Here is a 115,343-nt window from a genome sequence, read left to right on the forward strand (position 1 = left end):
TCCCCCAAGAAAAATGGCAAAGTCATATTTGTTTAAAACCATTAATTGGTAAGTTGCAAGGCTCATTAAAAATATCCCCACAACAATATAAATGACACAAAATAACATGGCAGTGATAGTCGGGCGCAAAAAAGCAATATCATCAACCACAAGCACTTTGTGTGATAAAAATTTAGGGCCGTCTCGCAGTAATGTGCGCGTTAAATCAATCGCTAAGGTTTCCGTTTCATTATCATTTTCGTTCATATACCTTCCTTGTATATCGTTTGTAATAACCATTGCTGAAAGAGATAAAATGTATTTGCTGATCTTTATTATGTAGAAAATATATACAAAAAAATTAGTGAGTATCCTATACAAAAAAACTCACCGAAGTGAGTTTTTTATTAAATACGGTTAACAAAAACCGTTAATAAACTGTTTTATGCTGACTGCTCTACAAAGATCCGTCAGTGAAGTTTATTTTGTATCGTATGTTTTTATCTCGCCAGATTTAACACGAGCAATAAATGAATGTAATTCTTTTTTCACGATCGGCATTAAGAAGTATAAACCAATAATGTTGAAGATAGACATTGCAAATAAAGCTGCATCAGAGAAGTCAATAACAGCGCCAAACTGAATGGTCGCACCAAGAACTACAAATAAACAGAAAATAACCTTGAAAATAAATTCTGTTGATTTACCTTCACCAAATAGGTAAGTCCATGCTTTCAATCCATAGTATGACCAAGAAATCATTGTTGAGAATGCAAACATGATAACTGCTAATGCTAGTAAGTATTTAAAGACGCCTGCAGTTTCAGTAAATGATGCGGCTGTTAATGTTACGCCTGTTAAACCACTGCCATCAAAAGGTGCAACATTTAATCCTGCAATAATGATAACTAATGCTGTCATTGTACAAATAACAACAGTATCAATGAATGGTTCTAATAAAGATACAAGACCTTCAGTAATAGGCTCTTTAGTTTTAACTGCGGAGTGAGCAATCGCTGCGGAACCAACCCCTGCTTCATTGGAGAAGGTCGCGCGTTTTAGACCTTGAATTAATGCACCAATGAAACCACCAACAACACCGGCTCCGGTGAAAGCACCTTCAACGATAGAAGCAAAAGCAGGACCTACTTGCTCAATATTTGCAACAATAACAATAAGTGCCATGCCTACATATAACGCAGCCATCCATGGAACAACTCGCTCAGTTACCGATGCAATTGAAGGCATACCACCAACAATTACTGAAAATACTAATGAAGCCAGTACAATACCAGTAATAACACCATATTCACTTGGTACGTCAAAGGCATACGTTAACATTGCATGTGCTTGGTTTGCTTGGAACATGTTACCAGCACCTAACGTTGCTAAAATACACATTAATGCAAAACCAACCGCTAATATTTTACCTAAACCACCGAGGCCTTTTTCACTTAACCCTTGGCTTAAGTAATACATTGGACCACCAGATACAACACCCGATGGTAAAATAGTTCTGTATTTTACACCTAAAGTACATTCACAGAATTTAGACGCCATGCCCAGAAGACCACATAAGATCATCCAGAAAGTTGCGCCCGGGCCACCAATTGCAAGTGCGACACCAACACCGGCAATATTACCAAGACCAACAGTACCTGAAAGGGCCGTTGTTAATGCTTGGAAGTGAGAAACTTCGCCTTCTTCTTTAGAGTTGGGATCTGTATACTTTCCTTTTATAATATTAATCGCTAGTCCAACACGTTTAAATTGTACAAAGCCAAAATAGATAGTGAAGATCAAGGCTGCTACTAATAACCAACCAACGATTAATGGAAAGCTTGCTTCGCCAATAGGAACACTTTTAAATATTAAACTGACAAACCAACCTGTGTAATCACTAAAAAAGCCATCAACAGATTTACTTAAAGAGTCTACTGCTTGTCCAAATCCACTCATTTCTTCAGCCAAAGCATTGGCGCTAAAGGCTAATAGAAAGAAGGGTATAAATTTTCGTGTTTTTATCATGTTTATTTCCTTATACATGTTAATTTCCTTATATAAAATATGCAGAGAGATTAGTTGTTTAAAGTCAAAGCATATTCAGCATAAATAGTGTAAATGATTTAAGCCAGTGTTATTGACTATTTTCTTTGATTTTTATGGATTAAAAATCAGTTTCAACCAATATAGATGTTAAATTTAGGTTAAAGTTTTGTTTATTCTGTTGTGTGAGGCTGAACAGTCTGAATCTAAACTATTGTGAAGTTGAACTGGATTTAGCCGATTCACCGTTAATACCATACATCGCTTAATGCTGTTTCGCTAACCCTATTAAATATGTTTTCATCTTAGAACTGATTGTCTTAATGTTAGTTTTAATATAAAACCTGTTTAATTAAAAGGTATAAGCCTGACCTTAAGCTCACCAAGTTATGTATATAAGTTAACAATCCGCAACTGTTTGAACCTTCATCATGCAGCTATCATTTGTTAACAACTTAATAACATTATTTTATTGTATTACATTGATATCTATTGATTATTTCCAGAGTGTTTTCACTATTGTTTGCTATTTATTAAAAGCGAATTAAAATAGCGCCGGATTTAAACCACTTTCATTTCTCCTGGTGTTGGTCTGGTTCTGAGTAACAGCAATCACAGAATTATCCAGCCTTCACAGATAGGTGCCCATTCAGCGCATCCTATAGGGATCAAGAAATACTCACTACCATTTAAATATTTTATTTGTTAGAAAAATCAACCTCAAATGACGCACTCAAAAATTACATCAATCGCTATCGGTGCTTTTTGGCTATGGTTCTTGCTCTTTTATTTGCAAGTACAAACGCGATAGATGAGGTGATTAATTTTACAAAAAATAGTTAAAAGGTAAATATACCAAGGATACAAACACCATGCTTGAACAGCATAGTAAGACTAAAACACAACGAAACTCTGATCTTATATATCGTTTAGATGATCGTCCGCCACTGCCTGAAACACTATTTGCAGCGACTCAACATTTATTAGCTATGTTTGTTGCAGTGATCACTCCCTCTTTAATTATATGCCAAGCATTGGGTTTACCTGCCAGCGATACTAATACCATCGTTAGCATGTCGTTATTTGCATCCGGCATTGCTTCTTTTATTCAAATTCGTACCTTTGGTCCGATAGGCTCTGGCTTATTATCAATACAAGGTACTAGTTTTAATTTTTTAGGTCCGATCATTGGTGCTGGCTTAGCGCTTAAAGCGGGTGGTGCGGATATTAGTACTATGATGGCTGCTATTTTCGGTACGATTCTATTTGCCTCATTAACCGAAGTATTTATCTCCCGTGTGCTACAACATACGCAACGCATTATTACACCGCTTGTATCAGGCATTGTTGTTACGCTGATTGGTCTGACATTGATCCAAATTGGTTTAACCTCCATGGGAGGGGGTTATGCAGCGATTGAAGATGGTAGTTTCGGTAGCCTTGATAATTTAATGCTAGCGGGAACAGTATTAGGCTTTATTGTGTTATTGAATCGCGTAAAGCATCCTTATTTACGTGTTTCATCGATCGTTATTGCCATGATAGCAGGCACGGTATTAGCTTGGTTTATGGGTATGTTAAACACAACGGATGCGCCTGAAACAGCTTTAATCGCAGTTCCGTCGGTGATGCAATATGGTTTAGGCTTCGATTGGGGATTATTAATTCCCTTGGTGATTGTATTTGCGGTGACGTCATTAGAGGCGATCGGAGACATAACAGCAACCTCTGAAACATCTGAGCAACCGGTTTCTGGCCCACTTTATTTGAAACGTATAAAAGGCGGTGTATTAGCAGATGGTTTGAACTCGGCTATCGCTTCGTTATTAAATAGCTTCCCTAATTCTACCTTTAGCCAAAACAACGGAATTATTCAGCTAACGGGTGTTGCAAGTCGTTACATCGGTTATTTTGTGGCGGGTATGTTGGTGTTACTTGGTTTATTTCCTGGTGTTGCTAACTTAGTACAATTAATTCCTGAGCCCGTATTAGGTGGAGCGACGGTGGTTATGTTTGGTACCATTGCAGCTTCAGGTATTCGTATCATTTCTCGTTGTGATCTGGATCGCCGTGCTATTTTAATCATGGCTCTATCATTTTCAATGGGATTAGGCATTGGGCAGAACCCTGAAATTCTTCAGTTCATGCCTGACTGGGTGAAAAGTATTTTATCTTCTGGGATGGCGGCTGGTGGTATTACTGCGATCTTCTTAAACTTAGTTTTACCTGAAGAACCAAAGCAAAACAAAGATTAAAACAAGTTTGTAACTTGCTATCGACAACCGTATTGCTACCTGATTAACAGTAGTACGGTTTCATTTAATTATTTATCTATTTTGTAATATACCTCTCACACTATACCTACTTTCTCTATATCTATTTCAAACTGTACTTATTCCACTTAATTCTCATTTCGCTCTTTACGTATTCAACTCGATAGCGCAATACAAAATATTAACGGTTAATTTATGTACTGCTGTTATGAGGCATATTAATTGTGCACTTATTCACTTCTCATATGGTTAAGCGCGATTAATGTCAGACATTACTTCAATTCAATAGTGATAAAATGATTGTATTTGTCGATTTTATTTATAAAAACTTTTGTTTGTTTTTTAAACATTTTACTGTAAATAATAGTGCGAAAATAATTTGCTATTTGACTTGATTTTTTATTGAGTTTGATTGATATGTAGGTACAATCGCGCCGATTGTGATCTACGTTAAAGATTGCAACATGAACAAAATAAAGACTTGTTTTTAATGTGAGTTCTTAAACGCTTAAGCGAAAAACTTAAGATGATGTTAACTGCCATTATGGCTATATATTTGGAATATTGAATGTGACTGGGTGCCAACCTCTTTTACAACTTTCTGGGATCAGTAAAACGTATGCCGATAATACGGTTTTAGATGCGTTAGATCTTACAATTTACGACGGTGAGTTTCTTACCTTATTAGGTCCATCAGGCTGTGGTAAAACGACAGTGCTACGTATTATTGCTGGTTTTGAAAAAGAAGACCAAGGGCAAGTAATGCTTGATGAAAAAGATATCTCTATTCTTAAGGCTGAACATCGCCCCGTGAATACCGTGTTCCAAAGTTATGCTTTATTTCCTCATATGACAGTGTATGACAATATCGCGTTCGGTTTGATCATGCATAAAGTACTCAAGGCAGAAATTAATGACCGTGTAATTGAAGCATTACGTATGGTGCGTTTAGAAAGTTTTGCTCAGCGTAAACCACATCAATTATCCGGTGGACAACAACAACGTGTGGCTATTGCGCGCGCTGTGGTTAATCGCCCGCGTTTATTATTGTTAGACGAGTCGTTGAGTGCGCTTGATTACAAATTACGTCAAGAAATGCAAATAGAGTTAAAGCGATTACAACGTCAACTTAACATCACCTTTGTTTATGTTACGCACGACCAAGAAGAAGCGTTGTCGATGTCAGATCGTATCGTGGTATTAAACAAAGGTAAGGTACAGCAAATTGGCACTCCGCGTGAAATCTATGAAACGCCGGTCAATCTCTTTGTGGCACGCTTTATTGGTGAAATTAACCAATTTGATGGTCATGTGGTGCGTCGCATTGATGAAAAACACGTTGAAGTGGTTGCTGAAGGTGCTGATTGGGTTGTGCAAACGGATTACCCTTTTGCCGCGAATGACAAAGTACACGTATTACTTCGCCCTGAAGATGTACGCTTAACTAAACCTGAATTAGCGGCGAATACTGTGCACATAGAAGGGCATATTCACGAATGTAACTATAAAGGGAAAACCTTAGATTCTTATATTCGTTTATCTACTGGCACCAATGTGATTGCCAGTGAGTTTTTTGATGAAGATGATCCCGACTTTGACTACCGCTTAGGTCAAAAAGTCGCATTACAATGGATAACGGGTTGGGAAGTGGTATTGCCATATGAACAAACAATTTAATCAGTTTCGTTTTTGGGCTATTGGTCTTGCTACAAGCTGGCTAGCACTGTTTGTTCTAGTGCCGAGCTTGATGGTTTTAGTGACCAGTTTCTTAACTCGTGATGCTGATTTTTTAATACAGTATAAATTTAGCCTAGAAGGTTGGAAAAGCGTTTTCGATCCGACCTTTATTGCATTGTTGTGGGATTCACTGTCGATGTCAATGATTACGGCTGTGATCTGCTTAGCGATCGCCTATCCTTTTGTGATGTGCTTGATGTCATTACCAAAACGCTGGCGTGGCATTGTGTTGTTTCTGTTAATTGTGCCATTTTGGACAAATTCTTTGGTACGTATTTATGCGATCCAATTTTTGTTAGGTAAAAAAGGCTTAATTAATGAAGCACTGCAATTTATCGGTTTGATTGATAAACCATTGGACATGTTATATAGCCAGTTTGCGGTTATTTTTGGTCTCAGTTATATCCTGTTACCTTTTATGATCTTACCTATTTATTCCTCTATGGAGCGATTAGATTTTAAATTGTTAGATGCGGCTAAAGATCTCGGTGCGAGTGCAAGCCAACGTTTAATGCGCATTACTTTACCATTAACACTGCCGGGTATTATTGCCGGGTGTTTGATGGTGGTTTTGCCAGCCATGGGCATGTTTTTTGTGGCGGATTTATTGGGAGGTTCAAAGCATGCGTTATTGGGCAATGTCATTAAGAACCAGTTTATACAAACACGTGATTGGCCATTTGGTGCCGCATTGAGTATTTTAATGATTTTATTATTATCATTTATGCTTTGGCTTTATTACCGAGCGACAAAAATGTCGAATCGCGAAGGGGGCATCAATGACTCGAATTTTTAGATTAGGGTTTATCGGGCTAGTACTTTGCTATGTGTACACACCTATTTTTATTTTAGTGGTTAACTCTTTTAACGAGTCTCGCTACGGTAATAAATGGAGTGGTTTTACCTATAAATGGTACGAGAAGTTATTTGAAAATGATTCGTTAATGGAAGCGGGTTGGCACACCTTACAAGTTGGATTGACCAGTGCTACAGCTGCAACTGTGATTGGTACTTTAGCGGCAGTTGCATTACAACGTTATCGTTTTTATGGTAAAGGTGCGGTCTCTTCGCTGGTGTTTGTAAGTATGTTAACACCGGACATTGTGATGGCGATTGCCTTACTTATTTTATTTGTTACTTTGGGTATTGAACTCGGCTATATTTCGCTTTTAATTGCACACATTACTTTCTGTTTGCCATTTGTGATCATTAGTGTTTTCTCTCGCTTAAAAGGCATGGATATGTCAGTCACGGAAGCAGCGCGCGATTTGGGTGCTAACGAATGGCAGGTGTTTAGTAAAATTATCCTACCAATGATATTACCAGCGGTAGCATCGGGTTGGTTGTTAAGTTTCACGTTATCCATCGATGATGTGATTGTGAGTTCCTTTGTAACGGGGCCAGGCTATGAAATATTACCACTTAAAATATATTCCATGGTCCGTGTTGGTGTGTCGCCAGAGGTTAATGCTATCTCTACTTTACTCTTTGTTGGGTCAGTAGTCTTAATTGTAATATCGCAGCTATTGCTACGTAAAAAAGGAAATTAATAATGAAAAAATGGTTAACAGTAACCGCCGCAATGATGCTTAGTTTTTCAGCAATTGCAGAAGAAAAAGTCGTGTTGTATAACTGGGCTGATTACATTCCAGATAAAGTACTTAAATCGTTTACTAAAGAAACGGGTATTAAAGTTGAAGTGGCTACCTTTGATAGCAATGAAACTATGTTCGCTAAATTACAATTAGTGAACGGTAAAGGTTATGATTTAGCGGTACCTACAACCTTTTTTATCGAACGTTTAAAACGTGCTGATCTTATACAGCCGATTGATAAATCTAAATTAAAAAATTTGGGTAACTTAGATCCAAACTTATTGGATCAAGCTTACGACCCAGGCAACAAATACAGTATTCCATACCTATGGGGCAGTACGGCTATTGCGGTTAATACGGATGAGATGAATTCATCATCAATTACGTCGTGGAAGGATCTTTGGAAACCAGAGTTTAAAGATCAAATCCTGTTATTAGATGATGTTCGCGATATCTTTTTAATGGCATTAAAAGTGAAAGGCTTTGAAAACAATACCACTAATGAAGACGAAATTCGTCAAGCTTATGAAGCACTAGTTGAGTTATTACCAAACGTGAAATTATTCTTGTCTGATTCACCAAAAGGGCCGCTTATTCAAGGTAATGTACCGATGGGCGTTATGTGGAATGGTGAAGCTTACATGGCACAAGTTGAGTTAGGTACGGTTGATTACATTTACCCAAAAGAAGGTGTTACTTTGTGGGTAGACAGTCTTGTTATCTCTAAAGGCGCTGAAAATGTAGATAATGCACACAAGCTTATTGACTATATATTGCGTCCTGAAATTGGAAAAATGATTATTGAAGGTGTAGGTAATTCAACCCCTAACTTAGGTACTATCCCTTTGTTAAGTGATGAAATGCGTAATAACCCAATGGTTGTACCGCCAGCTGATGTTATTAAAAACGGTTCGTATCATAGTGACTTAGGTGAAGCGAATGCCATCTATGAGAAATACTGGCAAATGCTAAAACAAACTAAATCATAAAGGTTGTAAATCTTAATAATATTTTTACACCTTAATTAATTAAACCGCTCAACGAGCGGTTTAATTATGCTTAATATTATTGTTATTACTGCAATAAAGGATCTCGCTTATTTAACCTTTCTATCGGATTCCTCTTTTTAGCCTTTTACTTACCTTTTCAATCTTTCATCCATCTCTTTTAATTAAATGATTGAATAGCAAAATTGCTAACAGGCTATCAACTTTACACCTACTTATGCGCTATGGTCATTATTAGATATTACAAATACTATATATAAAAAACTATAGCTGTTAAAGCTAGTTAATGTCTTTAGCCGCTAAGTTATTGAGTCTCAAAAATCTGTAAACAAGTTCATAGAGGAGGTGTTTTATGGCTTTTATTCAATCATTTGGTGCAGCTGAAACAGTAACTGGTTCATGTCATCTCTTACAGCTTGAAAATGGGCCAAATATATTAATTGATTGTGGTTATTTTCAGGGTGAGGGTGAAGAAAAGACCTATGAACCTTTCGATTTTGATCCTAAAAGCGTCAATATTATCTTAGTCACGCATGCTCATTTAGACCATGTAGGACGCATCCCTAAACTCGTTAAAGAAGGCTTTGATGGCAAGATTGTAGCTTCTCGTGCCACCATGGATTTAGCTGAAGTGGTGCTAATGGATAGCGCTAAAATTGCCGAAGAAGATTACAAATTGGCTTTTAAAAAAGCAAAACGGTCGGGTACTGAAAAAAAAGTTCGTCCCCCTATCTATACTATTGATGATGCTAAAGCAGTATTTGATTTAACCATTCAATATGCACAACATAATAAAAGTATTCAACTGACTCCTAATGTGAAGGTGACGTTTCGCCAGGCTGGACACATTCTCGGTTCAAGTACAGTGCAAGTTGATTTTGAAGAAGCTGGCACAACTAAGTCGGTGGTTTTTTCTGGTGACTTAGGCGGCCGTAAAGATTTAATCATGCCTGAACCTAGTGTTATTAAACAAACCAATGCGTTATTTATTGAGTCAACTTATGGTGACCGTAATCATTGTGGTTTAAAAGAGACGGTAGATGAGTTTAAGGAAATTGTAATTAATACCTTAAACAATAAAGGCAATGTCTTGATCCCGTCATTTGCTATTGAACGTTCGCAAGAAATTTTATTGTTATTAAAGCAAATGTATTACGACAAAGAGTTACCACAATGCCAAGTCTTTTTGGATTCTCCAATGGCGATGCGCGCCACGCAAATTTATACCGCTCATCACCATGAGTTGAATGAATCAGCCAAACAACTACTTGATCGTGATGGCAGTGTATTTGACTTCCCTTATTTACAATATGCTTTAAAAAGCAATGAATCGATACTCATTAACAAAATAGAAAGTGGTTGCATCATTATCGCAGGTAGTGGCATGTGCACGGGAGGACGGATATTACATCACTTAAAACATCGTTTATGGGATGAAACTAATAGTGTCATATTTGTTGGGTATCAAGTTCAGGGGACGTTGGGAAGGAAGTTAATAGATGGAGTGGATTCGATTCAGCTTTACCATGAAAATATTAAGGTAAATGCAAAAATACATAAAGTGAATGGTTTCTCCGCTCATGCCGACCAACATGACCTTTTAGGATGGATCAGTGAATTTGAAAAAATTGAATATGTGTTTTTAATACATGGAGAACCAGATAAACAAAGCATTTTTAAACAAGCAATAGAAGAACAACTAAATATACCAACACATATTGTGCGTTACGCAGAGAAAATTAACATTTGATCTAAAGCTTTGTTTTATTGATTGAGTTGTTTTATATCAATTATTTAGTTCTATTTTGGCAAGCTTGGTGCAGCTAAACGCTGTACCAGTTATTATTTTTTTATATTAATTTAATCTAATCTTATGTAAACCCTTCTTACGTCTCATTTTTATTGGATAATCTCTATAAATCGTTCTTTAAAAGAAGAAATATGCTTTATAAACTATTTTTTGTGATCTATGTCCTTCACGTGTATGCTTCGCACCTCTGATTTGGTGATAGTAAAAACAAGGGCTCTGTCTATTGTTATTATTTTATAATGCCAAAAAATACAACTTTTAAAGAGTTGAAATAACTTTTAGCTCTAACCCTTTATTTTTGTGATAAATAGGATATAAAAATGGACAGCAAGCTAATCCTTGTACTTAACTGTGGTAGTTCTTCTTTGAAATTTGCCATTATTGATGCCGTTACTGGTGATGAAAAACTTTCTGGTCTTTCTGAGTGCTTACACTTAGATAATGCAAGTATTAAATGGAATTTAGAAGGTGTAAAAGGTAAAGCTGAATTAGGTACTGGTGCTGCCCATGATGAAGCATTAACTTTCATTGTTAATGAAATCCTTTCGTTAAATCCTGTATTAAAAGAAAACTTATATGCTATTGGCCATCGTATCGTACACGGTGGTGAGCAGTTCACTGAATCTGCTGTTATCACTGACTCTGTTATCCAAGGTATTGAAGATTGTGTGTCATTAGCGCCTTTACATAATCCAGCTCATTTGATCGGTATTCGTGCAGCTCAACATGCACTGCCTTTATTAAAAAATGTGGTTGTGTTTGATACTGCTTTCCACCAAACAATGCCTGAGGAAGCTTATTTATATGCACTTCCGTACAAACTTTACCGTGATAATGGCGTTCGTCGTTACGGTATGCACGGTACTAGCCATTACTACATTACATTACAAGTTGCTGAAGTATTAAATAAACCTGTTAATGAGTTAAATATCATCAACTGTCACTTAGGTAACGGTGGTTCTGTTTGTGCTATTAAAAACGGTATTTCTGTCGATACGTCAATGGGTATGACGCCGTTGGAAGGCTTAGTAATGGGAACGCGTTGTGGTGATTTAGATCCTGCAATCATTTTCCACTTACATGACGAATTAGGTTACAGCATGGAAGAAATTCACACTATGCTAACAAAAGAGTCTGGTTTATTGGGATTAACTGAAAATACATCGGATTGCCGATTTGTTGAAGATAATTACCAACAAGATAAAGCGGCGACGCGTGCTATGGACCTTTACTGCTACCGCTTAGCTAAATACATTGCAAGTTACACTGCAGCTTTAGATGGACGTTTAGATGCTGTTGTATTTACAGGTGGTATTGGTGAAAACTCTGCACCAATCCGTCAATTAACATTAGCGCGTTTAGGTTTATTAGGCTTTAAAGTGAATGAACAAGAAAACCTAGCAAACCGTTTTGGTAAATCATCTAATAAAGGTATTATCAGCGAACCAGGTAGTACAGTCGCGATGGTTGTTCAAACTAATGAAGAATGGGTTATTGCAAAAGATACTTTACGTTTATTGACTGTTTAATAAATTAAATAGTTAAAAGGTAATAGTTTAACGACTCAAAGGCCATTTTTAAAATACCTACCAGTTAATTGCTGGTGGGTATTTTTTTGTCTTTTTTCTGTGGATTGTAGTGATGCTATTACTTATAGGGACAATGTGATCTTTAAATTTTTAAACGCTAATTATCGATCTATTGAAGAAAGTTGGTGACTTTAAACGATTGCACTTTTGACTTGAACTCAAATGTGTTTAAAGCCACCAAAATCATTAGAATTGGTAAGTTAAGAAAAGGCGAGCATCCCAAGCTTGAGTGTCATCTGAACCTATTTTATCATCTAACCAAGCATAACCAAGTTTCACTGAAGTGCTGAAGTTTTTAGCTAGTTGACGACCGTAAATTACATTCAATTCTACTGCATCATAATCATCTGTATCGGCACTATTATCAACATCGGTAAAAGCGGCCATAGCCCATAACCAATCTTTTTTAGATAATGCACTGTAACCTTCAACAAAATAACCTGTTGTTCCTGCAAGGAAACCATAAGGGTTTGCCATTAATGGGAAAGTAGGCGTTAAGTTAGATTGGAAAAGATCTTGAAAAGTGTGTTCATTATCACCACCAGCGGATCCGGGTACTAACCAGATACCAGGGCGAATATAGGCGCCGTCTTTACCTTCAAAAATAACTGATGTTTCGATGAAGTCAGCAGAAAGGTCGCCATCATTACCGTAAGAACCATTACCTTTACCTACAGAATCTTGATGTGCCCAAACGTTACGCCATTTGATACCCTCAACAACTTCCCATTTAACATTTGCTAATACAGTATTAAAAATATCTTCAGATAGGTAATCTGACACATTGATATTTAGTTTATTAATGCCGGTGTAGGTGTAATCGACAAAGAAAGTACCTGCTGTGGAATAGTCTTTGCCAGCAACATCACTAACATCAGTAAATTCATAATTAAATGCAGCTGAATCTTCGTAGGTAAACGTTGACCATGAACTGTATTTATAAATCCAACCTGCAACTAGTTTAGTGTCTTTGATATCTTCACTTTCAAATACAATGCCTTCCATTGACTGTGATTTTTGACGTGGGGCAATATCTGGCATTAAGAGTGTATCAATAGCAAAACGACCCATTTTTACATTTGATTTAGCTAAGTCATATGCGCTCATATTCAAGTTAACAAATGCTTTATTAAGGGTATTGAAATCGTCATTGATTGGTACATTTGGGTTATGTTCCCATAATGTAAAAGAGCTAACCCATTGTGCACCTACTGTAAAACCTGCGTATTCAGGCGATAAATAATTTAATGTGAAAGCAAGTGTTGAAGTATCACCTCTTTCATCACCAGTGGCATATTTGTTTTTATCACGAGACATTGTTAAAGATTGAATTTGGCCAGAGAAGTTGCCAAAACCAGCATCATTGATGCCGTTTATTAGATTATTAGTTGTTTCTTCTGCAGCAACAGACATTGTGGTCGCTAGAAGTGTTACAGAGAGTAATGCTTTTTTCATTTAAAAATCCATATTAGGGGCGTTATAACAGCCTTAATTATATCACCGATAAAATGTAATGATATAAATGCGCCAATGTTCGAACTTAGTTGAAGATTAATTGTCCGCTTGTGTTTGCTTTTTAGACAGAACCAATTGGAGTGAATAGATTCAACTAATAAATGCATGATTAATCTGTTGTTATTGCCGTCACGATGATAAGTGGATTGAATATCTGCCCAAGGTAAATTAAGGTGGGTATATCAATCATACTAATTCATCTCACTAGTTAATCGCTCTATTTTTTTTGTTAAAATGATCTATTGCTTGGTTGTGAATTTCGTAAAAGGGAACGACCATTTAGATTAAATTACATTGTAAACTAATGCATATTTCCACGTGCAATTTAGTTATCTTACTTAATATCATTGCTATTACTTAACCTATATCGAGGGGAAACGATGGATCTGTTGCTGGTTGTTATCATTTCTACATTATTCGCTGGCTTGGCGATGGCACTTGGTGCTGTTATTGCTTATGTTGAAAATATAAAAAACCAATGGATTGAAGAAGAATTCAGACATAGTGTGATGGCTTTTGGGGGCGGGGCGCTATTATCTGCTGTTGCGTTGGTATTAGTCCCGGAAGGCATTGTTAATTTTAGCCCTGTAGCGGCCTGTGTTTGGTTTATTATCGGTGGGCTGAGTTTCATGGGCTTGGATATCTACCTTAAGAAAATTAATACTCCAGCCAGTCAACTTGCAGCCATGCTATCGGATTTTATTCCCGAGTCGATTGCGCTTGGTGCCGCCTTTGCGATAGGCAATAGTAATGCCTATTTATTAGCTGCATTGATTGCCTTACAAAACTTACCTGAAGGTTTTAGTGCCTATCGAGAGTTAAACTCAAGCGCCGCTTATAAGCCTAAAAAAATCATTCTGATGTTTTGTTTAATGGCGATGCTTGGACCCGTTGCAGGCGTTTCAGGGTACCTCTGGTTATCTGAGTATCCAAAGGCAATTTCCGCCCTTATGTTATTTGCTTCCGGCGGTATTTTATACTCTATATTTCAAGATCTTGCACCACAAGTGAAGCTAGAAAAACATTGGGCTCCGCCGATTGGTGCAGTGCTAGGTTTTGTATTGGGTATGTTTGGGTTAATGGTTACTTCAGGCAATTGATATCGAATATATTCAATCCTGTATTTTAAAGTTATTAACCTGTAACCGTATGATATATATGAATTGATTGGAATATATTAAAACAAATGTGCGTTATGACTAAGTTTATATTAGCGAAGATGTTTATGCTTATATAGAAATAATTATGGGGCAAAGGGAGAATTAGAATGGATAAAGTTGGATGTAAAGTGATTGTTTCTGGGATTGTACAGGGGGTTGGTTTTCGTTATTTTACTAGCATGGAAGCCCGCCTTTATAATCTAATGGGGCATGCAAAAAATTTACCCAATGGTGACGTTGAAGTGTTGATATATGGTCCTCCTGAAAAAATAGATAAAATGTTGGAATGGCTTAAAACTGGTCCTAAAACAGCGCGAGTGAGTGGTACTGTGGTGAGTGATGTACCTTATCAAAAAACGACCAATTTTCTTTCCTGCTAAAAATGTGGCGTTAAATTTTTCGATGGCTAATGTTTGTGTTGAAGGTGATGTTGTGTCGTTCAAAGCAAACAATTGCCGCTATCAAAGATTTAAAACATTGAACCACTATAAAAATATTAATTTATACATCTAAGTAAGCTGCTTTCCTGCGTCAAGTTCAATACAACCAATGTAATTCTAGCCAATAAGGTGAGTCATCAATCAATTTAGTATGATTGAGATTATGTGATCCTTCTTAGAAAAGGTGACGTATTAAATTCTGCAATACAATATTTTGTAAAGTAAATGAAAAGTTGCACCAAGCAAAACTAAGATGTAACAACTTAAGTTCACTAAGCACTTTAAACAGTAACTTTATTATCACTATCACTTTAAAAGGAAAGCATTATGTTTAAGAAATTATTAACGACTTGCGTACTATTAATGAGTAGTTTAACTTTCATTCCGATGGCTCATGCAAATCATCATGCTATGGACAAAGATATAGTTGATGTGGCGGTTGAAAATGGCTCGTTCAATACTTTAGTTGCTGCCGTCAAAGCAGCAGGATTGGTCGATACTTTAAAGAGTGATGGTCCATTCACCGTATTTGCGCCTACTGATGAAGCATTTGCAAAATTACCGGAAGGTACTGTCGAAATGTTATTGTTGCCAGAGAACAAAGAAAAATTAGTGTCAGTTTTAACTTATCATGTGGTACCTGGAAAAGTTTCAGCCGCAGATGTAATGAAAATCGATTCATCTAAATCAGTGCAAGGACAAAATGTAATGGTTAAAGTAGTTGATGATAAGGTCATGATTAATGATGCACAGGTTGTGATTGCAGATGTTGAAGCGAGTAATGGTGTCATCCACGTTATCGATAAAGTAATTATGCCCAAATAGTGTGCCAAAATAGTACGACAGATATGATGACAATGTAGTCATGAGTAAATAGGCATAACTGTTACCATTCAAGATGTAAAATAGATCTTGGATGGTAATTTCATAGTCATCCTTTTTTAATGATTCAACTGTACACATTCCCTAGTTACTTTTTAGCTAGAACAATTCCCCAGATAAAATAATAAGATAGAAATTACCTGGTAATACTTATTAAAGAAATGATTATAAGGTAAAAGCTACCGAATATACTATATAACTACAACTCCACTGCAATACCTCTACAGTTCCAATCTTTCTTCTGTAATACGCATTATATACGTTGATATTCATTCTCAAACAGTTGTTTAGAGCACAAAAAATCCTCATGAAATTTTTAAATTTTAAACAATATGGGTAACTATTTTTAGTAAGCAGGGTGTATATTAGATGATATTTCATACAAATAAGTAGCCAAAATGAAAAGATTGATCCTTGTCACTTCACCACCAGCGAGTGGCAAAACATATATATCTAAACAGTTAGCAAAAGCGTTAAAACATGTGGTGTATTTAGACAAAGATACATTAATCGTGTTGTCACATCAGATTTTTAAAGTCGCAAATGCAGAAGTTAATCGAAGCTCGGAATTTTTTGAACAGCATATTCGTAATTTTGAATATGACGCTATATTAGCCTTGGCGATGGAGGCGTTAGAGTATGACGATATTGTGTTAATTAATGCGCCATTTACGCGAGAAATAAGAGATACCACTTTTGTAGATAATTTAAAAAATAAACTTGCTGAAAAAAATGCGCGCTTGACTGTGGTTTGGGTGATCACCGATGTTGATGTCGTAAAGAACCGTATGATTGAAAGGAACTCACCAAGAGATACTTGGAAATTACAAAACTGGGATGAATATATTAAAGATGTAGATTTCTCAATCCCAATGAGCATCGATAATCCTGATGTTATCGATGACTTATTATTATTTCGAAATTCAAATGAGCAGCAGTACCAAGCTTCTTTACAGGAAATATTATCTGTTTTAGAAGCAACATCATAACTAAGTAAACCTTATGTACTGCATAAGGTTTACCTTTTCTTATCTATTTTACCGTTGATAATGTTGACACTTGCGCACTGTTAAGTGTTTTTCTTTGTTTGTAATTCGCAAATAAAGGAGATAATAAAGAGGTCAGAATAATGGCCGCCATCAGAGAGTACTGGTGTAAGTTAAAAGACTCTCCCATTAATAGTAAACCCATTAAAATTCCCGCAATCGGGTTACTCACGCCAGCAAAAGTAAATTCAACCACTGTCATACGACTTAATAACCAAACATATAACCCATAAGCTAAAGCTGTATTCAACAATATTAACCATGATAAACCTAGGATATTCAGGCTGTTGATATTGCTAATCGCATTAATATACTGCGCCGGATAAACCGTTGCTTGAAGCGCTGCTAATATGGCAAGTAAACTACCACCTAGAATGAGCTGCCAAGATAATACTGTCCACCAATGGAGCCGATTACTTAAAGACTGGGTTAAATTGCTTCCAATCACAATACACCCAATAGCGGTTAACATGGCGACTAAGCCGACGCTATTTAACTGTAGTTTTTGCGGGTCAAATAGCTGCCAAGCTAATATTACCAATAATGCGCCTGACATGAGTTGTAATTTAGCGGGTTTCTTTTTATTAACAAGCCAATGAAAACACATGGCAAACACTGGTACATAAACCATACCCATTGCCGATATAGCAGACGGTAAGGTCTGTGCCATGATAAAGAGTAGCCCAAAAAATAATGCAATATTAATCGCGCCTAAACGTAACAAAACCACCCAGTCTTTACCCTTAGGTAAACTAGGTTTAATAAGCAATAAAAGTAAGCCTGCCGGTAAAGCACGTATTGCACCCAGTAATAAAGGAGGCCAACCTTCAAGGCTGTATTGTGTCACAGCGTAGGTTGTACCCCAAAAAAAGGCGGCAGCCATGGCTAATAATATATTCATTTTTATATCTCTTTTTCTTTTAAGCTAACTGTAATAAGTAGCCGTTTAAATATTTTTTTCGTAAAGTATCTTTATATAAAGGGAAAAGGATTTTGCACTTGTTTTTACTTCTTGTAAAGTATCTTTGCATTAAGGTATATTTAAATCGAAAATTAGTTATTAAAGCACAAACAAATCCACCCTAATTAAATGATGCTACTGCGTCTAAAAAGAGTAATAAAGAGGCTTATCTTGGATAAATTAGACCTTGTGGTTGAACAATGGAAAAATGAAAAACCACATTTAGATACCACGTCAATGTCCTTAATTGGGCGTTTATTACGTATCAGTAAGCATATTGAAACACGCATCACGCAATGCCATAAAAGCTTCGCATTAACCTTAGGTGAGTTTGATGTATTAGCTGCATTAAGGCGCTCTGCAAATAACTCTTGTTTAACTCCCTCTGAGTTAAGTAGTGCGTTGCTATTAACATCGGGCGCGATGACAAATCGCTTAGATAAACTTGCAGAAAAAGGGTTGATCAATCGTTGTCATAGCGAGGAGGATAGACGCAGCGTGACTGTCGCCCTTACTGATAACGGTAGGGTGTTGATTGATCAAGCCATTGAAGTTCATGTGACGGTATTGGATGAACTAACGTCGACATTAAGTGTTGAAGACAAACACTTGCTTAATGGTGGTTTAAATAAATGGCTGACCCATTTTGAGACGCAATTGTAGATGGCGAAAACATGCAGATAATTGGTATTAAGTTAAGACATCACTATTTTAACTAAGAGGTCTGTAGATAACGATTCAAGTTGAAGTGATTGCTGATCAGCAACTAGGTTGAGTGATTATTATGAGCATTACAATTGGTGGAGCAATGTTAATAGTAGTAAAACAATGCCAACATTACGATCACAGGTTGGCATTGTTAAGTCTTGTTTTTTTATGGTTTAGCTGGTTAGTCCATATCAGGCTCAAACAAGTTTCGTTTCATATAAAACTTGACCCATAACGCACCAATAATACTTAAGACAACTAATATTCCACCAGTGATGCTGTACACAAGTTGTGTCATTTCAGGGCTTGGCGAGTTGTTTAAAGCAACATATAACATGGCGATTAAACCTAATATTTGTGGCACTGGAAAGAAAGGTGTGCGGTATGGTCGAGGGTGATTTGGCATGCGTTTACGTAATACCATGACATTGATATGCGCTACGCTATAAGCTAATAAAAAACTGGTTGTTGCAGCAATAATTAACACTATTAAAGAATCAATACCTAATGATAAGAAAGGGATTGTCGTTAATACAGCAATCATCAGAATACCTACCCAAGGTGCGTTGTGCTTATTGGTTGCTTTAAGTTGAGGGAAAGCTTGTTTCTGCTCTGCCATGCCTTGTAACATTCTTGGCACTGCCGCTAATATCGTATTCATCGTACTGCAAGTTGCAGCTAAGGCCATAATAGTCGCAATGACTAAACCACTTTTGCCAAATACCGCATTGGCATAATCTAAAAATGGAAGTGGTGAACTCACTAAACTTTCAACATTTAAAAATAAACTTGCACCATATATAAATGCTAAGAAAATACAAAAAATCATAAATAATGACAGATGCATTGCTCGTGGAATGTTTTTATGAGGATTCTTAACTTCATTGATCATTGGGCAGATATATTCAACGCCAACCATTGTCCATAATGCCAAGCCAACTAAACCGATAAAGCTACCATCCATTATACCTGCAAAACCCCAATCAACAGGGGTACCAACTAACTCAGGATGAGGTTGACTCGCACCAGTAATAGCCACAAACCCAGTCAGTACTAATGCACTCACTAATACAAATGCTAAGAAGTTCTGCGCTTTAGCAAAAACATCTGTCCCAATTAGGTTAGTGATAGTGAAAATAACTAAAATAATCATTGGTACTACTTTTTCAGGTAATGCTCCAGGTAGTAACTCTCCTAACATAGCATCAACTAAAAACATCTCAACGGGTAAGGCTAAGACCGCTACAACAACATAGCCAGCAAACACAGCCACGATAGCAGGAAAGTGACCAATAGCTTTTTGTGTATAGGTCGCTAAAGTCCCAGCCTGAGGAAACATCAGCGATAATTCAGAGAAACTCATCGCATTAAATTGCGCTAAAATAAGTGCAACAACCATGGCGGCAACAAACCCCATTCCACCAATGCCTAAGCCTTGAAGTGCGGAGATCATAGCGCCTTGAACAATAACTAAGCCTATACATATGGCCATCATTGTTGGCAACCCTAATTTCTTCATCTTATTAGTGGCCGGTTTCGCAGCCATATTAACGTTATCTGAATCTGTTATAGCTATCATGTTTCTGTTCCTCTTTTGAGTAAAACGTTTTTATGATGTTAAAGTCGGTCGAAGCGATAAGGGCTTGGATCAACAAGTGGAGGGGTATTACAAACAATATCTGCCGCTAACTGACCAGCTGCGGGCCCAGTACCAAAACCATGGCCTGAGAACCCTGTTGCAATAGTTAAACCTGGAATAGCTTTGATACGGTCAATAACTGGATTTGAATCGGGTGTGACATCGATAATGCCAGCCCACTCTTCTTCTATTTCTGCTTTATTAAAAATTGGCCAGGCAGCACTTAAATTAGAGAGCGCTTCTTGATTGATAGCTGATGAAGGCTCAGGATCATTGGTACGTGCTTCTTCAAAAGGAGAGCGTCTATCGCTTTTCCAACGACGGCCTAATGAAAGATCTTTAAAGAATTCTCGACCTAAAGCTGGACGTAAGAAGCGATGTTGAGTACGAAGTTGTTCGAAATAACGCCAACCAATTAAGAGATGATCCAACGTCAGTGGCGCATCTAGTGCGGAACGTTGTGTGATAATAAAACCGCCATCTTGATGCTTTCTGAAAGAGAAATCAGGTCCACCTACCGCAATATCAGTTGGCCCTTCCATCGGTTTAGTACGAAGAACAGAACATTTAAGTGGCAGTGTCGGTAATGAAACACCCAAGTTACTTAAAAAACGTCTCGACCAAGCACCACCAGCCAGTAATACTTGGCCACAACGTATCTCTCCTCGTTCAGTCACCACGCCACACACCTTTCCACCGGATGTTGACAGAGTACGTACAGCGCAATTTTGTAACATGATTGCGCCTTTATCTATGGCTGCTTTAGCAATATTCGTTGCTGCAATAGCCGGTTCAGCTCGACCATCGGAAGGGGTATAAATTCCGCCTTTCCAATCGCCTTTACCGCCGGGTGCCGTTTGATCAATTTCTTGAGTGCTCATCATTTTTGAATCTAAATCAAGCCCTCGCACTGATTTCAACCATCCTTCATGCATGGCGACTTGTTCTTCTGTTTTGGCTAAAAAGATAATACCAGCCTGTTTGTAACCAACGCTTTGGCCAATACGGTCTGGCATTTCAGCCCATAGGCGATCGGCAGCCATTGCGAGTGGAACATCTTCAGCATGCCGACTTGTTTTGCGGATCCAACCTAAATTACGTGAAGACTGCTCTCCAGCAATATGACCTTTTTCTAGTAGCACAACTTTAATATTACGTTCAGCTAATGTCAGTGCAGCTGTTACGCCTATAATGCCACCACCAATAATGACAACCGTTGTTTCTTCAGGAAGTTGGTCAGTTGTATTGACTGCATCAAGTGTTTTTGTCATGAGTTTGTTCCTTGCTCGTTGTAAGCATTTCTATTTTAAATAGTGATTTCTTGAATATCTGCTGTTGCTGCTCCGCGATAAGCAGTCACTTCTAATTCCATTTTGTAGACGGTTGAACCTAATGGAGGACAAGTGACTGTCGTAGCAGGATTAATGCCTTTAAATTTTTCACCTATTAATTGCATAACAGCATGAACGTCTTCAGGATCTTGAATAAATACACGAGAAAAAACCACATCAGCTAAACTTGAATCAACTGCAGCTAACGCAGCTTCAATATTGCTAAAGACTTGTTCTGTTTGTTCTAAAACATCTTCAGGTATCACTTTGGTTTCAGGATTTCGTCCTGCTGTATTTGAAACGTAAATCCAGTTATCAACAGCAACTAAACGAGAATAACTGCCTATCTCTTCAAATTTTGAACCTGTTTTTACTTTTACTATTTGAGTTTTTGTCATGTGAATTTTCCGTATTAAAGTTTTTTATTAAAGTTCTGTATTAAAATGTCGTATTAAAGCAAAGTCTGCGTGAATGACCTTGATCGGTATTCACGCCTTTATAATCGCTATTGATAGCGACTAGCTAAGCTCAGGCGTTTCCCAAAGATTGAGTTTTACGCCAATATCCTGTTTTACTGCGTTATGATAGATTTTGGTTGCCCAAGCGACATCTTCAGTAGGTAAACCTCCTACCGATAACACAATAATTTCTTGATCATTTTTACGACCAGGAGTAGTGCCAGTAACGATAGAGCCTAGATCTTCAAGTTGATCTTTGGTCATTAAACCTTCGTCTATCATGTCCATGAAACGACATCCAATAATTGGAATGTACATGTGGGCAGGTTTTGGTACTTCTTCATGCCAAGCTTCATAAAGACCAATGTTATCCATCACTTTTCGAACATCATTATCTTCTAAGTCTTGATCTAATCGGCAGTAAGCAGGCATAGAAATGAAAGCACCTGGTTTGACCCACTCTCGTTTTATTTCTGGATATGAAGAGATATCGCCGGTCTCTCCTGAATTACAGTAAGTCACGATATCCGCATCTCGCACAACGTCTTCAAGGGTATCGACAACTTGTACATTGGTAATTTGAGGGAAGCTCTCTTTAACCCAACTAAGAAAACTATCGAGACTTTTTTGACCTCGACCTTTAATTTTAAGCGTATCAATTTGTGGGCATACAGCCATGAAGGCAGCAATTGATGTTTTACCCATAACGCCAGGGCCTAACAGACCAACCACTTTTGAGTCTTTACGCGCTAAATGACGAGCACCCACCCCAGGGACAGCGCCAGTGCGATAGGCAGAAAGTAAGTTTGCAGACATGTGTGCTAACGGAGCACCCGTGTCAGTATCGTTAAGTGTGAACATTAAGATTGAACGTGGCAGTCCTTTTTCACGGTTAGCAATGTTAGAGCCGTACCATTTCACACCACAGGTTTGGAAATCACCACCAAGGTAGGCCGGCATTGCCATTAAACGACGGTCTGGAGTGTGACGAGGCATCGTCGCTATTTCTGGATTTTCAGGAAAAGTTACCATCGCGCCATGAGAATCGTTATTGGCGCCTGCCATACGATAATCACCTTTGTAAAGTAATGCGAACATCTCTTCCATCGCATCAACACAACCTGGCATATCTTTAACGCCCGCTTTGATCATGTCTGGTTCTGAAAGATATATAAAATCGATTTGAGTATTGTCTGACATAACATCACCTTAATTTTTTGAAATAGGATTACTTACAACATTTTATTTTTATGTCTGCTTCATTACTTTAATAACATCCAATGACATGTTTCTGTTATTGGATTAGCACTGTTCAGCAGCAAGTGATATTTATCCTAGACCTCTAAAATTTTTCCGTATTGAACTTTTACGACACAGTTTTTTATGGTGTGAATAATTATGTTTATGGAGTGAATAATTACAGAGATATTAATAAGCATTAAATTTATTGGCATTAGGTTTGCAAACAGGAAGGTATCTCTTAGGCATTTTTTATAAATGGAATTTATACATGTCAACCAATTCGCTTGTTAGTCACCTCGCTCGAATTCGCTCTAAGCAACCTTGGTTAGTGATGAATGCGGCGGAGAAATTTTCGGTATCTGGGTCAAATCATCAATCCATTTCTCATTTTTATAGTTTTCAGCCGAAAGCATCTGTAGAGCAGACTTTTGCTATTCCAGATGGTTGTGTCGATATACTCTTTGATTGTGATGCCAGTAACCCTAATGCAGCGGTTTTTGGTACACCGATGGAAGCACTTACCATTGAATTAAATAAGAATCACCGATACTTTGGCGCTCGATTCGTATCTGGCGTGATGCCCGATTTTATAGATTTATCTGCCGCCGAATTAATAGGGCGTAATTACGATCTTTTAGATGTTGTTCCTCAAGCAAATCAACTACTTGATGGAATAGTTAATAGTACCGATTTCTCTCAACAAGTCGCTGTTTTTGGACGATTTATTGAAACACAAAATGAACGCAAACCGTCAATGTTAACTGCGCAAGTCTTACGCAATATTTATGATAGTGAGGGAACGGTTCGTATTAATGAATTAGAAGAAAAAACGGGATACAGTGCACGTACTTTACAGCGACAATTTGGGGCTGATATGGGCATGTCTCCCAAAGCTTTTTGCCGTATTATTCGTTGTCAGTCTGCTGTTTATGGGCTTAATCATCGTGAAGAAGTCACTTTTTCTGACTTAGCTTGTGATTTAGGGTTTAGCGACCAATCACATTTTTTGAGAGAGTTTAAAAAGCTGGTTCATACCACGCCATTAGATTATTTAACTCGAGTGAAACATCAAAATTACTTAGAAAGCATCCAATATTTATGAGCAATAAGGGTGCATAGAGAGCATTTTTTGCACTATGGTTGTGCTCTGTATCAGCTTCATCTTTGTATCCCTTTCAATATTTACAAGATAATATACCTATTAAAAATTAACTATACTCATCGAAAAATTTTAGCTGATTTAACTTAGGTGAAGAAATCGCATCGAAGTAGCTAAATTGAGGGATAAAAACCGCTCTCTAGGAGCGGTTTGTGTTGTAATGCGATGCTTTTATTGGGCTACCTTCCATAAGCCAGATTAGCTTAAATTACCCGATAATAGCGTTAGCACTTGCTTCTTTTTGATTTAACCTGCAATCAAATCTTTATAAGCAATCGTTTTACCTTGTGGTTTTTCATTAGGTAATTTCGCTTTAGGTGATCCAGGTTGGTCTAACCAGTAAGACGCATCTTTTTCTGGATTTAGTACCGGTCCACATTCCCCCTGTGCTTTACTTCGCTCTAGACGTGCCATTACTTTATCTTGCGCTTTAGCTAAACCATCCATTGCTTCTTGTGCTGTTTTTTCACCGCTTGCAGCTTCTGCAACATATTGCCACCATAACTGTGCAAGTTTAGGATAATCCGGCACGTTAGTGCCCGTTGGTGTCCATTGTAAACGTGCTTGGCTACGATAGAACTCAACTAAACCACCCAGTTTAGGTGCTGCATCTGTCATTGCTTGTGAATTAATATCTGATTCACGAATTGGTGTTAACCCAACTAATGTTTTCTTCAGTGACACTGTTTTAGAGGTCACAAATTGTGCATATAACCAAGCTGCTTTTCTTCTATCAACAGGTGTTGAATTTAAGAATGTCCATGCACCGGCATCTTGATAGCCTAGTTTCATGCCTTCTTCCCAGTACGGACCACGTGGAGAAGGGGCCATACGCCATTTAGGTGTACCATCTTCATTTACCACTGGTAAACCGGGCTTCACCATGTCAGCCGTAAAGGCGGTATACCAGAATATTTGTTGTGCAATACTACCCTGTGCAGGTACTGGACCTGATTCACCAAAGGTCATACCAGCAGCTTCAGGTGGCGCGTATTTTTTCAACCATTCTACGTATTTTGTGGTTGCATAAACGGCTGCAGGACCATTGGTTGCACCACCACGAGAGACGCTTGAGCCTACTGGGTTACACCCCTCTACACGAATACCCCATTCATCCACGGGAATACCGTTTGGTAGACCTTTATCACCAGCACCTGCCATAGATAACCATGAATCAGTGAAACGCCAGCCTAACGAAGGATCTTTTTTACCGTAATCCATGTGCCCATAAATACGTTTTCCGTCAATCTCTTTGACTTTTTCAGAGAAAAACTCAGCAATATCTTCATAGGCAGACCAGTTTAATGGCACTCCTAATTCGTAACCATATTCACTTTTAAAGCGTTTTTTAAGATCAGGACGTTCGAACCAATCGGCACGGAACCAATACAGGTTAGCAAACTGTTGAGTAGGCAGTTGATAAATTTTTCCATCGGGTCCAGATGTAAAACTTAAACCAATGAAATCTTCTATATCTAAAGTTGGAGAGGTAACAGCCTTGCCTTCTCCCTTCATAAAGTCACTAATAGGTACTACTTTACCATAGCGGAAGTGTGTTCCTATTAAGTCAGAATCGTTCACATAAGCATCATAGATATTACGCCCTGATTGCATTTGGGTTTGTAGTTTTTCAACTACATCGCCTTCTTGAATTAAATCATGGTTTACTTTGATACCAGTAATTTCATAAAACGCTTTAGCTAGCTTTTTAGATTCATATTCATGAGTGGTTAGCGTTTCAGAAGCAACATTAATTTCCATGCCACGGAAAGGTTTGGCCGCTTCAGTAAACCAGCTCATCTCTTCCATTTGTTGTTTGTTAGTTAATGTTGATGGTGTAAATTCTGAGCCGATCCAATCACTTGCTGAGTCACTGTATTGATCTGCTAATGCTAAGCTACTGCATCCTGCTATCATGATAGCAACGCTTAAGCGGCCAAGTTTAAATACTGATTTCTTTTTATCAAACATTCTCTGAGTCCTTTTATTAATTAAAGTGCTGATAGTAATCGCCTTAATTAAGTGATCTATTTTACTGCTTTAAATTACGATCAATTCTTTAATACTATTACTATTGTCATCTATTTAATGAAGGCACCTAACGGTGCATAAAACATCCTTTTTGTAAGACCTAAGATACTCTGTTTACCATATCACCCCCATTTCATTACAATGAGCAACCAAATAATGGCTACTGTAAAGGGCAGCCAGATAGTCACTTCCGTAAATCCGATAAACCCTAAATGAATAAATGCGGCACTTAATAAACTGATAAACAGCCTATCGCCACGTGTCGTCTCCATTGGAAAAAATCCTTTCCTTGCGATACAAGGGCTTACAATTTCCCAATAAGTCATTCCTATTAAAATACAAGCAATCCCTATAAAGAATAATGCTGAAGGTGTTGTCCATGCCATCCAACTCATACTGTTCTCCTATACTCGGCCAAGAGCAAAGCCCTTCGCCACATGATTTCTAACAAACCAAATTACTAATACACCCGGTAAAATTGTGAGCACACCGGCGGCGGCTAATACGCCCCAGTCGATACCAGATGCGCTGACGGTTCTGGTCATAACTGCTGCAATCGGTTTTGCACTAACAGAGGTTAATGTTCTCGCTAGTAATAACTCAACCCAACTAAACATGAAGCAGAAGAAAGCCGTTACTCCGATTCCTGAGCTAATTAACGGGATAAAAATTTTGGTAAAAAACTTAGGAAAACTGTAACCATCAATATAAGCAGTTTCATCAATTTCACGTGGTACACCGGACATGAACCCTTCTAAAATCCAGACCGCTAACGGCACGTTAAATAAACAGTGCGCCAGTGCAACACCAATATGGGTATCAAATAATCCCACCGATGAATAAAGTTGAAAGAAAGGTAATAAAAATACGGCTGGTGGTGACATTCGATTGGTCAATAACCAAAAGAACAGATGCTTATCTCCGATAAAACGAAAACGTGAAAAAGCATAAGCTGCTGGTAGAGCAACTAATAGAGTGATCACCATATTCAGCGATACGTAATAAATAGAGTTGATGTACCCCATATACCAGCTAGCATCGGTAAAAATAGTCATGTAATTAGCGAATGTGAATTCATTTGGCCAAAAGGTTAATGTACCTAATATCTCTTGGTTGCTTTTAAATGACATCATCAATAACCAATACAGGGGCAATAGCAAAAACAGAATGTACACGCTAAGGCCAATTGTTTTTTTCTTATTCATAAATCCGTCCTTATGCTGATTATTTGTTGTCACTATGTGTCATGGCGGTGTAGAACAACCAACTCACTAACAAGATGATCAAGAAGTAAATGATCGAGAATGCGCCCGCTGGACCGATATCAAATTGTCCTACTGCCATTTTAGTTAACGCTTGGCTTAGGAACGTCGTAGAGTTACCAGGGCCGCCGCCGGTTAATACAAAGGGTTCGGTATAAATCATAAAGCTGTCCATAAAGCGCAATAACACGCCTATCAGTAATACACTCTTAAGCTTAGGGAGTTGTATGTATCTAAACACTGCCCATGCGGATGCTCTATCAATACTCGCAGCTTGGTAATAAGCGTCGGGAATGGCGCGTAATCCTGAAAAAGACAGGAGTGCAACCAAGGATGTCCAATGCCATACATCCATTAATAAGACCGTTAACCAAGCATCAATGGGGTTTGCTGCATAGTTATAATCAATACCTAAGGAGTTTAAAGCCCAGCCAAATAAGCCAATATCTGCACGTCCAAATATTTGCCAAATCGTGCCCACTACGTTTAATGGAACCAGTAGAGGCAAAGCCAGTATTAATAAACTAATCACGGACCACTTACCTGATTTGGGCATCATTAATGCCACGCCAATACCAAGCGGGATTTCAATTAACAGTACTGACCCGGAAAAAATAAACTGCCTGACTAAGGAATCTTGCAGCCGTGAGTTATTGAGAATTTCTCGATACCATTCAGTGCCTACAAAGTAGCGAGTACTGACATCAAAAATATCCTGCAGTGAATAGTTCACAACTGTCATTAAAGGCACGATGGCACTAAAGGCAACCAATATAAAAACAGGTAATACTAGGAACCATGCCTTATTCGAATGGGGTTTATTCATGGTTATTCTCCTTTTCAACAAGAAACTCGTCGATGTATAACATTAACCATTGTTCAGGAAAGCTAATAAAAGTACTTTTATGAGGGACTTTTTGGTCCTCCTGTAAGCGCGCTTTAATTGATACACCTGCGAGTGTTAACGTGACAATTTTATAAGTCCCTAGGTCTTCAACAAACTCAACACTTGCTTCATGCGCTTGCGAGTTCGGTTTGTCCCAAACGTGCACAAATTCAGGTCTAATACCTAATTTAAGGTTATTGGAGGTGCTGTGTTGTAGTGCTTTTTTCTCTGCATCACTGAGTGGAAAAGCGATGTTGCCAAAGCAAACGCCTTCTTTACAGCGTTTGACTTCAAGGAAGTTCATTCCGGGACTACCGATAAAGTAACCCACAAAAGTATGGTTAGGCTGTTCAAATAATTCACGTGGAGTACCAAATTGAACTACCTGACCGCCATACATGAGGGCTATTTTATCGGCAAATGTTGAGGCTTCTAATTGATCATGGGTGACATAAACCATGGTGGTTTTAAATTTTTCATGGATCTGTTTTAATTTGCGACGTAATTTCCATTTTAATTGCGGGTCAATCACGGTTAATGGTTCATCGAACAAGATCGCAGAAACATCGTCTCTTACCAAGCCACGGCCCATTGATACTTTTTGCTTTTCATCAGCAGTGAGGTTCGCAGCTTTTTTGCTCAAAACATCGGTAAGTTCTAAAATTTCTGCTATTTCAGTCACTTTGGAATTTATTTTGGCTGCACCCGTGCCCATATTACGTAGTGGGAAAGCTAAATTATCAAATACACTCATGGTGTCATAGACCACTGGAAACTGGAAAACCTGTGCAATATTGCGATCTTGAGGGGGAATTTCGTTAACGCGAACCCCATCAAACAATACTTCACCTTCAGAAGGTTTTAACAAACCTGAAATGATATTAAGTAAGGTTGATTTACCGCAACCAGAGGGGCCTAATAGTGCAAATGCACCACCATCATGCCAAATATGATCCATCTGTCTAATTGCATATTCAGGTGGGTTTGCACTAGTGTCATAGCTATGTGCTAGTGATTTTAAATGAATCTCAGCCATGGAAGTGATCCTCTATTCTGCGACTAGATGCTTGGATTAAATCTCCATCCTTTTCAAATACATTTAGTTTGTGGGTAGGAACATAGATTTTAATTTTTTCATCTACGTGGTAGCTATGAACGCCGGATAGGTGCAATACCATTTGAAAGTGTGCGTTTCGAACGTGTAAGAATGTTTCTGAACCACTGATTTCGGCCACTTCAACCTGCACTGAAATTTCTAAATCATCATCATTTTTAGGCAAGAGGCTTAAATGACTAGGTCGTATTCCAAATTGGTATTCGCCTGCAGACAGCGTATTTAACTCTGAAGTTAATGGGAAATGCACCATATTATCAAAGGTCACTTCATTTTCAGTAATATGCCCTTTGATCATATTAATAGGCGGCTCATTGAATAAGGTGGCGGCAATGACATTGCAAGGTGAGTGATAGGTTTCTGCTGTCGGGCCTGTTTGAATTATTTGACCTTCATGCAAAATAGTGGTGGTACCGCCTAAAGCTAATGCTTCGTTGGGCTCAGTGGTCGCATACACGGCAATAGTATTTCGTTGAGCAAATAATTCACGCATTTCAATACGTAACTCTTCGCGCAACTTATAATCTAAATTCACTAGGGGTTCATCAAACAAGATAAGCTCCGCGTCTTTTATTAAAGCACGCGCCATGGCCGTTCTTTGCTGTTGCCCTCCTGAAAGTTCAAGAGGTAAGCGTGATAAAAAAGGCGTAATGCGTAACATTTCAGCTATTTCCATCACTTTCTCTTTAATACTTTTCTCTGACTCTTTTGCTAAGCGCAGGGGGGAAGCAATATTGTCGTACACACTCATATTCGGGTAATTAATGAATTGTTGGTAAACCATAGAAATATTACGTTTTTGTACCGATACACCCGTCATATCAATACCGTGCATAAGGACGCGACCAGATGTCGGTTTTTCTAATCCCGCCATCAAACGCATTAAGCTTGTTTTTCCAGATAGGGTCCGCCCTAGTAATACATTAAAGGATCCAGGCTCAAAGGTTAGGTTTGCCTGATTAATGTAATACTGGCCATCTACTATCTGTGTCACATTTTCCAACGTCAGGGACATAGCGCGATAATCTCCATTTAGTTATAAAGAAATAAAACAAGGGGTTGTTCAATTTCACTATTTATTAACATCAATGGGGTATAGCGAAATCCATGCCAAAGTTTAAAATTAACGTAATAGTATGATTTTAAATGGTTTCTTTGTCTTTTCAGGTTTTTTAAAAAGTGTTCAAATTTTCATGGAATGAGCGGTTTGTTAATAATGTGAACAGATTGTTAACACTATTAAGTGATCTGGGTCGTTTAATATCTAAATCGCCCTTAATGACGCATGGTTATTATTTTGAGGAAAGATCAATATATTATGAAACTGGAACTTTTTTTCATTAAGTTATTGTTTTTAAATGATAATTTTGTTGTTGGCGTAGAGTGATGAGTATTTAGGATAAATAGAGAAGGGCTCCTGAATAATGTCTGCCATCGCAAAATGCAGCTTTACCCTCCTGTTTGTTATATTTATGTGATCGAAAATCTGTCTTTGTAAAAATTTGTAATCATACTGTGCTTCCTGAAAATTTTGGTACCTACATTTTTTATTTTCTATACAGGTATGCCATTCATATAATGTAAAAGGTAATGCTATGACACGAGCTGCAGCTGAATTTATTGAACATGAAGCACTAATTGCAAACTCGTGGCAACGTTGTCGTGAGTCTGGGTTGTCACATAATTCACACCCAGATGTTGAGCATTTAGACAGAGGCGAATTATCGTCATCGCTTGAGCAGCATCATCTATTACTTGAAACTACACACTATGAAGTGCTGCCGTTTTATGAAAATTTATTGGCTAACAGTAATAGTCAGGTCATGCTTGCAGATGGCCATGGCAGCATTATTAAAAGTTGGGGTGAACAACGTTTTAAACCCCAACATAAAGCGTTGTTTACGCCGGGGGCAAATTGGCAGGAGTTGTCTTTAGGCACTAATGCTATTGGTACCGCTTTAGAAACAGGTAGCATTGTGCAGATTAATCATGACGAGCACTTTTTAATTGCGAATCGTTTTATGACGGGGTCTGCCGCTCCTATTTATGGTGTAGACAGAGAAATGTTAGGTGTCATCGATATTTCAAGTGATACCTATTTACCTGAATGGCATACCTTAGGCATGGTTAAAATTATGTCGCAAGCGATAGAAAACCAGCTGATCATCTCTCACTTCAAAAATAATCATTATATTTTACGTATTAATACTAGTGCTGAGAATATAGATAGTCAGTGGTCTGCACTCATTGTATTTGACGAAACTGGGCTGATCATTTCTGCTAATCGTCGTGCTGAATTAGTACTTTGTAGTGATTTGAAATTGGTTAATATTACGGACATTTTTGAAATAAATATTAGTCAGTTATTAAATCAACCGGAAGATTTTCAAGTGCCGTTGATGACTAAAAAGCAGTGTCGAATGCATGGTGTTTTACATAAGCCCCAGCAAGTTGCACCACGAGTTTTAGACTTTAGAAGTCTAGCGCCAGACCATCATAAGTTGCATGTTTCTGAGCAACATAAATTTAAACTGGATGAACTTAATTTAGGTGATCCAACCCTAGCAAAGGCTATTTTACAAAGTAAAAAAATTGTAGATAAAGATATTCCTATTTTGATCCGTGGAGAGACTGGAGTAGGGAAAGAAGTGTTTGTGAAGGCTTTACATTATTCAAGCTTGCGTCATAAACATAATATGATCACGGTAAATTGCGCTTCTATTCCACAGGACTTAGTCGAGTCGGAATTATTTGGTTATGAAAAAGGCGCTTTTACAGGGTCGAATAATAAAGGCTATATCGGTCTAATACGTAAAGCTGATAAAGGTACGTTATTCTTAGATGAGATTGGTGACATGCCACTTAATGTCCAAGCGAGATTATTAAGGGTATTACAAGAAAGGCGGGTCAACCCACTAGGCAGTACTGAATCATATCCCGTTGACTTCAAACTAGTTTCAGCAACTAATTGTAATTTAAAAGAGGCGGTAAAAGCCGGCACTTTTAGACAAGATTTATATTACCGAGTCAGCGGGTTAAATATTGAATTACCCGCTCTACGAGATCGCACTGACCGTCGAGCTCTGATTCAATTTCTACTTAATTATTATGCTGAAAATAAAAAACAGGCCTTGATCACTGAACGCACTATGCAGCGCTTTTGTCAGCATCCTTGGCCGGGTAACATCAGACAGTTGGTGAGTGTGATTCAGATTGCTCAAGCAATGTCAGAGGATGAAGCCATTGATTTACAATACTTACCCGATGACTTTTTTGCCGATATGGAAGATCAACTTAATGACAATGTCAGCGCATTAATGGTTGATAATACGGCGGTAAGTAGCGAGCCAGATGAATCGATTAAACTTGAAGGTGATGATAGAGATATTGTTAATTTATATCAGTCTTTAAGTTGTAATATTTCTAAAACAGCTTTGGAGTTAGGGGTTAGTCGTAACACCGTGTACAAACGTTTACGCGATTGTGGCCATAAATGAACTTTATTTATGTTCGTATGGATAGCCAGATCGATTTTTAAGTAGGCTTGTTATATACCTACTCCGCTAAAAAGCAGATCAGTCTAGTTGCTTCAAATACATCATTTCTGCACTAGAAATTTTGGAAAAAAGAACAGCAATTTTTCGCAATTTTTGTCTTGAATTCATCCATTTTTTTGGTCGATATTTGTTCACATGCTTAATGGAATAAGTATTACCTTAAGAAATTGATGCTCAAGTAAGATTGTTTTTGTACTGACGAAGCTGGCAGCAATTACTTAAAAAATAATTAACTATGGAGTCTATTATTTATTGCTAAGTAACAGTGTAACTACTATACATGCAGCATGTATGACTGCATTAACTTTTAAACAAAGGAAACTTATGATGAAGCAAATATTAATACTTACTTTTACGACTTTCTTATTAGCCGCTTGTTCAAATGTGCCTAACCTTGATGATTATGCTCATGATCCCGATGCCATGTGGGAGCAAGGTAAAAAACAATCCAATAAGGGAGAAAAATTAATTATTAAAGGGGAAAAACTGCTGGAACAATCTCGCCAAGAGTTTCGAGAAGGTGAGGAATTGATTCAATTGAGCAGCGATGCGATCCTTAAAGCCAGACAAGATTATCAACTAGAAGCAACGCGTATTGGTGATTCTACTAGTCCTAAAGAAATTGAGTTTGAAGCAGATAGATTAATCTTTATTGGTGAGAAATGGGAAGATGCCATTGATGATGTAAAAAAAGGTAACGCGATGGTAGAAAAATCTAAACAGCGACAAACTGAAGCACAAGCGTATATTAAAGAAGGGCGCGAAGCGGTTGAATTAGGAAGTAATTTTATTCGAAACAGCCAACGTTTAAGATTAAGTATTCCACTTTTAGATAGTCCAAGTAAATCCGACTAAGGGCAAAAATCACTGAGTCCGCTTAGTTTAGACGTTTCAAGTAGCTTAGCATCAAGCTCCTCGATGCTTATCAATAGCGCAAGGAGCTTTAATGCAATTCTCATAACGCTACCTAAATTTCCAGCGCTGCTGCAGCCGCAACATAGGGTAGCTGGTGGGCTATTGCTACACTTTCACAGGTTAATTGACCATTAATGACATTTAGCCCTGCTAATAAACCCTGATCATTTTGTAATGCGTCTTTATAGCCTAGGTTGGCTAGTTTAATAATATATGGCAGGGTTGCATTATTGAGTGCAAACGTTGAAGTACGCGCAACTGCACCTGGCATGTTGGCGACACAATAGTGAACCACTTCATCAACAATGAAAGTAGGATCTTGATGAGTTGTTGCATGTGAGGTTTCGAAACATCCACCTTGGTCAATCGCTACATCGACAATAGCTGAGCCTGGTTTCATTTTAGCGATATGCTCTCGTGTTACTAGTTTAGGTGCAGCGGCCCCTGGAATTAATACCGCACCAATAACAAGGTCCGCGGCTAATACTTCGGCCTCCAGTACATCTGTTGTTGAATAGAGAACCTTAACTCTGCTGCCAAATTGAATATCTAAATTACGTAGTGTATTAATATTACGGTCTAAAATAGTCACGTCTGCACCTAAGCCGACTGCCATTTGAGCTGCATTATTACCCACCATACCACCACCAATAATCACTACTTTTGCAGGGGCAACGCCTGGTACGCCGCCTAACAACATACCACTTCCTTGATTTGATTTTTCTAAGGATTGTGCGCCAGCTTGGATCGCCATACGTCCCGCTACTTCTGACATCGGTGCTAAGAGAGGTAAACCACCTTTTGTATCAGTGACTGTTTCATAGGCGATACATACTGCTTTTGAATCAATTAAGTCCTGCGTTTGTGGTAGGTCAGGCGCCAGGTGTAAGTAGGTAAATAGAATTTGTCCTTCACGTAACATTGCACGCTCAATGGCTTGAGGTTCTTTCACCTTAACAATCATATCAGCCTTGGCAAAAATAGTATTCGCTTGATCTTCAATGCTTGCTCCTGCAGCAATGTAATCTTGATCAGTGAAGCCAATCCCGTTTCCGGCATCTTTTTCAACAGTGACAGTATGGTCATTTTGCACTAACTCACGCACACTCGCTGGCACCATACCAACACGATATTCATGATTTTTAATTTCTTTAGGTACACCGATATGCATAATTTTTTCCTTTCAATGTTAATGAAGTTGATTGTTAGGAGACTACAAATAAATATTTGATAGAAATAGTATAAATAATTGAAAAAAGTTATATTCACTACTTATATGAATATAATCCTTTTAAAGTATTCTTAATAAGAGAATAAAACTATTTAATAGCAAAGGTTGGTTGATGTCACTAGATAGAGTTGATCGTAATATATTACGAGAATTACAGAAAAATGGCCGGATCTCTAATGTGGAGCTTTCTCAAAAAGTAGGACTAAGTGCAACGCCTTGTTTGGAAAGGGTGAAAAGATTAGAAAAGCAAGGGGTTATCAAGTCTTATACTGCGTTGTTAGACCCTCAATACTTAGATTCATCGTTACTTGTTTATATCGAGCTGACATTAAAACGATCTAGCCCGGATGTTTTTGAACGCTTTAATAAGGCTGCAACACAACTCGACTCTATTTTAGAATGTCACTTAGTGTCCGGTGATTTTGATTATTTATTAAAAACACGTGTCGCGGATATGTCAGCATATCGTAAAGTCCTTACAGAAACCTTACTATTATTACCCGATATAAAAAATTCAAAAACTTATGTGGTGATGGAAGAAGTGAAATATTTAACGTCAATTAATGTCCCTAATTAATTAACGTTACTTTCTAAATGCTTTCACTTATTTAGAGACGCAATAAAATATTGTTTTAGCTAGTTATAAAGTTCATCTACGTCGCCATTTAAGATACTTTTATTGATTCGCTGAAGACTACTTTGTGCCGTCTCTAATACTTGCTGCATGTTTTCATAACAACGACGTTCATTTTTTCCATAAGCGAGGAAGTTTAATGTCACTTGATAACCCATGCCTCCGCTATCTAGACCGTCCCCTAATGATAAATAGCAAGTCGGTGATGTTGATAAGCATATTGCGCCGGCTTTAAACCCTGGTTTTATACTTGAAACTTGAATCAATAGATTATTAACTAACCATTGAATACTTTTTTGCTGACAATTTTCTGGCAAGTCGCGAAATAAAACCATCAAGCGGCCGCTGCATTTTTTTGCAAAGGGATATTGTTGATCGGGGTTATTCTCAACTTCAGTAAATGTGCAATCATTACTTTCCAGTAAGGATTTTGTACTATTTATCCACTCAATTAACGAATAAAACGTTCCTGTAAATGCCCACTTCTTAAAAGGAATAAGATCTTCTAATGTAGTTCGAATCAAATCAGGCCTTTTTTTAAAATCGATATAAATAAACTGTTTATTTTCTACCATATGAGTCCACGGATGGGACCTTAAAGTGCTGTTGTCGATTTGCTCGGATACAAATGCATCCATATCTATTCCTTTTAAAGTTACTTGTTATGGTTGTACTTGATATTAACAGTTATCTTTATGGAGCTATATAACAGATTAAACACGAAACACGTCATGCTTTAAAAAAGTGGTAAGTCTGCTTAAGAAAAGGAAACTATATTTATTAAATCTAGCTCACAGCGTTTGCAAAATTTAGAAACTGTTACTATTTATATTTTAACGATGACATTGCTAGTTTTTAATTTGATGACTACACTGTGCAGCAATTTATCTGGCATAAAAAGTCTTTGTATTATCAAATAATAATGATGAATAAAGGTTAATGGTCACTAATTATTAGTAGTCATTGTCTGATATAATTAATACAAAATTATCTAAAGGCTTAGTATAAAGTCTGTAATTATTAAAAAGTTGGTGAGTTGTACTATGACAAATAATCGAAAAACATTATTAGCGGCGTTAACCATTAATAATGGCACTATTATGGATTGTAACGAGGCTTTTACTGAGCTATTTGGTTTCACTACTCAACAACTAAAGCATATGCCTATAGAAAATAAACTAGTGCTTTCAGAAAATAGTGAATTTACTAATTTACAAACATTATGTATTGCGGCGATGGCAACGGAAGAGGGGCTCTTTACTACCGCTGGGATGTTTAATCATTTACATTATGTTGTCGCTGTTAAATTACACTGTGTCGCTCAAGGTAATAATACTTTCACATTACATTTTTGCATCGCAAAAAATAAATCAATTGATCCAATCTCTGAGTTACCTAACGGGTGGGCGTTAACTTCCAGAATCAATTATTTAACCAATAACAAGTCCCTTACATTGAAAGAGTTGGTGTTGATTATTATTGAAGTCGATAATTTTTCGACGATTAATTACCGTTATGATTATTTGGTAGGTGACCAATATTTAGTGATGTTAGGTAAGCGGTTACAGCAATCAGCCAAAGACTTTGGTTTTGTTATTCGCTATTCAAATGCAAAATTTGCTATTTTAATAGAAGATCATAACAACTTATCCTCACAGCAATTAATGAATAAAATAGAGTTGATTTGTAAGCACCTTTGCTCAGATTTAATTAAACCTATCGCTATTTCAGCTGACATTGAAATAAATAAATCTTTTAGTATAGGAGTCAGTTCACCGGGGTTTGAATATAATTGCTACCATTCTATGCAGATAGCTGCAGAAACTGAAAAACAAAAAGCCAGAAGATACAGTGTTAATAAATATTATATTGCGCCCCCTGTGCCAACCGATGAATTATTAAATAAAAAGCTAATTACCGATGCATTACCCTTGGCAATAGCCCAAGATAAAATACAGCTACATTACCAACCTCAATATGATATCAAAACTAATAAACTGATTGGTTTTGAAGCGCTATCTCGTTGGTATGACGAATCATTAGGGTACATTGCTCCTGATATTTTTGTTGCTATAACCGAAGACATTGGGTTGCACTTCGAATTTGATCTCTGGGTTTTTGAGAAAGCTTGTAGGCAATTAGTTAAATGGAAAATAGGCGCTATTGTAGTGCCACGTATTGCGATTAATGTGTCCTTTAAAACAATGGAAATGAGTACATTTATTGAACGTATAAAAGTTATTCTCGATCAAACTGGTTGTCCAACGCATTTGCTTGAATTAGAAATAACCGAAACGAGTTCTATCACTAATGCCAGCATGCTTTCGGCTAATATGTTACAGATTAAAGAGTTAGGGATGTACATTTCCATTGATGACTTTGGGACAGGTTATTCATCATTAAGCTTGATTCGAAATTTTTATTTATCGATTGATAAATTGAAACTAGACCGTAGTTTGATCGATAAAGTTTGCCATACACAATTGGATAAAAACTTTGTAAAACATATCATCAAACTCGGAAAAATATTAAAAGTAGCAGTACTAGCAGTACTAGCAGAAGGAGTAGAAACCCAGCAACAATTGGACCTGTTGATAGAATTAGGTTGTGATTATGCACAGGGGTATTACTTTTCAAAACCTGTACCCCTTGAAGAAGTTCCTGCATTAATTCATGCCAGTGAATGCGTTTAAGTGCCTTGTAGTGCACTTTTATTAACATTTACTGATTATTTTTGATTCAAAAAACCACTGATATATTCAATTTGTTGCCATCAAGATCACGAGCATAGGCGCCATAATAATCTGGATGATAATCTCGTGGTCCGGGTAACCCTTCATCGCTACCACCACATTTTAATACAGCCGCATGGAAAGCCCTTACTGACTCAGGATCTGGAGCAGAAAACATGACTTGTGTGCCATTACCAAATGTCGCCTGTTGTTTATTAAACGGTAAGATTAAGAAGAATGTCACTTTGCCATCTTTGCCCGCATAACCTCTTTCTTGCTCATCAGATACGATACAAGTCATTCCAATTGTGGCTAATACTTGATCATAAAAAGCACCGGAAGTTACTAAGTCATTGGTACCAATACATACACCAGAAAGCATATTTTTTCCTTAAAGTCATAATGAAAATTATTTGAAAGTAACTTATTTAAAAGTAACCATTGCCTACCTATACCCGTTATCAATCGAGATGCTTTATTCAGTCGTTAGCTTGGACAGCAAGGCAAGGCGTAACATGATGACAATGGCTAGTCCTTATCGAATGTTGCAACGCCGAATTGCTTTTCGAGCTAACGACCCACAGGGCAAGTTGTGAGGCAAGCATCTTCGTTGTTAGAAAGTATTGATTGAACTAGTTAGATCTTCAACTTCCTGCCTAGAAGCTACTCACCTCACAACTTGCTGAACTTTGCATATTGAATGGTAACGGGTATATATTGCAGCTATAAGTATTTTGTCACTTTATTAAGATAACAAAGTGTAATGTGATTTTAAATCGATTGTTAAGGAATTTTTGGCAATTTAACTATCAAGCTGTCTATATGTATTTCTGGGTGTGTAAGCATTAATTGCAAAGTTTACTTACAGGTTTAACAGCTTGATGGAATAATAAGCGGTTATAATATAAAAACCTAATATATGTATTTTTTCCTTTTAGATTAACGATTTATGGTATAAATTTTAGCCCTTAATTTTTTAAGATAGTTAAATAAGCAAGCCGCCATGTGGACGCTGTTAGACAAAGTTAGACAGATGTTAGGCAGCTAACGAGTACTTATACGCATACTTAATGAAGGCAAAGACCCTGTAAATATATATTACTGGTTAATCTCGCTTTTTAGACCTTGTAAAAGGTTACGTTTACCGAGCATATGTTGTCTTTCATGTGTTTTACAGTGGCTTATTGCTCTTTGAGATAAAGCGACACCGGTTTTATTACAGCCTCAAGCAAACACATATTAAATAGCAAAATATCAGTTGTCCTTAAGTGAATGAAACTTTATTGCCTCTTTAATGCCTTATCGAGTCAATTTACTAATATCTTATAGTGCAGTATCCATATTCAAAAAATACAATTATATGTCATTCATAAAAACGAGCCAAAGGATTGTTCATGATATCAAATCACCTTAATAAACTTAGAGGTCTACATGCTGCGTTAGATAATCTGCAGTCATTTGTTTATATAAAAGATACTGAATCAAAATATATTTACGCTAATAAATACACTCTGGACTTATTTAAATGTGCAGCTGAAGATTTGCATTTAATTCGAGATCAACAATTATTTTCCCCTGAAATAGTAGAAAAGTTAAGAGAAATAGACTTGAAGGTTTTGTCTGGTCAGGAAACTAGAGAAGAAATTACTATCAATGAAGATAGTGCTGATAAGAAAGTTTACCTTGAAGTGAAAACACCTCTCTATTCAGAAACATTACCTAACCTCATTATCGGTATCTTAGGTATTTCGACGGATATTACTTACCAAAAAAAATTGGAAGAGAAAGCACTAACATTAGCGAAAACAGACGCACTAACCAATTTAATCAATAGATTGGAACTTGATTCAGTGCTTGATTTACAAATAGAGCAATCAAAACGTTTTGCACACCCATTGAGTATTATTATGTTTGATATCGACCATTATAAAAAAGTTAATGATAATTTTGGACATCTGGTTGGTGATCAATGCTTAGTTGAAATGGCTTCTATTTTAAAAAATAATGCGCGTGTTATTGATACTGTAGGCAGGTGGGGAGGAGAAGAGTTTTTGATTATCTGTAACGAAACTGATTTAAATGGTGCGTTAAAACTAGCAGAAAAATTAAGAGAGGCAGTTGAAAATAATCAGTTTAAAACGGTCAATCATATAACTGGAAGTTTTGGTGTCGCAAGCTTTAAAGCCGAAGATACAATTGATACGTTAATAAATAGAGCGGATCAGGCATTATATAATGCAAAACAACAAGGCAGAAATAGAGTGGCAAGCTTGTAAATTCATTATATTTTACATACTGAACAATTAGCGACAGAAAAAATGAAACACGTACTAAAGTTAACCATAGACAACCACCTCCGATAAAAGCAATCAGCAATAAAATAAGCAATAGTGTATTACTAGGTTCAAAAATCAGTAATGCTTAATCTGACAAATAAGGGCATGCATTTATCAGTTGTATCTAAGCTGAATTCAAGAATAGAATAGAGCACTTCATTATTACAATTCGTTTCAAGGAGCATTCCAGTGTTAAAGGTTAAGAAAGCAGGATATAGAGCGTTATCCTTAGTCGAGCATATTGGGTTATTCGTTATTGCATTATTAACCGTGGTTGCCATGGCGAATGAAGTCTGGATAGTGATTTCTAACGGAGAGGTAACATTGTCGGATTTACTCCTTCTGTTTATTTATTTAGAAGTCTTTGCGATGGTGAGTTTATATTTAAAATCAGGACGCTTGCCTGTACGTATGCCACTCTATATCACCGTCGTTGCATTAGCGCGATATATGATTTTAGATATGAAAAATTTGGACACAATAAGAATGTTAGGGTTATCTGCATCTATTCTGATTATCGTATTAGCCATACTAGTCATTAGATACGGCCATATAAAGTATCCATATGGTAATACAGACAAAAATTTATAAACAACTTTTTATATGTGAGATATTAAATAAAGCTGGCATGTAGTGTTACAGCAATGAGGATATATGAAAATAGTCGAATATACTCCGCAACATTCTGCTGAAGTGGCTGATGTTTTATATGCTGCAGTACATGCGATACAAGAAGATCTTTACTCACAAGCACAAAGAAAGGCTTGGACTGCGGGTATCATTGATAATAATAAATGGAAAAAGCGCTTGTTGATTAGCAAACCATACTTATTGCTTATCGATAATAAAATAGCTGGATTTATTGAATTAGATTCAAAGGGATACATTGGCTGTCTCTACGTTGCACCTACTATGCAAAGAAGAGGCGTCGCATCTTCATTATTACGGTATATTTGTATTGTTGCTGTTGAAGCCGGTCTAAAACGTTTAACCGTCCATGCATCGCTTGTCGCTAAACCCTTTTTTGAAAAATTTTCTTTTGAGGTTGAGGCTGAAAACAAAGTAATGCGAGAGGGTATAGAACTGACTAATTATAGTATGTACAAGTCACTTTCCGTATAAAAGGACAAGTAGCATGATAAGTTGCGAACATTACGACACCATTGAAATAGTATGCATGTACCATTACCCGATCAAAATTAGGTTAAAAACAGGAAAAATACTTGAAGGAGTTGCCATTGATACTGGACGTAATAGTGGCAGAGAAGAGTGCATTAAAATGAACATTGATAGTGTTGAAAGTTATATCGTGTTGGATACTATTTCTACACTCGAAGTTACTATTAAGAACCCGCATTTGGGTAGCATTTCTTTTACTTGATAGTAATGCTAGTTCTTCTTTTATCTACTTCATCTAGGAATTAAGCTGTCATGAATAGAGAAGCTTTACCAATGGAAGGTTCTTTTGTTGTTGAACAAAAGATGATTGATGGGGTGTTATTAGTTGTTAAAGAAACTGATCAATTAAGATGGTTTGAATACGGAGGTTTCTCTATACAATCGGTGATGAATAAACATCTGTCGACGCAAATTCTAACGCCAGTTTCTCGGTCATTACTGCTATTTTTACTCTTTAAAAAAACGCCACTTTCAATTTTAAATTTAGGGTTGGGGGGAGCTGCTTTAGAGCGTGCATTAGTTACCATACCAAACTTAACATTGAGCGCCGTTGAGGCTTCACAATCAATTATTGATATGGCGACAAGTTACTTTAATTTACCCAAGCAAGTGAAGGTTTTTTGTCAAAAAGCGGAGCAATATATAGATCAGACTACTGAGGTTTATGATGTGGTCATTTGTGATTTGTTTATCGGCGAAAAAAGCCCTGACTTTTTATTTACCTCTAACTTTTATGAGCAGATTGCGAATATAACCACTGAGCAAGCTGTACTGATGATCAATATTCAAGCAGATACAAATCAAGAGTTATTCAATGCTTTGTCGGCAATTAAAAAACAATTTCCTCACATAGCTTTGGTTGAATTTACAGATTACAGCAATATTGTGCTTATATGTAGCTTACAAAAAATCCCTGATTTATCGATACTGGTCAAGGACATAACAGAACTCACTCAATCTATATTATTTAATATCGACAGGCTGCTTGATAAAGTGATTTATATAAATAGCGAAGCATCATGATCCAATACGCGTTATATCTCTTCTTTCTCAATTGAAATAACCACTCGTCTATTTTGTTCTCTGCCAAGTACGCTTCTATTATCGGCAATATGGTGTTTTTCACCAAAACCAGAGACTTTAATTTTATCGTTATTAAATCCTATTTCCGATAAATATTCTTTTACCGAGTTGGCTCTTTTTTCAGATAACACCCTATTGGCATTAATTTCACCGTAACTATCAGAGTAACCCGACACCAAAATAACATTGATCGTTTCATCATGTTTTATGTAATCACCAATCATTTTTAGACGTTTTTTAGAAAATTGCGTTAATAATGAGCCATCTTTTTTATAGTGTAAAATACTGTAAGAAATATCATCAAAATTGTAGGGTAATAAACGTGAGATACAATTATTAAAGTCATCATAACTTTTATTAAAATTGATTGAAGAGAGTCCGACACTAACCATCTGATTATTGTTGTACCAATCATGAAAATAAAAGGTTGGGTATTGACCTCTTTCAAGTTCATTTAGCATGCGCCATGCACTTTGTCTGGTCACGTAACCATCAAACTGTTGATGGAATGTGACCGTGTCAATTAGTTCAGGTACCGCACCTGGTCGCCATTGTGGAGGCACGGATTTTAATTGCACAACTTCAGAGGTTGGCATTGCTCGTCGACTGTCTAGCTTGAAATCTAAATTGATTTTTTTACTCGCTTTGACCACAAAGTTAGCCTGACCATAACGAGGAATAGGGTGTTCAAGAGTGCACTGTATCGGTGATGAACTACTCAAATACCAGTTAGAATTATCCAAACCTGCATTGTACTGCTTATTAGCAGAAAGCGCTGGCATAGCTGTCATCATTAGTAGTAAAGGATAAATATTTTTTATTGTAATATTTTTCATAGTTGCTCGATATTTTTTAATACTGCTTCATATATCGGCAGAGGGATAAATATCTTTAGTAAAATTATGCGATTTTTACCACTTTCTGGCATAATCCTCAGACTTTATTTAATAGTGAGATGAAATGGATAACCAATTAGCAGCGCGTTTCAGAGGGTATTACCCAGTTATAATTGATATTGAAACATCAGGATTAGATCCTCATTGTCATGCGATTTTAGAAATCGCGGCCATTTTTCCTGAAATGGATGAGCAAGGGTACTTAAATAGCGTGGATAAAATTCATTTCCATGTAATGCCATTTGAAGGCGCTGAATTAGATCCTAAGGCGCTTAGCTTTACAGGAATAGACCCTTTTAATCCTTTACGTAACGCTGTTGATGAGCGTGAGGCATTAACCGAGATTTTTAAAAAAGTGCGTAAATATCAAAAATTGAACGATTGTAATCGTGCCATTATTGTTGCTCATAATGCCTCATTCGACCAAGGCTTTATTAATAAAGCAACCGACCGTTGCAAGCTGAAGCGTGTCCCTTTTCATCCTTTTGCTTCATTTGATACCGCGAGCATGGCTGGATTAACATTAGGTCAAACAGTATTGGCTAAAGCCTGTGCAGAGGCGGGAGTTGATTATAATAATAAAGAAGCACATTCTGCTCTCTATGATACTGAAGTCACCGCAGAACTATTTTATTACATGGTTAATCGTTATAAAGCATTAGGTGGCTGGTAATAAGCAATTATTTTTAGTTTAAATGCAAAATAATTTAATTAATTTTAGAACTCTTTATATTTCAATATATTAATCATGTTAAATATAATTATTTGATTTAAATGTGTTGTTTGCATTTATATTTTTAATTTTAAGTTATTGATTTTTTTTGTTTAATGTTGTTTTGTTAAGTGAATTTTTAATCTTCATTTTGATGTTTTTTGTTTTTCATTGAATCTTTTGTCATCTATAGGGTCCATAGGTACTGGAAATTAATTGATCGTTTAGTTTGGTCTTAATTGTATATAAATGGCTCTATAAAGGTATTGTGTAAAAGTGATGAAGATAATGATGAAAAAAATAAAATGGTGTAAATTGTTTGCTTTAATGATCTTACTGCCATTAGCAGGTTGTGCGGTAGATGTTGATGAGGAAAATGCCGAAGCGTTGGCTAATGCAGAATTAGGTATTGAAAAGCAAGTTGATGGTTCTGAAGTAGGTGGTCGCACTAATAATGCAATTGATTTGCTGCCAGACTATATTTCCATTGAAGTACATTGGGAAGATCTAGCCGATAATGAAGAAGGTTTTTTGATTGAAAGAAGTACCAGTGAAAGTGGCGATTTTATATTACTAACAGCCTTAGAGATGGATAAAACGACTTATTTAGATGAAAAAGTAAAACAAGGTAGTACTTATTGCTATCGCATTGGCGCTTATAATAATGTTGGTGTTGCTTATTCAGATGTGAGTTGCAAAAGCAGTTGAATAGTATAGTTGGAGATAGGTAAAGGTTTCAAGTAGATATAAAGGCTAGCACAACCAAGATTGTGTTAGCCTTTATAAACTCATACTGCTTAGGTAATATTTAAGCAGTATGATGCTTAATAATTACTCTGCTGCGTTTGCTTTTTCAGCTGCGGCTGTAATTAACGGTTGTAATTCACCTTGTTGGAACATTTCTAAGATAATATCGCAACCACCTACAAGCTCGCCTTCTACCCATAATTGAGGGAAAGTAGGCCAGTTAGCATATTTTGGTAGTTCAGCACGAATATCAGGGTTTTGTAAGATATCAACGTAAGCAAAAGGTTGTCCACATTGCATTAATGCCTGTGAAGCTTGCGAAGAAAAACCACAACTTGGTAATTTAGGCGACCCCTTCATGTATAACAAAATTGTATTTTCGTTTAATTGTTCTTTGATTTTATCTAAAGTTTCCATTATTTTTCCTCTAACGACAGCATATTATTAATTAATTGCACATTATATCAGTTGTAAGCGTGCAATCTTACTATGAATTTGCGATTATTCTACCATAGATAAAAAATGATCTAGCTCAATTTTTGTTGTGGCTTTTTATTCATAAAGAAAGTATAAATGGTCGTTAAAATTGATATCCCCCTCAGCCTCTATTAGGAGAATTTAAAATGGCTTTTGAATTACCAGCATTACCTTACGCAAAAGATGCATTAGAACCACACATTTCAGCTGAAACGTTAGAGTTTCATCATGGTAAGCACCACGCTACTTACGTTGCTAAATTAAACGGTTTAGTTGAAGGTACTGATCTTGCTGAAAAATCTTTAGAAGAAATCATTAAAACTTCTGAAGGTGGCGTTTTTAACAATGCTGCACAAATCTGGAACCATACATTTTACTGGAACTGTTTAGCGCCTAATGCTGGCGGTGAACCTACGGGCGAACTTGCAGCTGCTATTGATGCAAAATTTGGTTCTTTTGCTGAATTCCAAGCACAGTTAAATGATAAAGCTGTTAACAACTTTGGTTCTTCATGGACTTGGTTAGTTAAAAAAGCAGATGGTTCATTAGAAATCGTTAATACATCAAACGCAGGTACTCCATTAACTGAAGAAGGTACTACACCACTTCTAACTGTTGATTTATGGGAACATGCTTATTACATTGATTACCGCAATGTACGTCCTAACTACCTAAATGGTTTTTGGGCATTAGTTAACTGGGAATTTGTAGCTAAGAACTTCGCTGCTTAATTACCTATAAACTAAGCTGGAAGTATCGAGCATCGTCTATTCGGGCGATGATTGATATTTTTAGTTTGCCATCAATGGAACTATTTTATTAATGGCCATTGAATATAAACCTATCGCTGATCGAATGATCAGGATAGGTTTTTTTGTATGTGTAGTTTATATGTGCGGTTTAATAATGACACTAACCATTATCAATCGTCATGGATTAATAATGGTTGAACTCTATTCTTGAGGTTTATTGATCTATAGTTAGTGCTTGATTTTTATAGATATCAACCCAAGCAGCGGTTGCACCACAAACAGCAATGGGCATAATAATAAAGTTTAAAATAGGTAACGTAGTGCAGAGGCTAACTACCATTCCAAAGGTAATATTTTTACCGTAGCGTTTTCCTAAAATGGTGCGCATGCTAGTAAAAGAAACTTTATGATTGTCAAAGGGGTAGTCAGCGTACTGAATTGCCATCATCCATCCTGCAAAGATAAACCAAATAATAGGCGCGACGGTTTGGCCCACCACTGGTATTAAAAATAGAATTAAACAACCTAAAATACGAGGCAAGAAATATAGCCATTTTTGGCATTCTCGTTTAAATATTCTTGGTAAATCTTTAAATAAATCCTGCCAACCTTCATCATTGATAGGTTTATTGGTTAATAACATTTCAGTCTTTTCAGCTAACAAACCATTGAATGGTGCCGCAATTAAGTTGGCAATAGTCGAAAATATAAATGAGAATAAAAATAAAATAGAAAAAATAATGATTGGCCAAAGCACATAGGATAACCAAGTTAAAATAGATGGAAGCTCCTGCATGTAAGCATCTATCCAGTCGGTAATGCTAGAAAATAAAAACCAGAATGCACTGGCGAAGATCAATACATTAATAAATAATGGAATGAGTACAAACATTCTTAGTTGGGGATGACGAAGAAGTTGTACACCTTTAAATAAATACCCTATGCCGGATAATGGCTGATGAATTAAACGTTCATTGTTCATGATTAAACCTTGTCATTGTTATATCAGACGATATTACCTTGTATAGCGGTTATCATTCAAGATACAAAAATCAATGCTTGTTGATAGTAAATGGACATAAAGTGTAAATATTCGCTAATAATTGATCTCTTTTATAAATTCCTTAGCAGTTTTGCAAAAAATTAGTGGCAAATGATAGACGCACAGCTTGATACAAGGTAATTTAAGGGTCATAAAGTTATCTATGATCAATCAAGAGAATCAATAATGCAGCACTTTCAACCTATTCTTATTGCAATTGGTATTTTGGCTATTGCCGGCGTATTAATTCATGGTTTTTTACTCAACAGGAAAAACAAGTTAGCCTTGCTCGCGGAACAAGAAGAGAAATATGATGAATTGGAAGAAGGAGACGAATCCTTTAATGATCAAGATAAACAATCATCTAACTCATTCAATCGTGAACGTGACTTTGATTCAATGGCTTTTTCTTCACATCTTTCAGACGATAAAGATCAGTCAGAGGTGATCAATTTTAATATTGATGCACAAGAAGACAATAACGATACCGACCCTATTGTATTTCAAGACGAAAAAGATCAAGTGATTGATAAACTTGAGCCTGAAAGCAAACAACAGCCTGATGTAAATAGTATCACCAGTGTTGATCAGATCATCAGTGATATTGAATTAGCAAATAAAGATGACATTAAAGCTACTGACCCTAAACAAGCTATCGACGCTAAGCAAGTAAGTGAAACTGCGCAAACTAGCCAAGTTGAACAAAAGCTGCCCGATGAATTATTTATTTTTAATATCGCTGCCAAACAAGGCGAACGTTTAGGTGGTCATGAGCTATTGCAATTCTTTTTAACATCGGGTTTTCGTTACGGAGATATGAACATCTTCCATCGACATGAGCATTCAGACGGCACTGGTGAAGTATTATTTAGCATCGCTAATATGATGGCACCGGGTACCTTTGATTTAGATTATATGGAACAATTTAACTCTCCTGGTATTTCATTTTTCTTCACCGCCCCAAATGATAAAGTTAGTGTAAATAAATCCTTCGATATGATGTTGCGGGCAGTAGAGCAAGCTGCAGAAGAATTTGACTGTGAAGTTTTAAATGAAAAAAGAGAGAAATTTACCCCTGAACAATTTATGGAGTATCGTCAGCGTTTACAACAATACCAATAACATTGAAAGGGTATTTACCACTTTCTAGAAGAACCTCGTTTACGAGGTTTTTTTATTAGTAAAAACAAATAAATAAGAGCAAAGATTGATGAGTGATAATAAGCAAACAGTAGAACAACAAATACAACAACTAAGCGAATTATTAGGGGAATATAATTATCAATATTACGTACAGGATGCTCCTTCGGTACCTGATGCGGAATATGATCGTGTTTTCCAAGCTTTACAAAAGCTTGAAATAGAAAATCCTGATTTAGTCTCGATCAATTCACCAACTCAAAAAGTAGGTGGTGCTGCTTTATCAAAGTTTGAACAGGTAACACATCAATTACCTATGTTGAGCTTGGATAATGTATTTGATAGTGACTCATTAAATGATTTTATGCAGCGTGTGATGGAGAAATCTCCTCTAGCTGAAACTGCTTTTTGTATTGAACCAAAACTAGATGGCTTAGCAGCTAGTATCATTTACGAAAATGGTGTATTGGTTCAAGCGGCAACTCGAGGTGATGGTCTAACTGGTGAAAATGTAACAGAAAATGTTAAAACCATTACTAATTTACCACTCAAACTTCGAGGGGAGAATATACCCGAAGTGTTAGAAGTACGTGGTGAAGTCTTTATGTTAAAAGCCGGCTTCGACAAATTAAATAAAGGGTTGATTGCCGCAGGTGAAAAACCTTTTGTTAATCCTCGCAATGCCGCCGCTGGAAGCTTACGCCAGTTAGATTCTAAAATAGCTGCTGCACGTCCATTAGCTTTTTATTGTTACGCAGTAGGAGTTTTTGAAGGTGAGTTAGCGAACAGTCAATATCAACGTATTGAGCAACTAAAGGCTTGGGGCTTACCTGTTTCAAGCGAAGTAAAACGTGTTATAGGTAAAGATGCTTGCCATGATTTTTACGACAAGATTGCACAAAAAAGACCGTCTTTAACTTATGAAATAGACGGTGTTGTTTATAAAGTGGATGATATTGCTCTACAACAAAAAATGGGGTTTGTTGCTCGTGCTCCGCGCTGGGCTACTGCCTATAAATTTCCGGCTGAGGAAGCTGTAACAGTTGTAGAGAATGTAGAATTTCAAGTCGGGCGTACTGGTGCTATTACGCCGGTTGCGAAGTTGAAGCCAGTTTTTGTTGGTGGTGTGACAGTCTCTAATGCAACGTTACATAATAAAGATGAAATTCAACGCTTAGGGATTTTGATTGGCGATGTTGTTGTTGTAAGACGAGCAGGTGATGTGATCCCGCAGGTAGCAAGGGTGGTATTAGATCAACGTAATAGTGAGTTAACCCAAGAAATTATTTTTCCTGAAGCGTGTCCTGTTTGTGGCAGTGATGTTGAGCGTATTGAGGGAGAAGCGGTAACACGTTGTACAGGGGGCTTATTCTGCGAAGCGCAACGCAAACAAGCGATTAAACATTTTGCCTCTCGTAAGGCCTTGGATATTGATGGGTTGGGCGATAAATTAGTGGAATTGTTAGTTGACCATAATATGATCAAAGATCCTTCTCAGCTTTTTTCGTTAACCGCTCAACAGCTGGCTAGTTTGCCTCGAATGGGGGAAACCTCGGCGAAGAAACTAGTAAATAGTTTACAACTAAGCAAAAAAACTACACTCGCGCGTTTTTTATATTCCTTAGGCATTCGTGAAGTTGGAGAAGCAACGGCCGCTAATTTAGCTAATCATTATAAAACCTTACCCGCTATCATTGCCGCAGGTATTGAGTCATTAAAAAGTGTTAGCGATGTTGGAGAGATTGTCGCTAAACATCTTTACTATTTTTTCCGCGAAGAACATAACTTAACAGTTGTTGAGCAGTTATTAGCAGCCGGTGTACATTGGCCTAAGATACAAGAAGTTGATCAAAGTGAGTTATCTTTATTAGATAAAACCTTCGTTATTACGGGTAGCTTTGATGCTATTTCGCGCAATGATATTAAAGCGGCTTTACAAGCATTAGGCGCTAAAGTTGCTGGTAGTGTGTCCAAGAAAACAAATACTTTGGTTGCAGGGAGCGCTGCTGGATCTAAATTAACTAAAGCAACGGAATTAGGGATTGAAATTTTAGATGAAGCTGCAATATTAACGTTATTAGGTAAAACAGCCGATTAATAACATTATTTAATGAGAATCTTGTAACTCATTCACAAATAGAAGTTTTATTTGTGAATGATACTTTATATTAGTGTTTGTCGGTGTTAAATATAAAGAAAGGTTGGTTTACGGTAAGTAAAGGAATAAGTATGAAAAAGATTAAAAATGAATCTCAGTTATTACAACATGCCACCAAGCTTGGGGTCGCTTATGCCCTTAAACGAGGTTATGTGGGAATTGATAAAACAACCTCTGCAAAAGATAAGCAAGAATGTATTTACCGATTACTAGTACAAGATAAGCTAATTAACCCATTAAATGAAGGCGATGAAAACACAGCCAATATTCGTCACAAATTAGTGGTGTGGATAATGAAGAATTTGCCTGCAGATCATTCATTATTAAAATAATTATATACAGCATTCGTTGTCACTTGTAGATCATAAACAAGTGACAACAGGTGCTGCTTTTAAGGTGCTATTATCTTTTTATTTCATTTATATGACTTTTATCTCTCTTATACGAAACGCATTACTTACAAAAAGAGAACGTTATTTAAGGGCTGATGCTTTTGCAGGTAAAATGGCAGTGACTGCAACCACTACGAAAATCACAACATAAATAGCAAAACTCAATATCAACCATTGCGGCATCGAGTAACCCATAAATTGCCAAACTATATCTGAACAATCACCAGTAGGGTTAAATAACCAAGGCATATATTCATGTAATGGTAACCACTCTGGAAAATTAGGGAAAAAATCACAGGTAGCAAAAGGTGATGGATTCATTTGATAATCTACATGTTCAACTGCTAATAGCAATCCCCATACTGACCCAACAGCCCAAACAGCAAAAGCGATTAAACGTACTAATAAATAACTTGGTGCAGAAGCCCCAATTAGGCCCGCGAATATGATAGCTAACATAGTGATACGTTCATAAATGCACATAACACAAGGTTCAAGCTTCATCACGTGCTGAAAATAAAGGGCTGACAACTCTAGCGCCAATGCACTAAACGCCAGTAATAGCCAAGGCCAACGTCGCAAAGAAAGTTTTTTTAAATTGGGTGAAAGGGAATTTGAGCTCAATGGTTTCTCCTAATAGAATATTTCAATCCACGGAGCGACATTGTACTCCTTAAAAGTTCATTATAAACAGCGGATTACTGTGTTAAATGATAAGGTTACAAATCACAATGTGATTTAGATCACATTTGCTTATTTGCTAATACTGTTTTTCTAAACAGTCAGCATCGAATACAATGAATATGTTAATATGTCGTCATACGATATTGGAAAGTCAAAATACCCATGATAATGAAAGCGAAAGGCCCTGCAGACGTTGCAGAACAATACTTAATTGAGTCTATTTGGAATGGGTCCATTCCGATCCATTCAGAGTTACCAGCAGAAAGATTGCTCGCGGATAAAATAGGTGTCACACGCACTACGTTACGCGAAGTACTGCAACGTTTATCAAAAGAAGGGTGGATCACCATCCGTCATGGTAAGTCCACTAAGGTTAATGATTTCTGGGAAACATCAGGTCTTAATATTTTAAGTACAATAACGCGTTTAGATAAGGAACATCGCGGCGATTTTATTGACCAACTAATGTCTGTACGGACCAACATAAGTACCATTATTTTAAGAATGGCAGCCAAACATAATAGTCAGAGTGTGATTGAGTTTTTAGAGGATATTCCCTCTGCAGATGCAAGCAGCGAGGTCTTTACTGAATTTGATTATCGCTTTTATCACCATGTTGCAGTGTCATCAAATAACATGATTTATGTACTGATCTTAAATGGATTACAGGATTTGTATCGTAAAGTGGGTACTTTTTATTTTTCTAACAGTGAAGCTAAGTTAATCGCATTATCTTTTTATGCTGATATTAAAACAGTATTCGAACAGGGTGATGGTCAGCAAATTATGCAAATAGTGCGAGAATCTGCTTTTGCAAGCGGTAAAATATGGCTACGTTTACGTGATCAATTACCAGATAATTTTTTAGATTAAAGTCGTTTTATTTTTTTTCGTATATGCCATTCGGCATTTTTATAGTTAGGGTTATTTTCTTGTCAAATAGCAAATTATTAAATCACCTGTCAGGGGTGCAAAAGTTATTAGAAGTTGGGATCATTGTTAGCGCATTTGTCGCCATATTCATTACTTTATCCTTATTTACTTTTTCTCCGGTAGACCCAAGTTGGTCGCAGCAGCAATGGGTAGCTGAAATTCAAAATTCTGGCGGCCGAGTGGGCGCTTGGATTGCCGATATTTTATTCTTTGGTTTTGGATTTTTAGCGTATTTAATCCCCGTTATTATTGTCTCTTTTGCATGGGCTATTTTATGGAAGCCGACGTTTAATTTTGATGTCGACTTTTTAAATTTGAGTTTACGTATTGTCGGTTTTATTTTTACCTTCTTTAGCTTAAGTGCCCTAATTGCACTCAACGTCAATGATTATCTGTATTACCCTTCGGGCGGTTTAATCGGAGACATCCTAGCGCAGAGCATGTTGGGCTTTTTTAGCTTATTGGCCGTTAACCTTATTTTGCTTACTTTTTTAATCTCTGGAACAACCTTATTATTCGGATTTTCTTGGATACGTTTAATTGATGGTATCGGTGAGCACACTTTAAATGCCATTGAGTGGTTAGGAAACTTACCTGAGACGATTAAACAAATGAAACAGCAGCGCTCAGAAGGTGATCAAGACCTGTTAGCTGAAAAATACCAATTAAAACAACAGAAGTTAGAGAAAAAACAACAAAAGCAAGCTATCAAAGAGCAGAAAAAATTAGCGGCACTTGGCGAGCGAGATACAGATGAAGAAGAGGTTGAAAATATTGATTTTTCAGGTGTTCAGGATGATATAGAACAAGATAATAATTTGTTTATGGGCACTTCTTTTGTAAATGAGAATGATCATGAGTCAGTAGATTTAAGTATTGATAATATTGATTGGCAAGATGATCGCCTCTCGGAACAAGAGCCAGTAAGTGAATCACCTTTAGCCAGTAAACCATTATCAACCAGTCAACCTAAGCAACAATCGCAGATGCCGGCAAAGGCTAAAGTTGATTTCTCTCATCTACCAGAGCACGCCCGCCCGCAGGAACGCTTTGTGGTTGATAAAGATATCGCACCTTTACCAAGTATTGAATTATTAGATAGACCCGATAAAAAGGTTAATCCTATTTCCCAACAAGAATTGGATATAGCTGCGCGTTTAGTTGAAGCAAAATTACTTGAATTTAAAATTAAAGCGGATGTAGTGAATGTTTTACCTGGGCCTGTGATCACGCGTTTTGAACTGGATTTAGCACCCGGTATGAAAGTCAGTACGGTTAGTAGTTTAGAAAAAGATTTAGCGCGCGCTTTGTCTGCAATGAGTGTGCGTGTGGTAGATCAAATCCCAGGTAAGTCCGTGATTGCATTGGAGCTGCCAAATCGACACCGTGAAATTGTTTATATATCTGAGGTGTTAGATTGTACCAAATTTAATGAAAGTAAATCATCATTGACCATGGTTCTAGGTGCAGATATTTCTGGTTTACCTGTGGTGGTGGACTTAGCTAAAATGCCACACCTTTTAGTGGCGGGTACGACGGGGTCTGGTAAATCGGTTGGTGTTAACTGTATGTTAGTCAGTTTATTGTATAAATCTTCACCTGAAGATTTACGCATGATCTTGATTGACCCTAAAATGCTTGAGCTAAATGTGTATGAAGGTATTCCTCACTTATTAACCGAAGTTGTTACTGATATGAAAGATGCCGCTAATGCATTGCGTTGGTGTGTCGGTGAAATGGAACGTCGCTATAAACTTTTAGCTGAAATTGGTGTCCGTAATCTAGCGGGATATAATACCGCGATCAGAAAAGCAAAAGCTGCAGGGGAGCCCATTTTAGACCCATTATGGAAACCCGGTGATAGCATGGCAGAAAGCGCCCCAGAATTAGAAAAATTGCCTGCTATCGTAGTTGTAGTGGATGAGTTTGCCGATATGATGATGATTGTGGGCAAAAAATGTGAAGAGTTAATAACGCGTATTGCACAAAAAGCACGTGCGGCAGGTATACACTTAATTTTAGCAACACAACGACCATCGGTTGACGTGATTACAGGTTTGATTAAAGCCAACATTCCCACTCGAATTGCTTTCCAAGTGTCGAGTAAAATTGACTCTCGAACGATTCTAGGTCAACAAGGTGCTGAAACCTTATTAGGTCATGGTGATATGTTATATATGCCACCGGGTGTCGGTGTACCAACACGTGTTCATGGTGCTTTTGTAGATGACCATGAAGTGCATAAAGTAGTTGCTGACTGGAAAAAACGTGGTCAACCAAATTATGTACAAGAGATTCTAGCCGGAGATGCGGATTTAGATATGCTATTACCGGGTGAGCAAGCCGAAGGAGAGGATGAAATTGACCCATTATTTGATGAGGTAGTTAATTTTATAACTGAAACACGTAAAGTGTCTATTTCAAGTATTCAACGTCGATTCCGTATTGGTTATAACCGTTCGGCTCGTCTTGTTGATCAATTACAAGCGCAAGGTGTGATTAGTGCGCCGTCAGGGGCTAATAGTAATCGTGAAGTGCTAGCTCCAGCTCCTATTAAGGATTAACATGAAAAAAATATTATTTATTACAGTATGTCTGATTAGCTCTATGTTTCAACTTGCTTCAGCACAAACAGATAGCGAACTATTACAACAAAAACTGGCTAAATTTACGACTATTGATGCTGACTTTGTGCAACAGGTGATCAATCCAAAAGGGGAAGTGATCCAAAAGAGTTTGGGAACATTAGCTATTGCACGTCCAGGTAATTTTCATTGGCAAGTGACTCAACCCGATGAAGAATTGATTGTATCAGACGGCCAAGATATGTGGTTATATAGCCCGTTTATTGAGCAAGTCACTATCATGAATTTTTCAGATGCAATTGCAGGAACACCCTTTGCTTTGTTATCAGGAGCAGACTCTGCACAATGGGCTCAATTTAATGTGGTTAGAAAAGACCAACAATTTATTGTTAAAAGTAGCGATCCAAAAGCATCAACGAATACATTCATTTTTATCTTTAATAAAGCCGACAATATCAGTGAATTTGTTGTACAAGAATCACAAGGCCAAAAAAGTGTATTTACTCTGTCAAATAATAAAAACAACAGTACATTTGCGAAGGATTTTTTTGAATTTAAAATACCGAACGGTATTGAGATAGATGATCAACGCTAATGCAAGATTTATTTACTATTGATAATCAATTTAAACCCTTGGCCGCACGAATGCGGCCAACTAATTTTGACCAGTACATTGGCCAATCTCACCTCATCGCAAAAGATAAACCGCTGCGTAAAGCCTTAGAAGCTGGATTTGCTCATTCCATGATTTTATGGGGACCACCTGGTACCGGTAAAACCACCTTGGCTGAGTTAATTGCTGAATATTGTGATGCCCATGTGGAGCGGCTGTCTGCAGTTACATCTGGTATTAAAGAAATTCGTGCTGCTATCGATATTGCAAAACAAAACCAATCCGCTGGTCGACGTACATTATTATTTGTAGATGAAGTACATCGTTTTAACTTGGTTCAGCAAGATGCTTTTTTGCCTTATATTGAGGACGGAACATTTTTATTTATTGGTGCAACCACAGAAAATCCATCCTTTGAACTTAATAATGCATTGTTGTCTCGTGCACGTGTTTATCTGTTAAAAAAATTATCACAACAAGAAATTATTGAAGTGATTGAGCAAGCTTGCGAAGCTGAACACGGCCTTGCTGCGCATAACATTGTATTCGCTGAAGGAGTATTAGATAAGCTTTCACAACTAGTGCAAGGGGATGCAAGAAAGGCGCTTAATTATTTAGAGTTGCTTGCTGATATGGGACAACAAACAAAAGATAAATTGCTGATTGATACTGGTTTATTAATGGAAATAGCGGGTAGAGAAGGCGTTAGCTTTGACAAGCAAGGTGACCTTTTCTACGATCTCATTTCTGCATTTCACAAATCCGTGCGTGGCTCAGATCCCGATGCTGCTTTGTATTGGTATGCGCGCATGTTAGCAGGCGGTTGTGACCCTTTATACGTAGCACGACGTTTATTAGCGATTGCCTCTGAAGATATTGGCAATGCTGATCCTCGTGCAATGCAGGTGGCAATGTCTGCGTGGGATTGCTTTACCAGAATAGGCCCTAAAGAAGGGGAAAGAGCAATTGCACAAGCGGCTGTTTATTGTGCCTGCGCTGCTAAAAGTAATGCCGTTTATAGTGCCTTCGCAAAGGCTAAACAAGCCGTTGAAGCTTATCCAGATCTAGAGGTTCCTCATCATTTACGCAATGCGCCTACTGAATTAATGAAATCCTTAAATTACGGTGAAGGTTATCGTTATGCTCATGACGAAGTCGGTGCTTATGCTGCCGGTGAAGTGTACTTACCGGAAGCTTTACAAGGCGTCGAGTTTTACCAACCTGTTGAACGTGGGCTAGAAATTAAAATTTCTGAAAAATTACGCTATTTAAAAACTTGTGATCAACGCAGTGAAAAACAGCGTTATTAATAATGACCTTGTTAAGGCTCGGACTGAAACTGACATAATTAGAACTGATTTAATGTGAACAGATTCAAGTGAATAAGTTTAATAAGTGTAAGGCGAATAATGAACAAGCATAGCTGTTGCACTCAGTAAGTTGTTAACAAATAAGAGATGGATAAAAGTTTATTATGAATAATTTATTGATGAATATCGGCTTCGTGGCTTTTGGTGGTGCATTTGGCGCAACTTTCCGTTATTTAATTGGCATTGGCATAGTTAGTCTCTTTGGAAAAGGTTTTCCTTTTGCTACACTTACGGTAAATGTGATTGGCTCGCTGATAATGGGGTATATATTTCAGTTAGTTCAACAGGGAACAATTTCTACAACGCCGTGGTGGCCATTAATTGGCGTTGGTTTTTTAGGTGCATTAACAACTTTTTCCTCATTCTCATTGGACAGCTTATTGTTGATCCAACAGGGTGAGTTACTTAAGGCACTATTAAATGTGGTATTAAATGTAGTGGTATGCTTATTTGCAGCATATCTAGGTACTTTATTAGTTTTAAAAGGTTAGGAAATAACATGCTAGACGCAAAGTTTTTACGTAATGATATCGAACAAACTGCTGAGTTATTAAAAAAACGTGGTTTTGATTTAGAGGTTAGTTTACTTAGTGAATTAGAAGAAAAAAGAAAATCACTTCAAGTCTCTACTGAAAGCTTGCAATCAGAGCGTAATACGCGCTCAAAAGAGATTGGTCAAGCGGCAAAACGTGGTGAAGATATCAAACCATTACGTGAAGCGATGAATGAATTAGGTGAAGCTTTAGAAAAAGCAAAAGAAGAATTTTCTGTGGTCAGTGACCAACTTAAATCTATTTATGACATGATCCCGAATTTACCCCACGACTCTGCTCCGATCGGTAAAGACGAAAGTGAAAATGTAGAAGTGTTGACCTGGGGTACACCTAAGCAATATGATTTCGAAGTAAAAGATCATGTTGAATTAGGAGAAGCATTAGGCGGTTTAGATTTTAAATCAGCGGTTAAAATCTCGGGTTCTCGTTTTATTGTGATGCAAGGCCAAATAGCAAAATTACACCGCTCTTTAGCGCAATATATGCTTAATCTTCACACTAATGAACATGGTTATACAGAGATGTATGTGCCTTACCTAGTAAATGCTGATAGCTTATACGGAACTGGGCAATTACCAAAATTTGGCGATGATTTATTTAACACAAATCCAGCGACTGAAGAAGGCATTGGCATGTCATTAATTCCAACAGCTGAAGTGCCATTAACAAATATGAGCCGTGATGTTATTTATGATGAAACTGATTTACCCATTAAAATGACTGCACATACACCTTGTTTCCGCAGCGAAGCAGGTTCTTATGGACGTGATACACGTGGTTTAATTCGTCAGCACCAATTTGATAAAGTTGAAATGGTACAGTTAGTCCATCCAGAAAAAAGTTTTGATGCGTTAGAAGAGTTAACAGGCCATGCTGAGCAAGTTTTAAAGAATTTAGAATTGCCGTACCGTAAGGTTGTATTGTGTACTGGCGACATGGGTTTCAGCGCCACTAAAACTTACGATTTAGAAGTGTGGTTGCCTGCGCAAAATACCTACCGTGAAATTTCATCTTGTTCAAATGTTGGTGATTTCCAGGCGCGTCGTTTACAAGCAAGATTCCGTCGTACCGGTGCTAAAAAGCCTGAACTACTACATACTCTTAATGGTTCTGGTTTAGCCGTTGGACGTACTTTGGTAGCGGTTTTAGAAAACTATCAATGTGCCGATGGCCGTATTGAGATCCCTGCGGTATTACAGCCTTACATGGGTGGTTTGACGCATATTGGTTAATCTAAAATAGGTTGCTCGATTACTTATTAAAAAGAAGCTTCGGCTTCTTTTTTGTTTTTGGCATTCTGCTAATTATTGAGTTAAGGCAGAGTAACAATAGAGTATTGACTAATAATAAGCTATTGAGGCTGAGTACACACTGACACGCTGTGTTTAACAGGCATGAGTGCTCAGGTTTTAGGCATTTTTTACTATGCCCGTTACCATTCTAAATTAGCTCTGTACTCTAGTTTGACTATTTGACATATTGAATAGTATTGGGCGTCAATTTTTTATATCGAATATTAACTTTAAAAAACTAATTTATTTGCATTCAGATTAGCTAATATCTAGTTTACCGCTTATTTGGTTTACAGGTATCTAGCTTACAGATATCTAGTTAGCTATATTTTTATAGCTTAATTCTCATCATCATAATCGCTAAGTACTAAGTTAGCGGCTGCGAATGCCGCTGATTCTCTGGTTTTTTCTGGTAAGGCTGTATCATTAGCAATTTGATCTAATGTTTTAATAGCACAGGTAATTGCTTTAGGAACATAGGCGGTGTCACCGCTGCCGATCAGGTTTATTAATTGTTTAGTTTTATCACTGTATGGATACATTTTATCTTCCTAATTAATTGTTTATTATTAACAAGTGATAGGTAAAGTATCACTGTTCAAATATCGCCGTAGCAATTTTTATTAGTTAATTTTAGCGGCTAGTTTTAGTAACTCGTTTGCAGCAATTATAACTAACTATCATCCGCAACAACTGATTTTAATCAATGTAGGCACCAGTATTCAATTATTAGTATCCAGTTATTAGTATTTAAATATTCGCACCCAGTTCAGTATTAGAACTTTGTCATTTTTGTTTAATATCGAAACGGGTAGATCTTTAGTTTTTTTACCCGTTGATCCTTTCGCTTATTGATATTTGTATATTGAATGGTAACGGGTATAAACAGGCTGAATACGCTATACGCTTAATGTTTACAGTAAATAAAACAACTGGTATTTGTTAATTCAGCGTCTGCTTGAATACTTAATCGTGTTTGCTCTGATAACTCGTTAACCCAAGTCACCACGGTACAGTAATTGTTACTTTGAAGTAATGTTGATAATAGTGATAAATTATCGGCAACTTTATTTGCGTCGATCATCAACATTCTGCTTTTATCAATGCCTGCGTTTTCGAAAAATTGAGTGTTAGGTTTTCCTGGAGGCGCTAGAAATAAAATCCAGCCCTGATCGCTGCCTTTTTGTATATGCTCTAGCAATGCTTGGTAATCATTTTGTTGGTATTGCACATTGACTAATGAACTTGAAGCTAAAAGGGTTTGATCGTAATCGTGTAATAAATAGGGAGTAGCTTGTGTTGTTTTAATTAATCTTGATAGCATTGGATTCACCTGTATAAATAAACACTGTATGAAACAACAGTACTTGTGTTTGAACTTATGATCAAGCTTAATTTGTTAACTTTGCTTATTTTTTGTGTGGTTTGTTGGATTTTTAAACTGTTTTTGTAGAGAAATAGAAGAAGGTAGTACTTATGATGCTAATACAGTGGCGTTGTTATAAAGGGAGCTGATGAAAGGAAAAATGAAAAAAGTGATGAAAAATAAAAGGCGATATGCATCTGCAAATCGCCTTTTAAATCTTATTAGTTTTCTAGTAGAGTATCTATTTTATTATTAATGTTATTATTAAGTTATAGATTGATAACTTAATAAAGCACCTCAACTGTTTGGCTTACTAATTTAGCGTTAGCGATTGCTTGCTCTATATCTTGCCCACGTGCAATAGCGACGCCCAAACGACGACTTCCGTTAATATCAGGCTTTGCAAATAAACGCATTTGCGCACCTGGTACTTTGCCTAAAGCATCGGCTACGTTTGCAAACTTAATATCTTGAGAGGCGCCATTCCCTAAAATAACACTTGAAGCAGTGGCACCGTATTGTGTGATTGCTCCGATCGGTAATCCTAGTATGGCTCTTACATGTAAAGCAAACTCGGAAAGATCTTGAGAAATAAGTGTGACTAATCCTGTATCGTGTGGTCGGGGAGATACTTCACTAAAATATACTTGATCGCCTTTTACAAAAAACTCCATACCAAATAAACCAAACCCACCTAATTCAGTCACCACTTTAGTTGCAATCTCTTGTGCTTGTTGTAGTGCTTTTTCTGACATAGCTTGTGGCTGCCATGACTCACGATAATCACCATCTTCTTGTCTATGGCCGATAGGCGCACAAAAATGAATACCATCAACAGCACTTACTGTTAGGAGTGTGATTTCATAATCAAAGGGAACAAATCCTTCAATAATAATACGACCTTTACCAGTACGGCCACCTTGTTGTGAATAAGCCCACGAGTGATCTAGGTCTGCATCTGTTTTCACAACACTCTGGCCTTTACCTGAACTACTCATTACAGGTTTAATAACACAAGGTTGTCCAATTTCTTTAACAGCCTGTAAAAATTCTTGCTTAGTATCAGCAAAAATATATGGAGACGTTTTCACTGCTAATGTTTCAGCTGCTAAACGACGGATACCTTCTCTATCCATGGTTAATTTAGTCGCTCGTGCGGTAGGTACAACATTAAAACCTTGGCTTTCAAGATCTAATAATGTGTCAGTTGCAATTGCTTCAACTTCTGGAATGATAAGGTCAGGTGCTTCTAGGCGGATGATCTCAGCTAAACGTTTTCCATCTAACATGCTGACCACATGCGAACGATGTGCAACTTGCATAGCAGGGGCATTGGCGTAGCTATCTGCTGCAATAACTTCAACACCAAAGCGTTGTAATTCGATAGCGACCTCTTTACCGAGTTCTCCTGAGCCTAATAGTAAGGCTTTAGTGGCACTTTTGCTGGTTGCACTTCCTAAAATTGAAACTGTCATTTAATTCACTCTTATATGGATGAAAAGAAGGGGGTAAATCATATTTCAACTCATGTATAAACACTGAGTCGCGGTATTATATCCGTTAGGCTGGCAACTGTATGCGCAGAATCTATTCACTTTATGGATTGTCGATTTTTGCATGTTGGATAGTAACGGGTATAGTTAACCTCAGTTCAGGATAAGCAAAGCGATACAACACCTTTATTTTTGCGGATTTCTTCGTTAAATTATCTCTCAATAACCAGTTATTGCTTCAATAATTCGCCTTGAACTACGCAAAACTAACGGCACTGTATAGCCAAAAAAATATAATCTTATGATTTTAAATATAATGCCGCTTTCATTAACCAGAATTGAGGTTTTTTTAAAAAAAAGCCCAGGTTTTAAACTGGGCAGTAAGATGTTGAAACGTTATAAAGTTTGTTCGCCACCAAAAATACCGATTAATGAAGGAACAAGTTGTTTAATCTCCCCGGTCATCAATATAAAATCAGCATCAAAGCGAGCAGCAAAATCATCTGCTTCAATATGTTCATTTTGTTCTTGTAATACATCAGAGAATTTAAGTCGTTTTAAAGCAAACTCTTCACCAATCACAAATGAAATGCTGTCGGACCAATTGAGTGCTAGTTTAGTTACAAATTTATCTGAGTTGATATGGTTTTTAATTTCTTCAGACAATAAATCTTGCTGCTTACAACGAATGATACCGCCGCCTTCTAAGGCTGAACAAAGTTCAGCTTCATCTTCTAGTTGGTAATGGGCTGGAATATTGCCTTCTAATATCCAATCAGTCATTACAACGTCAGTTTGATTTTGTAGCTGTACAGGTACAACAGGTAAGCTACCTAGGGTTTTTCTTAGTAAAGAAATGAGCTCTTCTGCTTTACGTGTACTTGAACAATCGACGTATAGCATATTTGTTTCATTATCTATCCACGCATAAGTCTGTGAAGTACGGCTAAATGCACGTGGTAATAATTGCATGACGATATCTTCTTTTAGACTGTCTTTTTCTTTTTTCTTTAATGCACGGCCTTGTTCTAGCTCGATCGCTTCAACACGTTCATTTAATTGGTCTTTAATCACACCTGCAGGCAGCATTTTTTCTTCTTTTTTAAGACAGATTAAAATTTGCTTTTGATGAATGTGGGTAAACATACTACCGCTTTTCCCCATTGGAAATACCCAGCCTAATTTTGAAATATCTTGGCTTCCACAAGGTTTAAATTTAAATTCTTCTAGGTTTCTTTCTAGTGCATTTTCATCTTGTTCCATTGGACGAGTAAAACGATAAACTTGAAGGTTTTTGAAAAACATGGAATACACCTTAATGTATGGAAAATAAAAGAGAGCATGAGTGTAAATGATTTTACACTCAGCGGCAAAAGTTGCTGATGTTTTACTTTGACTGACTCGTCTTATTATTCATACTGCCTTTATAAGCAACCTCAGTCCTAGATAAGCAAAGCGATACAACATCGTCATTTCAGCGGATTTCTTCGTTAAATTATCTCTCAATAACCAGTTATTGCTTTAATAACTCGCCTTGAACTACGCAAAACTAACGGCACTGTATAGCCAAAAAATATAAACTTATGATTTTAAATATAATTCAACTTTCATTAACCAGCGTTGAGGTTAAGTAAGATACAGAGGTTAGCATTTAACTAATTATTACCCATTACTTAGTATAAACTGTATTAATTTCCTTTTATTGGTATGCTAATACTTGTATTGAGTTTATAAAGTGTGTTTCTAATCTTTATTTTAAATAAATTCGAAATTTTATGTAGTGATTTTTATGTGGTGATAATATAGCGTCAATACTGATATCTACTATGACCCATAAATTAATATTTATTAACCTAATTTTCTAACCTATTTTGCAGCTTAATCAACTTTGTGTACTGCCTCGTTTTAGATAAAGTCGTAACTTACAATTATGTACTTTATAAGGATATAAAATGGGTAGCTATCTATAAAAGATACCTTATTAAAAATGGAATTTTAATGCGAACTATAATTGAGTACCAGCAATGGTAAAGTTACTGAATAAGAATTATTCTTTGAAAGCAGTATTTTTGCTATTCAATCTTTTCCTCATCCCTATTACATTAGCTAATTCAAACTCACAGTTGGACGATCTCCCTAGTCTAGATTTTGACGAATTGATGGCTGCAGATATACAAACCACTTCGGCGATGAAACGTCTGCAAAGTATGTCTGAAGCCGCTGCTTCAATTTATGTATTAACTAACAAAGAGATAATACAGTCAGGTGTGACTTCTGTGGCGCAAGCGTTAAGCTTAGTGCCCGGTATGCAAGTCCGAAAAATTGATAATAATCAATGGGCAATCACCGCTCGAGGCATTGCTGGTCGTTATTCAAGTAAGCTATTGGTAATGGTTGATGGGCAGAGTATTTATAACCCTACATTTGCTGGCGTATATTGGGAAGCATAAAATCTTCCTTTATTTGATATTGAGCGTATTGAAGTGATACGAGGTCAGGGGGGATTATTATGGGGAAGTAATGCAACCAATGGCGTTGTTAATATTATTACCAAACATAGTGCAGATACTCGAGATACAGTCGTACAGTTAGCGAGTGGCTCAAAAATCGATCACAAGGCTGATTTTAGGGTGGGAGGAGATTTAGCCAACTATAGCTCCTTTAGAATATTTGGTGGTGTTGAAAAAGCAGATGAATCGACAAAAAGTTACGAGGCTATTGCCCCTAATGATCACAGTCAAAAGAAAACCATTGGAGGAAGAGTTGATTTAAATTTAAATGATAATCTGTCTTTTTTGGCTCAAGCTGACTATACAAAGATCGAAATAGGGCAGAATATGCATCAAGCCAATTTAAACTCATATACGAAAGATTTTGAGTCCGATGAATATTCACGTGAACATATACAACTAATGACAAGGTTAGAGCATCGACTTTCAGCAGATTCTAATCAAATGTTACAAGTATCAATTAGCTCTCAGCGAGGTAATCAAACTAATTATAAAGATGACTTTTTGATTACAGATATTGATTATCAAATGAACACATTAATTAGTAATATACAATTTGATTGGGGAGTGAACTATCGTTATAACGCCATTGACGTAGACGATAGTGATTATGTTAAAAGTATCGATAATATTAATGCTTATCACCATTATGGTGGGTTTGTTCAAGCGCAATTCACATTGATACCCGAGACGCTTAAGTTAATTGTTGGTAACCGCTCTGAAAAAAATAGCTTCACAGGTTGGGGGCATCAGCCGATGGCTCGTTTATTATGGACACCGGAATCAAAGCATACCTTATGGGCAGCAATATCACAGGGGGTCCGCATACCTTCCTTTGCAGAATATAATGAAAGATTACTAATTTCATCACCCTATGGAATACGTACAGAAGCTATTGGGAATTCTAATATTGAGGGAGAAAAGTCAGTTTCTAAAGAACTGGGTTATCGTTATAGTGCTAAATCTTGGTGGGTAGACCTGTCTCTGTTCCATACTAAAGCACGTAATGTCTTATCGATAGATCCAAGTATTAATGATACTTTTTCATTAATCAGCCTTGATTTTGTATCAGGGGGGAAATTAACCACTTACGGTGGAGAAGCTGTTATTAAATGGCAGCCCTATGAGAAATTAAGCACCGAACTCGGCTACAGTTTTACTTCTCATAATTACCATTCATCGAATGGGTTAATACCGGCTTTGGGTGACGATACCTATTTACGTCAGCTTATTGCTAAAACTAACTTGCTACTCACTCCTGCGCACTCATTTTCAGTCATTTATCGTCTAGAAAGTGGCGATGCCTACGGTACAAAAGATTATGGCGCGTTCGATTTAAGCTGGCATTGGCAGGTATCTTCTTCAGTAATGTTATCATTTACAGGGAATAATTTACTCTATGGCAAGCACGCGGAACTTGGAAGTAAAGGTGAACTATTCACCATTAGCACTTATATTGAGCCAAGTTATTTAGCTCAAATAACAGCAAAATTCTAGGCTAATGACATGTTGAGACTCACTAAACAGTTTGCTTTAACATTATTAACCTTGATGCTTATGCTATCAACATCTGCTTTTGCAACAACACGTGAAGATGCAATTAAATCCGGTTTTATTTATAATTTCGCTCGGTACTCTCAAGGTGAATGGTTTCATGAAACGACAGCGAAAAGTTATAACCTTTGTAGTTTTAATTCTGACTTTGTAGAAGCGGCCAAACTTACACTTAAAGATTTAAGCGTGAGGCAAGTTCCTGTTGAGGTTCGTTTTTTAAGGTCTGATATTGAAGACATCAAGGGCTGTCATACCTTATTCATCTCAAAAAATGATATCGCTAAATGGAATGATATTATTATCAAGGATCTTATTCCTAATACCATGTTAGTGGGCGAATTTAATGATTTTATTGTATCTGGTGGTCATATCAATTTTTTTATCGTTGGCGGTAAAGTCCGTTTCGAAATCAATCCCAATAAATTAAAACAAGCAGGTATTAATATGAGTTCTAAAGTACTTCGCTTAGGTCGAATCTATAAAGGTCCATTATAATGCCGTTAAAACGCATATTGTTTAGATCATTGAAAGCGAAACTACTTGCGATGCTGATGTTGGTCGCTTTTTTTAGCACTATTTCAATTGCCGCTATGTTTACTATCTATGAACTCAATGCAGTGACCAAAGCGGAACAATCTAGGCTTAATTCAATCGCTAATATACTGGCACCAAATCTCACCGCAGCTTTGATTTTTGAAGATCAAGCAAGTGCGACAGAACAAATTAAATCTCTTCAGGGGCAAAGTAATATTGTTAGTGCCCAAGTAGAAGATATGAAAGGGAATGTTTTTGTTGCTGTTGTTGCAGAAAAGGACAATACAAAACAAATATTCACGGATTTAATGGTGGTTAAAACAACACTGCAGATGCAGGGTATTGACTATGGTGTATTGACGATAAAGGCCGATTACTCGCTAATTGAAGCGAGCTTATTATTTTTTAGTACTTTTTTATTGGTTATTTTAGTGCTCATTTTAGTGCTAAGCTTTATTTTGTCGTTATTTTTACGTAAAAGCCTGATTTATCCACTTATTCAGCTTGCTGCCGTGGCAGACAGGGTGACTAAAACCAGTAATTATAGTTTACGCTCACAGGTGTTATCGACTGATGAAGTAGGTAATTTAGCTTCTTGTTTTAATTTGATGTTAGAAACCATTGAACAACGCGATCACTCTCTGGAAGAAACTGTCCAGCAACGGACAACGGCTTTAAAAGTGGCAAATACCCAATTAACCACTCAGGCTTTCAGTGACCCTCTCTCTGGCCTGCCTAATCGACGTTATATACTAAATAAACTCGCTGACTTGATTGAACATGAAAAAGATAAAAAATTCGCCGTATTAGCATTAGATCTCGATGGTTTTAAAGAAATAAATGACACATTAGGTCACGATTACGGTGATTTATTATTGATTGCTGTGAGTAAATCTATTGCAAGTGTCTTAGGCACTGAAATACTCGCACGATTAGGGGGAGATGAATTTATTATCCTAGTGGAAAATATCATAAGTTTGTCTGATGTAGAGTCCATTTCTATCGATATTCATAATCATTTATCAAAAGGTTTTGTGATCAAAGGGAAGCATGTTTATGTCACCACGAGTATTGGTATTGCTGTTTTTCCTGAGCACGGTGATACGGTTGAGAATATCGTTAAATGTGCAGATCTAGCAATGTATAAGTCAAAGGCGGCGGGACGAAATTGTCATCACTTTTTTAATGCGAGCATGCTCGATGATGTGGTCAAAAAAAGAGAGTTGGTGGAAACCCTACGTCATAGTCTTAAAAACAATGAATTCGAACTTTACTACCAACCTATTGTAGATTTATCCACTAATAAGATCTGTAAAGCCGAAGCATTGATTCGTTGGCATCATCCTCTTCGAGGTTTAGTCTCGCCATTTGAGTTTATTCCCGTTGCAGAAGAGGTTGGTTTAATTACAGATATTGGCGAGTGGGTGGCCAGAACGGCAGCACAGGATCTTGCTGAATTTAAAAAACTTAATGTAGATACTGAGTTTCAGATCAGCATTAATGTTTCTCCTTTACAGTTTAAAGGTAACGGAGAATGGATGAAAAGCTGGTTTGAATATATCGCTGAACTTGGTTTAAGTCATGATGCAATAATCGTTGAAATAACAGAAAACTTGTTAATGGAAAGCGAAGAAAATATTCGTTATCAACTGACTCAATTAAGAGATCAAGGTGTCTCTATTGCGATAGATGATTTTGGTGTGGGTTACTCTTCTCTGTCTTATTTACAGAAGATGGATGTTGATATTTTGAAAATTGATAAGTCATTTGTGGATGATTTAGAAACAGAAAGTAATAGTCGTGATTTATGTAAAGTGATGATCATGTTAGCTGAGCAGTTAAATATTCAAGTTGTTGCTGAAGGTATTGAAAACGAACAACAAAAACAGTACTTGCTTGAAGCAGGGTGTCAATTTGGTCAAGGTTATTTGTTCTCTAAACCCATGCCATTTTTGCAATTTCAAGAAAATTACTTTAGCCATCAATCGAGGCTTGATTTAGCAACAGTTAATCCTGCTATTGATGATACTGAATATAAAGTAGAATTAATGAAAAAAGCAATCTAAGCAATGAAAATTAAGCGTTATGCACTTCAATGTTGAATTCGCCGCATGCCATCTTTTGCAGCTTGGTAAAATTAATGCGTCTTTTATAATTAATTGCTTATTCAAATAATTTACTGGTACTAACTTAGGCTCCAAATTCAATTTTTTTCTGCAAGTGACTGAAGCCTCCTATCTAATGCAATGTTTATTATTGTAAACTATTCGTTTAAATATCAATTTGATGCTTTATGACACTTTATGTGTGATTGTCATATAAATGTCATAATATCTAGTGATAATGACATCATTTAGCACAGACAATAAATAGGTAAACCTAATGGCAAGTCGAATTTTAGTGGTTGAAGATGAGGTCGCGATCAGAGATATGTTGAGCTTTGTATTAGAACAACACGGTTATGAAACACTTGAAGCGGACAATTACCAAGCGGCACTTGACCATCTCCATGAACCATATCCTGATCTGATCTTATTAGATTGGATGTTCCCTGGCGGTAGTGGTATTCAATTACTAAAATTTTTAAAGCAAGATGAGATCCTGCGTCAAATCCCCGTGGTGATGTTAACTGCTCGTGGTGAAGAAGAAGATAAAGTGCGTGGCTTAGAAAATGGTGCCGATGATTATGTTACTAAGCCTTTTTCCCCAAAAGAACTGATGGCTCGTCTTAAGACTGTGATGCGACGTGTTAACCCTACTTCACTCGATGATACACTTAAAGTTGGTAAACTTAAGTTAGACCCTATATCGCATCGTGCAACATTAAGTGATGCACCATTAGATATGGGACCAACAGAATTTAAATTATTGCATTTCTTTATGACACATCCGGAACGTGTTTATAGCCGCGAGCAATTATTAAATAATGTGTGGGGGACCAATGTTTATGTTGAAGATCGCACCGTAGATGTACATATTCGTCGTTTACGTAAAGCGTTGTCAGATCATGATCATCTAGTTCAAACAGTCCGTGGAGCAGGGTATCGCTTTTCTACACGCTCATAAAGGATAGATGTTAGCCTGTAAAAAGGTTGCCTAAAAATACTATTATCTAAAAGTAGTATTATCTAAAAAAGACAATTCATTTATTACGGAATCACTTAACAAGTGAGCCACCACCTTATATAGAGTGACGCATTTGAAAGTATATACATGGAAGCAGCTATTCTGGGCAATGTGCTTAGTTTATTTTCCGGTTTTAATCTTGGGACTATTAACCGGATTTTTATTAGAATTTTTATTAGTGACCACAGTGTTACATATCGCTTGGCATTATTATTTTTTAAAAAAGTTAAATGATTGGTTATGGATCAGCAAAAGTACACGTTTACCACCCGGTAAGTCGGTGTGGGAACATGCTTACATTGGTATTCATAATATGCAGCAGCGCCACCGTAAACGCCGCAATAATTTAGCCAGTGTAATTAGTCGTTTCCGTGAAGGTTCTGAAGCATTACCTGATGCGGTGGTGGTATTTAAAAAAGACGGTGAAATCGTGTGGTGTAATCGACTTGCCCAATTTCAACTAGGCTTTAAGTGGCCCGATGATGCGGGAGAGAATATTACCAACCTAATTCGTCACCCTGATTTTGTGGAATATTTACGCAGTGATGCCTATAACGAACCACTGGATTTAGTTTCCCCGATTAATAATGAAAAAGTATTAGAATTTAGGATCATGCCCTATGCCAAAAATCAGCGCTTATTGATTGTGCGTGATGTCACTAGTTATCGTCAAATGGATGAAAATAGACGTCATTTTGTCGCTAACGTTTCCCACGAACTTCGGACTCCACTTACCGTCTTGCAAGGCTATATTGAAATGCTAGCGATGAGCGCGCAAGATGACAAAATGCAATTAAAAACTATTCAAGTACTGGATCAGCAAACTGCACGTATGTGTGCATTAGTTGAACAATTGATGACGTTATCAAAGATAGAGGGCGCGGCGACCTTAGATTTCCATGAAAGTATCAATATGTCTGCTTTATTAACACAAGTTGAAAATGAAGCCGTTACATTGGGGCGTAAAAAATCGCAAACTGTCACTTTTAAAGTTGATCCTAAATTGTCGGTGGTTGGCGATGAAATGCAAGTACGTAGCGCGATAGCTAACTTAGTGTATAACGCCATTAATTATACGCCTGAGCATGGCACTATTAAAGTGATCTGGAAGCGAGTACAGGAAGGAGCTTATTTCTGCGTGATGGACACTGGTGATGGTATTGCTCCTGAACATATTTTACATTTAACCGAGCGTTTTTATCGAGTAGATGCTTCTAGATCCCGAGATACTGGTGGCTCTGGTTTAGGTTTGTCGATCGTAAAACATGCATTATCTCACTATGACAGCAAGTTACATATTGAAAGTCATGTTGGGGAAGGCAGTCAATTTTCCTTTATTATCCCAGACAACTATATTTGTTAAAACTATATTTGTTAAATAGTAACGTTATTTGTTGACCTTTATCATGCAGATTTAAGCTATCTTAGATTCAAAATTGAATTCATGAAGTATTAAATTGCAGGCTCGTTAATTAATTCCTTTTTAGACTTTATATTTTGAACCAATACCTCTGAACTAATGTTTTATTAAAAGATGCATTGGTTCAAAATATTGACTCTACATGATTTTTTAATCGATATTTTTTGTAAAATCACTTGATTTATAGTCTTCATGTTTTGCTGCTCAAGAGGTGAAGTTATTTACCTTCAAATTATTTTAGAAACATTATTAACTGCGTTTTGCTATAAGATAGCGCTACAGCTAAAACTGCTACCATTACCAATACAAACCAATTCATATAACCAGATTATATATTTGTATTGAACGCTGTATTGCTTTTTATTGATACTGACTGTTGCAAAAGGAAGAGTTTATGTTGCGAATATTTTATTGCTCGGTGATTCTTATTAGCGGGTTATTAACGACGTCTATTCAAGCTCAATCTTTGCCTGATCCCACCTTTAATAATCTATTAAAACAATTTAATCTGCCTGCCTTTACAAGGTATTTGTTTATTGATCCTACATTGAAAGCAAGCTGTGACGATTATCAACCAACGACTCGTAAATGCGGGCAAGGACATTGGTTAGCTGTTAGCAATTTATCAACGGCTAATAAAATGGCGAAAGCAGGGGATCTATTTCTGTTACGTGAAGGACGTTTTAAACAAGCTTTACATGTCACTAAATCCGGGAATGCAAAGGCTTATATCGGGTTTAGCGCCTATAAAAATGAAAAAGTGACACTGTACAATGTTAATTCTATTGATCAAGGGGAAGAGTATGGTCCGATATGGTTAGATGAAGTGTCATACATAGTAGTGAACGGAATTAGCGTCGATAAAAGTATTGGTTTTGGTCGTTTTTTAAATGCGCATCATAATATTTTCTCTAATAACAAGTTCACTGGTTCAAGTATTTATAATGATGGTCGAAGTGCTAGCAAACGCGGCGGTCTGTATGTCGCTTTTAGTCACCACAATCAAATCATCAATAACCTGTTTCAAAAAGGCACGGATCTATTATCACTAGTGCATGCAAATTATAACCGTGTACAAGGCAATACAATGAATCTAGCTGGTCATGATGTTTGGAATATTAAATGCGGTAGTTTCAATGTTATTCGAGATAATGTATTCAGTAATAAAAAGCAAAAATTAGGAGCGGTATTCGATTGCGAACAGGACACCATGAATTGGCATGGTAATGGACGCTTTAAGCAGCAAAGTGCAGTCTTAGATGCAAGCCAATATAATCTTATTGAGCATAATGTGTTTAAAGATGCCGTACGTTATTATTCTGCAAGTGGAGGTAACGGGATCCAATATGCTGGTCAACATGGTTTGATCCGTTTTAATACTTTTTATCATACCAATGTTGGATTCAGCCTTGCTAGCTATCGACCAGAAGCAACCTATAACTATAGCAATCGCATTTATCATAATACTTTTCATGATAACTGGTGTGTTGGTATTGCCATTGGCAGTGAAATAGAAAAATTTACAGATAATCAATTTATAAATAATATTCTCTGGAATAATCAAGGATTAGGTGCAAGCCAATGCAGTGATAACAATGCAAAACAAGTACTGTTTCGGCAAAAAGAGGGGGATGAATGGTTTGTTAATAACAATATCGGCACTCACCTCAGTGATAAAGTGATTGGTTTGTGGGGAAATTCTCGTGAGATGAGTGTGTATGACTTTGAAGGCAGCTTTATACCGGTTCGCTTCAAGGATACCTTAGCCAGAGATCCTTTGTTTGTTAATCAAAACCAGCATGATTATAGGTTATCTACGGACAGTCCGATGGTTGATACTGGCCTGCATCTAAGTAAAATCATAAGCACGACGGGCGAAGGGGATAGTTTTCAAGTACAAGATAGTCAGTTCTTTTACGACGGAGTAGGGATTGCCAATGAAAAAGGGGATCAAATTATGGTTCGCTCAGCTTCAATCAACACTAAAAAGCCACAAGTTGCAACGATTGTAAAAATTGATAGGCTGTCTCATAAGATATACCTAGATAAAAAAATAACTTGGAAAAAAGGCGACTTAATTTCTCTCGCTTATAATGGCCTAGCGCCGGATATTGGCGCGTTTGAATCAAAGTGATCTTTACTTTCATTATCCAGAAAATTTGCTTATGAACAACATTTACTTATGAACATCCATTTGATTATTATCAACCACCTGACTACCAAAAATAAAGGTTAAGTAACCAATGTTCGTTTATTTTATTAAGTCCAATTATTTTATAACTTGGATTTAGATCATAAGTGCATAAAGCGCCATATTACATACATCAATAAAAGTGAATACTATGAATAACCGTAAACTTGCTAATAAGCTGGATCAGTTTTTAGAAATACATCAATTTAAAGATTATTGTCCTAATGGCCTACAAATAGAGGGGCGAGAGCAAGTCAAAAAAGTGGTGACTGGCGTTACTGCGAATCAGGCGTTAATTGATGCGGCTATTGTGCATAATGCGGATGCGATTTTAGTGCATCACGGTTTTTTCTGGAAGGGTGAAGCACAACAAATTGTTGGCATGAAATATAATCGTATTAAAGCGCTGATAGAAAATGGTATTAATCTTTATGCCTACCATTTACCCTTAGATGTGCAACCTGAATTAGGCAACAATAAACAATTGGCCGAACTACTCAATATTATTGATAGACGACCACTTGAACCTTGGGATAAACGCAGTGTAGGTCGAGTCGGAAAATTTGAAAATGCGATTACGCCACCTGCACTGGTTGAATCTATTACCCAACAGTTACAACGAGCACCCTTATGGATAGATGGTGGTAAACCTGAGATTAAAACTATTGCTTGGTGCACAGGTGGTGGACAGGATTACATTACTATTGCTGCAGAACAAGGGATTGATGCATTTATTAGCGGTGAGATATCTGAACGTACTACGCATATTGCTAAAGAAATGGGTATTCATTACTTTGCGGCGGGGCATCATGCAACTGAACGATATGGAGTAAAAGCTTTAGGTGAATGGTTAGCTGCAGAAATGGATCTTGATGTGATCTTTATAGATATTGATAATCCTGTTTAATATTCACTTATTTTGCTTAAATATGCGAAAAAAGTGTTTCAAAAATTGAAACTTAGTGTGCTTTTACTTTATTATGCCAAGCATGCTTACCCGTTATTATTCAATATCTAAAAACCAGCAAGCTGAGAGTTGAAAAGATTCTAGGCATGAAGGTTAAAGACTGACGAGTATAAATACAATTCGATAATTCATTTAGGGAAAAAAAATGACAACATATAACATTGCTTTACTAGCAGGTGACGGTATCGGTCCTGAAGTAATGAAAGAAGCAGTAAAAGTTTTGAAGTTAGTTGAACAGCGTAATGCAGATGTTAACTTTGAATTAAACGACGTATTATTTGGTGCCGCTGCTTATTTTGCTACTGGTAAAGCATTCCCTGAAGAAACTAAAGCAGCTTGTGACAAAGCTGATGCAATTCTAAAAGGAACCATCGGTTTAAATCACGAAGACTCTAAAAAGATTCCTGTAGACGAACAACCCGAACGTGGTGCTTTATTGCCGTTACGTCGTCGTTATAATACCTATGCTAACTTTCGCCCTGTTTATTTACCAAAAGGGTTAGCACATTTCTCACCGTTGAAAGAATCTGTTGTTGGTGAAGGCATCGACATCATGTTAATTCGTGAGCTAGTAGGTGGTTTGTACTTTGGCGAAAAAGAAACAGGCATTGATGCACAAGGCCGTCGTTATGTGCGTGAAGTATTAGAATACGATGAAGATCAAATCCGTCAAATCGTTCGTGTTGGTTTTGAAGTTTCAATGAAACGTAAAAAAGTGATGCACAATATCCATAAATCAAACGTTCTAAAATCAAGTGTTTTATGGAATGAAATCGTAGAAGAAGAAAGCAAAAATTTCCCTGAAGTGGAAGTGATCAACATTTTAGTTGATGCTGCAGCGACATACTTATGTCTAAAACCAACTATGTTTGACGTAATGGTAATGGAAAATATGTTTGGTGATATTTTAAGTGACCAAGGTGGTGGTATCTTAGGTTCTTTAGGCCTAATGCCTTCTGCTTGTAAAGGTCCTGAAAAATCTTACTACGAACCATCACATGGTTCTGCACCAGATATCGCTGGTAAAGGTATTGCAAATCCATACTCAATGATCGGTTCTGTGGCATTAATGTTAGAGATGAGCTTTGGTATGGAAAAAGAAGCTAAAAACCTTTGGAATGCGATGCAAAGCGTATTTGAAAATGGTTACTCAACTTCAGACCTATCTAAGCCAGGTGAAGCAAACTTAGTTAGTACTGCTGAGTTTGGTGATATGGTATGTGAAGAATTGGCGAAAATGCCTGTATAATCATTTTCACAAGTGATTAAATAATTTTAAACCACGTTTTATAACGTGGTTTTTTTTTGGAGAAAGACCATGGCATTAAAGCCAACTATTTTTAAAATGAACATTAATGTGTCTAATTTAGATCAAGATGTTTATGAAACTATTCCGTTAACTATTGCACAACACCCATCGGAAACAACGGAACGCATGGTGACACGTATTCTTGCATTTGTGCTTAATAACCAAGAGTTTTTAAGTTTTACTAAAGGCTTAAGTGAGGCCGATGATCCAGATATTTGGGCTAAAAATTATAGTGATGAATTTTTGTTATGGGTCGATGTGGGTGAACCAGGTTTTGAACGTATTAAAAAAGCCTGTCGTCAGGCTAAAAGCGTAAAGGTTTATACTTTTAACACTAAATCTAATGTGTGGTGGAAGCAATCGCTGAAAGATTTCAGCAAGATCACTGCGCAAGTCTATCAATTTGACTTTGAACAAATTCAAAGCTTCGCTTCTCTGGTTGAGCGTACTATGGACTTTAGTATTACCCTTACCGACAATGTATTTTATATTGCCGCTGACAAAGGCAGTTGTGAAGTAAACTTAACCACCTTAAAAGGTGAGTAGTGCGGGCTAACCCAATATACTTGCAGGCACCACTGATAACATTTTTGAAGTAATAGCTACTCTAATAAGTCTGTAATTAAATATTGGGTAAGGGATCCATTAATTAAAGGCCGAAATAGCATTAAATAGTTGATTCCTTTTGCAACCTTTCAATATAAAAGAAGCAACTTAAGCAACAAGATTGTGCCGCTATTTAGTGGAATGGGTATTACATAGGTATAAACATTGCACACTAAGATGGACAGCGTATAATCCGCACTTCTTTAAAATTAACACTGTCCTGAATCCAAGAGTGGTACCCATGAAATTTATCGTTAAGCTTTTTCCTGAAATTATGATGAAAAGTAAACCTGTGCGTAAGCGCTTCAGCAAAATGTTACAGGGCAATATCCGTAACGTACTGACTCGTCATGATGAAGATATTAAAGTGATACTCGAATGGGATAAAATTATCGTTCGTAGTGAAAATGACGATCCTGATAATAAAGCAAAGGTCATTCACTACTTAAAAAGTACGCCAGGTATTGCGTTTTTCTTGGAAGTGACTGAATCTACTTATACTGATATTCATGACATATACGAGCAAACAAAAGCGTGTTTTGGCGATAGTCTTGCGGGTAAAACCTTCTGTGTTCGTGCAAAACGTATTGGTACCCATGACTTTGGATCAAATGAAGTTGAACGTTATGTCGGTGGTGGTTTAAATCAACATACTGAAGCACTTGCTGTTAAATTAAAAAATCCAGATGTGACAGTTAATATCGAAATCAATCAAGATAAATTATTTATGGTTGACCAACGCCATCAAGGTTTAGGTGGTTTCCCACTAGGAACGCAAGAATCAGTGTTGTCGCTTATTTCCGGTGGATTTGATTCTGGCGTATCTAGTTACAAATTATTGAAACGTGGCTCTCGTGTACATTACTGTTTCTTTAATTTAGGCGGTGCAGCTCATGAAATTGGTGTGAAGCAAGTCGCTTATCATTTGTGGGAGCGTTTTGGTGCTTCTCATCGTGTGAAATTTGTTTCTGTACCTTTTGAGCCTGTTGTTGCTGAAATCCTAGAAAAAGTGGATAACGGCCAAATGGGTGTTGTACTGAAACGTATGATGATGCGTGCTGCACGTAAAGTGGCTGATAATTTAGCAATTGAAGGATTGGTAACAGGTGAAGCATTAGGTCAGGTTTCTAGTCAAACACTACGTAATTTATCAGTGATTGACCAAGTGACCGATATGCTGATCTTACGTCCACTAGTTGCAACCGATAAACAAGAGATCATTGATTGTGCACGTGAAATTGGTACTGCAGAAATTTCTGAAACGATTCCTGAGTACTGTGGTGTTATCTCTCAGCGCCCAACAGTTAAAGCGGTGATGAGTAAGATTGAGAATGAAGAAGCTAACTTTGATATGTCATTAATTGATAAAGTTGTGGCTGAAGCACAGACTCTCGATATTAAAGACATTGCAACGGCAGCAAAAGAACAAGTTACTGAAGTCGAATCGGTATCCGGTTTCTCTACTAATGATATTGTGTTGGATATTCGTTCTGCCGATGAACAAGAAGATAAACCATTACAGTTAGATGGGGTTGAAGTACAACATCTTCCTTTCTTTAAACTAGGTAGCCAATTTGAAACACTTGCTCAAGATAAAACCTATTTACTGTATTGTGACCGTGGTGTGATGAGTCAATTACAGGCTTTGTATTTGAAAGAAGCTGGTTTCAATAATGTGAAAGTGTATCGTCCTTAACTTTTTACAATGTCATATAAAACGTTATCTAAACTGTGCTGTATTATTCTTTGTTTTGAAATAATTTGATTAGATGGTGAATGTATTAAATACGGTCGATTAAGTGCCGTATTTTTAGCCATCCGCACTGTTTATTCACAATTTTGTCTATAAATAATAGGCCTTTACACTGATTCATCGTATGCTGAAATTACTTCATAAGCGCGATTAAAGGATATTAATATGCCAAATTCAATTGATAGTTATAAACTGATCACGGGTAAAGATGATGCTGAGTTTTGCAGTCGGATCACTAAAGTATTAAGTGAAGGATATGAGTTATACGGTTCACCAACCATGACCTTTAACGGTGAGCATGTTGTTGTTGGACAAGCTGTAATTAAAAGACCATCACAACTGGTGTAAGTGAGTTAATTACTTACTGCTTTATTGAGTCGGTGTATATGCTTGCTTATTTTATTGTCTATATTGCTAATTATGTTGCTGATATATATTACCAGTCTAAATAGCAGCTCAATACCTGCATCATATTCAAATAAAGCCTGCTCCTGCAGGCTCTTTTGTATATAGCTATACCTCATAGCTATACCTTACAAATATGCCTTCTAACCATAGTCTTAAACTTTTACCTTTCACTCATTAGTTACTATTTCTTATTTATGCTCTACTTTTGTAGTGTTAGCTATTTTAATCAGCTATTTTCCTAATAGACCATTGTTGTAAAAGACCGAGATACTCATGTAAAGCTACTTGTGATTTGTATAACTGATAAGCCGATGGAATATAATTATAAGCGGGTAGACTATGTGAGTTTTCTTTAGCAAGATACATCGCCGGTGCGGCTATTGGATATTGATTATAATGGCTGAATAAAGCCATGGATCTGGGCATATGTGTTGCAGAGGTTACTAGCGCTGCTTTTTTACCTTGTATCAGCGTAGACATTTGTTGTGCTTCTTGTTGTGTGTCCTTACTGCTATCTAATCGTATGATTCTTTGTTCAGGTATTGCAAATGTTAAAGCCAGTATTTGCAACAATTGTGCATGACTTTGTGTATCTCCAAAGCCAGATCCCGAAACGACAATAATGGCATTTGGGTTCGCATAGTAAAGTCGTAATGCTTCACTAAAACGACTTAATGCCGTTGCGGAAAGTTGTCCTGTGATCGGTAAGTTTTTATCATTTATACCCGATGAACCGAGTACTAAAATATAATCCAAAGATTGCTCTGCAACCAGCAGCGGAGGATATTGGCGCTCTAAAGGTTTTGCTAAGTGATAAGCACTTGGCAATAAGCTGAACACAAAGAGAATGATAAAACTAAATAACGCGAGGACTTTAGCTAATAGCTGACGTCGACTAAAAAAAAGTAATAATAAACTGACTAATAATAGTGATAAAGAGAAGGGTAGTGGCATTAATAATCCCCCTATCCATTTTTTTAATATAAATAACATATTTGACCTTTATTGAATCTTATAATTTCTTTTCAAAACACAATGCATCTTGACCATCAGCGTAATAAGCTAGTTTGATAGTAAACTGCACATAACCTATTTTCTGATATAACCTAATCGCATTACTATTACTTACCTTCACTTCTAAGCTAATCAAATGGCGCTGGTGCTGCAGTGCAACTTGTTCTAGTTGGCGCATCAGTTTTTCACCACAGCTTTGGCCGTGAAAGTCAGGGTGAACTGCTAGTGAATATAAACGAGCCTTGAGGCTTCCTTTACGATAAAGCAATAATCCGTATGCGCTTATTATATTATTTTTTAGCTGCATAATAAGGTCACAGTGTCCCTGTTGTATAAAATAATGAAAATTTCTACGGCTGAGCTGATCATAATTAAAATTTAAATTTTCGATGTCTAGTAAGCGTTTAATATCTTCTATTTTGGCCTTACGATACTGCATATTTAACTTTCCTTATTAATCCTTTAGGTTCAGAATCGGCTCAATTATATAGAAGAGGAACTTTTGTGGATAACTTTATTGTAGTCGTTGATAAAATAGAAGATTGGCAACCGTTTTTCCCTACTGAACAAGTGGTGACAACTGATAGTTACTTATTTGATCAACAATACCAAAATGCTAAAAATCTTAGGGTTTTAAACTTATCAAGAAAGTATAAGTATTTGTCTCATGGGTACTATTGTAGCCTTTTAGCGGAAGCGAGAAACCATAAGGTATTACCCAATTTAAAAACAATTAATGATCTCAGTAAAAAGAGTTTATACATTAATGATCTCGATGCGTTACAACAGATTACTAACAATATAAGTATTAAATTTCTTAAGGTAGAAGGTGGCATTAAGAAATTAAGCTTTAAAGTTTATTTCAGTAAGTCTCAAATAAAAGGCTTCGATAAGCTTGCTCGTGAAATTTTTGAGTATTATCCATGTCCGATTTTAGAGGTGACATTAATACAAAGTACTATCTGGCAGATTGATTCTGTTGTGCCAGTTAATATCAAAGAACTCTCTGACCTTGAGCAAGACTTTTTTGCTAGTGCTTTAGAAAAATACAGCAATAGAATATGGCGTACACCAAAAAAACAAAAAGCGTACCTTTATGACCTGGCTATTTTAGTTAATCCTGAAGAAAAACTGCCACCTAGTGACAAAATAGCTATTGAAAAGTTTATGGAGTCCTGTGAAAGACACGCTGTCTATTCAGAGTTAATTACCAAAAAGGATTTTTCTAAAATAAATGAATTTGATGGATTATTTATTCGCGAAACAACTTCGATTAGTAACCATACTTATAAGTTTTCAAAAGTGGCTGCCTCAGAAGGGATTGTTGTACTGGATGATCCCAACTCTATTTTAAAATGTACAAATAAAATTTTTATGTCTAATTTATTAGACCGTTTAAAACTGCCAGGTATTCCAGGACGATTTGTCTCAAGTGCTAAAGCATCAGTATTAAATGCACTCATTAAAGAATTTGGTTTTCCTCTGGTGGTGAAGATCCCTGATGGATCTTTTAGCATCGGCGTAAAAAAAGTCGATGATGTTGATGAATTGAAAGTTGTGCTGGAACAGATGCTGAAAAAAAGTGACTTGATTCTGGTACAAAAATTCCTATATACAAAATACGATTGGCGAGTTGGTGTATTAGGTGGCCAAGGTTTGTTTGCTTGTAAGTACTTTATGAGTGAAAATCATTGGCAGATATATAATCATGAAAAAGATAAAGACAGCGACCAATTTAGTGGCGACTCTGTTACTTTACCTTTTGAAGATGTACCAGAAAAAGTTAAAAAAGTTGCAATAGCCGCTGCTAATGGCGTTGGACTTGGATTGTATGGCATTGATTTAAAAGAAGATGAACAAGGTAATGTGTACGTTGTTGAAGTAAATGATAACCCTAGTATCGACCATCAAGTCGAAGATGATTTTTTAGGTGATAAGTTGTATGATCGTATTATTACTTGGTTCATTGAGCAGATGAAATCTAAAAAATAACATTAATTTATGATAAGAGGCAGTTGTATTGAAAATACAGCTGCCTATTTTTTATGGCCATTTTTTTATGGCCATTTTTTTATGGCCATTTTTTTATGCCTGCTTTTTATGTTTGCATGATAAGTAATAAGTAATAAGTAATAAGTAATAAGTAATAAGTAATAAGTAATAAGTAATAAGTAATAAGTAATAAGTAATAAGTGCAATTTTTATGGAAAATGCTTTTAATTCAAATAAGTTACGTTAATTTGGCTAAATAAAGGCAACTTTAAGAATCTCCTTTTCTTTAACAAAAAACCAATAAAAATGAGAATATAGTTTAGTGATTGATCATAATTTTGACCCTATAGCACAGAAATTTATTAATAATATTTATGGAAGCGATAAAGGTGCAATCCGTAAAGAGGTTGTTTGGCGAGAGTTATTAACGTGCATAAAGCGATTAAATAAACCAAAATTACGCATTTTGGATGCAGGTGGCGGTTTTGGTTATTTCAGTCAAAAGCTAGCCGCTTTAGGTCATCAAGTGGTGTTGTGTGATATTTCTGGTGAGTTACTTACTATTGCTAAACAACAATTAGCGGATAAAGCCTATAAAAATAATGTAACCGTATTACATTGTGCGATTCAAGCTTTAAATGAACATGTCGAGGGACAGTTTGATTTGATCCTAAATCATGCAGTATTAGAGTGGTTAGCTGAACCTGAATTGACCTTATATAGTTTATTAAACTGGCTAAATGACGATGGCTTAGTATCCTTGATGTTTTATAACAAAGAAGCGCAGCGTTTCTTTAATTTAGTCTCGGGTAATTTGAGTTTTGTAGAGTTAGGCATGCCACGAAAAAAGGTAGTGCGCTTATCACCGACTAATCCTTTATTTGAAGCCGATGTACTTGATTGGCTTAAACAAGCAAACATGTCTGTCATTAAAAAAACCGGCGTTCGCGTTTTACATGATTATATGAAATCTGCAGATTTTTCTGAACATAATTTTGAACAGTTATTGGCAATGGAAATGAAGTATTGTCAACGCGAACCTTATGCGTCATTAGGACGTTATACCCACTTTACCATTACTAGGAGTCCTAATGAAACGGTACCATTTTAGAATAAGCATCAGTTACCAAGAATTTGAAAAATTATATCGAGTTCCTAATACTGTAGTAAAAGTACGTAGCGAACAAGGTGCAATGTTGCAATTACCTGCGATGCGTTTTGTCCCTTTTTTTACTCAGCTAGGTGTGCGCGGATATTTTGAGTTACAGTTAAATGATGACAATAAATTTCAAAAGCTTATTTGTTTATATAATTAAGATAATACTGCCGATTTATTTTGTGAGTTTTTGAGCGTTATCACTTGAATTTAAGGACTGTTTTAACAATGAATAATGTTATTTTAAGACCTCATAAATAATTGCGGTAGTATATTTTGATAGCTTATTACTTATTAATAAAAATAGTGATTTACGTAAGTGGATAGCATTTTAGCTTGAAACGCTTTTTATAGTGATATTATTGTTCAATGATAAAATGTTTATCAAACGTTCAAAAAGAAAAAATATCGGAATGCTCCTTTGTTATTATTATTTTGTGTCATAATTGAGTTTTTTGTTTTTATGATTAATTAAAACAGCTGCTTATAATTAATTTTTCGTTGCTTTATAGTTCGACAGTGCAATCTTTATTGATGTTATGATCTCTTTATTAACTAACTCATCTTTATTCTATTAACTTCTTGGTAATCTGTTTTTATTTTATGACTTTTTATTTGCCTCGTTATTATTTAAACTTCATTTAATTGTTATCGTAGTCATATTGTCAATGATCTTTGCCTTAAACTAGCTATTATGTAATAACAATAGAAATTACGCTTATCTTCAACGTGATAAGTTGATTTTTAATTAATAAAACTGTCATAATTGATAAATTCAAACATTAATGTTTTTTATATATAATAAAACTATGTAACCTACACTCGTTAGTCAGAATATGTGAGAGTAAGTTGATACTTTGGCTTTTAACTGTTTTAAAGTTGAATTAAGATCAAAGAGTTAAATTACTGACTTATGTATATTAAGCATTGAATAACTTGTAAGGCTCTGGAATGAAAAAAGTGTTAACAGTCTTCGGTACACGCCCCGAAGCAATAAAAATGGCGCCTTTGGTTCATGAGCTTGCGGCACAGCCCGGAATTGATAGTAAAGTCTGTGTTACCGCGCAGCATAGGGAAATGCTTGACCAAGTCTTGCAGTTGTTTAACATTAGCCCCGATTATGATTTAAATATTATGAAGCCCGGGCAAGATTTATTCGATGTAACCGAAAATATATTGAATGGTCTCAAGCAGGTACTGGATGACTTTAAACCTGATGTTGTACTTGTTCATGGCGATACAACGACCACTTTCTCTGCCTCATTAGCTGCTTTTTATAAGCAAATTGATATTGGTCACGTAGAAGCAGGGTTACGTACCGGTGATTTATATTCTCCTTGGCCTGAAGAAGCAAATCGAAGATTGACTGGAGTGTTAACCCGCTATCATTTCGCCCCCACCGAATTATCAAAATCCAACTTACTTAGAGAACATGTCCCCAAGGAACATGTTGTTGTGACGGGTAATACTGTTATTGATGCCTTGTTATGGGTTAAACAAAAATTAGAATCGGATACTGGCTTACAAACTTCTCTGGCTGAGCAATTTCCCTTTTTGGATAGTAATAAAAGAATGATCTTGGTGACGGGACATCGTCGAGAAAGTTTTGGTGGTGGATTTGAACGTATTTGTGAAGCACTAGCGAATATTGCGAAAGCACAACCCGATGTGCAGATTGTTTACCCTATGCATATGAATCCTAATGTAAGAGAGCCGGTTAATCGTCTATTGAGTACATTAAATAATGTATTTTTAATTGAACCTCAAGATTATTTACCTTTCGTTTATCTTATGAACCGCTGTTACCTTATCATTACCGATTCCGGTGGTGTACAGGAAGAAGCTCCGTCTTTAGGTAAACCGGTTTTAGTGATGCGAGATACCACCGAAAGACCCGAAGCTATTGAAGCTGGCACGGTAAAATTAGTCGGCACGGACGTTCAACGTATTATTTCAGAAACCATTTTGTTATTAACGGATAATGAAAAATACCAAACAATGGCTAAATCGCATAACCCTTATGGTGATGGTTTTGCATGTGCTCGTATTGTTAAAGAATTATTAAAGGATTAAATAAAATATGCCATTTAAAACTATATCTGTTATTGGTCTAGGTTATATTGGATTACCTACTGCTGCTGTGATTGCCTCTCGTGGTTTCGACGTAATAGGCGTTGATGTTAATGCCGATGCGGTTAATACCATTAATGCAGGTCAAATACATATCGTAGAGCCTGATTTAGACATAGTCGTTCGAAGTGTTGTCACCACTGGCAAGCTTCGAGCAACAACAACTGCTGAACCTGCAGATGTGTTTATGGTCGCTGTGCCAACCCCTTTCAAAGAAGACGCTTCGTCATCTCACTCTCCTGACTTATCTTATATTGAAGCCGCTGCAAATATGATTGCTCCGGTGCTCACTAAGGGTAATTTAGTTATTTTAGAATCAACTTCTCCTGTTGGGACCACTGAAAAGTTAGCGGGTTGGTTAAAGCTGGCTCGACCTGACTTAACTTTCCCTCAAGATAAAGGTGATGCAGCTGATATAAAAGTCGCGCATTGCCCTGAACGTGTTCTACCTGGACATGTATTAACTGAACTTGTTTCAAACGACCGCGTGATTGGTGGAATGTCTGACGCATGTAGCCAATTAGCGACACAATTGTATGAAACATTTGTGCGTGGTGAATGCATCGTTACTAATGCACGTACAGCTGAAATGGCAAAACTGACTGAGAATTCATTCCGCGATGTCAATATTGCCTTTGCTAATGAGCTTTCTGTTATTTGTGATAAGTTAAAAATCAATGTATGGGAGCTGGTGAAGCTAGCTAACCGCCACCCGCGAGTGAATATTCTTAATCCCGGACCGGGTGTTGGTGGGCATTGTATTGCTGTCGATCCTTGGTTTATTGTTGATAGCTGCCCTGAAGAAGCAAAAATAATTAAGCAAGCACGTTTAACTAATGACGCTAAACCACATTATGTTGTGGATCAGATATGTAAAGCAGCAGATGAATTCAAACGCCCTGTTATTGCTTGTTTAGGATTAGCTTTTAAAGCAGATATTGATGACCTGCGAGAAAGTCCTGCGTTAGAAATTGTTAAGGACCTCGTTGCTAAAGGGTTAGGTGATATTATTGCTGTTGAGCCTAATATCAAGCAACTTCCCGCTTCTTTGTCAGAATCTGGTGTGACACTTTCTTCCTTGAGCGATGCTTTAGACAAAGCAAATGTTGTCGTCGTTTTAGTGGACCATAAACAATTTAAAGCAACAGATCGCACTCAGTTCGCAACAAAAGTGGTGATAGATACGCGCGGTATTATTTAATTTGTGCATTAAAACGGTTTGTAAGTTGAAATAATACCTATATATAACTACTTTTATTGCTTCAACTTATCGAGAAATGTTTTTTAAAGGGAAGTAAATGCCTGTTCAACACAATGTTAAAGATAATAGTGCGCACGCCTATTCAGCATTATACCGTTGCATTGATTTTGTCATTATCCAATTAACCCTGTTCTTAATTGTTCACTTTAAAGGTGAACAATTAACAGATACTTATTTGGTGGTTGGCTTAATCGCCTCACTTGGTTTTGCATTTTCTGCTGAAAGCCAAATGCTCTATCGTAGCTGGCGAGTGGGGGAGTTCTCTCGTATCACCAGTTATACTTTTTTATCCTGGGTAGCAGGCATTTTTAGCGTTGTTATCTTTCTATTCTTTAGTAAAACCAGTGTGGATATCTCCCGAGTTATTATTGCCACTTGGATCATCATCAACTGTTTTGCTCTTGCGGGTTGGCGAATTCTTTTTTACGTGTTTTTATTCAAACGAAGACGAGCCGGATTTTACACTAAGAAAGTCGCTATTTTTGGTTTAACATCTTCGGGTGAATTATTAGCAGATGAACTTATTAATAAGCCTGAAACTGGGTTTACTTTACTTGGGTTTTACGATGATCGAGCTGACCATCGTTCTCCCACCAAACACAAAGACTGCTTACTAGGTAATATTAGTCAAGGGTTGGCATCTGCGCAGGCCGGAGAGATTGATGTGATTTATATTGCTCTGCCTCTGGCCGCTCAAAAACGCATTGAGGAGTTGCTTCGGTCATTAGGTGATACGACTGTTGATGTATTTTTAGTGCCTGACTTTTTCACTTTTAATTTAATTAATTCGCGCTTATCTAATGTCGGTTCGATTCAAACCATCAGTGTCTATGAGTCACCAATGACAGGGCCTGCAAGTTTAATTAAACGTATTGAAGATGTGGTCGGAGCTGCATTGATTTTATCTGTGATTGCGATACCGATGTTAATCATTGCGCTGCTTATCAAAAAAGATTCCCCTGGACCGGTTTTTTTCAAGCAAATGCGTTACGGTTTAGACGGTCGCCCCATTAATGTATGGAAGTTTCGTTCTATGAACTCGATGGATAACGGTTCTTTTGTGCAACAAGCGGTAAAAGGGGATCCTCGTGTCACCAAGTTAGGGCATTTTTTACGTAGAACATCGCTGGATGAATTACCACAGTTTATTAATGTGCTGTCCGGCAGTATGTCATTAGTTGGACCTCGTCCGCATGCAGTAGCTCATAATGAAGAATATAGAAAGTTAGTTGATTTTTATATGTTACGTCATATCGTCAAACCGGGTATAACGGGTTGGGCGCAAATTAATGGATGGCGTGGTGAAACGGATACATTAGATAAAATGGAAAAGCGCGTTGAGTTCGATTTAGAATATATTAGAACTTGGTCAATTAGCTTTGATATAAAAATCATTTTCATAACGATTTTCAAAGGTTTTGTGAATAAAAATGCCTATTAAATTTAACACTGATTTGTCGATTGTTAGTTATTGCTAGTACTTACCGCTATTGCTTGCCGTTAATAGTTAGCGTTTTTGTATACGAACACTAATATCAGTAAAAGATTACCTGGCTTATAAAACCAGCTAATCTTTTACTCGCCTAGTATGTGCTATTCTTCAAATAGATTTTTATCTATGATCAGATCTCTTGGTAAACTATTTTTAATACGATTATCGAGTGATTTACCCAAGCCAATAATATAACCCTGATAATTCAATAACACTTCACCTTTACTATTTTGAGTATCGATATCATGGATATCTCTACCTTGAAAGTATTCCCGTGCTTGATGTGCTAAAAGACTAACCGATGACGTTGTTTGTTGACCATAACAGGTGGCAAATTCATGAGTACATTTGAAGCCTGATTTGCGTCCTTTACCAAATTGCTCGGCAATTTTTATTCCTAATCTAGAAAAACGTAACTCATTTATCAAAGGAACTATGTTTTCTGGAAATAACCAAAATTCATCATCTCTTTGGTATAAAACACCTTCTATTTCAGTGATACCAAATTGTTCCTGAAAATAGTTAAACAAGTTTTCTTTAGTTATTACAGCTGCAGGCTGAAAAGGAAACTTACCTAAGCGTTTATGCGCCTGAGGTGATTCAACATGGCCTGTCTTTTTAATGCTTGCGACAAAGAAACCCTCTGTATCATAAACTTGCGGCCATATATGTAAAAAACCTTGCTCTGTTACTGTTTTATCTGCACCTTTAAATAAATCTATTAATGATAAGAATTCAACTTGTTCAGGGTAGGTTTCTTGCAGGTACAAACAAACCTCTTGGTTTTCTTCTAGGCTTAAAGTACAGGTTGAATAGACCATTACTCCACCGGGTTTAAGCGCCTGAAATGCACTTTCAATGAGTGTTTTCTGGGTACCTGAAATGCTTTCAATCGCACCTTGATCCCAGTTTTTCATTGCTTGTTTATCTTTTCGTACAGTGCCTTCACCAGAGCAAGGGGCATCTAATAAAATAGCGTCAAAAGTGTTAGGTAACCATTGTCCAAATACGCTTGCATCAAAGTGTGTCAAAGCAACATTTTTAATACCACAACGCTGTATATTTGCGTGCAACATTTTGATCCTGCTCGATGAGTATTCATTAGCAATGATCAAGCCCTGATTGTTCATTGAGGCTGCTAATTGTGTTGTTTTGGATCCAGGTGCGGCTGCTGCATCTAATAAAGTAGATTGTGCTGAACCTTGAAAATGGTAGGTAAGTGCTGACACCGGCATCATTGAACTTGCTTCTTGCACATAGAATAGACCTGCCAAATGCTCTGCACTATTACCTAAAGGGCATTGTTGCTCATCAAGTTCTATCCAAAATCCAGTTTTACACCAAGGAATAGGTGTTAATTGCCAATTTTTATTTTCAGCAATGACCAAAAAATCCTCAACACTAATCTTAATCGTGTTAATGCGGATCGCTCGTCGTAAAGGGCGGCGGCAACTGGACACTAAATCCTCAACATTTAAATGAGAAGGTAAAATGGTGCTCATTTTGTCGATAAATGCTTGTGGTATAAACGTATTACTATCCATTTCAATCCTCAAAGAGTGCCCATTAATATCAATTCACTTACGTCACCGAACATTAGGTTACCAATCATTTTTATTGGCTAAAAAAGTTAATACCTGTACTGCTCTCAATGCCAATAGCTATCTATTGGACAAGTGAATACCTTAACTTTTTCATCAGATAGACTGATCGCTTCTGTAAGCACAATGCTATAAAAATGTGCGCAAGATAACATAAAGTTAAATTAATTACCGTTGGGGATTTTCATTTTCCATTGTAACCACTCATCTTCTATTTCTATTTGCAGTTTAAAACTAGAGAAAGCATTGCTTGCTGGTTGTAATTTTTGGTCATCTGGTGTGCTCATATTAATGCCACCCTTAAGCAATGAAGACAGTGATGTTGATTTTAATGCCGCACCTGTAATACCAACGTCTAAGTTGAAACCAGAAGCCGGCCAAAATACGCTATTAGTACGGATTAAATGGGCATATTGAGGATATATGTTAATAATGATTTCAACACCCGATGCGTTGCTATTTAAACGTTTATCGATGACTTCCCCAATTTGTATTTGACGATGATAAACCGGACTTGAAATATCAGTAGAACCGGCATTATTCGCTAATAAAGTGATTGGCAGTCCGGTTTGATGCTGCGCTAATAAGGGTTCATTCGTTTCGCCCTTAAAGCTTGCCATTAAATTGCCTTTACCAGGTGATACATTAATAAATACACCACTGATTAGAGTGTCTAAGTTTTTAGTGCCAGATAATGAAATATTACTGCGCACAATCCAGAATCGACTCCCTTGCTTAGCTATTTTATTAAAATATTGAGGCTCTATATCCAATGTGACAATGACTTTATTGTGCTTGTTAAGTTTAAGCTGATTGACTTCACCGACCACTAAACCTTGAAGTTTTACTTTATTACCCGCTTTTAGATCAAAGGCATCGTCATAGGTAAGCGTTAATTGTTTAGGAGGGTTGGTTGCTTGTTGGAAGCTATCAAATAAACGATATTGGCCAGTGCTCACTTTATTAGCGATCGCTTTTGAAGAAAGCTCAAGTGCTATACCGCCTGCAGCTATAGCTAACAAAGAGTCTGTATTGATATTGATACCGGACAGGCTCGCATCGACCTTAATACCACTAATATTCCAAAATACGGTGCTATCTGAAATTAAATGTTTGAACTGAGGATTAATTTTAAGGCTAGTTTGCATTAAGCTTGAATCATGCAGTGCTAAGGCGCTTACTTCACCGACTTGTAATTTATGATAATAAACCGGAGAGCCGACACTAACAGAAGGTAACTCTTTACTTAATAATGTAACATTAAGTGGCGAAGCAAATGCATTTTTACCAAGCTTAGCTGTCTCTTTAGATGAATATAAATAAAAAGGTTTATTAAAATTATTCTTTGAAGCTTGCTTCTCTGAGGCCTGTTTTTTTAGCACTCGCTGGCTATTATATAAGGTAATACCTCCTTGGATAATATTTTGTATCGGTTTACTCTTTAGCTCAAGCCCAGTTAAAGATGCTTTAAAATCTAGACCACTTGATAAATGAAATTTACTTTGTTGGCTGATCAAATAAGCAAATTTATTTTGTATATTGAGTAACACTTTAATATGTTGGCTGTCTTTGCTCAATTTTAGTGTGCTTATTGTGCCAATTTTTAGGCCTTTATAGGTGACGGGGGCTCCTTCAGTCAAACCATCAGCATTATCAGCGGTCAGTGTGACTGATGTTAACTCGTTGTTTGAATCTTTATGTTGCGCTAATAAAAATTCCGATTGTGGCGTTTCTTGTTGGTACTGTTGACTGTGCGTAAAGCTAATATAATCACCGGTAATAACATTGCCTAGGTTTTCTATTTTAGAAAATGAAAGGGCGGTTTTTTCTACCCAAAATTGTGCGTTTTCGGTCATCATTTCGGCAAATGCAGGGTTAATCGTCGCTTCAGCTAAAAATAATTGACTATTGCTGTCGTAACGAATCTTATCTATTCGGCCAATACCATGCCCTTTAAATAAAATGCCAGCTCTGTTTGGTAAATTATGGGTGTCTTTTAATTTTAATAAAATAGACAAACCTTGTTCGCTATCGTGAATATTATCAAATAACTGATATTGCTTATCAGCTTTCGGTGGCGAAGATGAAGCCGGGCTATTAAAAGTAATGCCTCCCGCAATAAGTGCGGTTAAACTATCTAGTTTAAAATCGATACCTGCACGTGACAGGTTGGCATTTAAACCACTGATATTCCAGAAGCGGCTTTTTTGCTTGACCAGGTGGCTATATTTACTCTCAATGAATATTTGAATATTGATAAATTGTCCTGACTTATCAATGCGAACGCGGGCGACTTCCCCAACCTGTATCTTCTTGTAGAAAATCGGTGTACCCACATTGATTGATGCTGCACTTTTACTTTTAAGGGTTAGTAATAATGCATTATCAGGAATACTAATAGGTTGTTCATCAGTAGCAATAAATTCGTTTTCTGGCTCACCTTCACCGGGCAATAAATTGATATAGCTACCTGAAAATAAAGTATCTAAACCTGATATTGAAGTTAATGAAGCTTTTGGAGAAACTAACCAAAATTGACTTTTCTCTTTCAATAAAAACACCGCATGAGATTCTATTTCTGCAATAACATTAACGCCATCTACTTCGTCAAGCTCTACTTTCTTTACTGTTCCAACAATGACACCTTTATATCGTACCTTCGTTTTATCAACGATAATACTGTCGGCACGCTTAAAGTGAATAGTGACTTGTTCATTTTCATGGGTGATATTTTGAAATAAAATCCAGATGCCTAATAGGGCTGCAATACAAGGTAAAAACCAAATCGGGGAAATTGAACGTGACTTAGCAATAATTGCTTGGTCAGCAGGGTTATTTTGCATTGGTATTAGCATCCCATATTAAACGAGTATCAAAACTCTGCGCGGCAAATAATGTGGTGATAACCACAACGGTAAATGAAGTAGCGGCGATACCTGGGTAAACTGATAAAAAATTTCCTTTATCAAAGACTGCTACCATGATTGATATAACAAATAGGTCGAGTACTGACCAACGTCCTACCCAGTCAACTATTTTGAAAGCAAATAGTTGTTTTTTAGGGGACAGCTGCCATTGAAAATGCACCGCAAGTGAAATGAAAGAAAGTGCAACAATCTTTAATATAGGTACTAGGATAGAGGCAATAAAAACAATAAGGGCAATGCCTATCATACCACTATTAAATAAGCTGATTATACCTGAAAAAATAGTATCAGGATAAAGTGTACTATTTTTTAGTAAATAGGTAATAGGGTATAGGTTGGCTGGAATGATAAAAACTATCGCGGTCAGCAACAAAGCCCACGTTTTTTGTTGGCTATGCTTAATGCGCACTGAGATTGGGCTACCGCAATAAGGGCAATGAGTTGTGTTAGCTGAAATTAAAGAGTCCATGGTGCAGACCTTACATAACTGCCTACCCTGTTGCATGGCGCTGATACCGGGTTCTAGTAGATCACTCATTACGCAAATATTCCCAATATTTTGTATTACTGTATTCACAGAGCATAGACATGTTTAGTATCAGTAACGCCACAAAAAAATACAGCCCACTATTAAAATAGACATCTGCATAACTAATTAATTTAAATACCGCGACCATAAAGCTAACTAGATACACCTCTAACATTGACCAATGGAATAGAACACTTGTTAACTTAAGTACTGGGTTTAATAATGAAGGGCGTTTGTTGAATACGACGCAGCCGCTACTAAAAGTAATACATAAAGTTAACAATACTGGTGCAACCACCGCACAAAATAACACCACAAAAGAGACGATAGGGGCAATATCAATCATCATAATTGCGCCCTGTAATAGATTAGCTTCTTCCGTAATACCTAATAAATGAATAGATATTAGGGGAGATGAAAAGGCTGGAATACAGATCAATAACGCTGTTATTGATAAGGCAAACAACTTATTCGCATTGACAGCTTTGTTTTTGTACAGAATACGCTCGCAGCGTGGGCATTTTGCAACATAGCCTGCCGCTAAAGTTGGTTTTTGTGATACTAAGTCACAGTGACTGCAAATAATTGTCTGCATTGTTTATTATCAATAATTTAACATTCACGGAGAATAGCAAACTAATTTTAAGATGACAAAAGTTGCATTCTATTACAAATAGTTTTACTGTATATAAAACCATGTTTAATTAGTTATTAAAAGAGGCCACCGTGGCAGTCATCATTAAATACATAGTAGAAAGAAAAGGTGTTGAAAAAATGACCTTTACCAGTAAAAAAGAAGCCGATGCATACGATAAAATGCTAGATAGCGCTGATCAAATTGCATTGTTCTTAAGCCAGAGTCCAGTTTCATTGGATGATCAGCAACTGGAAGAGTTAGGGTTATATGTAGCAAGTAATAAAGATGTATTGCAAAACCTATTCAAGGGGCAGTTGTTTGACCAAGAGACGATTGACAAAGCCGACGCATAAAAACAGATAGAATTTAAGGGAGTATTGATAAATTAACCTTCAATACCTTTTATTGTGCTCCTTAATACTCTAAAATACTTTCCTCAATTTTAACAAATACAAATGCTTTTTGGTTGGAAGCATCACTGTGAGGAATTAGCATGCCAATTATTACTCTTCCCGATGGAAATCAACGTCAATTTGACACTACTACTTCAATTATGGATATCGCAGCAGATATCGGCCCCGGTTTAGCGAAAGCTTGTATTGCAGGTCGCGTTAACGGACAACTTGTTGATGCTTGTGACCCTATTGAACACGATGCAGAAGTTTCAATCATCACCAATAAAGATGATGAAGGTTTAGAAATATTACGTCACTCTTGTGCTCATTTGTTAGGCCATGCAATTAAACAATTGTATCCACAAGCAAAAATGGCAATAGGACCAACCATTGATAATGGTTTTTACTATGATATTGATCTTGATGTAACCATTAATGATGAAGAGTTAGCTAAAATTGAAAAACGCATGCAACAGTTAGTTAAAACTAACTATCAAGTTGTTAAAAAGAAAGTCAGCGTTGATGAAGCTATTGCTGTATTCACTGAACGTAATGAACCATACAAATTAGAAATTCTTGAAGGTATTGATAAAGAAGATCGTCCTGGTTTATATCATCATGAAGAATATATCGATATGTGTCGTGGTCCTCACGTACCGATGATGAAATTTAGCCAATGGTTTAAATTGATGAAAGTATCAGGCGCATATTGGCGTGCTGACTCTGATAATAAAATGCTACAGCGTATCTACGGTACAGCTTGGGCAGACAAAAAACAGTTAAATGCTTATTTAAAACGTCTTGAAGAGGCTGCTAAACGTGACCACCGTAAAATTGGTAAGCAGTTAGATCTTTATCATATGCAAGAAGAAGCGCCAGGAATGGTGTTCTGGCATCCAAATGGTTGGACTATCTTCCGCGAGCTTGAAAGTTACATTCGCGAACAGACCGTAGCTTTTGGTTACCAAGAAGTAAAAGCACCACAGATTCTAGATCGTTCTTTATGGGAAAAATCGGGTCATTGGGATAAATATAAAGATGGCATGTTCTGTACTTGTAGTGAAAACAGAGATTATGCAATCAAGCCAATGAACTGTCCTGGTCACGTACAAATCTTTAATCAAGGTTTAAAATCGTACCGAGATCTACCATTACGTTTATCTGAGTTTGGCTCATGTCACCGTAACGAGCCATCAGGTTCTTTGCATGGTTTAATGCGCGTACGTGGCTTTACACAAGATGATGCGCATATATTCTGTACAGAAGCTCAAATTCTTGAAGAAGTATCTGCTTGTATCAATATGGTATTCGAATGTTATAAAACATTTGGCTTTGAAGATATTGTGGTTAAATTATCTACTCGTCCTGAAAAACGTGTTGGTGATGATGCTACATGGGATAAATCTGAAGCGGCTTTAGCAAATGCATTAGATGAAAACGGTGTTAAGTTTGAGTACTTGCCAGGAGAAGGTGCTTTCTATGGTCCAAAAATAGAATTTACCTTGTATGATTGTTTAGGTCGTGCATGGCAATGTGGTACAATACAGTTAGATTTTTCAATGCCGGGTCGTTTAGACGCAACTTATGTTGGTGAAGATAACGAACGACATACACCAGTGATGATTCACCGTGCAATCCTTGGTTCTTTAGAGCGTTTCATTGGTATCTTAACTGAAGAGTATGCAGGTATTTACCCAACTTGGTTATCACCTCAACAGGTGGTTGTGATGAATATTACGGACAAACAGTCTGATTTTGTCACGGAAGTAGTAAATAAATTGAAAAAATCGGGTGTTAGAGCCATTTCGGACTTGAGAAATGAGAAAATAGGCTTTAAAATCCGCGAGCATACATTAAAGCGCGTTCCTTACTTATTAGTTGTGGGTGACCAAGAGGTCGAAGCAAATGAAGTTGCAGTAAGAACACGTAAGGGTGATGACCTTGGTAAAATGCAGGTTAATGATTTTGTTGACCATGTAAAACAAGAAATCATCGCACGATCATAAATCACTTGGAGGAATTTGTTATAAAAGGTGCAAAAAAAGCCCCGCAAACGGGCAATAAACATCGTTTAAACGATGAAATAACTGGTACTGAAGTACGTCTTTCTGATTCAGAAGGTAAGCCGGTAGGTATTGTTTCTTTAGAAGAAGCAAAAAACATGGCATTTGACGCAGATTTGGATCTAGTAGAAATTAGCCCAAATGCTGAGCCGCCAGTTTGTCGCATCATGAACTATGGCAAATTTCTCTTTGAAAAGAGTAAATCCGTTAAAGAACAACGGAAGAATCAGAAACAGGTTCAGTTGAAGGAAATAAAATTCCGTCCTGGGACTGATGATGGCGATTATCAGGTAAAACTACGCAGCCTGATACGCTTTCTTGAAGAGGGTAACAAAGCCAAAGTAACGCTACGTTTTCGTGGTCGTGAAATGGCGCATCAATCACTTGGAATGGAATTACTAAATCGCGTTAAAAACGATTTAGCTGAAATCTCAACTGTCGAATCCTTCCCTAAGCTGGAAGGTCGTCAAATGGTGATGGTACTTGGCCCTAAACGTGCTAGCTAAGGCATAAAGTAGTATTGATGTGCGAATGTGAGAATATTCGCACTATTTACTCGCCTTACTGGTTTAATTTAATATTTTAACAATGCGGAGTTCGCAATGCCTAAAATGAAATCTAACAAAGGTGCTGCAAAGCGCTTTAAAAAGACTGCTTCTGGTGGTTTTAAACGTAAGCAATCTCACTTACGTCATATCCTTACTAAGAAATCTACTAAACGTAAACGCCATCTACGTGCTCAAAGCATGGTAGCTAAAGTAGACGTACCTAGTATTAACAGAATGTTACCATTCGCTTAAGTAAGGAATATATAAAATGCCAAGAGTAAAACGCGGTGTACAAGCTCGTGCACGCCATAAAAAAGTCTTAAAACAAGCTAAAGGTTATTACGGAGCTCGTTCACGTGTTTATCGCGTAGCAGTTCAAGCAGTAACTAAAGCTGGTCAATACGCTTACCGCGACCGTCGTCAACGTAAACGTCAGTTCCGTCAACTATGGATTGCACGTATTAACGCTGCATCTCGTATTAGCGGATTATCTTACAGCCGTTTCATCAATGGTCTTAAAAAGGCTTCTGTTGAAATCGATCGTAAGATCCTAGCTGACATCGCTGTATTTGATAAAGCAACATTTGCTCATTTAGTAGAAGTTGCAAAAAAAGCGCTAGCTTAATCATTATTGATTAACAGAATTGAAGAAGGAGGCATTTGTCTCCTTTTTTTTGATCTAAAATTCCTCTCCATCTTTCTCTACTTTGATTACATTATCTAAACCTTACCTTGCTGGCAGATATGACTTTTACTTCAGTAACAACCTCAAGCTTTTATCTATGAGATTTATCTTCAATATTTGTAACGTAATGCCTTTTTCTTTGCACAATTTATAACCTACAAGAGATGCACTTTAACCAGTAAGACTGATCGGTTATTTAATGCAATTGCTATAAATGTCAGTATCAATAAGGTTGTCATATAACTGTCACATAAGAGCAATATAATCGTCCACATCAATTATGTTGGAGATAGTAAATGGAACGTGATTTAGCGACCATGCTGCAAGCGAATAAAAAGCGAGTGGTTAAGGATAAGTTGGTTAAATATGGTGTAACAGGAGGCGGCACATTGGTGCTTGTCGCATTGTTATTAATTTTTGGGTATTTATTGTATGTCGTATTACCTATTTTTGCACCCGTGAGTATCGAACAAACACAATCCTTTCAACGTCAAGATTCAACAAAAATTTATGCATTGGGTCTGGATGAGCAAAATGAAGTTAGCTACCAGCTTGATGAACAAGGTTTATTAAGCTTTTATTCATTGAGGAAAAATGATTTAGGCGAAAACTTACTACAGTACCAAGCCTTAACTAATACTCAGCATATTGCTAAAACAATGGCGTCTACGGGTATTTATGCAATCAGTAATGATCGAGGTGAAGTGAAGATTGTTAAACCAAGTTTTGTGACATCTTATCCCAAAGATAAACGCTTAATTACGCCTGAAGTTAGTTTCCCTCTTGGTGAAGATAATTTTATTGTTTCTGAAGGTAAGCAAGCATTAACGCATTTAGCTTTTGAGATAAATCCTGAATATGCCGGTTTAGCTGCAGTACAAGGTAATGGCGAAGGGTTGTTTCTACTATTAACCGCTGAAGAAAATATGATGACCGATGAAACGGTTTGGGAGCAATCGTTATTTAAATTACCTTCATTTCCTCAACAAGTAGATCAATTACTATTAACACCTAATCTGAGCAAATTATTTGTACGTAGTGGTAATGATTTGTTGGTTTACGATGTTTCCGAAACTAACAATATACATATTACTACGGCACTTAAAATCAATGCAAAAGGCAGTAACGTTAGTCATATGGCTTTACTAACCGGAGCTAGTTCATTGTTAGTCGCTAATGATAATGGTGTGATCAGCCAGTGGTTTGAAGTGTTAAGTGATAATAAACGTGAATTTACTTTCATTCGCGATTTTAAATCATCATCAGCGGTGACGAGTATTGTTCCTGAGTTTTTCCGTAAAGGTTTTTTAACCACGACAGCTTCCGGTGACTTATCTATTTTTCATACCACAGGCGAAACTGAGTTATTAACTGAGTCTATTACTGATGCAGGTAACTTAATCGTAGCTATCTCTCCGCGTGCGAATGCAATCCTCAGCGCAGATAGCAAGTCTATTACACTTTATCATGTTGAAAATGAACATCCTGAGATCACTTGGTCTGCATTATGGCAAGAAGTTTGGTATGAGGGATATCCTGAACCGCAATATGTGTGGCAGTCGACATCTGCAAGTGATGACTTTGAAGCAAAAATGAGTTTAGTACCGATTTCATTTGGTACCATCAAAGCAGCATTCTATGCCATGTTATTTGCTGTGCCCATTGGTATTTCAGCGGCTATTTACACTGCTTACTTTATGGCGCCAAGCATTAGAACTTATATCAAACCTACCGTAGAAATCATGGAAGCATTACCTACGGTTATTTTAGGGTTTTTAGCAGGCCTATGGTTAGCACCTATTGTTGAAAGCCAATTACCTGGGATCGTATTATTATTAATTACCTTACCTGCTAGCGTGTTAGTAGCAGCCCTGATTTGGTCGAATTTACCCAAGTCATTAAGCGATAAAATCAGCGAAGGTGTGTTACCGCTGGTCCTATTACCTATTTTGGTGGCTGCGGGTTATTTATCTATGTCCTTTAGCGATACGCTTGAATTATGGTTATTCAATGGTGATACGCGTATGTATTTGACCAATGAATTAGGCATTAATTTTGACCAACGTAACTCGCTTATTGTTGGTATTGCGATGGGGTTTGCAGTTATCCCAACCATTTTTTCGATTGCTGAGGATGCTATTTTTAGTGTACCAAAGAGTTTAACCATGGGGTCATTGGCGTTAGGAGCAACACGTTGGCAGACTCTTTCTAAAGTGGTTATTTTAACCGCTAGCCCAGGTATTTTTTCTGCGGTGATGATGGGTATGGGACGCGCAGTGGGTGAAACTATGATCGTACTAATGGCGACGGGTAATACCCCGATTATGGATTGGAACATCTTTGAAGGTATGCGTTCTTTATCAGCGAATATTGCTGTTGAAATGCCTGAATCTGAAGTGGGTAGTTCACATTACCGCGTCCTATTCCTAGCCGCATTTGTATTGTTCATCTTCACCTTCTTTTTCAACACCATTGCTGAGTTTGTTCGTCAGCGTTTGCGTGAAAAATATTCAAGCCTATAAATAGGAGTTAGTTATTATGGGTAAGTGGTTTAAATCAGGCACACCGTGGATTTGGATGACCGGTGGCGCTGTAAGTTTGAGTTTGATTGCAGTAATAGGGTTGTTCTTATTAATCGGATGGAGAGGATTAAGTTTCTTTTGGCCTGCTACTGTGTATGAGTTTGATATGCAAAATGAGCAAGGTCAAAAATCAGTATTAATAGGTGAAATATACGACACTGAAAGTGTACTAAAGCAACAGTTACTTGATGCAGGGGTGATCGGTCTTGAGAACGAAGGCGATTCTTTGCAACGCTTTTTGATTAAAATAGGTAACCGTGAGTATGTTGATTTGGATTTCCAATGGATATTGGAAACTATTATTAAAGATAAAAAAATTGCCAACGATATTGTTGTGTTTGAAAGAACCAAAAACGGTAATTTTTATGGATACCTTGATGCTATTAATGAGGGCGAGCAGAAGTTAAATATTGAAAAAAGTGGCTTGGTTGATGAGCTAAATAAGCGCATTGAACGTGCGCTTGAGTTTCGAAACAAAGAACATGCGTTGCTGACTGGTGATATCGGGCGTATCAACTACGACTTAGATCGAATTCGCTTAAATAAACGTAAATTAGAGCTTGATGGTAGTCTAACACCACAAAAGATTGCTGAATTTGCTGCTCAAAGTGATAGCTTACGCGCCGAGTACTTAGCATTAGAAAATGAGTTATTTGATTACCGAGATCAAGCTAAACGCGATAGTGTGGTAGTGAAAGATATGACTGGGCGTTTAGTAACGATGCCGTTATCTTATATCTTAGATTTCTATCAACCTAATGACATGAGCTTTATGCAGAAAGTAGGGCATTGGTTCCATCAGGTTTATAAGTTTGTAAGTAGCGACCCGCGTGAAGCTAATACAGAAGGTGGTGTTTTCCCTGCTATTTTTGGTACCGTATTCATGGTGATGTTAATGGCTGTGATCGTTACCCCATTTGGTGTGGTTGCTGCTATTTATCTGCATGAATATGCCGGCAAAAATAATATTACTAAATTTATTCGTATTGCTGTGATTAACTTAGCGGGGGTTCCGTCAATTGTTTACGGTGTATTTGGTTTAGGATTCTTTGTGTATATCTTAGGTGGCAGTATTGACCAACTACTTTACCCAGAAGCATTACCAACACCTACTTTTGGTTCTCCTGGTGTATTATGGTCAGCGTTAACTTTGGCTATTTTGACCTTACCCGTGGTAATTGTGTCAACTGAGGAAGGGCTAAGCCGCATCCCAAGTACACTACGCGAAGGTTCATTAGCATTAGGCGCAACCAAGTCGGAAACGTTATGGCGTATTGTTATTCCAATGGCGAGCCCTGCTATTATGACAGGACTGATCTTAGCCGTTGCCCGCGCCGCGGGTGAAGTAGCTCCTTTAATGTTGGTTGGTGTGGTGAAGATAGCGCCCACGTTACCTGTAGATGGCAATTTCCCATTCTTACACTTGGATAGAAAGTTCATGCACCTTGGTTTTCACATCTATGATGTTGGTTTCCAAAGTCCCAATGTAGAAGCAGCAAGACCACTGGTGTATGCCACTTCATTCTTATTAGTGACTGTGATTATTGGCTTAAATTTAGCGGCCATTTCAATCCGTAATAATTTACGTGAAAAATACCGCTCATTAGAGCATTAAAAATAACAATACAATACGCAGCCAGCGTTGATAAGAGTCGCGCATGGCTGCACATGATCAATGACACATTTTAAAAACAGACACAGTCTTGTGTGTGAATAAAGATTAGGAAAGACAATGATTGATTTATCAAATTTAAATGTAAAAGGTAATGATTTAAGTGCTTTAACCGCTGAAAATACAGCATTGGAGATTAAAAACTTAGATCTGTTTTACGGTGACAAACAAGCGTTACATAATGTATCGATGAAAATACCAAAGGGTAAAGTCACCGCATTTATCGGACCATCGGGTTGTGGTAAATCAACGTTATTACGTTGTATTAATCGCATGAATGACCTCGTAGAGATTTGTCGTGTAGACGGTAATATAGAGTTACAAGGCATCAATATTTATGATAAATCGGTAGATGTTGCATCTTTACGTCGTCGTATAGGCATGGTATTTCAGCGTCCTAATCCTTTTCCAAAGTCAATTTATGAGAATGTGGTATATGGCTTACGATTACAGGGGATAAACGATCGTCGTACACTGGATGAAGCCTGTGAAACATCACTGCGTGGTGCCGCTTTATGGAATGAAGTGAAAGATAGGCTACACGATAATGCCTTTGGTCTTTCTGGTGGGCAACAGCAACGTTTAGTGATTGCTCGTGCTATCGCAATTGGACCAGAGGTGTTGTTATTAGACGAGCCTACCTCTGCCCTAGACCCTATCTCTACACTAACGATTGAAGAACTGATTACTGAGCTTAAGAAAAAATTTACCGTGGTGATTGTGACACATAACATGCAACAGGCGGCGCGTGTCTCGGATCAAACCGCCTTTATGTACATGGGTAAATTGATTGAATACTCAGATACGAATACATTGTTTACTTCACCAAAACAAAAACAGACAGAAGATTACATCACCGGTCGTTACGGTTAGATAAGGAAATAAAATGGAAAACTTAAACTTAAACCGTCATATTTCAGGACAATTTAATAGTGAACTGGAAAGTGTGCGTAACCAAGTTATGCAGATGGGTGGACTCATTGAACAACAGTTAGGCGATGCTTTATCAGCAATGGCGGATAATGATTTAGAGCTAGCGCGTAAAGTAATAGTTAAAGATAATGAAGTGAATCAATTTGAAACCAAAGTGGATCAAGATTGTTCACGAATCATTGCTAAGCGCCAGCCAGCCGCCAGTGATTTACGCTTAATACTAACTATTATGAAAACGATAACTGAGCTTGAAAGAGTCGGGGACAGTGTTGTTGCGATTGCTAAAATGGTCATTGAGAATCACGGTAAAAAAGTGCCTTCATTAATTGGGCTAGAGAACATGGGGCAGATTGTATTAAAAATGTTACATAATGCGTTAGATGCTTTTACTCGTTTAGATATTAATACTGCTATTGCCGTGCATAATGAAGACAAAAAAGTAAATCGTCAGTACGAGAGTATCCTACGTGAACTGATGACTTTTATGATGGAAGATCCGCGTTCTGTACCCTTTGTATTAAATGTATTAGCCTCTGCACGTGCTATCGAACGTATTGGTGATAGATGCCAAAATATCTGTGAGCAAATCGTGTACTTAGTAAAAGGGATTGACGTTCGACACGCAACAGAAGAAGAGATCAATTCATTGATTGAGTAAAGCTCAACAGATTATCCTACAAGCGTTGCTATTTATAAAAGCGAAGTTGAATGTATTCAGCTTCGCTTTTATATTTCTGCTGCTTTTAAAATCGAGAAACCTTTTCAGCCCATGTGGCATCAGGTATACTGCGCGTTTTATTTACTGGAACCGTTACATGAAAGTTGCTGATTTTTCTTTTCACCTTCCTGAAGAATTGATTGCGCGTTACCCAACGCCGGAGCGTACCCATAGTCGCTTACTTTCATTACAGGCAAACGCGGGCGAATTAAGCCATTTAAACTTTACTGATATTATTGATTTAGTGAATGCTAATGATTTACTTATCTTTAACGATACACGGGTTATTCCAGCGCGTTTATTTGGTAGTAAGGAAACGGGCGGTAAAATTGAGGTGCTAGTGGAGCGGGTATTAGATGAGAAGTCTTTTCTAGCCCATGTTCGTAGCTCAAAATCACCTAAACCAGGTTGTCAGTTATTATTAGAAAATGACGTTAAGGCTGAAATGGTGCAGCGTCAAGGTCCATTATTTGAAATTAAAGTGGACAGCAATGAGACGGTATTACAAATTTTAGAGCGTATTGGCCATATGCCTTTACCCCCTTACATCGATAGACCCGATGAAGATGCCGATAAAGAACGCTACCAAACGGTATATAATAAAAATCCCGGCGCTGTTGCTGCGCCAACTGCGGGATTGCACTTTGATCAAGCCATTTTAGATAAGTTAACGGCAAAAGGAACCGATTTCGCCTTTGTTACCTTGCATGTGGGGGCTGGGACTTTTCAGCCAGTTAAAGTTGATAATATACTCGATCATCAAATGCACAGCGAGTATGCAGAGGTATCGCAACAAGTTGTGGATAAAATTAATGCCACTAAAGCGGCGGGTGGCAGAGTGATTGCGGTTGGCACAACGTCGGTACGTTCCGTGGAAAGTGCTGCTAGTGTTACCTTAGCAAAAGGGCTGGCGCTTGCTCCTTTCTTTTCTGAAACCAGTATCTTTATCTATCCGGGTTATCAGTTCCAGGTAGTTGATGCCATGATCACTAATTTTCACTTATCGGAATCAACTTTATTAATGTTGGTCAGTGCTTTCTGTGGCAAAGAAAATATAGATAAAGCTTATCAAACTGCGATTGAAAACAAATACCGTTTCTTTAGTTATGGCGATGCAATGTTTTTAACTAAAAAACTAACTAAAAATTAACTAAAAACTAATTAATAAAGCCTTAAAAAGAGCTTTTTAAGCTATTAATCTAAAAAAGTAAGACATTAAAACTCAAATCAATGACTTAGATCAAAGGTCATGATTCAGTTCGTTTTAATAATTGTTCAATCAAAAATCAGACTGTTTCTCTGATAAGGAAAACCATGAAATATGAATTAATAACAACCGATGGTCGCGCTCGTCGTGGCCGTTTAACTTTTGAACGCGGTACTGTGGAAACACCTGCGTTTATGCCTGTTGGCACCTACGGTACGGTAAAAGGCATGACGCCTGAAGAAGTACATGAAACAGGCGCAGAAATATTGTTAGGCAACACATTCCACCTTTGGTTACGCCCAGGACAAGAAGTGATCCGTCAACACGGTGATTTACACGACTTTATGAATTGGAGTGGACCAATACTAACTGACTCAGGTGGTTTCCAAGTATTCAGCTTGGGTAAAATGCGTAAAATCAAAGAAGAAGGTGTTTACTTTAGAAGCCCTGTTAATGGTGACCAAGTATTTTTATCTCCGGAAGTTTCCATGGATATCCAGTATGACCTAGGTTCAGATATCGTCATGATCTTCGATGAATGTACTGCGTATCCTGCAACAGAACAAGAAGCAGACGTGTCAATGAAGCTTTCTTTACGTTGGGCTGAACGTAGTCGTCAACGTTTTGATGAGTTACAAAACCCCAATGCATTGTTTGGTATTATCCAAGGTGGCTGTTTTGAGCACTTACGTGATGTGTCGTTAGATGGTTTAACTAAGATTGGCTTTGATGGTTATGCTATCGGCGGGCTAGCAGTCGGCGAGCCAAAAGATGATATGCACCGTATTTTAGAATACATTGCACCTAAGATCCCAGAAGATAAACCGCGTTATTTAATGGGCGTGGGTAAACCTGAGGATCTTGTAGAAGGTGTACGTCGTGGTGTTGATATGTTTGACTGTGTAATGCCAACAAGAAATGCACGTAACGGTCACTTATTTACTACCGATGGTGTGATTAAAATTCGTAACGCAAAACACCGTGAAGATACTAGCCCACTAGATGCCGAGTGTGATTGTTACACTTGTAAAAACTATACGCGCGCTTATTTATATCATCTTGACAAGTGTGGAGAAATACTTGGAGCTCGTTTAAATACGATCCATAACTTACGTTATTACCAACGTTTGATGAAAGGTTTGCGTGATGCCATTTCAGCAGGTACATTAGACGAGTTTGTTGATATATTTTATAAGCGAATTGGAAAAGAAAAACCAGTTCTAAATAATTGATAACACAATACAATTACCATACTATTACATAGTTTAATTTTTATACAATAAAGGATATAACATGAGTTTATTTATCTCTCAAGCACATGCAGCAGCGGAAGGTTCGGCAGAAGGCGGCGGCATGCAAATGATTTTTATGTTAGTTGTTTTTGCAGCTATCTTCTACTTTATGATCTACCGCCCTCAAGCGCGTCGCACTAAAGAGCATAAAAACCTGATGGAAAGCATCAGCAAAAACGATGAAATACTAACATCTGGTGGCCTAATTGGTCGTGTTGTTAAAATCAGTGCTGAAAGTGAATACGTTCAAATAGAGTTAAATGAAAATAACACTATCGTAATCAAAAGAGATTTCATTTCAGCGGTACTGCCTAAAGGTACGCTTAAATCAATCTAAATAAGAAGGGCAGGTTATCCTGCCTTTTTTGTTCTCTTTACCTTTAGCATCAAATAAAGGACATTATTGTGTTAAACAAATACCCTCTTTGGAAATATTTACTACTTGGGTTTATCGTTTTATTTACTCTCGTTTATGCTGCACCCAATCTCTATGCAGAAGACCCTGCTGTACAAGTTTCTGCAACACGTGGTGCTAAAGTTGAACTATCTACTTTAGACAAAGTTCAAGATATTTTAAAACAAGTTAATATCTCACCTAAATCAACCGCATTAGAAAATGGTCAAATCTTAGTGCGTCTTTCTTCTAGTGAAGATCAATTAATTGCTCGTGAAACTATCAGCGCACAAATAGGCGATGGTTTTGTGACAGCATTAAATTTAGCCCCATCGACACCTGCTTGGTTAGAAGCGATTGGTGGTGGTCCTTTAAAACTCGGTCTTGACTTACGTGGCGGTGTACATTTCTTAATGGAAGTGGACATGGATGAAGCGATTAGTAAAGAACAAGATCAAATGGTACAAGACTTACGTGCTGAATTACGTGAGCAAAAAATACGTTTTCGTGGTATCGAAAAAGCATCTACTGAAACCGGCGTAATATTGCGTTTTACATCGCAAAAGATTTTAGATAGTGCAATTGATTACTTAAAACCGATCAACCCAGGTTTTGTGTTTAGCGAAAAAGAAAATAACGGTGCTTTCTACTTAACGATTAGCATGACAGAACAAAAATTAAAGTCTGCAAAAGAAGATGCATTGCAACAGAATCTAAGCATTTTACGTAACCGTGTTAATGAGTTAGGGGTTGCAGAGCCGCTTGTTCAGCGTCAAGGTGTAGACCGCATTGTGGTTGAATTGCCGGGTATTCAAGATACGGCGCGTGCCAAAGAAATACTAGGTGCAACGGCAACGCTAGAATTCCATCCTGTTGATTCTGATACTGATTTATCGGATGCTTTGGCGGGTCGAATTCCAGCTTCTTCAGTTTTATATAAAGAACGCGATGGCAACCCTGTTGTTATCAAGAAAAAAATTATCTTAACGGGTAATCACATTGTTGATGCTCAATCGAGTGCTGATGAATATGGACGTGCACAGGTAAATATTTCTTTAGACTCTAAAGGTGGCAGTAAAATGTCACGTTTTACTAAAGATAATATCGGTAAGCCGATGGCCACTTTATTTATTGAATATTTACCAACGGGTAAAAAGAAAGCCAATGGCAAATCAGAAACTAAAAAACGCATAGAAGTCGCTAACGTAGCCACTATTCAAGCGCAATTAGGGCGTAGTTTCCGTATCACTGGTTTAGATAATACTGCTGAAGCGCATAACTTAGCGTTGTTATTACGTGCAGGTGCATTAACCGCACCGATTCAAATCGTAGAAGAACGTACGATTGGTCCAAGCCTAGGTCAGCAAAATATCGATAATGGCATGAAAGCAATGATCTATGGGTTGTTAGCCGTGGTTATCTTTATGTTTATTTACTACCGTAAATTTGGTGCGGTTGCAAATACTGCATTGATACTTAATCTTGTGATGATTGTTGGTTTGATGTCGATGATCCCAGGGGCAACATTAACCTTGCCGGGTATTGCAGGTATTGTATTAACCATTGGTATGGCTGTTGATGCTAATGTACTTATTTTTGAACGTATTCGTGAAGAGTTACATGCTGGTAAGTCGGTTCAACGTGCTATTAATGAAGGTTATGCTAATGCATTCTCTACCATTGCGGATGCGAATATTACGACCTTTATTACCGCCGTTATTCTGTTTGCTGTAGGTACTGGCTCAATCAAAGGTTTTGCTGTGACACTGGCAATCGGTATCTTAACTTCAATGTTTACTTCTATCTTCGGTACCCGTGCAATTGTTAATGCACTATGGGGTGGCCGCAATGATATTAAAAAACTTTCAATCTAAGCAGGGTCAACTATGTTGGAATTAATTAAATCGAAGCAAACCATTCGCTTCATGAAATATGCAAAGCCTGCAACTTGGTTATCCATTTTATTAGTGGTTATCTCGGTAGGGTCATTAAGTATAAATTGGATAAATTGGGGATTAGATTTCACCGGTGGTACATTAATTGAGGTTGGCTTTCAACAACCTGCTAATTTAGAGGATGTACGTTTAACCTTAAGTGAAGCTGATTTTCCGGATGCTGTTGTACAGCATTTTGGTAGCAGCCATGAAGTGATGGTTCGTTTAGCACCACGTGAAGGTGTTAAAGGACAAGTGATCGGTAATCAAGTGCTAAACGCACTAACAGCTGGTGATTTCGGTGATGTGGATATGCGTCGTATAGAGTTCGTTGGGCCAAATGTGGGTGATGAGCTGGCTGAGAATGGTGGTATTGCTATCATCATCGCACTTATCTGTATCATGTTATATGTGAGCATGCGTTTTGAATGGCGATTAGCGATGGGCTCTGTATTAGCCTTGGGACACGATATCATCATCACGTTAGGTGTTTTCTCGTTATTCCAAATTGAATTTGATCTAACAGTGTTAGCGGCTTTATTAGCTGTAATAGGTTACTCACTCAATGATACGATCGTAGTATTTGACCGTATTCGTGAAAACTTCAGACTCATTGCAACAGCAACACCTGAAGAGATCGTTGACCAATCTTTAACACAAACATTAAGCAGAACAATCATTACATCAAGTACCACTATTTTTGTATTAATTTCTTTGTTTGTTGTCGGTGGGGCGCTCATTCACGGATTTGCAACTGCGTTGTTAATTGGTATCTTTGTTGGTACTTATTCTTCAATTTATGTGGCCAGTGCGTTAGCGATTAACCTTGGTATATCGCGTGAACACATGATCCCTGAAGTGATTGAAAAAGAAGGCGCTGATCAAGACGCTTTGATGTAATTGATTTTATAGCCCGTTTACATCAATTTAAAAAAGCACTGCAGCGCAGTGCTTTTTTGTATCCGTTAACTTGCTTTATATTATGGGTTTATTGCATCGGGTTTATATAATAGGTTTTAAAAAAGATATGACTAACTAAAGTTATTATCAATAAAGTGCCGAGCAATAAAGGGCTACATAATAAAAGATAAAGTGCGTGAATATGGTGATAGCCTATTGCCTATCTGTAACAAATTTAAGTCATCAGCCACTCTTTTATTGTAAATATATTGTCATCAATACGCCTTATTCCGTGAAAAATAGTGATTATTTATTGAATATAATGGGTAAAACTTTACATTATCAATGATATGGTACACTCTTGAAAATCTTGTTTATAAGGGTTCAACGATGCGATTATCTTTTAATAAATGGGCTATTGTCCTGTCTTTTGCCACATTGACTGCGTGTTCAAACAATCAACATGAAAGTAAAAGTTATACTTTAGAAGCTACCGGTAACGGTAATTCAGTCTTTCCTCTCGCGACTCCGCTACAAATAACATACCAAGATGAAGTCAAATTATTACGTATTAATCAATTAATTGCCGACAAAGATAAAGTCGATGATAAGCAACGTGCTGCTTTATTGTATGAGCGCGGATTAATTTACGATCGAATGGGACTTAATGCGCACAGTCGTTATGATTTCACTCAATCGATTCAGATTGATCCAACCTTTGCTCAATCCTATAACTCATTAGGTGTTTACCTATTAATGGGTGAAGCCTATGACGAAGCTTTCGACGCGTTCGATTCAGCGATTGAACTGTCCGATAAAATGCAATACAGCTACCTTCACCGTGCTATAGGTTTATCACTAGTGAATCGTTATGATGGTGCGCAGAAAGATATAGAGCATTTTTACGAGCTTGATAAAAGTGACCCTTATCGTTCATTGTGGCGTTATATTATTAATGCGCACGTGGATCAAAAGCTAGCGGAAGGGCAATTGAAGGAAGTACAACCGGAAGAAGAAGATAAGCGCTTTGCATGGGCGATTATTGATGTTATCAACGGCGATTTATCTGAAAAAGACTTTTTTGACAATATCGCAAATGGTGTAGAAACAAATGATGAGTTAGCACAGCGTTTATGTGAAGCTTATTATTACTTAGCACATTGGCATATGAATAATAATCACCTTAACAAAGGCATTTATTATTTAAAATTAAGCGTTGCAACCAATGTTAAAGATTTTATTGAGTATAAATATGGTTTGATTGACTTAAGCCACATTCAAGAAAAACTACAGGCACAAGCGTTAAAAGCCATTGCTGTACAGCAGAATAATTCTGAGCAACCTTTATAGTCTGCTTTGAAGATTTAAAAAATCAGCTAGAGCATTGAAAAATATTAGATTATTGCCAATTATCTAGCTGAATAACTTTCTACTTATTTTTCTAATTAAGCTTTCTAATTCACTCATCAAGCAACTTTAGTTAATACTAGTTAAAGTTGCTTGAATACAGCTAATTCAGATACTTATTGTTACAGCTAATATAGTTTCTATCGACCTAAAGTATCTTTGAAATGTTGGTAATTAAACTCGTTTAACAGATCGATACGACCATCAACTCTTTGAAAATAAATACTTGGCATTTTTAAACCATTAAACCAGTTTAGTTTGACCATGGTATAACCCGCACTGTCTTCAATATGTAGCTTTTGACCTATTTTTAAGGGTTGTTCAAACTGTGTTTCACAAAACTGATCACCCGCCAAACAAGAGCATGAACCAATCACATAATTGTATGTAGCACCTTGTGTTGCTTCTTTAATCGACGCAGGTTCGTTATAAATTAGTGTATCTAAACGATGCGCTTCGGTAGCACTATCAACGATGGCAGTTTTCTTGTCATTTTCAACAATATCAATCACACTCACCACTAAATCTGCAGTACGCGTAATAATGGCTTCACCTGGTTCAAGATAAACTTGTAAATCATGTTTTTTAGCGAAGTTTTTTAGCGCTAATCCTAGTTTTTCAATGGGGTAACCCGGGTAAGTAAAGAATATACCGCCGCCTAAACTAAGCCATGAAAGCTTATCTAAGTAAGTTGAAAATGTGCTTGAGATATGGTCAAGGACAGCAATAAAGGCATCAGCATCTTTATTTTCGCAGTTCATATGAAACATAAACCCATCAACTTTATCGAGTACATCTACACTTAAAAGCTGTTGTTTAACACCCAGACGAGAATAAGGGCGTGCTGGGTTGGCTAAATCTTGTCCTGCAACACTCATTTCGGGGTTGATACGTAAACCAAGCGATGCATTGTCTTTACAAGCTGTGTAATGCGCTTCAAGTTGTGATAACGAATTAAAAATGATCTTATCTGCAAGGGGTTTAACAGCTTCTATATCTGCAGCTGAATAACCCACGCTGTAGGCGTGCGTTTCACCACCAAAGGTTTCATGGCCTAACTTTACTTCGTAGGGGCCAGAACTAGTTGTTCCGTCTAAATAAGGTTTAATAGTATCGAAGGTACCCCAAGTAGAAAAACATTTTAAAGCCAGTACTAATTTAGCGCCTGATATTTCTTTCAACTGCTTCGCTTTTTCTAGGTTATTGATCAAAGCTTGTTCATTGATCATAAAGTAGGGCGTATTGAGGTGTTGCTGTTGTAACGACATGACGCTTTCTCGACGGGTAAGGTATTTAAAAAAACAAAGGCGAAGTTTGAACTTCGCCTTGATAGATAAGTTAGTAACTGCAGCCTATTTGACCTCAAGCTCCATTACTTCCCAACTCAAACCAATTTTAGGCATTAATTCTAAGAAATGATCTGGGTTTAGTTGTTCAACGTTGTATAGGCCTTTATCGCTCCATTTACCTTGGAAATAAAGTAAAGCGGCTGTGATAGCTGGCACACCAGTAGTGTACGAGATAGCTTGGTGTTCTACTTCATTGTACGACTCTTTATGGTCACAAATGTTGTAAATAAAGACACTTTTAGCTACGCCATCTTTTTTACCGCGTAACCAAGTACCAATACAGGTTTTACCTGTGTAGCCAGGTGCTAGTGAGGTTGGGTCTGGTAATATTGCTTTTAATACTTTGAGCGGTTCAACAGTAATACCATCACAGGTTGTAACAGGTTTTGTATCTAATAAGCCGATAGTACGCATTACGTTGAAGAAGTTTAAGTAGCTGTCTGAAAAGCCCATCCAAAACTCAATACGTTTTGCTGGAATGAACTCTGCCATTGAACGTACTTCATCATGTGCCATAGAATAAACTTTTTGTTTACCGACAACTGGGAAATCAAATTCCATCATACGGCTATGGCAAGGAACTTGGTTCCATTCTCCATTTTCGTAGTAGAAAGAGTCACCTTGAATTTCTAACATATTTGTTTCAGGGTCAAAATTAGTTGCAAATTTTTGGCCATGGTCGCCTGCATTAACATCCATAACATCTATGCTATCGATTTCATCGAATAGGTGTTTATGAGCGTAAGTTGCAAATACACTTACTACACCTGGATCAAACCCAGCACCTAAAATACCTGTAATACCAGCTTCTTTGAAACGATCGGCAAAAGCCCATTGTGGATCGTATGCTTCAGGCACTTGTTGACCTGGGCTACAAAGATCAGTCGCAACAGACGTATCTAGATAAGCCGTTTTAGTCTGTACACATGCTTCCATGATAGCCACGTTCACCCATGGAGGACCTGCATTGATCACTAGATCGGGTTGTACTTGATTAATCAAAGCAATCAAGGCTGAAATATCGTCTGCATCAATCGCTACCGCGTTGATAGTTTTGTTGCTGTCTTTAAGATTATTACGACCTTTGATTGAGGTAATAATCTTTTCGCATTTAGAAATAGTGCGAGAGGCAATAGTAATATCGCCGAATACATCATTATTCTGTGCGCATTTGTGTGCTATCACCCATCCTACGCCACCGGCGCCAATTTGTAGTACAGACATTTTTTTAGTCCCTATTCATTAAATTTTTATTGCTTAGCTAACTACTACTTAACCTTAAGTTAGTGTTAGTAATCTCATGTGTGCTCTGTACTGCTTAATTAACAGTTAGCTAGTTTGTTGTTAACACAACTAACAAGCTAACTTTATTGTTAACCGTATGTAATTAGAACGGATTAACTACTTTTCTATTAACCTATTTACTTATTTTTTCTATCTATATATTCATTTCTTGATAATCGCTTGAGCTGCGTTTTCTATTTTTACGATTAAGGTATCAAAATCATGCAAGGTTAAACAAGGGTTTAACAGTGTGAATTTTAACGCTAATTGCCCATTAACTTTTGTTTCAGCAATCACTGCTTCACCACTTGTTAATAGTTTCAAACGCAATTTTTGATGTACTTGATCAAATTCCAGATCAGTTAACTCACCCTGTATAACTGGCGATAAACGGAACAACACGGTTGATAATAGTGGTGTACAACATAATTCAAAGTGCTTATTTTGATCAATTTTTACTGCAACTTGCTGTGTTAAGTCTAATAAATAATCGTAAAACTCTCCGAGCTGTGTTGCTCCGACAGCCTTGAGCGTCATAAATAGCTTTAATGCATCAAAACGCTTTGTCGTTGCAATGCTTTTATCAACCAAATTAGGTAACTCATCACCTTCACGATTTAGATAATCTGCATGGTGCAACAAAGTATTAAAGTTAGCTTTATCTTTAATAAGCAGGGCACCACAACTGATTGTTTGGTAAAATAGTTTATGAAAGTCTACGCTGACAGAGTCGGCAGATTCAATACCTTTCAAACGAGATTTATGTACTTCGCTAAGTTGTAGCGCTGCACCATAAGCACCATCGACATGCGACCAACAACCTGCTGCACGAGCAATTTCAACCACCGTTTGTAAATCATCAATTGCACCATGATCCGTCGTACCCGCCATTGCTACGACAGCAAAAGGTAATAAATCCTGTGCTTTTAATGCATCAATGGTTAGTTGTAATTCATTAACATCGATTTGGCCTTGCACATTGGTTTTAACTAACACCACACTGCGTTCGCCCAATCCCATTAATGATGCAGACTTTTGTACAGTAAAATGGCTTTTATCTGAACAAATGATACGCATTTTTTGTGCGTAATCAGGTAAACCATCCTGCTGAACATCATGTTTTGATTGCTGATATGCAAACCAATCACGAGCCAGTAATAAACCCATTAAATTGCTTTGCGTGCCACCACTAGTGAATACACCATCAGCGCGTTCACCTAATTGGTAAGTTTTACACAACCAATCAACCATTTGCTGTTCAACAAAAGTAGCTGCGGGAGCTTGATCCCATGAGTCCATTGATTGATTTAATGCGGCAATAAAATGCTCTGCCACAATTGATGCAATCAACGGTGGAGTATGCAAATGTGCAATCGTATGAGGATGTTGCACTAATAGAGAATTTTTAGCGATCAATTCATTGGTGGTTGCTATTACTTCTTGCAAAGGAGCTGCTTGCGAAAAATCCACCGCATTAATCTGCTGTTTTAATAACGTAGGTTCGACACCTGAATATGCATTTAGTGAATGCTTAAACAAGGCATTGATTGCATCTTGTGTTTGCTGGGTCGCTTGCTCAAAAGCTTGGTTTTCACCAAGCTGAGCGAAATAATTTGACCAGTTATTAGCTTGGGTCATTATTGTGCTTCCACCGCAATTTTGATTGCTTTTGCCATTGTCGTTGCAACAAATTCTATTTGCGTTTCACTAATGATAAGTGGTGGCAAGAAACGTAATACCGCTCCACGACGGCCACCTTTTTCAATGATCAAACCTAACTCTAATGCTGCGCGTTGAATCGCAATTGCTAATGCTGGATCTGCTTCGGCTTGACCCAAGCTATTTAATACACCCGGTTTAACTATTTCAATACCATTCATCAAACCACGTCCACGTACTTCACCAATTTGTGGAAAGTCAGCTTGAATTGCACGTAATGCTGCACGAAGTTGTTCACCACGTTGCAATGCATTGTGAGCTAGGTTATCACGTTGGATAATTTCTAATGTTTTTGCACCACTAGCCATCGCAAGTTGGTTGCCTCGGAAAGTACCTGTGTGCTCGCCTGCATTCCAACAGTCAAATTTTTCATTAAATAAAATGATCGACATTGGCATACC

The 115,343-nt window shown here is 37.2% G+C and carries 100 protein-coding genes and 2 pseudogenes (2 of these 102 cut by a window edge); 68 read left to right on the plus strand and 34 right to left on the minus strand.

The features are described from left to right. Nucleotides 1-246, minus strand: partial view of a hypothetical protein gene (locus tag MT390_RS07295; RefSeq protein WP_499440409.1) — the 5' end (the start) only. 333 nt of this gene lie to the left of the window's left edge; the window shows 246 of its 579 coding nt (coding positions 1-246); the start codon lies at nucleotides 244-246; the stop codon falls past the left edge of the window. 213 nt (nucleotides 247-459) lie between these two features. Then, entirely contained in the window at nucleotides 460-2,007 is a 1,548-nt protein-coding gene (locus MT390_RS07300; RefSeq protein ID WP_299659357.1) for an alanine/glycine:cation symporter family protein, read from the minus strand. A gap of 890 nt (nucleotides 2,008-2,897) precedes the next feature. Here MT390_RS07300 and MT390_RS07305 point away from each other — a divergent pair. From MT390_RS07305 to MT390_RS07335, 7 genes are all read left to right on the plus strand, one after another. Beyond that, nucleotides 2,898-4,280, plus strand: coding sequence for a uracil-xanthine permease family protein (locus tag MT390_RS07305; RefSeq protein WP_166370384.1), 1,383 nt, complete (start codon nucleotides 2,898-2,900; stop codon nucleotides 4,278-4,280). 588 nt (nucleotides 4,281-4,868) lie between these two features. Further along, complete coding sequence (gene potA, locus MT390_RS07310) at nucleotides 4,869-5,975, plus strand: spermidine/putrescine ABC transporter ATP-binding protein PotA (RefSeq protein WP_499440410.1); 1,107 nt, start codon at nucleotides 4,869-4,871, stop codon at nucleotides 5,973-5,975. Next, nucleotides 5,959-6,831 (plus strand): spermidine/putrescine ABC transporter permease PotB, encoded by an 873-nt coding sequence (gene potB, locus MT390_RS07315; protein ID WP_166370380.1) that lies wholly within the window; start codon nucleotides 5,959-5,961, stop codon nucleotides 6,829-6,831. The genes potA and potB overlap by 17 nt, the downstream gene beginning before the upstream one ends. Then, entirely contained in the window at nucleotides 6,815-7,585 is a 771-nt protein-coding gene (gene potC / locus MT390_RS07320) for a spermidine/putrescine ABC transporter permease PotC (RefSeq protein WP_499440411.1), read from the plus strand. The genes potB and potC overlap by 17 nt, the downstream gene beginning before the upstream one ends. A gap of 2 nt (nucleotides 7,586-7,587) precedes the next feature. Next, entirely contained in the window at nucleotides 7,588-8,619 is a 1,032-nt protein-coding gene (locus MT390_RS07325) for an ABC transporter substrate-binding protein (RefSeq protein WP_166370376.1), read from the plus strand. Nucleotides 8,620-8,989: 370 nt separating this feature from the next. Continuing rightward, a complete protein-coding gene (locus MT390_RS07330; RefSeq protein ID WP_499440413.1) occupies nucleotides 8,990-10,387 on the plus strand; it encodes an MBL fold metallo-hydrolase RNA specificity domain-containing protein in 1,398 nt (465 codons plus the stop codon). 380 nt (nucleotides 10,388-10,767) lie between these two features. Further along, entirely contained in the window at nucleotides 10,768-11,976 is a 1,209-nt protein-coding gene (locus MT390_RS07335) for an acetate kinase (protein WP_499440414.1), read from the plus strand. Between the two features lie 246 nt (nucleotides 11,977-12,222). Here MT390_RS07335 and MT390_RS07340 read toward each other — a convergent pair whose 3' ends face one another. Next, nucleotides 12,223-13,491: a hypothetical protein gene (locus tag MT390_RS07340; RefSeq protein WP_499440416.1), complete on the minus strand. Its 1,269-nt coding sequence runs from the start codon at nucleotides 13,489-13,491 to the stop codon at nucleotides 12,223-12,225. A gap of 440 nt (nucleotides 13,492-13,931) precedes the next feature. On the opposite strand from MT390_RS07340, the gene MT390_RS07345 reads away from it, so the two are divergent. The 4 genes from MT390_RS07345 to MT390_RS07360 all read left to right on the plus strand — a co-directional run bounded on the left by MT390_RS07345 (nucleotide 13,932) and on the right by MT390_RS07360 (nucleotide 17,022). After that, nucleotides 13,932-14,651 carry a ZIP family metal transporter gene (locus MT390_RS07345; protein ID WP_499440418.1) on the plus strand — a complete coding sequence of 240 codons (720 nt, stop codon included), beginning with the start codon at nucleotides 13,932-13,934 and terminating at the stop codon, nucleotides 14,649-14,651. 167 nt (nucleotides 14,652-14,818) lie between these two features. After that, nucleotides 14,819-15,091, plus strand: a complete 273-nt coding sequence (yccX, locus tag MT390_RS07350; protein ID WP_499440420.1) for an acylphosphatase — start codon at nucleotides 14,819-14,821, stop codon at nucleotides 15,089-15,091. 387 nt (nucleotides 15,092-15,478) lie between these two features. Continuing rightward, nucleotides 15,479-15,976 (plus strand): fasciclin domain-containing protein, encoded by a 498-nt coding sequence (locus MT390_RS07355; protein ID WP_499440421.1) that lies wholly within the window; start codon nucleotides 15,479-15,481, stop codon nucleotides 15,974-15,976. A gap of 455 nt (nucleotides 15,977-16,431) precedes the next feature. Then, a complete protein-coding gene (locus MT390_RS07360; RefSeq protein WP_499440423.1) occupies nucleotides 16,432-17,022 on the plus strand; it encodes a P-loop nucleotide/nucleoside kinase family protein in 591 nt (196 codons plus the stop codon). 43 nt (nucleotides 17,023-17,065) lie between these two features. Here the strand turns inward: MT390_RS07360 and MT390_RS07365 are convergent, their stop codons facing one another. Further along, nucleotides 17,066-17,980 carry a DMT family transporter gene (locus MT390_RS07365; protein ID WP_499440425.1) on the minus strand — a complete coding sequence of 305 codons (915 nt, stop codon included), beginning with the start codon at nucleotides 17,978-17,980 and terminating at the stop codon, nucleotides 17,066-17,068. Between the two features lie 231 nt (nucleotides 17,981-18,211). Here MT390_RS07365 and MT390_RS07370 point away from each other — a divergent pair, with 231 nt between their 5' ends. Then, nucleotides 18,212-18,703, plus strand: coding sequence for a MarR family winged helix-turn-helix transcriptional regulator (locus MT390_RS07370; protein ID WP_499440427.1), 492 nt, complete (start codon nucleotides 18,212-18,214; stop codon nucleotides 18,701-18,703). Between the two features lie 226 nt (nucleotides 18,704-18,929). On the opposite strand, the gene MT390_RS07375 is transcribed toward MT390_RS07370, so the two are convergent. The 4 genes from MT390_RS07375 to MT390_RS07390 all read right to left on the minus strand — a co-directional run bounded on the left by MT390_RS07375 (nucleotide 18,930) and on the right by MT390_RS07390 (nucleotide 23,376). Continuing rightward, nucleotides 18,930-20,327: an APC family permease gene (locus MT390_RS07375; protein ID WP_499440428.1), complete on the minus strand. Its 1,398-nt coding sequence runs from the start codon at nucleotides 20,325-20,327 to the stop codon at nucleotides 18,930-18,932. A gap of 38 nt (nucleotides 20,328-20,365) precedes the next feature. Beyond that, complete coding sequence (locus MT390_RS07380; protein WP_499440429.1) at nucleotides 20,366-21,658, minus strand: NAD(P)/FAD-dependent oxidoreductase; 1,293 nt, start codon at nucleotides 21,656-21,658, stop codon at nucleotides 20,366-20,368. 35 nt (nucleotides 21,659-21,693) lie between these two features. Next, entirely contained in the window at nucleotides 21,694-22,116 is a 423-nt protein-coding gene (locus MT390_RS07385) for a RidA family protein (protein ID WP_299659409.1), read from the minus strand. A gap of 120 nt (nucleotides 22,117-22,236) precedes the next feature. After that, on the minus strand, nucleotides 22,237-23,376 hold the full coding sequence (locus tag MT390_RS07390) for an ornithine cyclodeaminase family protein (RefSeq protein ID WP_299659412.1): 1,140 nt from the start codon (nucleotides 23,374-23,376) through the stop codon (nucleotides 22,237-22,239). A gap of 310 nt (nucleotides 23,377-23,686) precedes the next feature. On the opposite strand from MT390_RS07390, the gene MT390_RS07395 reads away from it, so the two are divergent. Continuing rightward, a complete protein-coding gene (locus MT390_RS07395) occupies nucleotides 23,687-24,520 on the plus strand; it encodes a helix-turn-helix domain-containing protein (protein ID WP_299659415.1) in 834 nt (277 codons plus the stop codon). A 303-nt stretch (nucleotides 24,521-24,823) separates the two neighbouring features. Here MT390_RS07395 and MT390_RS07400 read toward each other — a convergent pair whose 3' ends face one another. From MT390_RS07400 to MT390_RS07425, 6 genes are all read right to left on the minus strand, one after another. Next, the gene (locus tag MT390_RS07400; RefSeq protein ID WP_499440564.1) at nucleotides 24,824-26,494 is read right to left on the minus strand and encodes an ABC transporter substrate-binding protein; all 1,671 of its coding nucleotides are present in this window, start codon (nucleotides 26,492-26,494) and stop codon (nucleotides 24,824-24,826) included. A gap of 236 nt (nucleotides 26,495-26,730) precedes the next feature. Continuing rightward, nucleotides 26,731-27,003, minus strand: a complete 273-nt coding sequence (locus MT390_RS07405) for a DUF2160 domain-containing protein (protein ID WP_299659421.1) — start codon at nucleotides 27,001-27,003, stop codon at nucleotides 26,731-26,733. Nucleotides 27,004-27,012: 9 nt separating this feature from the next. Further along, nucleotides 27,013-27,813, minus strand: a complete 801-nt coding sequence (locus tag MT390_RS07410; protein ID WP_166370356.1) for a carbohydrate ABC transporter permease — start codon at nucleotides 27,811-27,813, stop codon at nucleotides 27,013-27,015. A 19-nt stretch (nucleotides 27,814-27,832) separates the two neighbouring features. Beyond that, nucleotides 27,833-28,696 (minus strand): carbohydrate ABC transporter permease, encoded by an 864-nt coding sequence (locus tag MT390_RS07415; RefSeq protein WP_166370354.1) that lies wholly within the window; start codon nucleotides 28,694-28,696, stop codon nucleotides 27,833-27,835. Beyond that, the gene (locus MT390_RS07420) at nucleotides 28,689-29,792 is read right to left on the minus strand and encodes an ABC transporter ATP-binding protein (RefSeq protein WP_499440432.1); all 1,104 of its coding nucleotides are present in this window, start codon (nucleotides 29,790-29,792) and stop codon (nucleotides 28,689-28,691) included. Before MT390_RS07420 ends, MT390_RS07415 begins: the two co-directional genes overlap by 8 nt. Continuing rightward, a complete protein-coding gene (locus MT390_RS07425; RefSeq protein ID WP_499440434.1) occupies nucleotides 29,785-30,885 on the minus strand; it encodes an ABC transporter ATP-binding protein in 1,101 nt (366 codons plus the stop codon). Before MT390_RS07425 ends, MT390_RS07420 begins: the two co-directional genes overlap by 8 nt. A 580-nt stretch (nucleotides 30,886-31,465) precedes the next feature. Between MT390_RS07425 and MT390_RS07430 the strand changes: the two genes are divergently transcribed. Together MT390_RS07430 and MT390_RS07435 are read left to right on the plus strand one after the other, a co-directional pair. After that, the gene (locus MT390_RS07430; RefSeq protein ID WP_299659434.1) at nucleotides 31,466-33,367 is read left to right on the plus strand and encodes a sigma-54-dependent Fis family transcriptional regulator; all 1,902 of its coding nucleotides are present in this window, start codon (nucleotides 31,466-31,468) and stop codon (nucleotides 33,365-33,367) included. Between the two features lie 384 nt (nucleotides 33,368-33,751). Beyond that, the gene (locus MT390_RS07435) at nucleotides 33,752-34,282 is read left to right on the plus strand and encodes a hypothetical protein (protein WP_299659437.1); all 531 of its coding nucleotides are present in this window, start codon (nucleotides 33,752-33,754) and stop codon (nucleotides 34,280-34,282) included. Between the two features lie 112 nt (nucleotides 34,283-34,394). Here MT390_RS07435 and ald read toward each other — a convergent pair whose 3' ends face one another. Beyond that, the gene (gene ald / locus MT390_RS07440) at nucleotides 34,395-35,513 is read right to left on the minus strand and encodes an alanine dehydrogenase (protein WP_499440437.1); all 1,119 of its coding nucleotides are present in this window, start codon (nucleotides 35,511-35,513) and stop codon (nucleotides 34,395-34,397) included. Nucleotides 35,514-35,685: 172 nt separating this feature from the next. Here ald and lrp point away from each other — a divergent pair, with 172 nt between their 5' ends. Beyond that, nucleotides 35,686-36,150, plus strand: a complete 465-nt coding sequence (lrp, locus tag MT390_RS07445) for a leucine-responsive transcriptional regulator Lrp (protein ID WP_166370342.1) — start codon at nucleotides 35,686-35,688, stop codon at nucleotides 36,148-36,150. A 59-nt stretch (nucleotides 36,151-36,209) separates the two neighbouring features. Here the strand turns inward: lrp and MT390_RS07450 are convergent, their stop codons facing one another. Further along, nucleotides 36,210-36,845: a hypothetical protein gene (locus tag MT390_RS07450; RefSeq protein WP_499440438.1), complete on the minus strand. Its 636-nt coding sequence runs from the start codon at nucleotides 36,843-36,845 to the stop codon at nucleotides 36,210-36,212. 405 nt (nucleotides 36,846-37,250) lie between these two features. On the opposite strand from MT390_RS07450, the gene MT390_RS07455 reads away from it, so the two are divergent. Then, nucleotides 37,251-38,900 (plus strand): putative bifunctional diguanylate cyclase/phosphodiesterase, encoded by a 1,650-nt coding sequence (locus MT390_RS07455; protein ID WP_499440440.1) that lies wholly within the window; start codon nucleotides 37,251-37,253, stop codon nucleotides 38,898-38,900. A gap of 46 nt (nucleotides 38,901-38,946) precedes the next feature. Here MT390_RS07455 and MT390_RS07460 read toward each other — a convergent pair whose 3' ends face one another. Beyond that, on the minus strand, nucleotides 38,947-39,321 hold the full coding sequence (locus MT390_RS07460; protein ID WP_166370336.1) for a VOC family protein: 375 nt from the start codon (nucleotides 39,319-39,321) through the stop codon (nucleotides 38,947-38,949). A 31-nt stretch (nucleotides 39,322-39,352) separates the two neighbouring features. Between MT390_RS07460 and MT390_RS07465 the strand changes: the two genes are divergently transcribed. From MT390_RS07465 to MT390_RS07490, 6 genes are all read left to right on the plus strand, one after another. Further along, on the plus strand, nucleotides 39,353-39,535 hold the full coding sequence (locus tag MT390_RS07465; protein WP_499440441.1) for a hypothetical protein: 183 nt from the start codon (nucleotides 39,353-39,355) through the stop codon (nucleotides 39,533-39,535). Between the two features lie 798 nt (nucleotides 39,536-40,333). Beyond that, entirely contained in the window at nucleotides 40,334-41,215 is an 882-nt protein-coding gene (locus tag MT390_RS07470) for a sensor domain-containing diguanylate cyclase (RefSeq protein ID WP_499440443.1), read from the plus strand. A gap of 249 nt (nucleotides 41,216-41,464) precedes the next feature. Then, on the plus strand, nucleotides 41,465-41,866 hold the full coding sequence (locus tag MT390_RS07475) for a phosphate-starvation-inducible protein PsiE (protein WP_205962987.1): 402 nt from the start codon (nucleotides 41,465-41,467) through the stop codon (nucleotides 41,864-41,866). 63 nt (nucleotides 41,867-41,929) lie between these two features. Next, nucleotides 41,930-42,397, plus strand: a complete 468-nt coding sequence (locus MT390_RS07480) for a GNAT family N-acetyltransferase (RefSeq protein WP_499440445.1) — start codon at nucleotides 41,930-41,932, stop codon at nucleotides 42,395-42,397. A 13-nt stretch (nucleotides 42,398-42,410) separates the two neighbouring features. Then, nucleotides 42,411-42,656, plus strand: a complete 246-nt coding sequence (locus tag MT390_RS07485; protein WP_166370328.1) for a Rho-binding antiterminator — start codon at nucleotides 42,411-42,413, stop codon at nucleotides 42,654-42,656. A 50-nt stretch (nucleotides 42,657-42,706) separates the two neighbouring features. Beyond that, on the plus strand, nucleotides 42,707-43,477 hold the full coding sequence (locus MT390_RS07490) for a spermidine synthase (RefSeq protein WP_499440447.1): 771 nt from the start codon (nucleotides 42,707-42,709) through the stop codon (nucleotides 43,475-43,477). An 11-nt stretch (nucleotides 43,478-43,488) separates the two neighbouring features. Here MT390_RS07490 and MT390_RS07495 read toward each other — a convergent pair whose 3' ends face one another. Then, a complete protein-coding gene (locus MT390_RS07495; protein WP_499440448.1) occupies nucleotides 43,489-44,373 on the minus strand; it encodes a flagellar protein MotY in 885 nt (294 codons plus the stop codon). 124 nt (nucleotides 44,374-44,497) lie between these two features. Between MT390_RS07495 and rnt the strand changes: the two genes are divergently transcribed. Continuing rightward, complete coding sequence (gene rnt / locus MT390_RS07500; RefSeq protein ID WP_166370324.1) at nucleotides 44,498-45,106, plus strand: ribonuclease T; 609 nt, start codon at nucleotides 44,498-44,500, stop codon at nucleotides 45,104-45,106. A gap of 327 nt (nucleotides 45,107-45,433) precedes the next feature. Then, the gene (locus MT390_RS07505; protein ID WP_499440449.1) at nucleotides 45,434-45,853 is read left to right on the plus strand and encodes a hypothetical protein; all 420 of its coding nucleotides are present in this window, start codon (nucleotides 45,434-45,436) and stop codon (nucleotides 45,851-45,853) included. Nucleotides 45,854-45,976: 123 nt separating this feature from the next. On the opposite strand, the gene grxD is transcribed toward MT390_RS07505, so the two are convergent. After that, nucleotides 45,977-46,309 (minus strand): Grx4 family monothiol glutaredoxin, encoded by a 333-nt coding sequence (gene grxD / locus MT390_RS07510; protein WP_028869912.1) that lies wholly within the window; start codon nucleotides 46,307-46,309, stop codon nucleotides 45,977-45,979. Between the two features lie 206 nt (nucleotides 46,310-46,515). Between grxD and sodB the strand changes: the two genes are divergently transcribed. After that, nucleotides 46,516-47,100: a superoxide dismutase [Fe] gene (sodB, locus tag MT390_RS07515; RefSeq protein WP_028869913.1), complete on the plus strand. Its 585-nt coding sequence runs from the start codon at nucleotides 46,516-46,518 to the stop codon at nucleotides 47,098-47,100. Between the two features lie 235 nt (nucleotides 47,101-47,335). On the opposite strand, the gene cysZ is transcribed toward sodB, so the two are convergent. Then, nucleotides 47,336-48,103: a sulfate transporter CysZ gene (gene cysZ, locus MT390_RS07520; protein ID WP_499440450.1), complete on the minus strand. Its 768-nt coding sequence runs from the start codon at nucleotides 48,101-48,103 to the stop codon at nucleotides 47,336-47,338. A gap of 246 nt (nucleotides 48,104-48,349) precedes the next feature. On the opposite strand from cysZ, the gene zipA reads away from it, so the two are divergent. The 3 genes from zipA (at nucleotide 48,350) to MT390_RS07535 (ending at nucleotide 51,793) form a co-directional block, all read left to right on the plus strand. After that, nucleotides 48,350-49,285 carry a cell division protein ZipA gene (zipA, locus tag MT390_RS07525; RefSeq protein WP_499440452.1) on the plus strand — a complete coding sequence of 312 codons (936 nt, stop codon included), beginning with the start codon at nucleotides 48,350-48,352 and terminating at the stop codon, nucleotides 49,283-49,285. A gap of 88 nt (nucleotides 49,286-49,373) precedes the next feature. Then, on the plus strand, nucleotides 49,374-51,401 hold the full coding sequence (gene ligA, locus MT390_RS07530) for an NAD-dependent DNA ligase LigA (protein ID WP_499440454.1): 2,028 nt from the start codon (nucleotides 49,374-49,376) through the stop codon (nucleotides 51,399-51,401). 131 nt (nucleotides 51,402-51,532) lie between these two features. Beyond that, nucleotides 51,533-51,793, plus strand: coding sequence for a DUF5062 family protein (locus tag MT390_RS07535; RefSeq protein WP_166370276.1), 261 nt, complete (start codon nucleotides 51,533-51,535; stop codon nucleotides 51,791-51,793). 141 nt (nucleotides 51,794-51,934) lie between these two features. Here the strand turns inward: MT390_RS07535 and dsbB are convergent, their stop codons facing one another. Next, nucleotides 51,935-52,477, minus strand: coding sequence for a disulfide bond formation protein DsbB (dsbB, locus tag MT390_RS07540; RefSeq protein ID WP_499440455.1), 543 nt, complete (start codon nucleotides 52,475-52,477; stop codon nucleotides 51,935-51,937). 222 nt (nucleotides 52,478-52,699) lie between these two features. Here dsbB and fadR point away from each other — a divergent pair, with 222 nt between their 5' ends. From fadR to serS, 6 genes and pseudogenes are all read left to right on the plus strand, one after another. Further along, the gene (gene fadR, locus MT390_RS07545) at nucleotides 52,700-53,410 is read left to right on the plus strand and encodes a fatty acid metabolism transcriptional regulator FadR (protein ID WP_166370272.1); all 711 of its coding nucleotides are present in this window, start codon (nucleotides 52,700-52,702) and stop codon (nucleotides 53,408-53,410) included. A gap of 119 nt (nucleotides 53,411-53,529) precedes the next feature. Then, nucleotides 53,530-56,034: pseudogene (locus tag MT390_RS07550) on the plus strand (DNA translocase FtsK); the annotation flags it as partial. 1 nt (nucleotide 56,035) lies between these two features. After that, nucleotides 56,036-56,650, plus strand: a complete 615-nt coding sequence (gene lolA, locus MT390_RS07555) for an outer membrane lipoprotein periplasmic chaperone LolA (protein ID WP_499440456.1) — start codon at nucleotides 56,036-56,038, stop codon at nucleotides 56,648-56,650. Further along, nucleotides 56,650-57,978 carry a replication-associated recombination protein A gene (locus MT390_RS07560; protein WP_499440457.1) on the plus strand — a complete coding sequence of 443 codons (1,329 nt, stop codon included), beginning with the start codon at nucleotides 56,650-56,652 and terminating at the stop codon, nucleotides 57,976-57,978. The genes lolA and MT390_RS07560 overlap by 1 nt, the downstream gene beginning before the upstream one ends. 164 nt (nucleotides 57,979-58,142) lie before the next feature. Next, nucleotides 58,143-58,529, plus strand: a complete 387-nt coding sequence (gene crcB / locus MT390_RS07565) for a fluoride efflux transporter CrcB (protein ID WP_499440459.1) — start codon at nucleotides 58,143-58,145, stop codon at nucleotides 58,527-58,529. 8 nt (nucleotides 58,530-58,537) lie between these two features. Next, nucleotides 58,538-59,824: a serine--tRNA ligase gene (gene serS / locus MT390_RS07570; RefSeq protein ID WP_028869924.1), complete on the plus strand. Its 1,287-nt coding sequence runs from the start codon at nucleotides 58,538-58,540 to the stop codon at nucleotides 59,822-59,824. Between the two features lie 398 nt (nucleotides 59,825-60,222). Here the strand turns inward: serS and MT390_RS07575 are convergent, their stop codons facing one another. The 4 genes from MT390_RS07575 to rdgC form a co-directional block, all read right to left on the minus strand. After that, nucleotides 60,223-60,426: a YaeP family protein gene (locus MT390_RS07575; protein ID WP_166370262.1), complete on the minus strand. Its 204-nt coding sequence runs from the start codon at nucleotides 60,424-60,426 to the stop codon at nucleotides 60,223-60,225. A 365-nt stretch (nucleotides 60,427-60,791) separates the two neighbouring features. Then, nucleotides 60,792-61,208: a SulA-like leucine-rich domain-containing protein gene (locus MT390_RS07580; RefSeq protein ID WP_499440460.1), complete on the minus strand. Its 417-nt coding sequence runs from the start codon at nucleotides 61,206-61,208 to the stop codon at nucleotides 60,792-60,794. 326 nt (nucleotides 61,209-61,534) lie between these two features. Further along, a complete protein-coding gene (gene purT / locus MT390_RS07585; protein WP_499440565.1) occupies nucleotides 61,535-62,713 on the minus strand; it encodes a formate-dependent phosphoribosylglycinamide formyltransferase in 1,179 nt (392 codons plus the stop codon). Nucleotides 62,714-63,139: 426 nt separating this feature from the next. Further along, nucleotides 63,140-64,048: a recombination-associated protein RdgC gene (rdgC, locus tag MT390_RS07590; protein WP_166370258.1), complete on the minus strand. Its 909-nt coding sequence runs from the start codon at nucleotides 64,046-64,048 to the stop codon at nucleotides 63,140-63,142. A 749-nt stretch (nucleotides 64,049-64,797) separates the two neighbouring features. Between rdgC and MT390_RS07595 the strand changes: the two genes are divergently transcribed. The 12 genes from MT390_RS07595 (at nucleotide 64,798) to MT390_RS07650 (ending at nucleotide 79,061) form a co-directional block, all read left to right on the plus strand. After that, nucleotides 64,798-65,193 carry a TonB-dependent receptor plug domain-containing protein gene (locus tag MT390_RS07595; RefSeq protein WP_499440461.1) on the plus strand — a complete coding sequence of 132 codons (396 nt, stop codon included), beginning with the start codon at nucleotides 64,798-64,800 and terminating at the stop codon, nucleotides 65,191-65,193. 33 nt (nucleotides 65,194-65,226) lie between these two features. Next, entirely contained in the window at nucleotides 65,227-66,750 is a 1,524-nt protein-coding gene (locus MT390_RS07600) for a TonB-dependent receptor plug domain-containing protein (RefSeq protein WP_499440463.1), read from the plus strand. 9 nt (nucleotides 66,751-66,759) lie between these two features. Then, nucleotides 66,760-67,302, plus strand: a complete 543-nt coding sequence (locus MT390_RS07605; RefSeq protein ID WP_499440464.1) for a YfiR family protein — start codon at nucleotides 66,760-66,762, stop codon at nucleotides 67,300-67,302. Next, nucleotides 67,302-69,407, plus strand: coding sequence for a bifunctional diguanylate cyclase/phosphodiesterase (locus tag MT390_RS07610; RefSeq protein WP_499440465.1), 2,106 nt, complete (start codon nucleotides 67,302-67,304; stop codon nucleotides 69,405-69,407). The genes MT390_RS07605 and MT390_RS07610 overlap by 1 nt, the downstream gene beginning before the upstream one ends. A 316-nt stretch (nucleotides 69,408-69,723) precedes the next feature. Beyond that, on the plus strand, nucleotides 69,724-70,407 hold the full coding sequence (phoB, locus tag MT390_RS07615) for a phosphate regulon transcriptional regulator PhoB (protein ID WP_166370250.1): 684 nt from the start codon (nucleotides 69,724-69,726) through the stop codon (nucleotides 70,405-70,407). Nucleotides 70,408-70,540: 133 nt separating this feature from the next. Continuing rightward, nucleotides 70,541-71,830, plus strand: a complete 1,290-nt coding sequence (phoR, locus tag MT390_RS07620) for a phosphate regulon sensor histidine kinase PhoR (RefSeq protein WP_166370248.1) — start codon at nucleotides 70,541-70,543, stop codon at nucleotides 71,828-71,830. A 451-nt stretch (nucleotides 71,831-72,281) separates the two neighbouring features. Continuing rightward, a complete protein-coding gene (locus MT390_RS07625; protein ID WP_499440466.1) occupies nucleotides 72,282-74,021 on the plus strand; it encodes a NosD domain-containing protein in 1,740 nt (579 codons plus the stop codon). 208 nt (nucleotides 74,022-74,229) lie between these two features. Beyond that, complete coding sequence (locus tag MT390_RS07630; RefSeq protein ID WP_499440468.1) at nucleotides 74,230-74,985, plus strand: Nif3-like dinuclear metal center hexameric protein; 756 nt, start codon at nucleotides 74,230-74,232, stop codon at nucleotides 74,983-74,985. A 205-nt stretch (nucleotides 74,986-75,190) separates the two neighbouring features. After that, nucleotides 75,191-76,294, plus strand: a complete 1,104-nt coding sequence (gene leuB, locus MT390_RS07635; RefSeq protein ID WP_299659552.1) for a 3-isopropylmalate dehydrogenase — start codon at nucleotides 75,191-75,193, stop codon at nucleotides 76,292-76,294. A 69-nt stretch (nucleotides 76,295-76,363) separates the two neighbouring features. After that, nucleotides 76,364-76,900: a YaeQ family protein gene (locus tag MT390_RS07640; protein WP_499440470.1), complete on the plus strand. Its 537-nt coding sequence runs from the start codon at nucleotides 76,364-76,366 to the stop codon at nucleotides 76,898-76,900. A 301-nt stretch (nucleotides 76,901-77,201) separates the two neighbouring features. Beyond that, the gene (gene thiI / locus MT390_RS07645; protein ID WP_166370237.1) at nucleotides 77,202-78,656 is read left to right on the plus strand and encodes a tRNA uracil 4-sulfurtransferase ThiI; all 1,455 of its coding nucleotides are present in this window, start codon (nucleotides 77,202-77,204) and stop codon (nucleotides 78,654-78,656) included. A gap of 222 nt (nucleotides 78,657-78,878) precedes the next feature. Next, complete coding sequence (locus MT390_RS07650; RefSeq protein WP_028867664.1) at nucleotides 78,879-79,061, plus strand: DUF1737 domain-containing protein; 183 nt, start codon at nucleotides 78,879-78,881, stop codon at nucleotides 79,059-79,061. A 282-nt stretch (nucleotides 79,062-79,343) separates the two neighbouring features. Here the strand turns inward: MT390_RS07650 and MT390_RS07655 are convergent, their stop codons facing one another. Together MT390_RS07655 and MT390_RS07660 are read right to left on the minus strand one after the other, a co-directional pair. After that, nucleotides 79,344-80,114 carry an ElyC/SanA/YdcF family protein gene (locus tag MT390_RS07655; RefSeq protein ID WP_499440471.1) on the minus strand — a complete coding sequence of 257 codons (771 nt, stop codon included), beginning with the start codon at nucleotides 80,112-80,114 and terminating at the stop codon, nucleotides 79,344-79,346. 19 nt (nucleotides 80,115-80,133) lie between these two features. Continuing rightward, nucleotides 80,134-80,574, minus strand: coding sequence for a GNAT family N-acetyltransferase (locus MT390_RS07660; RefSeq protein ID WP_299659569.1), 441 nt, complete (start codon nucleotides 80,572-80,574; stop codon nucleotides 80,134-80,136). A gap of 65 nt (nucleotides 80,575-80,639) precedes the next feature. Between MT390_RS07660 and MT390_RS07665 the strand changes: the two genes are divergently transcribed. From MT390_RS07665 to MT390_RS07690, 6 genes are all read left to right on the plus strand, one after another. Beyond that, the gene (locus MT390_RS07665) at nucleotides 80,640-82,127 is read left to right on the plus strand and encodes a RimK family ATP-grasp domain-containing protein (RefSeq protein WP_499440473.1); all 1,488 of its coding nucleotides are present in this window, start codon (nucleotides 80,640-80,642) and stop codon (nucleotides 82,125-82,127) included. 322 nt (nucleotides 82,128-82,449) lie between these two features. Further along, nucleotides 82,450-83,238, plus strand: coding sequence for a methyltransferase (locus MT390_RS07670; RefSeq protein WP_499440474.1), 789 nt, complete (start codon nucleotides 82,450-82,452; stop codon nucleotides 83,236-83,238). Next, a complete protein-coding gene (locus MT390_RS07675) occupies nucleotides 83,219-83,443 on the plus strand; it encodes a DUF2835 domain-containing protein (protein WP_166370227.1) in 225 nt (74 codons plus the stop codon). Before MT390_RS07670 ends, MT390_RS07675 begins: the two co-directional genes overlap by 20 nt. A gap of 791 nt (nucleotides 83,444-84,234) precedes the next feature. After that, nucleotides 84,235-85,356, plus strand: a complete 1,122-nt coding sequence (gene wecB / locus MT390_RS07680; RefSeq protein ID WP_499440477.1) for a non-hydrolyzing UDP-N-acetylglucosamine 2-epimerase — start codon at nucleotides 84,235-84,237, stop codon at nucleotides 85,354-85,356. 7 nt (nucleotides 85,357-85,363) lie between these two features. Then, nucleotides 85,364-86,614 (plus strand): UDP-N-acetyl-D-mannosamine dehydrogenase, encoded by a 1,251-nt coding sequence (wecC, locus tag MT390_RS07685; protein ID WP_166370223.1) that lies wholly within the window; start codon nucleotides 85,364-85,366, stop codon nucleotides 86,612-86,614. Nucleotides 86,615-86,711: 97 nt separating this feature from the next. Beyond that, nucleotides 86,712-88,115, plus strand: a complete 1,404-nt coding sequence (locus MT390_RS07690; protein ID WP_499440479.1) for an undecaprenyl-phosphate glucose phosphotransferase — start codon at nucleotides 86,712-86,714, stop codon at nucleotides 88,113-88,115. 152 nt (nucleotides 88,116-88,267) lie between these two features. Here MT390_RS07690 and rsmF read toward each other — a convergent pair whose 3' ends face one another. The 4 genes from rsmF to MT390_RS07710 all read right to left on the minus strand — a co-directional run bounded on the left by rsmF (nucleotide 88,268) and on the right by MT390_RS07710 (nucleotide 93,818). Then, the gene (gene rsmF / locus MT390_RS07695) at nucleotides 88,268-89,710 is read right to left on the minus strand and encodes a 16S rRNA (cytosine(1407)-C(5))-methyltransferase RsmF (protein WP_499440480.1); all 1,443 of its coding nucleotides are present in this window, start codon (nucleotides 89,708-89,710) and stop codon (nucleotides 88,268-88,270) included. A gap of 221 nt (nucleotides 89,711-89,931) precedes the next feature. Continuing rightward, nucleotides 89,932-92,610, minus strand: a complete 2,679-nt coding sequence (locus MT390_RS07700; protein WP_499440482.1) for a PqiB family protein — start codon at nucleotides 92,608-92,610, stop codon at nucleotides 89,932-89,934. Beyond that, nucleotides 92,600-93,232 carry a paraquat-inducible protein A gene (locus MT390_RS07705; RefSeq protein ID WP_499440484.1) on the minus strand — a complete coding sequence of 211 codons (633 nt, stop codon included), beginning with the start codon at nucleotides 93,230-93,232 and terminating at the stop codon, nucleotides 92,600-92,602. Before MT390_RS07705 ends, MT390_RS07700 begins: the two co-directional genes overlap by 11 nt. Next, nucleotides 93,225-93,818: a paraquat-inducible protein A gene (locus MT390_RS07710; protein WP_499440486.1), complete on the minus strand. Its 594-nt coding sequence runs from the start codon at nucleotides 93,816-93,818 to the stop codon at nucleotides 93,225-93,227. The genes MT390_RS07705 and MT390_RS07710 overlap by 8 nt, the downstream gene beginning before the upstream one ends. A gap of 131 nt (nucleotides 93,819-93,949) precedes the next feature. Here MT390_RS07710 and MT390_RS07715 point away from each other — a divergent pair, with 131 nt between their 5' ends. The 15 genes from MT390_RS07715 (at nucleotide 93,950) to nlpI (ending at nucleotide 110,533) form a co-directional block, all read left to right on the plus strand. Further along, the gene (locus MT390_RS07715; RefSeq protein WP_166370211.1) at nucleotides 93,950-94,213 is read left to right on the plus strand and encodes a YebG family protein; all 264 of its coding nucleotides are present in this window, start codon (nucleotides 93,950-93,952) and stop codon (nucleotides 94,211-94,213) included. 140 nt (nucleotides 94,214-94,353) lie between these two features. Then, on the plus strand, nucleotides 94,354-96,261 hold the full coding sequence (thrS, locus tag MT390_RS07720) for a threonine--tRNA ligase (RefSeq protein WP_166370209.1): 1,908 nt from the start codon (nucleotides 94,354-94,356) through the stop codon (nucleotides 96,259-96,261). A 5-nt stretch (nucleotides 96,262-96,266) separates the two neighbouring features. Next, a complete protein-coding gene (gene infC / locus MT390_RS07725) occupies nucleotides 96,267-96,824 on the plus strand; it encodes a translation initiation factor IF-3 (protein WP_205962978.1) in 558 nt (185 codons plus the stop codon). 96 nt (nucleotides 96,825-96,920) lie between these two features. Next, nucleotides 96,921-97,118: a 50S ribosomal protein L35 gene (gene rpmI / locus MT390_RS07730; protein ID WP_025564055.1), complete on the plus strand. Its 198-nt coding sequence runs from the start codon at nucleotides 96,921-96,923 to the stop codon at nucleotides 97,116-97,118. 16 nt (nucleotides 97,119-97,134) lie between these two features. Continuing rightward, entirely contained in the window at nucleotides 97,135-97,491 is a 357-nt protein-coding gene (gene rplT, locus MT390_RS07735) for a 50S ribosomal protein L20 (protein ID WP_025564056.1), read from the plus strand. Between the two features lie 356 nt (nucleotides 97,492-97,847). Next, nucleotides 97,848-100,073: an ABC transporter permease subunit gene (locus MT390_RS07740; RefSeq protein WP_499440490.1), complete on the plus strand. Its 2,226-nt coding sequence runs from the start codon at nucleotides 97,848-97,850 to the stop codon at nucleotides 100,071-100,073. 16 nt (nucleotides 100,074-100,089) lie between these two features. After that, the gene (gene pstA, locus MT390_RS07745; protein WP_499440492.1) at nucleotides 100,090-101,748 is read left to right on the plus strand and encodes a phosphate ABC transporter permease PstA; all 1,659 of its coding nucleotides are present in this window, start codon (nucleotides 100,090-100,092) and stop codon (nucleotides 101,746-101,748) included. 117 nt (nucleotides 101,749-101,865) lie between these two features. After that, the gene (pstB, locus tag MT390_RS07750) at nucleotides 101,866-102,678 is read left to right on the plus strand and encodes a phosphate ABC transporter ATP-binding protein PstB (RefSeq protein ID WP_166370203.1); all 813 of its coding nucleotides are present in this window, start codon (nucleotides 101,866-101,868) and stop codon (nucleotides 102,676-102,678) included. A 13-nt stretch (nucleotides 102,679-102,691) separates the two neighbouring features. After that, on the plus strand, nucleotides 102,692-103,396 hold the full coding sequence (gene phoU / locus MT390_RS07755) for a phosphate signaling complex protein PhoU (protein WP_028867646.1): 705 nt from the start codon (nucleotides 102,692-102,694) through the stop codon (nucleotides 103,394-103,396). Nucleotides 103,397-103,553: 157 nt separating this feature from the next. Beyond that, nucleotides 103,554-104,606, plus strand: a complete 1,053-nt coding sequence (queA, locus tag MT390_RS07760; RefSeq protein WP_499440495.1) for a tRNA preQ1(34) S-adenosylmethionine ribosyltransferase-isomerase QueA — start codon at nucleotides 103,554-103,556, stop codon at nucleotides 104,604-104,606. A gap of 164 nt (nucleotides 104,607-104,770) precedes the next feature. Next, nucleotides 104,771-105,895, plus strand: coding sequence for a tRNA guanosine(34) transglycosylase Tgt (gene tgt / locus MT390_RS07765; RefSeq protein ID WP_166370199.1), 1,125 nt, complete (start codon nucleotides 104,771-104,773; stop codon nucleotides 105,893-105,895). 61 nt (nucleotides 105,896-105,956) lie between these two features. Then, a complete protein-coding gene (gene yajC, locus MT390_RS07770; protein WP_166370197.1) occupies nucleotides 105,957-106,292 on the plus strand; it encodes a preprotein translocase subunit YajC in 336 nt (111 codons plus the stop codon). Between the two features lie 68 nt (nucleotides 106,293-106,360). Further along, nucleotides 106,361-108,223 carry a protein translocase subunit SecD gene (gene secD, locus MT390_RS07775; protein ID WP_499440498.1) on the plus strand — a complete coding sequence of 621 codons (1,863 nt, stop codon included), beginning with the start codon at nucleotides 106,361-106,363 and terminating at the stop codon, nucleotides 108,221-108,223. 12 nt (nucleotides 108,224-108,235) lie between these two features. After that, a complete protein-coding gene (gene secF / locus MT390_RS07780) occupies nucleotides 108,236-109,183 on the plus strand; it encodes a protein translocase subunit SecF (protein WP_299659636.1) in 948 nt (315 codons plus the stop codon). A gap of 390 nt (nucleotides 109,184-109,573) precedes the next feature. After that, entirely contained in the window at nucleotides 109,574-110,533 is a 960-nt protein-coding gene (nlpI, locus tag MT390_RS07785) for a lipoprotein NlpI (protein ID WP_299659639.1), read from the plus strand. Between the two features lie 197 nt (nucleotides 110,534-110,730). Here nlpI and nspC read toward each other — a convergent pair whose 3' ends face one another. From nspC to MT390_RS07800, 3 genes and pseudogenes are all read right to left on the minus strand, one after another. After that, nucleotides 110,731-111,858: a carboxynorspermidine decarboxylase gene (nspC, locus tag MT390_RS07790; protein WP_499440500.1), complete on the minus strand. Its 1,128-nt coding sequence runs from the start codon at nucleotides 111,856-111,858 to the stop codon at nucleotides 110,731-110,733. Nucleotides 111,859-111,942: 84 nt separating this feature from the next. After that, the gene (locus tag MT390_RS07795) at nucleotides 111,943-113,163 is read right to left on the minus strand and encodes a carboxynorspermidine synthase (protein ID WP_166370187.1); all 1,221 of its coding nucleotides are present in this window, start codon (nucleotides 113,161-113,163) and stop codon (nucleotides 111,943-111,945) included. Nucleotides 113,164-113,385: 222 nt separating this feature from the next. Further along, a pseudogene (locus tag MT390_RS07800) lies at nucleotides 113,386-115,343 on the minus strand (pyridoxal phosphate-dependent class III aminotransferase) (it continues 930 nt past the right edge of the window).

The sequence above is a fragment of the Vibrio sp. 2-Bac 85 genome, assembly GCF_037546705.1.
Classification (GTDB): Bacteria; Pseudomonadota; Gammaproteobacteria; order Enterobacterales; family Psychromonadaceae; genus Psychromonas.

What these genes read in the sequence shown, in the direction of transcription:
- MT390_RS07300 (WP_299659357.1), bottom strand. Translation starts at nt 2,007, where the DNA reads ATGATAAAAACACGAAAATTTATACCCTTCTTTCTATTAGCCTTTAGC.
- MT390_RS07305 (WP_166370384.1), top strand. Translation starts at nt 2,898, where the DNA reads ATGCTTGAACAGCATAGTAAGACTAAAACACAACGAAACTCTGATCTT.
- potB (WP_166370380.1), top strand. Translation starts at nt 5,959, where the DNA reads ATGAACAAACAATTTAATCAGTTTCGTTTTTGGGCTATTGGTCTTGCT.
- potC (WP_499440411.1), top strand. Translation starts at nt 6,815, where the DNA reads ATGACTCGAATTTTTAGATTAGGGTTTATCGGGCTAGTACTTTGCTAT.
- MT390_RS07325 (WP_166370376.1), top strand. Translation starts at nt 7,588, where the DNA reads ATGAAAAAATGGTTAACAGTAACCGCCGCAATGATGCTTAGTTTTTCA.
- MT390_RS07330 (WP_499440413.1), top strand. Translation starts at nt 8,990, where the DNA reads ATGGCTTTTATTCAATCATTTGGTGCAGCTGAAACAGTAACTGGTTCA.
- MT390_RS07335 (WP_499440414.1), top strand. Translation starts at nt 10,768, where the DNA reads ATGGACAGCAAGCTAATCCTTGTACTTAACTGTGGTAGTTCTTCTTTG.
- MT390_RS07340 (WP_499440416.1), bottom strand. Translation starts at nt 13,491, where the DNA reads ATGAAAAAAGCATTACTCTCTGTAACACTTCTAGCGACCACAATGTCT.
- MT390_RS07345 (WP_499440418.1), top strand. Translation starts at nt 13,932, where the DNA reads ATGGATCTGTTGCTGGTTGTTATCATTTCTACATTATTCGCTGGCTTG.
- yccX (WP_499440420.1), top strand. Translation starts at nt 14,819, where the DNA reads ATGGATAAAGTTGGATGTAAAGTGATTGTTTCTGGGATTGTACAGGGG.
- MT390_RS07355 (WP_499440421.1), top strand. Translation starts at nt 15,479, where the DNA reads ATGTTTAAGAAATTATTAACGACTTGCGTACTATTAATGAGTAGTTTA.
- MT390_RS07360 (WP_499440423.1), top strand. Translation starts at nt 16,432, where the DNA reads ATGAAAAGATTGATCCTTGTCACTTCACCACCAGCGAGTGGCAAAACA.
- MT390_RS07365 (WP_499440425.1), bottom strand. Translation starts at nt 17,980, where the DNA reads ATGAATATATTATTAGCCATGGCTGCCGCCTTTTTTTGGGGTACAACC.
- MT390_RS07375 (WP_499440428.1), bottom strand. Translation starts at nt 20,327, where the DNA reads ATGATAGCTATAACAGATTCAGATAACGTTAATATGGCTGCGAAACCG.
- MT390_RS07380 (WP_499440429.1), bottom strand. Translation starts at nt 21,658, where the DNA reads ATGACAAAAACACTTGATGCAGTCAATACAACTGACCAACTTCCTGAA.
- MT390_RS07385 (WP_299659409.1), bottom strand. Translation starts at nt 22,116, where the DNA reads ATGACAAAAACTCAAATAGTAAAAGTAAAAACAGGTTCAAAATTTGAA.
- MT390_RS07390 (WP_299659412.1), bottom strand. Translation starts at nt 23,376, where the DNA reads ATGTCAGACAATACTCAAATCGATTTTATATATCTTTCAGAACCAGAC.
- MT390_RS07395 (WP_299659415.1), top strand. Translation starts at nt 23,687, where the DNA reads ATGTCAACCAATTCGCTTGTTAGTCACCTCGCTCGAATTCGCTCTAAG.
- MT390_RS07400 (WP_499440564.1), bottom strand. Translation starts at nt 26,494, where the DNA reads ATGATAGCAGGATGCAGTAGCTTAGCATTAGCAGATCAATACAGTGAC.
- MT390_RS07405 (WP_299659421.1), bottom strand. Translation starts at nt 27,003, where the DNA reads ATGAGTTGGATGGCATGGACAACACCTTCAGCATTATTCTTTATAGGG.
- MT390_RS07410 (WP_166370356.1), bottom strand. Translation starts at nt 27,813, where the DNA reads ATGAATAAGAAAAAAACAATTGGCCTTAGCGTGTACATTCTGTTTTTG.
- MT390_RS07415 (WP_166370354.1), bottom strand. Translation starts at nt 28,696, where the DNA reads ATGAATAAACCCCATTCGAATAAGGCATGGTTCCTAGTATTACCTGTT.
- MT390_RS07420 (WP_499440432.1), bottom strand. Translation starts at nt 29,792, where the DNA reads ATGGCTGAGATTCATTTAAAATCACTAGCACATAGCTATGACACTAGT.
- MT390_RS07425 (WP_499440434.1), bottom strand. Translation starts at nt 30,885, where the DNA reads ATGTCCCTGACGTTGGAAAATGTGACACAGATAGTAGATGGCCAGTAT.
- MT390_RS07430 (WP_299659434.1), top strand. Translation starts at nt 31,466, where the DNA reads ATGACACGAGCTGCAGCTGAATTTATTGAACATGAAGCACTAATTGCA.
- MT390_RS07435 (WP_299659437.1), top strand. Translation starts at nt 33,752, where the DNA reads ATGATGAAGCAAATATTAATACTTACTTTTACGACTTTCTTATTAGCC.
- ald (WP_499440437.1), bottom strand. Translation starts at nt 35,513, where the DNA reads ATGCATATCGGTGTACCTAAAGAAATTAAAAATCATGAATATCGTGTT.
- lrp (WP_166370342.1), top strand. Translation starts at nt 35,686, where the DNA reads ATGTCACTAGATAGAGTTGATCGTAATATATTACGAGAATTACAGAAA.
- MT390_RS07450 (WP_499440438.1), bottom strand. Translation starts at nt 36,845, where the DNA reads ATGGATGCATTTGTATCCGAGCAAATCGACAACAGCACTTTAAGGTCC.
- MT390_RS07455 (WP_499440440.1), top strand. Translation starts at nt 37,251, where the DNA reads ATGACAAATAATCGAAAAACATTATTAGCGGCGTTAACCATTAATAAT.
- MT390_RS07460 (WP_166370336.1), bottom strand. Translation starts at nt 39,321, where the DNA reads ATGCTTTCTGGTGTATGTATTGGTACCAATGACTTAGTAACTTCCGGT.
- MT390_RS07470 (WP_499440443.1), top strand. Translation starts at nt 40,334, where the DNA reads ATGATATCAAATCACCTTAATAAACTTAGAGGTCTACATGCTGCGTTA.
- MT390_RS07480 (WP_499440445.1), top strand. Translation starts at nt 41,930, where the DNA reads ATGAAAATAGTCGAATATACTCCGCAACATTCTGCTGAAGTGGCTGAT.
- MT390_RS07485 (WP_166370328.1), top strand. Translation starts at nt 42,411, where the DNA reads ATGATAAGTTGCGAACATTACGACACCATTGAAATAGTATGCATGTAC.
- MT390_RS07490 (WP_499440447.1), top strand. Translation starts at nt 42,707, where the DNA reads ATGAATAGAGAAGCTTTACCAATGGAAGGTTCTTTTGTTGTTGAACAA.
- MT390_RS07495 (WP_499440448.1), bottom strand. Translation starts at nt 44,373, where the DNA reads ATGAAAAATATTACAATAAAAAATATTTATCCTTTACTACTAATGATG.
- rnt (WP_166370324.1), top strand. Translation starts at nt 44,498, where the DNA reads ATGGATAACCAATTAGCAGCGCGTTTCAGAGGGTATTACCCAGTTATA.
- MT390_RS07505 (WP_499440449.1), top strand. Translation starts at nt 45,434, where the DNA reads ATGATGAAAAAAATAAAATGGTGTAAATTGTTTGCTTTAATGATCTTA.
- grxD (WP_028869912.1), bottom strand. Translation starts at nt 46,309, where the DNA reads ATGGAAACTTTAGATAAAATCAAAGAACAATTAAACGAAAATACAATT.
- sodB (WP_028869913.1), top strand. Translation starts at nt 46,516, where the DNA reads ATGGCTTTTGAATTACCAGCATTACCTTACGCAAAAGATGCATTAGAA.
- cysZ (WP_499440450.1), bottom strand. Translation starts at nt 48,103, where the DNA reads ATGAACAATGAACGTTTAATTCATCAGCCATTATCCGGCATAGGGTAT.
- zipA (WP_499440452.1), top strand. Translation starts at nt 48,350, where the DNA reads ATGCAGCACTTTCAACCTATTCTTATTGCAATTGGTATTTTGGCTATT.
- ligA (WP_499440454.1), top strand. Translation starts at nt 49,374, where the DNA reads ATGAGTGATAATAAGCAAACAGTAGAACAACAAATACAACAACTAAGC.
- MT390_RS07535 (WP_166370276.1), top strand. Translation starts at nt 51,533, where the DNA reads ATGAAAAAGATTAAAAATGAATCTCAGTTATTACAACATGCCACCAAG.
- fadR (WP_166370272.1), top strand. Translation starts at nt 52,700, where the DNA reads ATGATAATGAAAGCGAAAGGCCCTGCAGACGTTGCAGAACAATACTTA.
- lolA (WP_499440456.1), top strand. Translation starts at nt 56,036, where the DNA reads ATGAAAAAAATATTATTTATTACAGTATGTCTGATTAGCTCTATGTTT.
- MT390_RS07560 (WP_499440457.1), top strand. Translation starts at nt 56,650, where the DNA reads ATGCAAGATTTATTTACTATTGATAATCAATTTAAACCCTTGGCCGCA.
- crcB (WP_499440459.1), top strand. Translation starts at nt 58,143, where the DNA reads ATGAATAATTTATTGATGAATATCGGCTTCGTGGCTTTTGGTGGTGCA.
- serS (WP_028869924.1), top strand. Translation starts at nt 58,538, where the DNA reads ATGCTAGACGCAAAGTTTTTACGTAATGATATCGAACAAACTGCTGAG.
- MT390_RS07575 (WP_166370262.1), bottom strand. Translation starts at nt 60,426, where the DNA reads ATGTATCCATACAGTGATAAAACTAAACAATTAATAAACCTGATCGGC.
- MT390_RS07580 (WP_499440460.1), bottom strand. Translation starts at nt 61,208, where the DNA reads ATGCTATCAAGATTAATTAAAACAACACAAGCTACTCCCTATTTATTA.
- rdgC (WP_166370258.1), bottom strand. Translation starts at nt 64,048, where the DNA reads ATGTTTTTCAAAAACCTTCAAGTTTATCGTTTTACTCGTCCAATGGAA.
- MT390_RS07605 (WP_499440464.1), top strand. Translation starts at nt 66,760, where the DNA reads ATGTTGAGACTCACTAAACAGTTTGCTTTAACATTATTAACCTTGATG.
- MT390_RS07610 (WP_499440465.1), top strand. Translation starts at nt 67,302, where the DNA reads ATGCCGTTAAAACGCATATTGTTTAGATCATTGAAAGCGAAACTACTT.
- phoB (WP_166370250.1), top strand. Translation starts at nt 69,724, where the DNA reads ATGGCAAGTCGAATTTTAGTGGTTGAAGATGAGGTCGCGATCAGAGAT.
- MT390_RS07625 (WP_499440466.1), top strand. Translation starts at nt 72,282, where the DNA reads ATGTTGCGAATATTTTATTGCTCGGTGATTCTTATTAGCGGGTTATTA.
- MT390_RS07630 (WP_499440468.1), top strand. Translation starts at nt 74,230, where the DNA reads ATGAATAACCGTAAACTTGCTAATAAGCTGGATCAGTTTTTAGAAATA.
- leuB (WP_299659552.1), top strand. Translation starts at nt 75,191, where the DNA reads ATGACAACATATAACATTGCTTTACTAGCAGGTGACGGTATCGGTCCT.
- MT390_RS07640 (WP_499440470.1), top strand. Translation starts at nt 76,364, where the DNA reads ATGGCATTAAAGCCAACTATTTTTAAAATGAACATTAATGTGTCTAAT.
- thiI (WP_166370237.1), top strand. Translation starts at nt 77,202, where the DNA reads ATGAAATTTATCGTTAAGCTTTTTCCTGAAATTATGATGAAAAGTAAA.
- MT390_RS07650 (WP_028867664.1), top strand. Translation starts at nt 78,879, where the DNA reads ATGCCAAATTCAATTGATAGTTATAAACTGATCACGGGTAAAGATGAT.
- MT390_RS07655 (WP_499440471.1), bottom strand. Translation starts at nt 80,114, where the DNA reads ATGTTATTTATATTAAAAAAATGGATAGGGGGATTATTAATGCCACTA.
- MT390_RS07660 (WP_299659569.1), bottom strand. Translation starts at nt 80,574, where the DNA reads ATGCAGTATCGTAAGGCCAAAATAGAAGATATTAAACGCTTACTAGAC.
- MT390_RS07675 (WP_166370227.1), top strand. Translation starts at nt 83,219, where the DNA reads ATGAAACGGTACCATTTTAGAATAAGCATCAGTTACCAAGAATTTGAA.
- wecB (WP_499440477.1), top strand. Translation starts at nt 84,235, where the DNA reads ATGAAAAAAGTGTTAACAGTCTTCGGTACACGCCCCGAAGCAATAAAA.
- wecC (WP_166370223.1), top strand. Translation starts at nt 85,364, where the DNA reads ATGCCATTTAAAACTATATCTGTTATTGGTCTAGGTTATATTGGATTA.
- MT390_RS07690 (WP_499440479.1), top strand. Translation starts at nt 86,712, where the DNA reads ATGCCTGTTCAACACAATGTTAAAGATAATAGTGCGCACGCCTATTCA.
- rsmF (WP_499440480.1), bottom strand. Translation starts at nt 89,710, where the DNA reads ATGGATAGTAATACGTTTATACCACAAGCATTTATCGACAAAATGAGC.
- MT390_RS07700 (WP_499440482.1), bottom strand. Translation starts at nt 92,610, where the DNA reads ATGCAAAATAACCCTGCTGACCAAGCAATTATTGCTAAGTCACGTTCA.
- MT390_RS07705 (WP_499440484.1), bottom strand. Translation starts at nt 93,232, where the DNA reads ATGAGTGATCTACTAGAACCCGGTATCAGCGCCATGCAACAGGGTAGG.
- MT390_RS07710 (WP_499440486.1), bottom strand. Translation starts at nt 93,818, where the DNA reads ATGCAGACAATTATTTGCAGTCACTGTGACTTAGTATCACAAAAACCA.
- thrS (WP_166370209.1), top strand. Translation starts at nt 94,354, where the DNA reads ATGCCAATTATTACTCTTCCCGATGGAAATCAACGTCAATTTGACACT.
- rpmI (WP_025564055.1), top strand. Translation starts at nt 96,921, where the DNA reads ATGCCTAAAATGAAATCTAACAAAGGTGCTGCAAAGCGCTTTAAAAAG.
- rplT (WP_025564056.1), top strand. Translation starts at nt 97,135, where the DNA reads ATGCCAAGAGTAAAACGCGGTGTACAAGCTCGTGCACGCCATAAAAAA.
- MT390_RS07740 (WP_499440490.1), top strand. Translation starts at nt 97,848, where the DNA reads ATGGAACGTGATTTAGCGACCATGCTGCAAGCGAATAAAAAGCGAGTG.
- pstA (WP_499440492.1), top strand. Translation starts at nt 100,090, where the DNA reads ATGGGTAAGTGGTTTAAATCAGGCACACCGTGGATTTGGATGACCGGT.
- pstB (WP_166370203.1), top strand. Translation starts at nt 101,866, where the DNA reads ATGATTGATTTATCAAATTTAAATGTAAAAGGTAATGATTTAAGTGCT.
- phoU (WP_028867646.1), top strand. Translation starts at nt 102,692, where the DNA reads ATGGAAAACTTAAACTTAAACCGTCATATTTCAGGACAATTTAATAGT.
- queA (WP_499440495.1), top strand. Translation starts at nt 103,554, where the DNA reads ATGAAAGTTGCTGATTTTTCTTTTCACCTTCCTGAAGAATTGATTGCG.
- tgt (WP_166370199.1), top strand. Translation starts at nt 104,771, where the DNA reads ATGAAATATGAATTAATAACAACCGATGGTCGCGCTCGTCGTGGCCGT.
- yajC (WP_166370197.1), top strand. Translation starts at nt 105,957, where the DNA reads ATGAGTTTATTTATCTCTCAAGCACATGCAGCAGCGGAAGGTTCGGCA.
- secF (WP_299659636.1), top strand. Translation starts at nt 108,236, where the DNA reads ATGTTGGAATTAATTAAATCGAAGCAAACCATTCGCTTCATGAAATAT.
- nlpI (WP_299659639.1), top strand. Translation starts at nt 109,574, where the DNA reads ATGCGATTATCTTTTAATAAATGGGCTATTGTCCTGTCTTTTGCCACA.
- nspC (WP_499440500.1), bottom strand. Translation starts at nt 111,858, where the DNA reads ATGTCGTTACAACAGCAACACCTCAATACGCCCTACTTTATGATCAAT.
- MT390_RS07795 (WP_166370187.1), bottom strand. Translation starts at nt 113,163, where the DNA reads ATGTCTGTACTACAAATTGGCGCCGGTGGCGTAGGATGGGTGATAGCA.